At 64.0% G+C, this 113332-nt stretch carries 110 protein-coding genes (1 of these 110 cut by a window edge); 58 read left to right on the top strand and 52 right to left on the bottom strand.

Annotated elements, in window-relative coordinates:
* From B2V90_RS08030 to B2V90_RS07985, 10 genes are all read left to right on the top strand, one after another.
* A protein-coding gene (locus B2V90_RS08030) for an enoyl-CoA hydratase/isomerase family protein (RefSeq protein ID WP_228221209.1) crosses the window boundary here: on the top strand, window positions 1-292 show its final stretch. Its footprint begins 710 nt before the window's first position; only the last 292 of its 1002 coding nucleotides appear in the window; the start codon falls outside the window, past its left edge; the stop codon is at window positions 290-292.
* A complete protein-coding gene (locus B2V90_RS08025; protein WP_228221210.1) occupies window positions 289-1293 on the top strand; it encodes a CoA transferase in 1005 nt (334 codons plus the stop codon). Before B2V90_RS08030 ends, B2V90_RS08025 begins: the two co-directional genes overlap by 4 nt.
* Window positions 1290-2678 carry an amidohydrolase family protein gene (locus B2V90_RS08020; RefSeq protein ID WP_293920824.1) on the top strand — a complete coding sequence of 463 codons (1389 nt, stop codon included), beginning with the start codon at window positions 1290-1292 and terminating at the stop codon, window positions 2676-2678. The genes B2V90_RS08025 and B2V90_RS08020 overlap by 4 nt, the downstream gene beginning before the upstream one ends.
* Before the next feature lie 77 nt (window positions 2679-2755).
* Window positions 2756-3613, top strand: coding sequence for an SDR family NAD(P)-dependent oxidoreductase (locus tag B2V90_RS08015; protein WP_228221212.1), 858 nt, complete (start codon window positions 2756-2758; stop codon window positions 3611-3613).
* Window positions 3606-4421 carry a crotonase/enoyl-CoA hydratase family protein gene (locus B2V90_RS08010; RefSeq protein WP_323132792.1) on the top strand — a complete coding sequence of 272 codons (816 nt, stop codon included), beginning with the start codon at window positions 3606-3608 and terminating at the stop codon, window positions 4419-4421. Before B2V90_RS08015 ends, B2V90_RS08010 begins: the two co-directional genes overlap by 8 nt.
* Window position 4422: 1 nt before the next feature.
* Window positions 4423-5478 (top strand): DUF7065 domain-containing protein, encoded by a 1056-nt coding sequence (locus tag B2V90_RS08005; protein ID WP_228221213.1) that lies wholly within the window; start codon window positions 4423-4425, stop codon window positions 5476-5478.
* A complete protein-coding gene (locus B2V90_RS08000; RefSeq protein ID WP_228221214.1) occupies window positions 5475-6845 on the top strand; it encodes a phosphotransferase in 1371 nt (456 codons plus the stop codon). Before B2V90_RS08005 ends, B2V90_RS08000 begins: the two co-directional genes overlap by 4 nt.
* Window positions 6846-7082: 237 nt before the next feature.
* Window positions 7083-8312, top strand: coding sequence for a CaiB/BaiF CoA transferase family protein (locus B2V90_RS07995; RefSeq protein ID WP_228221215.1), 1230 nt, complete (start codon window positions 7083-7085; stop codon window positions 8310-8312).
* A gap of 24 nt (window positions 8313-8336) precedes the next feature.
* Window positions 8337-8645 (top strand): hypothetical protein, encoded by a 309-nt coding sequence (locus B2V90_RS07990; RefSeq protein WP_169860795.1) that lies wholly within the window; start codon window positions 8337-8339, stop codon window positions 8643-8645.
* An 18-nt stretch (window positions 8646-8663) separates the two neighbouring features.
* Window positions 8664-10166 (top strand): class I adenylate-forming enzyme family protein, encoded by a 1503-nt coding sequence (locus tag B2V90_RS07985; RefSeq protein WP_228221216.1) that lies wholly within the window; start codon window positions 8664-8666, stop codon window positions 10164-10166.
* A 45-nt stretch (window positions 10167-10211) separates the two neighbouring features.
* On the opposite strand, the gene B2V90_RS07980 is transcribed toward B2V90_RS07985, so the two are convergent.
* Window positions 10212-11384, bottom strand: coding sequence for a thiolase family protein (locus tag B2V90_RS07980; protein WP_293920818.1), 1173 nt, complete (start codon window positions 11382-11384; stop codon window positions 10212-10214).
* An 83-nt stretch (window positions 11385-11467) separates the two neighbouring features.
* Here B2V90_RS07980 and B2V90_RS07975 point away from each other — a divergent pair, with 83 nt between their 5' ends.
* Window positions 11468-11884 (top strand): Zn-ribbon domain-containing OB-fold protein, encoded by a 417-nt coding sequence (locus tag B2V90_RS07975; RefSeq protein ID WP_066856906.1) that lies wholly within the window; start codon window positions 11468-11470, stop codon window positions 11882-11884.
* A 228-nt stretch (window positions 11885-12112) separates the two neighbouring features.
* The gene (locus B2V90_RS07970; protein ID WP_228221218.1) at window positions 12113-13423 is read left to right on the top strand and encodes an amidohydrolase family protein; all 1311 of its coding nucleotides are present in this window, start codon (window positions 12113-12115) and stop codon (window positions 13421-13423) included.
* Window positions 13424-13823: 400 nt separating this feature from the next.
* On the opposite strand, the gene B2V90_RS07965 is transcribed toward B2V90_RS07970, so the two are convergent.
* A complete protein-coding gene (locus B2V90_RS07965) occupies window positions 13824-14627 on the bottom strand; it encodes an SDR family oxidoreductase (RefSeq protein ID WP_228221219.1) in 804 nt (267 codons plus the stop codon).
* The gene (locus B2V90_RS07960) at window positions 14612-15406 is read right to left on the bottom strand and encodes an enoyl-CoA hydratase/isomerase family protein (protein ID WP_228221220.1); all 795 of its coding nucleotides are present in this window, start codon (window positions 15404-15406) and stop codon (window positions 14612-14614) included. The genes B2V90_RS07965 and B2V90_RS07960 overlap by 16 nt, the downstream gene beginning before the upstream one ends.
* 140 nt (window positions 15407-15546) lie before the next feature.
* On the opposite strand from B2V90_RS07960, the gene B2V90_RS07955 reads away from it, so the two are divergent.
* Complete coding sequence (locus tag B2V90_RS07955; protein WP_228221221.1) at window positions 15547-16326, top strand: FadR/GntR family transcriptional regulator; 780 nt, start codon at window positions 15547-15549, stop codon at window positions 16324-16326.
* A gap of 6 nt (window positions 16327-16332) precedes the next feature.
* Window positions 16333-17217 (top strand): HpcH/HpaI aldolase/citrate lyase family protein, encoded by an 885-nt coding sequence (locus tag B2V90_RS07950; protein WP_228221222.1) that lies wholly within the window; start codon window positions 16333-16335, stop codon window positions 17215-17217.
* Window positions 17218-17230: 13 nt separating this feature from the next.
* On the opposite strand, the gene B2V90_RS07945 is transcribed toward B2V90_RS07950, so the two are convergent.
* Both B2V90_RS07945 and B2V90_RS07940 read right to left on the bottom strand, forming a co-directional pair.
* Window positions 17231-18418 carry a thiolase family protein gene (locus B2V90_RS07945; RefSeq protein WP_228221223.1) on the bottom strand — a complete coding sequence of 396 codons (1188 nt, stop codon included), beginning with the start codon at window positions 18416-18418 and terminating at the stop codon, window positions 17231-17233.
* A complete protein-coding gene (locus B2V90_RS07940; RefSeq protein ID WP_066857067.1) occupies window positions 18415-18846 on the bottom strand; it encodes a Zn-ribbon domain-containing OB-fold protein in 432 nt (143 codons plus the stop codon). Before B2V90_RS07940 ends, B2V90_RS07945 begins: the two co-directional genes overlap by 4 nt.
* Before the next feature lie 203 nt (window positions 18847-19049).
* Here B2V90_RS07940 and B2V90_RS07935 point away from each other — a divergent pair, with 203 nt between their 5' ends.
* From B2V90_RS07935 to B2V90_RS07920, 4 genes are all read left to right on the top strand, one after another.
* On the top strand, window positions 19050-19847 hold the full coding sequence (locus tag B2V90_RS07935; RefSeq protein ID WP_084438998.1) for an enoyl-CoA hydratase-related protein: 798 nt from the start codon (window positions 19050-19052) through the stop codon (window positions 19845-19847).
* A 160-nt stretch (window positions 19848-20007) separates the two neighbouring features.
* Complete coding sequence (locus B2V90_RS07930; protein WP_228221224.1) at window positions 20008-21204, top strand: acyl-CoA dehydrogenase family protein; 1197 nt, start codon at window positions 20008-20010, stop codon at window positions 21202-21204.
* Complete coding sequence (locus B2V90_RS07925) at window positions 21201-22271, top strand: acyl-CoA dehydrogenase family protein (RefSeq protein WP_228221225.1); 1071 nt, start codon at window positions 21201-21203, stop codon at window positions 22269-22271. The genes B2V90_RS07930 and B2V90_RS07925 overlap by 4 nt, the downstream gene beginning before the upstream one ends.
* A complete protein-coding gene (locus B2V90_RS07920) occupies window positions 22268-23347 on the top strand; it encodes a DUF2889 domain-containing protein (protein WP_084438991.1) in 1080 nt (359 codons plus the stop codon). Before B2V90_RS07925 ends, B2V90_RS07920 begins: the two co-directional genes overlap by 4 nt.
* 5 nt (window positions 23348-23352) lie before the next feature.
* Here the strand turns inward: B2V90_RS07920 and B2V90_RS07915 are convergent, their stop codons facing one another.
* The 5 genes from B2V90_RS07915 to B2V90_RS07895 are packed head-to-tail and all read right to left on the bottom strand — an operon-like array spanning window position 23353 to window position 27317.
* Window positions 23353-24141 (bottom strand): alpha/beta fold hydrolase, encoded by a 789-nt coding sequence (locus B2V90_RS07915; protein WP_066856884.1) that lies wholly within the window; start codon window positions 24139-24141, stop codon window positions 23353-23355.
* Complete coding sequence (locus B2V90_RS07910; RefSeq protein WP_228221226.1) at window positions 24138-25127, bottom strand: NADPH:quinone oxidoreductase family protein; 990 nt, start codon at window positions 25125-25127, stop codon at window positions 24138-24140. Before B2V90_RS07910 ends, B2V90_RS07915 begins: the two co-directional genes overlap by 4 nt.
* On the bottom strand, window positions 25127-25906 hold the full coding sequence (locus tag B2V90_RS07905; RefSeq protein ID WP_066856880.1) for an enoyl-CoA hydratase-related protein: 780 nt from the start codon (window positions 25904-25906) through the stop codon (window positions 25127-25129). Before B2V90_RS07905 ends, B2V90_RS07910 begins: the two co-directional genes overlap by 1 nt.
* A gap of 11 nt (window positions 25907-25917) precedes the next feature.
* Complete coding sequence (locus tag B2V90_RS07900; RefSeq protein ID WP_228221227.1) at window positions 25918-26349, bottom strand: nuclear transport factor 2 family protein; 432 nt, start codon at window positions 26347-26349, stop codon at window positions 25918-25920.
* Entirely contained in the window at window positions 26346-27317 is a 972-nt protein-coding gene (locus B2V90_RS07895) for an NAD(P)H-dependent flavin oxidoreductase (RefSeq protein ID WP_228221228.1), read from the bottom strand. Before B2V90_RS07895 ends, B2V90_RS07900 begins: the two co-directional genes overlap by 4 nt.
* 127 nt (window positions 27318-27444) lie before the next feature.
* Here B2V90_RS07895 and B2V90_RS07890 point away from each other — a divergent pair, with 127 nt between their 5' ends.
* From B2V90_RS07890 to B2V90_RS07870, 5 genes are all read left to right on the top strand, one after another.
* Window positions 27445-28428, top strand: a complete 984-nt coding sequence (locus tag B2V90_RS07890) for an NAD(P)H-dependent flavin oxidoreductase (protein ID WP_066856871.1) — start codon at window positions 27445-27447, stop codon at window positions 28426-28428.
* A 50-nt stretch (window positions 28429-28478) separates the two neighbouring features.
* Window positions 28479-29642, top strand: coding sequence for an acetyl-CoA C-acetyltransferase (locus tag B2V90_RS07885; protein WP_228221229.1), 1164 nt, complete (start codon window positions 28479-28481; stop codon window positions 29640-29642).
* 185 nt (window positions 29643-29827) lie between these two features.
* Complete coding sequence (locus B2V90_RS07880; RefSeq protein WP_066856865.1) at window positions 29828-30622, top strand: SDR family oxidoreductase; 795 nt, start codon at window positions 29828-29830, stop codon at window positions 30620-30622.
* 13 nt (window positions 30623-30635) lie between these two features.
* Window positions 30636-31115, top strand: a complete 480-nt coding sequence (locus B2V90_RS07875; protein WP_228221230.1) for a PaaI family thioesterase — start codon at window positions 30636-30638, stop codon at window positions 31113-31115.
* A gap of 13 nt (window positions 31116-31128) precedes the next feature.
* Window positions 31129-31941: an acyl-CoA thioesterase gene (locus tag B2V90_RS07870; protein WP_066856859.1), complete on the top strand. Its 813-nt coding sequence runs from the start codon at window positions 31129-31131 to the stop codon at window positions 31939-31941.
* Window positions 31942-31947: 6 nt separating this feature from the next.
* On the opposite strand, the gene B2V90_RS07865 is transcribed toward B2V90_RS07870, so the two are convergent.
* The 6 genes from B2V90_RS07865 to B2V90_RS07840 all read right to left on the bottom strand — a co-directional run bounded on the left by B2V90_RS07865 (window position 31948) and on the right by B2V90_RS07840 (window position 36915).
* Window positions 31948-32772 (bottom strand): enoyl-CoA hydratase-related protein, encoded by an 825-nt coding sequence (locus B2V90_RS07865; protein WP_332308757.1) that lies wholly within the window; start codon window positions 32770-32772, stop codon window positions 31948-31950.
* On the bottom strand, window positions 32748-33377 hold the full coding sequence (locus tag B2V90_RS07860) for a glutathione S-transferase family protein (RefSeq protein ID WP_228221231.1): 630 nt from the start codon (window positions 33375-33377) through the stop codon (window positions 32748-32750). Before B2V90_RS07860 ends, B2V90_RS07865 begins: the two co-directional genes overlap by 25 nt.
* Complete coding sequence (locus B2V90_RS07855) at window positions 33374-34099, bottom strand: TetR/AcrR family transcriptional regulator (RefSeq protein ID WP_066856853.1); 726 nt, start codon at window positions 34097-34099, stop codon at window positions 33374-33376. The genes B2V90_RS07860 and B2V90_RS07855 overlap by 4 nt, the downstream gene beginning before the upstream one ends.
* Before the next feature lie 65 nt (window positions 34100-34164).
* On the bottom strand, window positions 34165-35220 hold the full coding sequence (locus B2V90_RS07850; RefSeq protein WP_066857058.1) for an NAD(P)-dependent alcohol dehydrogenase: 1056 nt from the start codon (window positions 35218-35220) through the stop codon (window positions 34165-34167).
* A gap of 32 nt (window positions 35221-35252) precedes the next feature.
* Complete coding sequence (locus B2V90_RS07845) at window positions 35253-36035, bottom strand: enoyl-CoA hydratase/isomerase family protein (protein ID WP_066856849.1); 783 nt, start codon at window positions 36033-36035, stop codon at window positions 35253-35255.
* Between the two features lie 103 nt (window positions 36036-36138).
* Complete coding sequence (locus B2V90_RS07840; RefSeq protein ID WP_228221232.1) at window positions 36139-36915, bottom strand: thioesterase family protein; 777 nt, start codon at window positions 36913-36915, stop codon at window positions 36139-36141.
* A gap of 231 nt (window positions 36916-37146) precedes the next feature.
* Here B2V90_RS07840 and B2V90_RS07835 point away from each other — a divergent pair, with 231 nt between their 5' ends.
* From B2V90_RS07835 to B2V90_RS07825, 3 genes are read left to right on the top strand one after another with little or no spacing between them, the layout of a single operon-like run.
* Complete coding sequence (locus B2V90_RS07835; RefSeq protein ID WP_066856843.1) at window positions 37147-37923, top strand: SDR family NAD(P)-dependent oxidoreductase; 777 nt, start codon at window positions 37147-37149, stop codon at window positions 37921-37923.
* 25 nt (window positions 37924-37948) lie between these two features.
* Window positions 37949-38392 (top strand): acyl-CoA thioesterase, encoded by a 444-nt coding sequence (locus B2V90_RS07830; protein WP_066856840.1) that lies wholly within the window; start codon window positions 37949-37951, stop codon window positions 38390-38392.
* Window positions 38389-39534, top strand: coding sequence for a CaiB/BaiF CoA transferase family protein (locus tag B2V90_RS07825; protein ID WP_228221233.1), 1146 nt, complete (start codon window positions 38389-38391; stop codon window positions 39532-39534). Before B2V90_RS07830 ends, B2V90_RS07825 begins: the two co-directional genes overlap by 4 nt.
* A gap of 18 nt (window positions 39535-39552) precedes the next feature.
* On the opposite strand, the gene B2V90_RS07820 is transcribed toward B2V90_RS07825, so the two are convergent.
* Window positions 39553-40767, bottom strand: a complete 1215-nt coding sequence (locus B2V90_RS07820; RefSeq protein WP_228221234.1) for an amidohydrolase family protein — start codon at window positions 40765-40767, stop codon at window positions 39553-39555.
* 258 nt (window positions 40768-41025) lie between these two features.
* On the opposite strand from B2V90_RS07820, the gene B2V90_RS07815 reads away from it, so the two are divergent.
* Window positions 41026-41786 (top strand): IS5 family transposase gene (locus B2V90_RS07815; protein WP_228221300.1). Its coding sequence is split into 2 segments (ribosomal slippage): window positions 41026-41362 and window positions 41362-41786, totalling 762 coding nucleotides; the frame shifts between segments, so codons are not numbered across the junction.
* A gap of 52 nt (window positions 41787-41838) precedes the next feature.
* Here B2V90_RS07815 and B2V90_RS07810 read toward each other — a convergent pair.
* The 5 genes from B2V90_RS07810 to B2V90_RS07790 form a co-directional block, all read right to left on the bottom strand.
* Window positions 41839-42657 (bottom strand): enoyl-CoA hydratase-related protein, encoded by an 819-nt coding sequence (locus B2V90_RS07810; protein ID WP_228221235.1) that lies wholly within the window; start codon window positions 42655-42657, stop codon window positions 41839-41841.
* Window positions 42658-42673: 16 nt separating this feature from the next.
* The gene (locus tag B2V90_RS07805) at window positions 42674-44218 is read right to left on the bottom strand and encodes an acyl-CoA synthetase (RefSeq protein WP_228221236.1); all 1545 of its coding nucleotides are present in this window, start codon (window positions 44216-44218) and stop codon (window positions 42674-42676) included.
* A gap of 85 nt (window positions 44219-44303) precedes the next feature.
* Window positions 44304-45584, bottom strand: a complete 1281-nt coding sequence (locus B2V90_RS07800; RefSeq protein ID WP_228221237.1) for an MFS transporter — start codon at window positions 45582-45584, stop codon at window positions 44304-44306.
* A 168-nt stretch (window positions 45585-45752) separates the two neighbouring features.
* Window positions 45753-46928 carry an epoxide hydrolase family protein gene (locus tag B2V90_RS07795; protein WP_228221238.1) on the bottom strand — a complete coding sequence of 392 codons (1176 nt, stop codon included), beginning with the start codon at window positions 46926-46928 and terminating at the stop codon, window positions 45753-45755.
* Entirely contained in the window at window positions 46925-47560 is a 636-nt protein-coding gene (locus tag B2V90_RS07790) for a TetR/AcrR family transcriptional regulator (protein WP_066856825.1), read from the bottom strand. The genes B2V90_RS07795 and B2V90_RS07790 overlap by 4 nt, the downstream gene beginning before the upstream one ends.
* Window positions 47561-47632: 72 nt before the next feature.
* Between B2V90_RS07790 and B2V90_RS07785 the strand changes: the two genes are divergently transcribed.
* The 4 genes from B2V90_RS07785 (at window position 47633) to B2V90_RS07770 (ending at window position 51770) form a co-directional block, all read left to right on the top strand.
* A complete protein-coding gene (locus tag B2V90_RS07785) occupies window positions 47633-48424 on the top strand; it encodes an SDR family oxidoreductase (RefSeq protein WP_066856822.1) in 792 nt (263 codons plus the stop codon).
* Window positions 48425-48448: 24 nt separating this feature from the next.
* Window positions 48449-49669 carry an acyl-CoA dehydrogenase family protein gene (locus tag B2V90_RS07780; protein ID WP_228221239.1) on the top strand — a complete coding sequence of 407 codons (1221 nt, stop codon included), beginning with the start codon at window positions 48449-48451 and terminating at the stop codon, window positions 49667-49669.
* 126 nt (window positions 49670-49795) lie between these two features.
* Window positions 49796-51289: a class I adenylate-forming enzyme family protein gene (locus tag B2V90_RS07775; RefSeq protein WP_228221240.1), complete on the top strand. Its 1494-nt coding sequence runs from the start codon at window positions 49796-49798 to the stop codon at window positions 51287-51289.
* A gap of 61 nt (window positions 51290-51350) precedes the next feature.
* Window positions 51351-51770, top strand: a complete 420-nt coding sequence (locus tag B2V90_RS07770; protein ID WP_228221241.1) for a hypothetical protein — start codon at window positions 51351-51353, stop codon at window positions 51768-51770.
* Window positions 51771-51812: 42 nt separating this feature from the next.
* Here B2V90_RS07770 and B2V90_RS07765 read toward each other — a convergent pair whose 3' ends face one another.
* Entirely contained in the window at window positions 51813-53318 is a 1506-nt protein-coding gene (locus B2V90_RS07765; protein WP_293920789.1) for a CoA transferase, read from the bottom strand.
* Complete coding sequence (locus tag B2V90_RS07760) at window positions 53315-55102, bottom strand: acyclic terpene utilization AtuA family protein (protein ID WP_228221243.1); 1788 nt, start codon at window positions 55100-55102, stop codon at window positions 53315-53317. Before B2V90_RS07760 ends, B2V90_RS07765 begins: the two co-directional genes overlap by 4 nt.
* A gap of 75 nt (window positions 55103-55177) precedes the next feature.
* Between B2V90_RS07760 and B2V90_RS07755 the strand changes: the two genes are divergently transcribed.
* The gene (locus tag B2V90_RS07755; protein ID WP_066856806.1) at window positions 55178-55807 is read left to right on the top strand and encodes a TetR/AcrR family transcriptional regulator; all 630 of its coding nucleotides are present in this window, start codon (window positions 55178-55180) and stop codon (window positions 55805-55807) included.
* Window positions 55808-55812: 5 nt separating this feature from the next.
* Here B2V90_RS07755 and B2V90_RS07750 read toward each other — a convergent pair whose 3' ends face one another.
* Both B2V90_RS07750 and B2V90_RS07745 read right to left on the bottom strand, forming a co-directional pair.
* A complete protein-coding gene (locus B2V90_RS07750; RefSeq protein WP_228221244.1) occupies window positions 55813-56991 on the bottom strand; it encodes a 12-oxophytodienoate reductase in 1179 nt (392 codons plus the stop codon).
* A gap of 9 nt (window positions 56992-57000) precedes the next feature.
* Window positions 57001-58167 (bottom strand): acyl-CoA dehydrogenase family protein, encoded by a 1167-nt coding sequence (locus tag B2V90_RS07745; RefSeq protein ID WP_066856801.1) that lies wholly within the window; start codon window positions 58165-58167, stop codon window positions 57001-57003.
* Window positions 58168-58315: 148 nt separating this feature from the next.
* Here B2V90_RS07745 and B2V90_RS07740 point away from each other — a divergent pair, with 148 nt between their 5' ends.
* The 3 genes from B2V90_RS07740 to B2V90_RS07730 are packed head-to-tail and all read left to right on the top strand — an operon-like array spanning window position 58316 to window position 61478.
* Window positions 58316-59914, top strand: coding sequence for a class I adenylate-forming enzyme family protein (locus B2V90_RS07740; RefSeq protein ID WP_228221245.1), 1599 nt, complete (start codon window positions 58316-58318; stop codon window positions 59912-59914).
* Window positions 59911-60690 (top strand): enoyl-CoA hydratase, encoded by a 780-nt coding sequence (locus B2V90_RS07735; protein ID WP_198162829.1) that lies wholly within the window; start codon window positions 59911-59913, stop codon window positions 60688-60690. Before B2V90_RS07740 ends, B2V90_RS07735 begins: the two co-directional genes overlap by 4 nt.
* 17 nt (window positions 60691-60707) lie before the next feature.
* Complete coding sequence (locus tag B2V90_RS07730) at window positions 60708-61478, top strand: thioesterase family protein (RefSeq protein ID WP_066856798.1); 771 nt, start codon at window positions 60708-60710, stop codon at window positions 61476-61478.
* 2 nt (window positions 61479-61480) lie between these two features.
* Here the strand turns inward: B2V90_RS07730 and B2V90_RS07725 are convergent, their stop codons facing one another.
* Both B2V90_RS07725 and B2V90_RS07720 read right to left on the bottom strand, forming a co-directional pair.
* Window positions 61481-62725, bottom strand: a complete 1245-nt coding sequence (locus B2V90_RS07725) for an MFS transporter (protein ID WP_084438984.1) — start codon at window positions 62723-62725, stop codon at window positions 61481-61483.
* A gap of 62 nt (window positions 62726-62787) precedes the next feature.
* Window positions 62788-63765 carry an NAD(P)H-dependent flavin oxidoreductase gene (locus B2V90_RS07720; protein ID WP_293920880.1) on the bottom strand — a complete coding sequence of 326 codons (978 nt, stop codon included), beginning with the start codon at window positions 63763-63765 and terminating at the stop codon, window positions 62788-62790.
* A 218-nt stretch (window positions 63766-63983) separates the two neighbouring features.
* Between B2V90_RS07720 and B2V90_RS07715 the strand changes: the two genes are divergently transcribed.
* Window positions 63984-64385: a MarR family winged helix-turn-helix transcriptional regulator gene (locus B2V90_RS07715; RefSeq protein ID WP_228221247.1), complete on the top strand. Its 402-nt coding sequence runs from the start codon at window positions 63984-63986 to the stop codon at window positions 64383-64385.
* Between the two features lie 103 nt (window positions 64386-64488).
* Window positions 64489-65649: an acyl-CoA dehydrogenase family protein gene (locus tag B2V90_RS07710; protein WP_066856791.1), complete on the top strand. Its 1161-nt coding sequence runs from the start codon at window positions 64489-64491 to the stop codon at window positions 65647-65649.
* A gap of 88 nt (window positions 65650-65737) precedes the next feature.
* Here the strand turns inward: B2V90_RS07710 and B2V90_RS07705 are convergent, their stop codons facing one another.
* The 4 genes from B2V90_RS07705 to B2V90_RS07690 form a co-directional block, all read right to left on the bottom strand.
* Window positions 65738-66004, bottom strand: coding sequence for a hypothetical protein (locus B2V90_RS07705; protein WP_066856787.1), 267 nt, complete (start codon window positions 66002-66004; stop codon window positions 65738-65740).
* Between the two features lie 200 nt (window positions 66005-66204).
* Window positions 66205-67083, bottom strand: a complete 879-nt coding sequence (locus B2V90_RS07700; RefSeq protein ID WP_228221248.1) for an alpha/beta fold hydrolase — start codon at window positions 67081-67083, stop codon at window positions 66205-66207.
* A gap of 20 nt (window positions 67084-67103) precedes the next feature.
* On the bottom strand, window positions 67104-67805 hold the full coding sequence (locus tag B2V90_RS07695) for a nitroreductase (protein ID WP_228221249.1): 702 nt from the start codon (window positions 67803-67805) through the stop codon (window positions 67104-67106).
* A 204-nt stretch (window positions 67806-68009) separates the two neighbouring features.
* On the bottom strand, window positions 68010-69560 hold the full coding sequence (locus B2V90_RS07690; protein WP_228221250.1) for a 4-hydroxyphenylacetate 3-hydroxylase family protein: 1551 nt from the start codon (window positions 69558-69560) through the stop codon (window positions 68010-68012).
* Window positions 69561-69685: 125 nt separating this feature from the next.
* On the opposite strand from B2V90_RS07690, the gene B2V90_RS07685 reads away from it, so the two are divergent.
* On the top strand, window positions 69686-70705 hold the full coding sequence (locus tag B2V90_RS07685) for an AraC family transcriptional regulator (protein ID WP_228221251.1): 1020 nt from the start codon (window positions 69686-69688) through the stop codon (window positions 70703-70705).
* Between the two features lie 338 nt (window positions 70706-71043).
* The gene (locus B2V90_RS07680) at window positions 71044-71451 is read left to right on the top strand and encodes a hypothetical protein (protein ID WP_066863706.1); all 408 of its coding nucleotides are present in this window, start codon (window positions 71044-71046) and stop codon (window positions 71449-71451) included.
* Window positions 71452-71509: 58 nt separating this feature from the next.
* Here B2V90_RS07680 and B2V90_RS07675 read toward each other — a convergent pair whose 3' ends face one another.
* Complete coding sequence (locus tag B2V90_RS07675) at window positions 71510-72295, bottom strand: SDR family oxidoreductase (RefSeq protein WP_228221252.1); 786 nt, start codon at window positions 72293-72295, stop codon at window positions 71510-71512.
* A gap of 27 nt (window positions 72296-72322) precedes the next feature.
* Window positions 72323-73774 (bottom strand): aldehyde dehydrogenase family protein, encoded by a 1452-nt coding sequence (locus B2V90_RS07670; RefSeq protein ID WP_228221253.1) that lies wholly within the window; start codon window positions 73772-73774, stop codon window positions 72323-72325.
* A 116-nt stretch (window positions 73775-73890) separates the two neighbouring features.
* On the opposite strand from B2V90_RS07670, the gene B2V90_RS07665 reads away from it, so the two are divergent.
* The 6 genes from B2V90_RS07665 (at window position 73891) to B2V90_RS07640 (ending at window position 79296) form a co-directional block, all read left to right on the top strand.
* On the top strand, window positions 73891-74442 hold the full coding sequence (locus B2V90_RS07665; protein WP_198163007.1) for a TetR/AcrR family transcriptional regulator: 552 nt from the start codon (window positions 73891-73893) through the stop codon (window positions 74440-74442).
* A gap of 87 nt (window positions 74443-74529) precedes the next feature.
* Window positions 74530-75315, top strand: a complete 786-nt coding sequence (locus B2V90_RS07660; RefSeq protein ID WP_228221254.1) for an SDR family NAD(P)-dependent oxidoreductase — start codon at window positions 74530-74532, stop codon at window positions 75313-75315.
* Window positions 75316-75327: 12 nt separating this feature from the next.
* On the top strand, window positions 75328-75993 hold the full coding sequence (locus tag B2V90_RS07655; protein WP_228221255.1) for an SDR family oxidoreductase: 666 nt from the start codon (window positions 75328-75330) through the stop codon (window positions 75991-75993).
* A gap of 39 nt (window positions 75994-76032) precedes the next feature.
* A complete protein-coding gene (locus tag B2V90_RS07650; RefSeq protein WP_066863687.1) occupies window positions 76033-76968 on the top strand; it encodes an NAD(P)H-dependent flavin oxidoreductase in 936 nt (311 codons plus the stop codon).
* Between the two features lie 31 nt (window positions 76969-76999).
* Complete coding sequence (locus B2V90_RS07645) at window positions 77000-78238, top strand: acyl-CoA dehydrogenase family protein (protein ID WP_169860846.1); 1239 nt, start codon at window positions 77000-77002, stop codon at window positions 78236-78238.
* Window positions 78235-79296, top strand: a complete 1062-nt coding sequence (locus B2V90_RS07640; protein ID WP_228221256.1) for a phosphotransferase — start codon at window positions 78235-78237, stop codon at window positions 79294-79296. Before B2V90_RS07645 ends, B2V90_RS07640 begins: the two co-directional genes overlap by 4 nt.
* 7 nt (window positions 79297-79303) lie before the next feature.
* Here B2V90_RS07640 and B2V90_RS07635 read toward each other — a convergent pair whose 3' ends face one another.
* Together B2V90_RS07635 and B2V90_RS07630 are read right to left on the bottom strand one after the other, a co-directional pair.
* Complete coding sequence (locus tag B2V90_RS07635; protein ID WP_066863677.1) at window positions 79304-80863, bottom strand: acyl-CoA synthetase; 1560 nt, start codon at window positions 80861-80863, stop codon at window positions 79304-79306.
* 57 nt (window positions 80864-80920) lie between these two features.
* Window positions 80921-83038 (bottom strand): TonB-dependent receptor, encoded by a 2118-nt coding sequence (locus B2V90_RS07630; protein WP_228221257.1) that lies wholly within the window; start codon window positions 83036-83038, stop codon window positions 80921-80923.
* Window positions 83039-83223: 185 nt separating this feature from the next.
* Here B2V90_RS07630 and B2V90_RS07625 point away from each other — a divergent pair, with 185 nt between their 5' ends.
* From B2V90_RS07625 to B2V90_RS07610, 4 genes are all read left to right on the top strand, one after another.
* A complete protein-coding gene (locus tag B2V90_RS07625) occupies window positions 83224-83988 on the top strand; it encodes a FadR/GntR family transcriptional regulator (RefSeq protein ID WP_066863673.1) in 765 nt (254 codons plus the stop codon).
* A gap of 104 nt (window positions 83989-84092) precedes the next feature.
* Window positions 84093-85442, top strand: a complete 1350-nt coding sequence (locus B2V90_RS07620) for an MFS transporter (protein WP_228221258.1) — start codon at window positions 84093-84095, stop codon at window positions 85440-85442.
* A gap of 86 nt (window positions 85443-85528) precedes the next feature.
* Window positions 85529-86362 (top strand): SDR family NAD(P)-dependent oxidoreductase, encoded by an 834-nt coding sequence (locus B2V90_RS07615; protein ID WP_084439241.1) that lies wholly within the window; start codon window positions 85529-85531, stop codon window positions 86360-86362.
* Window positions 86363-86440: 78 nt separating this feature from the next.
* Complete coding sequence (locus tag B2V90_RS07610; RefSeq protein ID WP_066863664.1) at window positions 86441-87235, top strand: enoyl-CoA hydratase/isomerase family protein; 795 nt, start codon at window positions 86441-86443, stop codon at window positions 87233-87235.
* A gap of 59 nt (window positions 87236-87294) precedes the next feature.
* Here B2V90_RS07610 and B2V90_RS07605 read toward each other — a convergent pair whose 3' ends face one another.
* The 6 genes from B2V90_RS07605 to B2V90_RS07580 all read right to left on the bottom strand — a co-directional run bounded on the left by B2V90_RS07605 (window position 87295) and on the right by B2V90_RS07580 (window position 94041).
* A complete protein-coding gene (locus B2V90_RS07605; RefSeq protein WP_228221259.1) occupies window positions 87295-88470 on the bottom strand; it encodes a carbohydrate porin in 1176 nt (391 codons plus the stop codon).
* Between the two features lie 558 nt (window positions 88471-89028).
* Window positions 89029-89772 carry an SDR family NAD(P)-dependent oxidoreductase gene (locus B2V90_RS07600; protein ID WP_293920753.1) on the bottom strand — a complete coding sequence of 248 codons (744 nt, stop codon included), beginning with the start codon at window positions 89770-89772 and terminating at the stop codon, window positions 89029-89031.
* The gene (locus B2V90_RS07595; RefSeq protein WP_228221261.1) at window positions 89769-91082 is read right to left on the bottom strand and encodes an acyl-CoA dehydrogenase family protein; all 1314 of its coding nucleotides are present in this window, start codon (window positions 91080-91082) and stop codon (window positions 89769-89771) included. Before B2V90_RS07595 ends, B2V90_RS07600 begins: the two co-directional genes overlap by 4 nt.
* Window positions 91083-91112: 30 nt before the next feature.
* Window positions 91113-92180 carry a phosphotransferase family protein gene (locus B2V90_RS07590; RefSeq protein WP_228221262.1) on the bottom strand — a complete coding sequence of 356 codons (1068 nt, stop codon included), beginning with the start codon at window positions 92178-92180 and terminating at the stop codon, window positions 91113-91115.
* Window positions 92177-92659 carry a MarR family winged helix-turn-helix transcriptional regulator gene (locus B2V90_RS07585; RefSeq protein ID WP_066863649.1) on the bottom strand — a complete coding sequence of 161 codons (483 nt, stop codon included), beginning with the start codon at window positions 92657-92659 and terminating at the stop codon, window positions 92177-92179. Before B2V90_RS07585 ends, B2V90_RS07590 begins: the two co-directional genes overlap by 4 nt.
* Before the next feature lie 128 nt (window positions 92660-92787).
* The gene (locus B2V90_RS07580; RefSeq protein ID WP_293920748.1) at window positions 92788-94041 is read right to left on the bottom strand and encodes an acetyl-CoA C-acetyltransferase; all 1254 of its coding nucleotides are present in this window, start codon (window positions 94039-94041) and stop codon (window positions 92788-92790) included.
* A gap of 183 nt (window positions 94042-94224) precedes the next feature.
* Between B2V90_RS07580 and B2V90_RS07575 the strand changes: the two genes are divergently transcribed.
* From B2V90_RS07575 to B2V90_RS07565, 3 genes are all read left to right on the top strand, one after another.
* On the top strand, window positions 94225-95082 hold the full coding sequence (locus B2V90_RS07575) for an SDR family oxidoreductase (protein ID WP_066863645.1): 858 nt from the start codon (window positions 94225-94227) through the stop codon (window positions 95080-95082).
* A 67-nt stretch (window positions 95083-95149) separates the two neighbouring features.
* A complete protein-coding gene (locus B2V90_RS07570; RefSeq protein ID WP_066863642.1) occupies window positions 95150-96013 on the top strand; it encodes an acyl-CoA thioesterase in 864 nt (287 codons plus the stop codon).
* A 142-nt stretch (window positions 96014-96155) separates the two neighbouring features.
* Window positions 96156-96587: a PaaI family thioesterase gene (locus B2V90_RS07565; protein ID WP_066863639.1), complete on the top strand. Its 432-nt coding sequence runs from the start codon at window positions 96156-96158 to the stop codon at window positions 96585-96587.
* 13 nt (window positions 96588-96600) lie between these two features.
* Here B2V90_RS07565 and B2V90_RS07560 read toward each other — a convergent pair whose 3' ends face one another.
* Window positions 96601-97344 (bottom strand): enoyl-CoA hydratase/isomerase family protein, encoded by a 744-nt coding sequence (locus B2V90_RS07560; protein WP_066863636.1) that lies wholly within the window; start codon window positions 97342-97344, stop codon window positions 96601-96603.
* A 71-nt stretch (window positions 97345-97415) separates the two neighbouring features.
* On the opposite strand from B2V90_RS07560, the gene B2V90_RS07555 reads away from it, so the two are divergent.
* From B2V90_RS07555 to B2V90_RS07545, 3 genes are read left to right on the top strand one after another with little or no spacing between them, the layout of a single operon-like run.
* Window positions 97416-98243, top strand: a complete 828-nt coding sequence (locus B2V90_RS07555; protein ID WP_228221264.1) for an SDR family oxidoreductase — start codon at window positions 97416-97418, stop codon at window positions 98241-98243.
* A 5-nt stretch (window positions 98244-98248) separates the two neighbouring features.
* Entirely contained in the window at window positions 98249-99397 is a 1149-nt protein-coding gene (locus B2V90_RS07550) for an acyl-CoA dehydrogenase family protein (RefSeq protein ID WP_228221265.1), read from the top strand.
* Between the two features lie 27 nt (window positions 99398-99424).
* Window positions 99425-100204: an SDR family NAD(P)-dependent oxidoreductase gene (locus B2V90_RS07545; protein WP_066863630.1), complete on the top strand. Its 780-nt coding sequence runs from the start codon at window positions 99425-99427 to the stop codon at window positions 100202-100204.
* Between the two features lie 39 nt (window positions 100205-100243).
* On the opposite strand, the gene B2V90_RS07540 is transcribed toward B2V90_RS07545, so the two are convergent.
* Window positions 100244-101287 carry an aldo/keto reductase gene (locus B2V90_RS07540; protein WP_169860865.1) on the bottom strand — a complete coding sequence of 348 codons (1044 nt, stop codon included), beginning with the start codon at window positions 101285-101287 and terminating at the stop codon, window positions 100244-100246.
* Between the two features lie 101 nt (window positions 101288-101388).
* Here B2V90_RS07540 and B2V90_RS07535 point away from each other — a divergent pair, with 101 nt between their 5' ends.
* On the top strand, window positions 101389-102345 hold the full coding sequence (locus B2V90_RS07535) for an NAD(P)-dependent oxidoreductase (protein WP_228221266.1): 957 nt from the start codon (window positions 101389-101391) through the stop codon (window positions 102343-102345).
* A gap of 5 nt (window positions 102346-102350) precedes the next feature.
* Here the strand turns inward: B2V90_RS07535 and B2V90_RS07530 are convergent, their stop codons facing one another.
* Genes B2V90_RS07530 through B2V90_RS07495 form a run of 8 tightly spaced genes read right to left on the bottom strand, consistent with a single transcriptional unit; the run spans window position 102351 to window position 111645 of the window.
* Complete coding sequence (locus B2V90_RS07530) at window positions 102351-103157, bottom strand: FAS1-like dehydratase domain-containing protein (protein WP_228221267.1); 807 nt, start codon at window positions 103155-103157, stop codon at window positions 102351-102353.
* A 5-nt stretch (window positions 103158-103162) separates the two neighbouring features.
* Window positions 103163-104800: an acyl-CoA dehydrogenase family protein gene (locus tag B2V90_RS07525; RefSeq protein ID WP_293920737.1), complete on the bottom strand. Its 1638-nt coding sequence runs from the start codon at window positions 104798-104800 to the stop codon at window positions 103163-103165.
* A complete protein-coding gene (locus B2V90_RS07520; RefSeq protein WP_228221268.1) occupies window positions 104797-106011 on the bottom strand; it encodes a CoA transferase in 1215 nt (404 codons plus the stop codon). The genes B2V90_RS07525 and B2V90_RS07520 overlap by 4 nt, the downstream gene beginning before the upstream one ends.
* 9 nt (window positions 106012-106020) lie before the next feature.
* Entirely contained in the window at window positions 106021-107172 is a 1152-nt protein-coding gene (locus B2V90_RS07515) for an acyl-CoA dehydrogenase family protein (protein ID WP_228221269.1), read from the bottom strand.
* Window positions 107173-107200: 28 nt separating this feature from the next.
* Window positions 107201-108409, bottom strand: coding sequence for an acetyl-CoA acetyltransferase (locus tag B2V90_RS07510; RefSeq protein ID WP_228221270.1), 1209 nt, complete (start codon window positions 108407-108409; stop codon window positions 107201-107203).
* A 28-nt stretch (window positions 108410-108437) separates the two neighbouring features.
* Window positions 108438-109886 (bottom strand): OB-fold domain-containing protein, encoded by a 1449-nt coding sequence (locus B2V90_RS07505; RefSeq protein WP_066863606.1) that lies wholly within the window; start codon window positions 109884-109886, stop codon window positions 108438-108440.
* Complete coding sequence (locus B2V90_RS07500) at window positions 109883-110719, bottom strand: MaoC family dehydratase (RefSeq protein WP_228221271.1); 837 nt, start codon at window positions 110717-110719, stop codon at window positions 109883-109885. The genes B2V90_RS07505 and B2V90_RS07500 overlap by 4 nt, the downstream gene beginning before the upstream one ends.
* A 5-nt stretch (window positions 110720-110724) precedes the next feature.
* A complete protein-coding gene (locus B2V90_RS07495) occupies window positions 110725-111645 on the bottom strand; it encodes an SDR family NAD(P)-dependent oxidoreductase (RefSeq protein ID WP_169860874.1) in 921 nt (306 codons plus the stop codon).
* Window positions 111646-111748: 103 nt separating this feature from the next.
* Between B2V90_RS07495 and B2V90_RS07490 the strand changes: the two genes are divergently transcribed.
* Together B2V90_RS07490 and B2V90_RS07485 are read left to right on the top strand one after the other, a co-directional pair.
* Complete coding sequence (locus B2V90_RS07490) at window positions 111749-112540, top strand: IclR family transcriptional regulator (protein WP_228221272.1); 792 nt, start codon at window positions 111749-111751, stop codon at window positions 112538-112540.
* Window positions 112537-113332, top strand: a 796-nt coding sequence (locus B2V90_RS07485; RefSeq protein WP_293920718.1) for an acyl-CoA dehydrogenase family protein, incomplete at its 3' end; no start/stop codon positions are given. The genes B2V90_RS07490 and B2V90_RS07485, both read left to right, overlap by 4 nt.

Here is a 113332-nt window from a genome sequence, read left to right as displayed (position 1 = left end):
ATCCTGCGCGGGGCGTCTCCACGCATTGGGAGAACGCGCGCGCATCGACCTGCATGGCGCCTGCATCGGGTCCGGCATTGAAATCGCGGCCGCCGCACCGCACCGCACCGCCCGGCGGGGCACCTTCTTTCAGCTGCCGGAACTGGACATGGGGCTTATCCCCGGCGCGGGGGGTACGGTCTCCCTCGCCCGCGCCATAGGGCGACATCGCGCCAGCTACATGCTGTTCAGCGGTCGGCGGGTCGCCCTGGCCGAGGCGGTGCAATGGGGTTTGGTGGAGGCGGCGGCATGAATGCGGCCCGGCGTGCCGCCGTCCTGCTGGCGGAACGGATCGAGACTGCGACGGCAGCTTTTGGCAGGCGCGTGTCGCTCGACCCGCAGGCCGTGCTGGATCGTAGCGGCGACATAGTGCTGGGTGAACCGGGGGCGACATCGCCCAACGGCCATTGCCGGATACTGGCGGCAGCGGACGGGTGGGTCGCGCTCAATCTCGCGCGGCCCAGCGACCTGGAACTGATGCCGGCCTGGATCGGCGCAGAAATCGACGATGACCCATGGCAGGGGGCCCGCAATCATGCCGCAGTGACGGCCGCCGCGCATTTGATCGAAACGGGCCTCCTGCTCGGTCTGCCCGTGGCGCGTGTCGGCGAAGTTGGGAAGGGCAGTTTGTCGCCCGCTCTTGTCACCATGGGCGCTGGCGGCAGCCCGAAGGCGGCGCCGGTCATTCTCGACCTGTCGAGTCTCTGGGCCGGGCCCCTGTGCGGAGCCATCCTGGCGGAGATGGGCGCACAGGTGATGCGCGTCGAGGATCCGGCGCGGGCCGATCCTACCCGCGTCACGACGCCGCATCATTTCGCGCGGCTGAGCCGTGGGAAAGCGGAACGGCGCTTCTCCTTTGGCACAGAGGCCGGACGCGCCCGACTTTTTGCATTGGCCAGTGTCGCCGATGTCCTCATCACCAATGCCCGGCCCCGCGCCTTTGAAAGCCTTGGTCTGGCACCGGCGCGGCTGTTCGCCGCAAACCCGGCGCTTATTTGGGTGGCTATAACCGGCCATGGCTGGACCGGCAAAGAGGCGGGCAGGGTCGCCTTCGGCGACGATGCCGCTGCAGCCGGGGGACTGGTCGACTGGGTCGAGGGCGGGCCGCACTTTATGGGCGATGCGTTGGCCGATCCGCTGACCGGCATGGCCGCGGCATTGGCGACGATCAAGGCGATGCAAGCGGGCGGTGGCGTTTTGGTGGATGCAGCCATGGCGCAGGTCGCGGCCGGTGCCGTGGACATGGTGGCATGAGAATGCTGCTACGGTCGGTCGCGCTTGACGGCGATCTCGTCGATGTGCGGATCGCAGATGGCCGCATCGCGCAAATTGGACGGGGATTGAGCGCGCACGAGGTGATCGTCGACGGGGACGGCGGGGCGCTGATCCCCGGTCTGGCCGATCATCATCTTCATATTCTCGCGACCGCAGCGCGGCGATCATCGGTCGTCATCGACGATGTTGTCGGGATGGACGATATCGCGGTGCGACTCGCGAAGGTCGAGGGGAAAGGATGGATTCGCGCGGTCGATTGTCCGGCAACGCTGGCCGACACGATGACGTGCGACGATCTGGACGCGATACTTCCCGATCGGCCGTTGCGGATGCAGGACCAGACCGGCGCGCTGTGGCTGTTGAACGGCGTGGCGCTTGATCGGGTGCTGGGTGGCATCGACGCCGACGGCTGGCCTGCCAGCGTCGAGCGCGATGGCGCGGGACGACCGACCGGGCGTATCTGGCGCGGCGATGATTGGCTGCGCGGCCGCCTAGTGGCTGAACCGCCCGACCTGGCGCCGCTGGGGCGCGAACTGGCGCGCTATGGCGTCACGGCGCTGGCCGATGCGAGCGTTTCCAATGATCCGCAGTCTGCCATGCTGCTGGCCCATGCGGTGCGGACCGGCGCATTGCCTCAAAAGCTGATGCTGATGAGTGGTGGGCCGTTGGAGGCGCCGGCGGACCTCGCCTTTACGGTCGGGCCGGTCAAGATATTGATCGATGCGAGTGCGTTGCCGCCCTTCGACATCATGGTGGCAAAGATCGCCGATGCCCATGAAAATGGCCGGATGGTAGCGGTTCATTGCGTCACCGCGACCGAACTGGCCTTCACTCTGGCCGCCTTTGCCGAGGCGGGATGTCGAGATGGCGACCGGATCGAGCATGGCAGCGTCATTCCGCCTGATGCAATTGGCGCGATCCGCGATGCGGGCCTCCGGGTCGTGACCCAGGCGGGTTTCATCGCCGCGCGGGGCGACCGATATCTGCGCGACGTGGCAACGCAGGATCAGCCGGATCTCTATCGGGCTGCGTCTTTGCTACGCGCTGGCGTCAGGGTAGCGGGCAGTAGCGACGCGCCTTATGGACCGCTTGATCCATGGATTAGCATGGCGACCAGTATCGATCGCAGGGCGCCGTCGGGGGCGGTGGTCGGGGCAAAGGAGACGCTGACGCCGATAGCCGCGCTGGATCGCTATTTGTCGCCGCTCGATGATCCGGGCGGGGCGCCGCGCCATATCGCGATCGGCGAGCCGGCCGACCTGTGCCTGCTCGACCGGCCATTGGACCGGGCGCTTGCCGCGCCGTCATCGACCTGCGTCAAAATGACCATGCGAGATGGCAGAATACTCTATCATCGCGCCTAGGTTTGACACTCCGGTGCCAAGATGACATTGCGTCAGTTAATGAAAGCCGACAAGGCATCCTTAGCCGGAGAGGTGGCATGACCCTATTGATCGACCTGAGGGGCAGAACAGCTGTGGTCACAGGCGGTGGCGGCGGTATCGGACGGGCGATCGCCATACGCCTGGCGGAAGCCGGTGCGCATGTAGCGATCGGCGACATCGTCACTGAACGCTGCGAGGAAACCGCTGCACGTATTCGCGAATCAGGCCGGGAGGCGCTGGCCTTTCCCCTGGACGTGATGGACGGCGATCAGGTGCGAGCGCTGGTAGCCACCGCCGATGCGCAATTCGGCAGGGTCGACATATTGGTGAACAATGCCGGCGGTGTCTCGCGCCGAATGTTCGCCGACCAGTCTCAGCGAAGCTGGCAGCGCCATATCGATATCAATTTTACCAGCATGTTGGCCGCTACCCATGCCGTCATCCCGATCATGCGGCGCGGCGGGCAGGGCGGCGCGATCGTCGGCGTCAGCAGTATGGAAGGGTCACGCGCCGCCCCCGGTTTTGCGGTTTATGCCGCATGCAAGGCCGCGATGGAAAGCTTCACCAAGTCGATGGCGCTGGAGCTGTCGGCCGACGGCATCCGGGTAAACTGCATCGCGCCAGATCACACGGTGACGCCGGGCAATCGCGGCAATCGGTCCGGGCCGGTCGATCCGACCAGTTGGGTCCAGCCCAGCCCCCAAATGGAGGACGCGATGTGCCGCGCCATACCACTGGGTCGCGAGGGCGTGGACATGGAGTGTGGCGACGCGGTCGCCTTCCTCTGTTCGGATCGTGCGAGCTATATCACCGGCGTTACCCTGCCGGTTGATGGCGGGACGATGGCGGCGTCTGGATGGCACCGAGGCACACGGGGCAACTGGACCTTGGCGGAAGGACTGAATTTTGACTGAGAGCACGACAAGGCCGCCGATGATCGTCGAGCGGCACGGCGAAATCGCGATCCTGACCCTCGACCGTCCCGACGCGATGAACCCGCTCGGACACAAGGGCGACGGCGCGGCGATCGAGGCGATCTGCCAGGATCTCAACGCCGATTTGTCACTTCGCTGCGCGATCCTGACCGGCGCGGGGCGGGCCTTTTCCGCTGGCGGCGATGTCAAGGCGATGGCAGATCCGGAGAGCGCCTTTTCGCGTGGCGGCCTCATCACCCGCGATCATTACCGTAACAATATCCATCGCGCGGCGCGGGCGATCCATGGCCTTGACCTGCCGCTTATCGCAGCTGTCAACGGTGCCGCCATCGGCCTGGGCTGTGACGTTGCCTGCATGGCCGACATCCGCATCGCGTCTGACCGGGCGAAATTCGGCGTCACCTTCCTCAAGCTGGGCCTTGTACCGGGCGATGGCGGCGCCTGGCTGCTGCCGCGCACCATCGGAATGAGCCGCGCGGCGGAATTGTTCTTCACCGGCGACCTGATCGACGCGGATACCGCCATGGCATGGGGGCTGGTCAGCCGGGTAGTCCCGCATGAAAGGCTGATGGACGAGGCACTTTCGCTGGCCGGGCGGATTTGCGCGCAGCCGCCCCATTCTCTGCGCCTCACCAAATCGCTGCTGCGTCAGGGGCAGAGCGCCACCTATGACGCGGCGCTGGAAGATGCGGCAACGGCGCAGGTGATGAGTCATGCCACCGCCGACTATCGCGAAGGGGTAAGCGCTCTGATCGAAAAACGCGCTCCCCGGTTCAAGGCAGAATGACATGACCGCCGACCCGCATCTGGCCTTCATGCCGGAAGATGATTGCTATCACCAACTGTCGGACGATCCCTATGAGACGGAAACCAACTGGTGGTCGTTCAATATACCCGAGCGCAAGATCGGCTGCTGGATCCACACGCCCTATTATCCCAACCGCAAGACGGTGACCTGGCGCATCTTCGTCTGGGACGATCAGGGGATCGAGCCGGGACGGCTGGCCTATTACAAGAAGGTCGAGGAAGCGCCGATGCCGGACGACCCGGACCTGCGCGACATCAGTTTCCCCAAGGGCGGCTACAGCCTCAAGATGCTGGAGCCCGGGATGAAATATCATCTGGCCTATGAGGACAAGGAGCGCGGCTTCGCGCTCGATTTCATACATAGCGGCGTCCATCCGCCGCACCGCTTCCAGCCGGGCGAGCCGCCATTCATGCAGACGCCGCATTTCGACCAGCTGGGCCATGTCATGGGCACTATGACCTTGCGCGGCGAGAAGATCGCGATCGACGGCGTGGGCGTGCGGGATCGGACCTGGGGACCGCGCGGCGGCCCGTATCAGACCAGTCAGAAGAGACATGCCGACGACAGCCAGCGGGTGAAGCATCCCGGTGGGCCGCTCTGGCGCCAGATCGAGCGCGAGCGCGGGCGGGGACGGATCGACTATATTTATGGCCACAGCCTCGACTTCCAGACCGGCTTTCTCGGCTTCGTGCGGATGCAGGATGGCGACGCGAAAGGGTGGGCGCCGATGAATGTCGGCTGGTTGCTCAAGGACGGCGTGTTCGGAGAGATCGACAAGACGAAATCGCGGATGCTCAACTTCCGCGATCCCGTCGCGGGCTGGAACAGCCATATGCTGGTCGATCTCGCCGATACCACCGGTCGCACGCTTGAAGCCGAAGGCCAGTCGGTCAGCCGGATGAGCGAGGGCGGCTACGGTCTCAACCAGTTGATGCGGTGGGAGCTGGACGGCAAGATCGGCTGGGGTGAGGATCAGGACGTATGGGTGGGCGACCATTTCGCGCGAATGCTGAATGCGCTGAGGACGACGCGGTGAGCGATCCCAAGGCGCTTCTCCCCCAAGGTCTGGGCGATGCGGTGGAGCGGGCCGCCAGCGCCATCATCACGCAGGTGGGCCCGCGCGGCGGCGGCGGGGCGTCGCGCTCCGGCGCCGAGCTATCCCTGCAATGGTCCGACGGGACAGTCCGTCACGCCTATATGAATTACGATGTCGATCGGGCGGGAGCGGGCGACGATGCCGCTTTCCTGCGCGAGGCCGGCATATTGCGGGCCTTGTCTGGACCTCTCCGCCATGCTTGCGTCCGAACGGCCCCTTACATCACCAGCGTGCCCGAACTGCGCGCGCTTGTGACGGAAAAGGTGGCAGGCGAAGCCAATTTTCATACCGTTCGTGATCCCGCGCTGCGCTCTGCCATCGCGGCCGACCTGATGGGCCAACTGGCGGCGCTTCATCGCATCGATGCCACGAGCGTGGAGGGGCTGGGCGCCGTGCGGACTGTGCGTGACGAGATATTGACGCGGACGCAGGCGATCCGCGCGCATGTGCGCGCTCATGGCGACGACCCGCTGATCCATCTTGCGCTTGACTGGCTGGACAACAACGTGCCACCCGAACCCGCCCGCGTTGTCGTCGTTCATGGCGACTGGGGGGCAGGCAATTTCATGTTTGAGGGCGACCGGGTGACGGCGCTGCTCGACTGGGAGCTGGTCCATTTCGGCGATCCGATGGCGGACATGGCGATGCTGTGCCTGCGCGGGCTGTTCCAGCCGCTGGTGCCGCTGCCCGAAGCCTTTGCCGCCTATGAAGCTGCCGGCGGCGAGACGGTCGATCTCGATCGGGTGCGGTACTGGCGTCTCTTGTTCCAGACCGGTTTCGCCAGTCGCGCCCGCCATGAGGATCCGGACGCGCCGCCGCCGCCAAACCTTGGCATGAACATGGTCTATTCGATGGTCCATCGTCGCGTGCTGGCGCAAGCGCTGGCGGAAGCGAGCGGCATCGACCTGCCCGAAGTCGAGATGCCCGATGCCGCGCCCGGCGCGCTCGATCGGTCGTTCAACATCGCCCTTGACGATCTGCGCGATATCATCGTGCCGCGCATTGCCGACCAGCAGGCGTCGGTCAAGGCCAAGGGACTCGCCCGGCTCGTCAAATGGTGGCAGGCCCATGCCCGCTACGGCCCTGGCTATGACGCGGCCGAGCGCAACGAACTGGCGCGGGCGCTGGGGCGATTCTTCGCAACTCGGACCGAAGGTCGTGAGGCGCTGCGCGACGCGGTGCTGGCCGGGACGATCGACAGGGCGGTTGCGATCTCGCTGGTCCATGCCCGCGTCGTTCGGGAGAATGCCCTGATGGCCGACGCCATGGGCAGCCTGGCAACAACCCACTTCGCGCCGCTGGAATAGCATAGAGGCAGGGCTTGTCTGGACCCGCCCGGCCGCATCGCGCCGGGCGACCTTGAACCATGTCCTCGAATTTTGCGCCCCACGCGCCCGTTTGGGCAGATATCGGATGACGGTTTACATGCGTCCCATCGCACGATAAAAGACTGACACAATGTCAGCTATTGATCTCCGCATTGGATGGAGGCGTGGCGCGATAGGGAGATGGACGATGCCGGACCGGCTGATTGGAAGCGCGCAATGACCAGGGTCATGGAGGGTGTGCGTGTTCTGGAAGTAGCGCAATTCACTTATGTGCCGGCAGCCGGCGCGGTGCTGGCCGATTGGGGCGCCGACGTGATCAAGATCGAGCATCCGGTGCGCGGAGACGCCCAGCGCGGCATCCAGATGCTGGCGCGGCTCGCAGTCAACCCGCAGCGCAGCAGCCTGATGCAGCATCCCAATCGCGGCAAGCGCTCCGTCGGGATCGATGTGTCCACGCCCGAAGGACAGGAGCTGATCTACGAACTCGCCAGGAACTGCGATGTGTTCCTGACCAACTACCTGCCCCAGCAGCGGCAGAAGCTGCAGATCGACCTGGAGCATATCCGGGCGGCCAATCCGGATATCATTTATGTGCGCGGATCGGCCTTTGGCGAAAAGGGGCCGGAGCGGGAGAAGGGTGGTTTCGATTCCACGGCTTTCTGGGCGCGGGGTGGTTCGGCCAAGCTGGTCAGTCCGCCCGAACTGGGTGGTCCGCTACTCCAGCCCGGCCCGGCCTATGGCGACACGATTGGTGGCATGAACCTGGCGGGCGGGATCGCTGCCGCGCTGTTCCATCGTGAACGGACCGGCGAGGCGACGGAGGTCGATGTGTCGCTGCTTTCATCCGGCATTTGGGCCACGGCGTGCAGCATCGATGTCGCGATGGAGCTGGACACGGTTCCGTTCCGGTCGGCCTTGCCCGGCCAAGAGGACGCGGGCACCAACCCCTTTGTCGGTGTATTCGAAACCGCCGATGGCGGACATATCAATCTCACCGTTCTTAAGCCGGGTCCGTTCATCCAGGATGTCTTCGAGCATCTGAATATCGCCGAACATGCAAGCGATCCCCGCTTCGCGACCGGTGTCGAACTGATGGCCCATGCAGCCGATGCGCAGGCGCTGGTGCGCGAAGCTTTCAAGCAGCATCCGTTCAAATATTGGCTGGAGCGCCTGAAGACGATGAAGGGCCAGTGGGCTGCCTACCAGACGGTGCTCGATGTCGCGACCGACGAACAGGTGCTGGCCAACGACCTGATCTTCGAAGTGGAATCCGCCGATGGCGGCGCGCCCATCCGGCTCGTCGCCAATCCGGTCCAGTTCAACAAGGCGGGCGTCCAGACCACCCGCGCGCCCGAACCCAGCGAACATACCGAACTGGTGCTGATGGAACTGGGCCTGGACTGGGACAGGATCGAGGAACTGAAGAACAAGGGCGCGATCGCCTGATCGCCCTTTCCAGGAGGAAAAGACATGCAGTTGAAGCCGGGATCGCGCTGGAAAAGTGCGGTATGCGATACCGAAGTCGTCGTGGTGCGCCCTCCCAAGGGCGATGTGGTGCTGGAATGCGGCGGGGCACCGATGGTCGCGAAGGACGCGCCCGTGCCGGAGGGGCTGGAACTGTCCGCCGATCTGGCCGGGGGCACGTCGGTCGGCAAGCGCTATTTCAGCGATGCGATCGGTATCGAGGTGCTGGGCAGCAAGGCCGGCAAAGGGTCGCTCTCCGCCAATGGCGTGCCGCTCGCACTCAAGGAAGCCAAGGCGCTTCCTGCGTCCGACTGATCGGGATCCGATAAAGCCATGCAGACACATCTTCTGCTCGAAATGGGGGCGGACAGTTTCCCCGACCGGATCGCCATGTCAGGCGCCGGGACGACCATGGATTATGGCGAGTTGCTGGCGCGCGCACGCGCCGGCGCCGCCTGGGTGAGTGCGCAGGCGGGCGAACGGCTGGTGTTCGTCGGCCTCAACGGACCCACGCTGCCCGTCGCCCTGTTCGCCAGCGGCCTTGCAGGCAAGCCGTTCGTTCCGCTCAACTACCGTCTTTCGGATGCCGACCTGTGCAAGCTGCTGGCCCGCACCGCGCCGTCGATCGCTGTGGTCGATGCCGATATGCTGCCACGCGTCCGGGGCGTGGAGGGCGTGACTTTCATCGCCCGCGCCGCATTCGACGCCGCTTGTGTCGATCCTCTCTGGCGCAAGGCCGACCTGGACTATGCCGACGAGGACATCGCTGTGCTTCTGTTCACCAGCGGCACGACTGGCGAACCCAAGGCAGCGGTGCTGCGCCACGCCAATCTGACCTCTTATGTCATCTCGACCGTCGAGTTCATGGGTGCGGATGATGGGGAGGCCGCGCTGGTCAGTGTGCCACCCTACCATATTGCGGGCATTTCGGCGATCCTGACCAATATCTACAATGGCCGTCGGCTCGTCTATCTCGACGCCTTTACGCCGGAAGCCTGGGTCGACCGTGTCCAGGCGGAAAAGGTGACGCACGCCATGGTGGTGCCGACAATGCTCGGCCGCATCCTCGAGATACTGGATGTGCGCGGCGACCATCTGCCGAACCTGCGGGCGCTGTCCTATGGCGGCGGCCGTATGCCGCAACCGGTGATCGAACGCGCGCTCGCCCACATGCCCCATGTCGATTATGTCAACGCGTATGGCCTGACGGAGACCAGTTCGACTATCGCGGTGCTGGGGCCGCAGGATCATCGCGATGCGCTCGGGTCGGATGATCCGGCCGTGCGTCGGCGCCTGGGATCGGTCGGTCGGCCACTGCCAGCGCTGGAACTGGAGATACGCTGTCCCGAGGGACGGGGCGTGGCAGCCGGCGAGTCCGGCGAGATTCACGTCCGCGGCGAGCAGGTCGCGGGCGAATATACCCACAAGAGCGTGCTGAGCGCCGATGGCTGGTTCGCCACCAATGATGCGGGCTGGCTCGACGAGGATGGCTATCTCTTTGTCGAGGGACGGCTGGACGATGTGATCGTGCGCGGCGGCGAGAATATCTCGCCAGGCGAGATTGAGGACGTGCTGCGCCAGCATCCTGGGGTCGCTGATGTCGCGGTGCTGGGCCTACCCGACGACCAGTGGGGGGAGCGGGTCGCTGCGGTCATCGTGCCCCATGATCCGGCGCCCAGCATACAGGAACTGGCTGACTGGGTGAAGGTGCAGTTGCGTTCCACCAAGACGCCGGAAAGCTGGGATTTTCGCGCGGAGCTCCCCTATAACGACACCGGCAAGCTGCTGCGCCGCGTGCTCAAAGCCGAGCTGGCGAAGGCGGCAGCCAGGGTCTGAGCGGTTGTTGGGAGGGGGCGGGCCTTGGTGCCCGCCCGGCCGTCCTCATACCGTCAGGAGCAGGCACCCGGCGATCGGTCCGCCCCCATTGGCGACCACGGCCACCTCCATGGGCTTGGAAACCTGCCGCGCGCCGCCCTGCCGGCGCAGCTGCACGCAGGCTTCGTGCAATATCCAATAGCCATGCATACGCCCTGCCGAAAGCTGGCCGCCATAGGTGTTGAGCGGCATTTTTCCGTCCAGCGCGATCCGGCTCGCGCCCTCCACGAACGGCCCGGCCTCACCATCCTTGCAGATACCCAGCGCTTCCAGCCAGGCGAAGGTCAGGAAGGTGAAACCGTCATAGAGCTGCGCGATGTCGATGTCGGATGGGCGAAGCGCCGTCTTGCTCCACATTTCCGCGGCCGCATCGACCGATGCCATCTTGGGATAATCGGGCCGCATCGTCCAGGCGCCCTGGCCCGTGCTGCCGCCAAAGGCTTCTATGCGGATCGGCGGTTGGGGGCATTCCGCCGCATAATCGGGATGGGAAACGACCACCGCAATCGATCCATCGATCGGAATGTCGCAGTCGAGCAGGCCGAACGGCGTGGAGATCATGCGTGCATTCATGTAGTCGTCGAGCGTGAAGGGGTCGCGAAATACCGCCTGGGGATTGCGCGCTGCATTATGGCGAGAATTGACCGCCAGCCAGCCCAACTGCTCCTTGGTGGTGCCATATAATTCCATATGCCGCCGGCAATGCATACTGAGCCAGTTGGTGGCGGCATAGGCATGATAGGCGATCAGTTGCGGTGCATCGGCCATACCGTGGGGCAGTTGCACCTGCGCGGCGGAGACGGCAGGCCCGGCACCGAACAGCCCGGTCTTGTCATTATCCAGCAGGTTGCCGCCCATCATCTTGACCGTGCGATAGACCAGTACATGGCGCGCCTGGCCCGCCTCGACCGCTTCGGCAGCCGCCATGACATAGGATAGCAGGCCACCGCGGTCATAGCCCTGCCCGGCATAAGGCGGGTCGATACCGAGCGCTGCGCAGGCGGTGGCGCGCGGGATGTCCCCCAGCGTCGCGACACCGTCCAGATCGGCCGCGGTCAGTCCCGCGTCCGTGATCGCCAAGCGGCTCGACTGGAGCGTGAGGTCGAGATTGCTGATCGCCGTCTTGCGACCGATGTCGGAAATACCGATGCCGGAAATCACGGCTTTCTTGCTCGGCATCATCATCTCCTGTCTGTCGTTGAATCACTGGACAAAGCCTCTCCTAAAGCTAGGGTCGCGCCCTTGTCACGGGAGAAATGACAATGAGTCAGTTACAGGCTGCCGAGCCCGCGCCCAGGATGCTGGACATGTTACCCCAAACCTATCGCAGCTTCTGGACTGGCGGGCAGGACGGTGTGCTCCACCTGTTGCGCAATCGCCAGACCGGCCGTTTCGTCCACCCCTTCTGGCCAGTGGCAGACAATGACCCGCTGCTGGAAAGCGTGCCCGTCAGCGGTCGCGGGACGGTCTTTACCTACACCGTCAACCATCAGGCTTATAATCCTGCGGTCCAGCCGCCCTACGTGATCGCCATCGTGCAGTTGGAGGAACAGGAGGATCTGCGGATCGCCACCAACATCGTGAACTGCGATCCGCAGGATGTCACGATCGGTATGGCGGTGCAGGTGCGGTTCGAGCAGCAGGGCGGCCTGTTCGTGCCCGTGTTCGCACCGGCCTGACGCGCGAGCCGGTAGCGCGTGCATCGAATCGGTTAATTCTTCACCGTCGATACGCGCTGCCAATATTCTCGGCAGGGCGTTGAGCGCCTCGCTAAAAACCGCGCGATTGCGCGGCTCGCCACATGCAGCATGACCATGAAACCCGCAATTCGCCGCTTGCAAAATCACGTGGGCAGGCATAAAAATGACGAAACATCAGTTTTAAGAATGGCGCGAGGAGTTTTGAGGATGCAACTGGAAGACATGATCATCGTCAGCGTTGACGATCACGCCGTCGAATCCCCGGAAGCCTTCGTTCGCCACTATCCGGCGGACAAGAAGGCCCGCGCACCCAAGATTATCGATAAGGACGGCAAGGACGTATGGCTGTGGGATGGGAAGATCTACCCGACCATAGGCCTCAACGCCGTCGTCGGTCGTCCGCGCAGCGAATATGGCATGGAGCCGACGCGCTTCGAGCAACTGCGCCCCGGCTGCTTCGATCCCAAGGCGCGGGTCGACGACATGAACGTCAATGGCGTGCTGGGGTCGCTCAACTTCCCTACCATGCCGGGCTTTGCCGGCGGCACCTTCATCGCCAACCCGAACCGTGAAGAGGCTTTGCTCGCCATTCGGGCGTGGAACGACTGGCATGTGCTGGAATGGTGCGAAATCGGCAAGCATCGTCTGATCCCGATGCTTATCCTGCCGCTTTGGGACATGGACCTTACCATCGCCGAAATGCGCCGGATGTCAAAATATGGCGTCCACAATATCGCCTTCCCGGACAATCCCGCGCGCGGCGGACTGCCCAGCATTCATAACGACTATTGGACGCCGTTCTGGAAGGAATGCTGCGACCTCAAGATGCTGCTCAACTGCCATATCGGCACTGGCAGCCGCGCGGAACATGCCTCGGACGAGACGCCGATCGACGCCTGGATCACGACCATGCCGATGGCGATCGCCAATTCCGCGGCGGATTGGTTGTTCGGCCGCTTCTGGAAGGATTTTCCGGACTTGCGCATGGCCCTGTCGGAAGGGGGCATCGGCTGGATTCCCTATTTCCTGGAACGGGCCGACTTCACCAATGAACATCATCATGAGTGGACCTTTACCGACTTCGCCAATGGCGAACGCCCGTCGGACGTGTTCAAACGCCATATCGTCACCTGCTTCATCGACGACCAGTTCGGACTGAAGAGCATGGAATATATGAACCCGGATATGGTTTGCTATGAAGCAGACTATCCACATTCCGACACTTTGTGGCCCAACTGCCCGGAACATCTATGGCTGTCGGTTCAAGGTCTTAGCGACGAGGTGATTAACAAGGTCACGCACGAAAATGCCATGCGGGTGATGAATTTCAACCCGATTGAGGCGCTGGGCGGCCGCCAGAACTGCACCGTCGGGCATCTGCGCGAATTGGGTAAGGACGTCGATGTCAGCCCGCGCCAGGGGCTGGGTGGGTTGAAGACGGACAGTATGCACATAGTCGGCGATGCCCGCCGTCCGGTCACGTCGGGCGAGATCATGGCGATGTTCGCTGCGGCCTGAGGAGCGGCCGAAAAGATGAAGTCGCGGGGACAAGGCGAGCTGTCGCCATGACCCCGCCCCATTTTTTTTGGGGGGGAGGCGTGGACAACTGGACCATGGCGCGGATCGTCGCAGCGCGAGCATCGCGGGGTTGCCTTGGGCCGGGATCCGTCCGGTTGCCGCTTGCTCACGGGTTAAGCCTGCAAGTTTGGCAACATAGGGCGGGTCTTTCGTCTGACCGCGACGCCTTTCGCCCGACCGGTAATAGCGTCGGTAGGGCCGCTCCAGCAGCGCCTGATCCGTCCCCCGGCCCGCTTGACCAAGAGACGAGTCTGTCCGCGATGACGACCGCGCCGTCGGGACAGGCGCCCCCTCCGGTAACTCGTTCGATTGGTCCCAGCGCGCTGTCCGGCCGGAGACCTCACATCGCCGAAATGCCGCCATCCAGCTTGAGTTCGGCGCCCGTCATCATCCGGCTTTCGTCGGACGCGAGATAGAGGACGCCATAGGCGACATCATCGGGTTCCCCGACACGACCGATCGGGATCTGCCGCGCGAGTTTGGCGAGCCGCTCTTCCTGCGTCCCACGCCCGATCCCGTCCAGCAACGGCGTGTTGACAAAGGTAGGGTGCACCGAGTTGCACCGTATATCGAGGCCTTCGCGTGCACAGTAGAGGGCAATGGATTTGCTGAGCATCCACACGGCCGCCTTGGACGTATTGTAGCCCACGAAGTTGGCGCTCGCGATCATCCCCGCGATCGACGAGATATTGACGATCGATCCGGGCATATGGTCACGCATCACGCGCAGTGCGGCGCGACTGCCGAAGAAGACGCTGTCGACATTGATCGCCATGGTCCGGTCCCAGAGGTCGGTCGGCATATCCTCGATCGTGCCCATGGGCGCGATGCCGGCGTTGTTGACCAGTACTGACAGGCCGCCCATCGCCGCCGCCGCTGCGTCGATGACCGGTCGCCACCCTTCCTCGTCCGTGACGTCCAGGAAGAAGGCGCAGGCTGTGCCGGCGCCCAGTTGCGCATTGATCGCGTCCGCCAGGGCGGCGGCGCCGGACAGGTTCAGGTCAGCGATTGCGACCTTGGCGCCATGGCGCGCGAGCATCCAGGCGCTCGCCGCGCCCAGGCCTTGCGCGCCGCCGGTGACCAGTGCCTTTTTGCTGGCGACACGCCCTGATCTGTCGGTCGACGCGCTCAGCGAATTTCCCACTTCTTGGCATTGTTCATGATTGCCCAGCGATCGACCTGCGCGGTCCCGATGGGGTTGCCGAGAAAACAATATTTGAGACCCGTCTGGAGCGCGCCGGTACGGGTCTGGTCCAGCGACTCCCAGATCGCACGCACTGTGCCCTGCGTGGCAGCGGGCGGCTTGGCCGCGATCTGCCGCCCCAGTTCGTCAGCCCGCTCCCAAAGCCGCTCCAGCGTGACGACTTCGCTCACCAATCCGATCCGCTTGGCGGTCTCCGCGCCGATTCGCTCGTCATTGCCGAGGAGGGCCATGCGCAGTACGTCGCCCAATGGCATCCGATAGGTCGCACCGATGGGTTCCAGCGCCGACGTCATGCCATAGGTGACATGGGGGTCAAAGAAGGTCGCTTCGTCCGAGCAGATGATGATGTCGCTCTCGTTGATCCAGTAGAACGCGCCGCCCGCAGCCATGCCGTGCACGGCGCAGACCACTGGCTTCCAGCAGCGATTGGCCTTGGGGCCCAGGAAGTCGCCAGGATCCTGAGCGGTCCAGATATTGTCGTGCATGATCTTGCCTTCGGGCGTCTGGCTGTCCTTGACGTCCACGCCCGTCGAGAAAGCCCGCCCCTTCGCTGCCCGCAGCACGACGCAATGAACATCATCGTCGGCCGATATATCCTTCCACAGATAGTCGAACTCTTCCAGCATCCGTTTGGTAAAGGAGTTCAGCGCTTCGGGTCGGTTGATCGTGATGGTGGCCACATGATCGGCCTTTGTAACGATGATAGTTTCATATTCCATCGGGACATTCCCCTATAACTAGGTTAGATAGGCCTTATTCCGCCGTAACGATATGTGCAAGCTTGCCAAGCTCCCGCCGCCGGTTTTAAAACAAGGTTTACCTTTTTGGGGAGATGAATTTGTCCCGCGTGCGTAACGAGATGACAACTGAACAGGCGCCGCCGACAGCCGGGCCTATTCGCGTGCCCAAGACATCCGAAGTTGTTGCTGATCATATTCGCAAGCGCATTGTGCGCGGCGAGCTGAAGGAGGGCGATTTTCTACCGCCCGAAGGCCAATTGATGGTGACGCTGGGGATATCCCGCCCCACGTTGCGAGAGGCGTTTCGCATCCTTGAAGCCGAAATGCTCATCAGCGTCGGTCGCGGGTCGCGTACCGGTGCCCGGGTTCATGCGCCGCGCGTCGAAAGCGTGTCGCGTTACGCAGGATTCGTTTTGCAGTCCCAGGGTACGACCGTCGGCGACATCTACGAGGCGCGGCTCGCGATTGAGCCTTATATTGCACGGCGCCTGGCGGAAAAGCCGCCCAAGGATGTCGTCAGCCGACTGACGAGTGAAATCGATCGGTTGCAGGCGATGGTCGAGGAAGCCCGCTATGTCGATTTCATGATCGGTCTGGCTGAGTTCCATCGTATTCTGGTCGAGTTGGGGGGCAATCAGACGCTGCTGTTCCTCACGACCATCCTGCATGGCGTGGTGGCCCGATATCAGGTCGAGCATCTCGAGAGGCGCGCCGTTTCGGACGAGATCCAGCGCAAGCGATCGCTGGGCGGTATTCGGTCCTTCCGCAAGCTGGTGGCGCTGATCGAAGCGGGCGATGGCGACAAAGCGGAAGCGCATTGGCGTCTGCATGTTATCAATGCAAACAAGTCCTGGCTGGAGCCTGACCAAGCCGACAGCCTGATCGACGTGTTGGATTAGCCGATCATGGCTGCGTCCCTTTTGCCGATGCGGTCCTGGCTATTCGTGCCGGGCGATGATGATCGCAAAATGGCCAAGGCGGTGGACAGTGCGGCCGACATCGTCCTGTTCGATCTGGAAGATGCTGTCGCGACCGAAAAAAAGGCTATCGCTCGTCAAACTGTTTGCGCCGTTCTGAAGACGCGGGCGGACGGGCACGAAAGATTGTGGGTCCGGGTCAATCCGCTGGATGGATCTTATACGCTTGATGATCTGGTTGCGATCATGCCCGAACGGCCCGGCGGGATCATGCTGCCTAAGGTTCACGGACGGCAGGATGTGGAAAGGCTGGACCATTATCTGTCTGCGTTTGAGGCGGCGAATGGCATCGCGCCGGGATCGACCCCGGTGATCGCGCTGGTGACCGAAACTGCCCAAGCGATGTTCCATACCGGCGACTATAAGGGGGCGCCGCGTGTCGTGGCGCTGACATGGGGCAGTGAGGATCTGGCTGATTCGCTCGGCGCGACCACGAATCGAAATTCCGACGGCAGCTATGGTTTTACCTATGAACTGGCGCGGTCCTTATGTCTTTTGGGCGCGGCTGCAGCCGGGGTGATGGCGATAGATACGATACAGAGCGATTTTCGCGATCTTGACGGCCTGAAGATGCGGGCGGAAAGGGTGCGACGCGAAGGGTATCGAGGCATGTTGGCGATCCATCCTGCACAGGTGGATGTGATCAACGCAGCGTTCAGCCCAACAGATGCGGAAATCGCGGAAGCGCAAGCGATCGTTGATCTTTTCTCTGCCAGTCCGGGCACCGGCGCCATAGGTTACAGGGGCGGGATGCTCGACCGGCCCTTTCTGTCGCGCGCCCAGAAATTGCTTGAACAGGCCGGCCTTCGCTGATCGCAGGTGCGGCTCAATTGGCACGCACCAACAGGAAACATGCCGCCAGAGGCCCGCCAGCGGTCGATAGGGCTGCGACGCGTGGCGTGCCATTGACCTGCCGGTCGCCGCCCAGCCCTCGCAACTGCACGCACGCTTCATGCACCTGACCATAGGCGTGCATCCGTCCGGCGGACAGCGCGCCGCCGTTGGTGTTGATCGGGAGATCGCCCTCGAGCGCGATGCGGCTGCCGTCGCCGATGAGGTCACCCGCTTCATACCGGCCGCAAAAGCCGAAATTTTCCAACCAGTTGATAGTATGGAAGCTGAATCCGTCGTAAAGTTCAGCGACGTCGACGTCGGCGGGCTTGAGGTCGGTGCGGTTCCACATCATTTGCGCCACTTTGGGCTGGGCCTGGGTGGCGAGTGCGTCGAGTTGGGTCCAGCTGTTGCGATACTGCATGGAACTGCCGATCGCTTCTATATGGGTAACGGGATGTGGCCCGTCGCGCGCCGCGTCGATGTGACTCAGGATTATGGCCGTCGAACCGTCGATCGGGACGTCGCAATCGAACAAGCGCAACGGCGTGGAGATGATCGGAGAGGCGAAATAATCATCCATGTCGATCGGCGTACGATAGATGGCCGCAGGATTGCGGCTCGCATTGCGCCGGCCGTTGATCGCGATCTGTGCGACCTGCGCGGGCTTGATACCCGATTCATGGACGTAACGCTGAAACATGAGCGCCTGCTGGGTCGCGGCGGCATAGGTGTGATAGGGCGCATACCAGGCGAAGGGGCCGCGCACTCGATCGCCAGGCCTATTCAGCGCGTTGGCAAAACCCGCCTTGCGCGCGGTCGCTTCATACATGGTGCGGAATATGAGTATGTGGCGGCATAGTCCGGATGCGATCGCGCCGATCGCGTTGAACAGCGCGCCGAACTGCCCCGACGTTTCGGCAGCGTTGGAATACCAGCCGAGCTTGAGCCGCAGCGCATCCTGCAAGGCTGGAATGCCGACATCGGAAAAGCCCGATCCATCCGCCCGGTCCCCTGGCCAGGTCGCCATGCCGTCTATGTGGGCGCGGGTCAGGCCTGCGTCCGCGATCGCCCCCAAAGCCGCGTCGATCGTCAGGCCAAGCGCAGACTTGTCCGCCCCGCGCGATATTTTCGACTGCCCGATTCCTGTAATCGCAGTCTGTTTTTCGGCATAGGCGGTCATGCGTCATGCTCCACCGCTGCGGATATGGGCGCAAATAGCGGCACCCAAAGATCATCCACCTGCTCGAAGCGCACCGTGACCGGCATGTTGATCTCCACCTCGTGCGGCGCGCAACCGACGATATTGGTGGCGAGTCGCACCTCGGGACTTTCCTCCAGCGCGACGAGCGCCAGCACATAGGGCACGGTGAGGCCGGGCATCCATTGCTTGTGATTGACCGTGAAGCTCTCGATCGTGGCGCGCCCGGACACCGCATGGGGCGCCGTATCGCGCCCTTCGCATTGGGGGCAGAAGCCGGTCGGCGGATGAATGAGATAATGGCAATCATTACATCGTTCGATCAGCAGCCTGCCATCCTTCCCGCCGGTCCAGAAGGGCAGGGTGTCGCGATCGGTCGCGGGCAGCGGACGGAGGATCTTATCGGTCATCGCGCGCCCGCCCCATTTGCGCCAAAAGCAGTTCGTCGCAAATCCCGTCGCCAAGCAGGACCATCGTGCACGATGGTTTGTGCGTCATCGCCGTCAAATTCCCCTCCCGCGAACCAAGTATCTTGCGCTTTATGCTGTATCACCTAGTGAACCATGATAGGCATGGGCCGTCAAATCATATGGAGACCGGACGCGTGGCAGAGATGGACGAAGCACAGGCCCCCGAGGTGCTGGTGGATAATGAGGGCGGCGTTCGCATCATCACGTTGAACCGGCCCGACAAACTCAATGCGCTGGCCGACGGCATCATGACCTTGCTGGCCGACGCGACCGCCGATGCGGCGCGCGATCCCACGGTGGGCTGTGTGGTCGTAACGGGCGCGGGGCGCGGCTTCTGCGCAGGAGGCGATCTCAAGGGGGGCGGGCACAAGCCGCTTCCCGCGAACAATGATGTGGGCGGCCGCGTGGAGCAGGGGTTCGCCCGCCTGCGCGGTTACATGGAAACCTCCCGCCTGCTGCATGAAATGCCCAAACCGACGATCGCGATGGTGAACGGCCCGGTGGCAGGCGCGGGGATCGGCATCGCCGGGGCTTGCGATTTGCGGTTCGCCGGCCGATCGGCCACCTTCCTGTCTGCATTCGACCGGATCGGCGCCGGTGGCGATTTCGGCTCCAGCTATTTCTGGACCAAGATAGTGGGTTCGGGCGTCGCGCGTGAAATCTTTTTCCTGGGCGAGAAATATGACGCCGAATCCGCGCTGGCCAAGGGCATCTACACCCGTCTCTTCGACGATGCCGTGCTGCGTGCGGAAACGCTCAAGGCGGCGCACCGTCTCGCCAACGGTCCGCGCATGGGGTATCGGTACATGAAGTCGAACCTCAATATCGCCGAGGACAGTGCGTTCGAAACCGCGCTTGATCATGAGGCGCTGAACATGGGGCTGTCTACCACCGCCACGGCGCAGATCTACAAGGCGATGCAGGAGGCAAAGGGCGCCTGACCGCCGGAGACCGCAATCAGGTCAGCCATGCGTGGCGTGGTAGCCCTGCATCGCCGACTTTCCTGCCGGCTCGTGCAGAGTTGTTTGACTAAGTTGTATAAGAAGTGTCATGGCAGACGTGGCAACGCGATTGAACGACAGCCCTGGGAGAATGGGTCAGATGGATTTGAGCTATGGGGAAGGCGCCGAGACCTTTCGCCGGGAGGTGCGCAGCTTCCTGAAAGGCGCATGGCAGCCAGGCGAACGGCGCAAGGATGAGTTGAAGGCCTTCATCCGCGATTTCCGGACCAAGGCGACGGATGCGGGCTATCTCTATCGCGCGATTCCAAAACAATATGGCGGGTCGGAGCAGCCGGCCGACGTGGTCAAGGCGCAGGTCATCCGCGAAGAGTTCGCCCGCGCCCGTGCTCCGATGGAGATTGGCGGCAACGGCATGTCGATGCTGGTCCCAACTTTGCTGGAAAAGGGCACGCCCGAGCAGAAGGACATGTTCATCCGTCAGACGATGGCCGGCGACATGATGTGGGGGCAGGGCTATTCCGAGCCCGGCACCGGGTCCGACCTGGCGTCGGTCCGCACGCGGGCCGAACTGGTCGGTGACGAGTGGGTCATCAACGGGCAGAAGATCTGGACGAGCCAGGGCGACCGCGCGACTCACATGTTCGGCCTGTTTCGCACGGAGCCCAACGCGTCCAAGCATGGCGGCATTTCCTATCTGATGCTGGACTTGAATCAGCCCGGCGTCACCCGCCGGCCGATCCGCCAGATGACGGGCGAGGCGGGCTTCTACGAATTTTTCTTCGACAATGCCCGGACCCCGGCGAGTTGGATCGTTGGCGAGCGGGGCGATGGTTGGAATGTCTCGCGCACCACGCTCAAACATGAGCGCGCGTCCATCGGCTCGGCTGATGCGCTGGGTGGCACCTTCCGCAAGCTGGTCGAGCTGGCGCAGGAGATGGAGATTGACGGCCAGCCTGCGATCAAGGACGCGAAGGTGCGTGATGCGCTGACGAAGATCGAAGGCTGGGTGATGGCGCACCGCTATTCCAGCTTTCGTCTGTTCAGTCTTGCCGCCGCGCAGGAACAACCCGGCCTCGTCGGCCTCATGATGAAGTTGCTGCTGACTGAAACCGGGCATGAGATGGCGCTGCTGGCGCAGGAACTGATCGGTGATCATGCGCTGATCGAACCCGCTTCTGCGGGCACCCGTGGCCGTGGCCCGGAAAAATGGCTGGACCAGATCATGGGCACGCTTGGCAATTCCATTGCCGGCGGCACAACCAATATTCAACGCAACATCATCGCGGAGCGTGGCCTTGGCCTGCCGCGCGACCTGGCCATGGAGGCGGACAAGTGAGGTTCCATCCGACCGAAGAGCAACTGGCGATCCAGGACGCGCTCAAGGGCACGCTGGAGGATGCGATGCCGCGCGAACGACTTGAAAAGATCGTCAATGACGGCGGCGATTTCGATCGCGAGAGCTGGAACGCATTGATGGCGCTGGGCCTTGGAGGCCTCGCTTTGCCCGAAAGCGTGGGCGGCGCGGGGCTGGGCCTGGTCGATCTCGCCATGGGCATCGAAGTTTTGGGCCAGGACGGTGTGGTAGGCCCCGTTCTTCAGCATTGCCTCGCGGGGCTGGCGCTCAATCTGGCCGATGACGCGGACGCCAGGGAGGCCTGGCTCGGTAAGATCGCCAGTGGCGAAACCGTAGCGACCGTGGCGTTCGGCGGCAATTGGCTGCCCGACAGCTGGGCCGTGACAGTGGCGGGCGGCAAGGCGAGCGGCGTTATCGGTTTCGTGCCCGGCGCGGAAGCGGCGGATCTGATCCTGGTTGGCACGCAGGGCGGCGGGCTGGCGCTGATCGAAAAGGGTGCCGGAGTCGTCGTGGAGGCCGTGCAGTCCGCTGATCGCACGCGCCGCCTGTCCGCCGTGACGTTCGACGGCGCGCCTGCTTCCGTCCTGTTCGAACCCGGAGATGCGCGCGTTGCGCGCATTTTCGATGCGGCCCTGGTGCTGGCCTCGGCCGACGCGCTCGGCGGCGCGCAATATTGCCTCGACCTGTCCGTTGCCTATGCAAAGGAACGTGAACAGTTCGGTGTCGCGATCGGCCGCTTTCAGGCGCTCAAGCACCAGTTGGCGCAGATGGCGCTGGAGGTCGAGCCTGCCCGCGCCCTGATGTGGTATGCCGCTTATGCCTGGGATAGCCAGCAGGACGATGCCGCACGCGCGGCGGCGATGGCCAAGGCGCATATCGCCGATCGCTACGTGTCCGTGGCCCGCGCCGCGGTGGCGGCGCATGGCGGCATCGGCTATACGTGGGAATATAGCCTCAACACTTGGTTCCGCCGCTCGCTCTTCGATCGCGCTTATCTGGGCAGTCCCACCGTGCATCGCGCGCGAGCGGCCGATCTGGCGGGCTGGTGAGCGACATTGCCATTGAACCGGGGGCCCACGGCGTGGCGCTCTCGGGCGCGCCGTTGCCGCTGTTCGACGTTCCAGTCAGCCAGCCCTGGGGGCCGTCTCCCCTGCGCCGGCCGGGGTCGGTGCGCCGCACGATGACGCTCGACGCGACCTGGCCGGATGGCCAGGATGGCGACGTGATTTTTGCCGGTGATGCGCGCGATATCGTTACGGAATGGCAGGGAGGCGGGCCTGTCCCAAAGCCGGCCATCGTCGCGACGGCCCACATCGACGTGGTCGCCGAACACCGGGTGATGCTTTCGGTGACCAGCACGCCGCCGCGTCCCGAACTTGCCCAATTGTCCGGCGCACGAGCGGGTGGCTATCTGCGCGCGGAAATCGACAAGGCGCTACCTGGCGAAAAGCGGGGCGGCACACCGCTCTACCTGCTGCTCGACGATCTGGCGGGCGCGTCGCTGGTGGGCGGCTGGGCCTGGTCGCGCTGGACCCAGGACTGGATGTCGCGCCTTTCGGTGCAGGAACGAGCAGACCATGCGGCGCGCATGGAAGGCATCTGCATCGGCTTCCGGCCGGGTTCGGACGCCCTGTCCATCGGCGGCAGGCCCGTGCCGGACCAGAATGCCTCGCGCGTTCCATCGCTGGTCAACCCTGAAGATCCCGATGGCTGGCATCCGCTGATCGATCGGGGTGGGGTGAACTTTCGCCGTGCCCGGCGCATCGACGTCTGGCGTGAAGGCGATGTCATTCACGTCGAATCCGGCTTTCAGGACAGCGCCAGCGCGCCCGATGGCGGGGACCGGATCGCGATTCACGAATATCGACTCACTGCGACGGCCGACGCCGCAACCCAGTGCTTGCGCAGCGTCGTCGCGCGACCGGGCACCCTGCCGTACAAGGAGTGTCGCGCCGCGCCGGTCAATGTCGACGCACTTGTAGGCGTGCCGCTCGTTGATCTGCGCAATGAAGTGTTGCTTACGCTGCGCAAGACCGCGGGCTGCACACATCTCAACGACATGCTGCGCGCGTTGGCCGAAGTGCCGACGCTGGCGAGCCATCTGCCCGATCCCGTGGAAGGCTGAAATGATCAGCCCGTGGCCAGGAACCTGTTGATATCGGCCGCAACGCGATTGGAGGCCTCCAGCATCAGCATATGGCCGCAGCCGGGATAGTCGAGCCGCTGGACTTGGTCCGACAGCACAGGCAGCAGGTCGGCGATCTCGCGCAGGTCGGTCACGTCCTGCTCGCCTGTGAGCAACAGACAGGGCATGGCAAGTATGTCTATCCGTTCAAGGTCGGAACCCGTTGGCCGCTGCCCATCTGCCTCGACCCATTGCTGGCCGGGGAACAGGGCGATTTCTTCGCGCATGATTGCAGCGTGTCCAGGATTGCGCATTGCCGCGGTGAACATCGGGTGCGCGAGCCATCGACGGCGCGCGCTCTCCATATCGCCGGCCCGCGCGTGAGTCGTGACCGCCCGCCATTCGGATCGCCACGCCTCCGACCAGTCCCAGCCGAACAGCGCAGGCGCGATCAGCACCAGTCGGCGCACCCGTTCGGGATGATCGAGAGCAAATTGCAGAGATACCGCACCCCCCAGCGAAAATCCGATCAGGTCGCATCGCGCAACACCGGCATCGTCCATCAGCGCCAGCAGATCGTCGGCGTGGCTATAGTCCACAGCAGCGCTCGCTATCGACTCGCCGAAGCCGCGCTGGTCGAGCCTCAGTCCCCGCCGACCGGCAGTGATGGTCCGCCATATCGGCTCCCAGCTTGCCCGGCTGCCGCCAAAGCCATGAACGCACAGAAGCGGATCGCCGCTACCCACATCTTCATAGACCAGCCTCGCGCCCTCGACCGCGATCGTGCGGATCATTGTGGCGCGGCCATGGTGATGACGATGCGCCCGGCGGTGACGCCGCGCTGGGCTTCCTCCATTGCAGCGACGAAATCGTCGATCGGATAGGTGCGGGCGATGGGTGGGTACAGCTTGCCCTGTGCGAAAAGGGCGAGCAGCGCCTGCACATTGGCCTCCGCCAGCGCGTGCTCATAATCCCCGAACTGGCGCACATCGACGCCGATCAGCGAAGCGCCCTTCAGCAGCGCGAGATTGACCGGCAGCCTTGGGATCGAGCCGCCGGCAAAGCCAATGACCAGATGCCGCCCGTTCCAGGCCAGGGAGCGGAAGGCCGGTTCGGTCGCTTCACCCCCCACCGGATCGACGATCACGTCCACCGGCTTGCCCGCATTGGCTGCCTTCAGGTCGTCGCGCCAGCTGGGCGACGCCGCATCGATCACCGCGTCAGCCCCGCCCCGCGTCGCCAACGCGCGTTTGTCTGCGGTCGAAGCCGATCCGATCACCCTGGCGCCCAGCGCCTTGGCGACTTCGATCGCGGCATAGCCGACCGCGCCGCCTGCACCTAGCACGCAGACCGTTTCTTCTGGTTGCAGCCGCGCGCGTTGCACCAGCGCATGATAGGCGGTGGCGTAGCTGACCCGAAACACCGACGCAGTCACGAAATCCATCGCGTCGGGGAGCGGCAGGGCGAGCTTGGCTGGAATGACGCAAGCTTCACCGATGGCCGCGCCGAAGGCGCTGCCCAGCACCCGCTCGCCGATACGTGCGGGATCGACGCCCTCGCCGACGGCCTCGATCACCCCGGAAAACTCGCTGCCAGGGACGAAGGGAAGGGTGGGCTTCAACTGGTACAGCCCCGCCGCGACCAGGACGTCGACATAACTGATGCCCGCCGCGCGGATGGCGATGCGGACCCTTCCGGGTCCCGGTACGCCGGGATCATGCTCCTCCAGCGAAAAGCCCGAGGGCGGCCCGAACGCCCGGATGACGACCGCCCGGCTCATCAGCATCCCTTCCAGTGTGGTGCGCGCTTCTGTGCGAAGGCGAGCGGCCCTTCCTTCGTGTCCTCCGCCTCGCGCCAGGCGACATAGGCAGGATAATCGGCCTGGTTGGCCAGCGCGGCGGCCAGGCTCGCTTCATCCAGCCCGCGATGGACGACCTGCTTGGACGCGCGCACCGCCATGGGGGAGGCACGCAAAATCTCCGCGACCCAGCGATGTGTCGTTGCCATCAACGCCTCTGGCGGCGCGACCTCGTTCACGAAGCCCATCCTTAGTCCGTCCTGCGCGCTCACCCGCCGCGATGTCAGGATCATGCCCAGCGCCTGCTTCGTGCCGATCTCGCGTGCCAGTCGGTGCAGCCCGCCGCCAAAGGCGATCGCGCCGACGAGCGGTTCGGGCAGGCCGAAGCTCGCATGGTCCGCCGCGATGATGATGTCGCAGGCCAGCGCCACCTCGAACCCGCCGCCCAGCGCCAGCCCGTTGACCGCCGCGATGATCGGCTTGTCGCAGTCGAACCGTTCGATCAGCCCGGCATAGCCGCTGGCCGGATAGACCGGATGCTCGCCGCGCTCGGCCACGGCCTTCAGGTCCGATCCAGCGCAAAAGGCGCGCTCGCCCGCGCCTGTTACGATGCAAACGAACTGTTCGCAGTCGCTGGCGAAATCATCGAACGCAGCCTGCAATTCATGATGCATCCGACCGTTGATGGCATTCATTACCTCTGGGCGGTTCAGGGTCACTGTGGTCACGCGATCGGCCTTGTCGACGGTGATGAACTCCATGGTTCGTCTCCTTAGCGTTTCGGGAAGGGCGGGTAGAGCGAGTCGGGCGATTGCCAGTCGATCCGCACTTGGCGATGTGCGATCCTCCAACCCGCGCCCGTCCGCTCGAAACGATCGGCATAATGGCCGTGATGATCGAGGCCGATGTCGGTCATGACCTGGAAATAGGTTCGGCCTGTCGCGGTTTCGCCCGCCAGTTCCACAAGCGAGCTGGTCAGATTGTGCCGGGTGAAGCTGTGCTGCGGGTCACGCGGTCGGTCCGGCGTCCCCAACCGTTGCGCAATCGCGCTCCGTCCGCGGCTCTGTTCGCCCGAAAACTCCAATATGCCATCATCGGCGAAGGCATCGACCAGCCCGTCGATGCGGCCCCGATCGCCGTTGATCGTATAGGTCGCCATCAGCAGGCGGATCGCCTCGCGGTCCAGCATCTCCTCGATGGTCATGTCAGGCTCCGCGCCAGCGCCGCGCGCCAGTCGCCAGGGTGGCGCGCCGCCGCAAATTCCTGCCCCAGCCGCCCGACCAGGTCCGCAACGCTCGGCACGTCGTCGATCAGTCCTGTGGAATGTCCGCCTGACCAGATATGCTTCCATGCGCGCAGTCCTTCGGGCAGGTCGGGCTTGTGCATCCCCTTGGGCGGCGGCAGCTTGTCCGGGTCCAGCCCGTTGGCGATCATCGACGGGCGCAGAAAGCTCGCCGGCATCCCGGCGATGGCGTCGGTGAACAGCACGTCCTCAGCGCGCGACTCGACCAGCATAGTCTTGTGCGCGTCGAACGTCCCTGATTCCTTCGTTGCGATGAATCGCGTGCCCATCACCACCAGGTCCGCGCCCAGCGCCAGCGCTGCCGCGATCCCGTTGCCGTCAGCGATGCCGCCCGCCAGCATGATCGTGCCGTCGAACATGCGCCGCACCTGCGGCAGGAAGGAAAAGGGGTTGAGCGTGCCGGCATGGCCGCCCGCACCGCCGCTGACCAGCATCAACCCATCGACGCCCGATGCGATTGCCTTTTCCGCGAACTTCATGGTGGTCACATCGTGGAAAACGATGCCGCCCCATTCGTGCGCGGCTTCGACTTCGGCGCGGGGGTCGCCCAGATTGGTCAGGATCAGTGGCACCCTGGCCTTGCGGCAGGTCGCGAGCCGGTCGGCGCGGGTCTGCTGTTCGATCGCGCGGCTGGCGAGCAGATTGACGCAGAAGGGGGCGAAGCGCTCGCCCTTGTCCAGCGATTCGGCCTCCGCTTCGCGAATCGCCGACAGCCAGCTGTCGAGACTATGATCGCCGCGCGGGTTGCCGCTCGGAAAGGCTCCGATAATTCCTGCGCGACACGACGCAATCACCAGTTCCAGGCTGGAACAGATCAGCATCGGTGCCTGCATCACCGGCAATGCCAGTTGTGACCAGTCGATGGACATGCCGTCATCCTTCCCCATTGTCGTGGCGCACCAAAGTGGCTAGCGCTTTTTCCACATCATAGGTAACTAGGTGCGATAAGCCCGTCGAGGGGCTTTGCAGCAAAAGTGGAGCGGGACGGGCAAACATATGGCTTTCAAGACACGTATCACCGAGATGCTCGGAATCGAACATCCTATCGTTCAGGGCGGTATGCAGGGCGTGGGCCGCGCAGAACTGGCGTCCGCGGTGTCCAATGCGGGCGGCTTCGGGATCCTGACCGGCCTGACCCAACCCACGCCCGATGACCTCAAGAAGGAGATCGAGCGTTGCCGGTCGATGACCGACAAGCCCTTCGGCGTGAACATGACCGTCTTCCCGACGATCAACGCCCCTGATTACAAGGCCTATGCGAAGGCGATCATCGACATGGGGATCAAGGCGGTCGAAACTGCCGGAACGCCTGCGGTCGCGGAAATCTGGGAAATGTTCAAGGCGGCGGATGTTCGTATCATCCACAAATGCACGGCCGTGCGTCATGCCGTGTCCGCCCAGAAGAAGGGTGTGGACGCGATCTCGATCGACGGTTTCGAATGTGCAGGGCATCCGGGCGAGGATGACATTCCCGGCCTGATCCTGATCCCCGCCGCAGCCGACAAGGTTACGATCCCCATGCTCGCATCGGGCGGTTTTGGCGACGGGCGTGGCCTGGTCGCAGCGCTGGCGCTGGGTGCGGAGGGCATCAACATGGGTACGCGCTTCTGCGCCACTGTCGAGGCGCCAATCCATCCCAATGTGAAGCAGGCCTATATCGACAATGACGAGCGCGGCACGAATCTGATTTTCCGCAAGCTCCACAACACCGCCCGCGTCGGCAAGAGCGCGGTGTCGGACAAGGTTGTCGAAATCCTGGCGCAGCCGGACGCGACCTTCAAGGACGTGCAGGCTTATGTGGCCGGGGCCAAGGGCCGGGTGGTCCTGGAAGAGGGTGACATGGATGCCGGCATCTTCTGGGCCGGCATGATCCAGGGCCTGATCCACGACATCCCGACCTGTCGGGAACTGATCGACCGTATCGTGGCTGACGCCACGGCGATCGTGAACACGCGCCTGTCGGGCATGTTGGCGGGCTGACCGCCGACGTCCCATCCTATTCCATCCCATCCCTTTCAGGAGCAAGTGAAGTGGCAGAAGCATATATCGTAGCCGCCGTCCGTACCGCCGGTGGACGTCGCCGTGGCCGCCTTGCCGGCTGGCACCCGGTCGATCTCGGCGCAAAGGTCCTCGACGCGGTCGTCGCGCGGGCCGGCGTGCCGGGCGAAGCTGTGGACGACGTCATCGTTGGTTGTGTTACCCAGGCGGGCGAGCAGGCTCTGCATGTCGGCCGACACTGCGTGCTGGCGTCCGGCCTGCCGCTCAGCGTGCCGGCGGTCACCATCGATCGCCAGTGCGGTTCCTCGCAGCAGGCGATCCAGTTTGCGGCGCAGGCGGTCATGTCGGGCACGCAGGACATCGTCATCGCGGCAGGCACCGAAAGCATGACGCGCGTGCCCATGGGGTCGGCCGCCCTCTCGCCCGAAGGATCCGACCCGCTCCCGGCCTCGATCAAGGACCGGTTCGGCATCCAGAACTTCAGCCAGTTCGGCGGTGCGGAGATGATCGCGAAGAAATGGGGCTTCACCCGTGACATGCTGGACGCCTATGGTCTGGAAAGCCATTTGCGCGCCCAGCGCGCGACCAAGACGGGGGCGTTCGATGCGGAAATTCTGCCGCTGGAGATAGTCGGCGCCGATGGCGTCAGCGAAATGCACACGATCGACGAAGGCATCCGCTGGGACGCCTCGCCAGAAGGTATGGCGGCGGTCAAGCTGTTGGTCGAAGGCGGCGTCATTACCGCCGCAACGTCGAGCCAGATCACCGACGGCGCATCGGCGGTGATGATCGCATCGGAAAAGGCGGTCAAGGAATATGGGCTGACCCCGCTGGCGCGCATTGTGAACATGACCGTGACCGCCGGCGACCCGGTGGTCATGCTCGAAGAGCCGCTGTTCGCGACCGACAAGGCTTTTGCCCGCTCGGGTCTCAAGATCGGCGACATCGACCTGTATGAAGTCAACGAAGCCTTCGCCCCGGTGCCGATGGCCTGGCTCAAGCACCAGGATGCCGACCCCGCCAAGCTCAACGTCAATGGTGGCGCGATCGCGCTGGGCCACCCGCTGGGCGCGTCGGGTACGAAATTGATGACGACGCTCGTTTACGCGCTCAAGGCGCAGGGCAAGAAATACGGGCTCCAGACGATGTGCGAAGGCGGCGGTGTCGCCAACGTCACCATCGTCGAGGCGCTCTGAACGGGAAGGAGAACGGCCTGGCCATATCTCCTCTCCCAAAGCTGAGCCGGTGCTCCGGTGCAAGGGAGCGTCGGCTTTTTTACAAGGTGCGATGACTTTGAGGGGTAGGTCAGAGCAGGCTTTACCAGTAGCAAACCTAGTTATATAGGTTGTTGATAGATTCTTACGAAAAGGGGCGTTTCGCCATGCAGATCACGAATGAATTGGCCGCAATTGTTACCGGCGGCGCATCGGGCCTGGGCAAGGCATCGGCCAAGGCGCTCGCCGATGCGGGTATGAAGGTTGCGATCTTCGATCTGAACGAGGAAGCGGGTGAGGCCGTCGCGCGCGACATCGGCGGCCTTTTCTGCAAGGTGAACATTCTGGACGAGGATTCGGTGCTGGCCGGCTTTGAAAAGGCGCGCGCCGCCCATGGGCAGGAGCGGGCGCTGATTCATTGCGCGCAGGTGTCGAAGGGCGGCAAGACGGTTGCCCGCGACCGCGACACCGGCGGCTTCAAGCGGCTGTCGACGGAAGATTATGCGTTTGGCGCGCAGGGCATCCTGATCGCCAGCTACCGCATGGCGTCGATTTCGGCGTTGGGCATGGCCTCCGCCGAGCCGCTGAACGAAGATGGCGAGCGCGGCGCGATCGTGCTGACCAGCTCGGCAGCGGCGCAGGACGGTCAGGTTGGTCAGGTGGCCTATGGGTCGCTCAAGGCTGGCGTCAATGGCCTGGTCCTGCCGATGGCGCGTGACCTGATGGAACTGGGCATCCGCGTCAATTCGGTCATGCCGGGCATCTTTGCCACTCCGCCCATGTTGGGGGTCAAGGACACGGCGCCGCAGATCTTCGAGAATCTGGAAAAGTCGGTGCCCTTCCCCAAGCGTCTCGGCAAGCCGGAAGAGTTTGGCTCGCTGATCGTCGAACTGGTCAGGAACAGCTATTTCAACGGCCAGAATCTGCGCATTGATGGCGCCATCCGAATGCCGCCGCGCTAAGCGCCCCGTCCCTATGGCGCAAAGCATCCAGGAAAGGGCGGCGGCGCAAGATCCGCCGCCCGGTTTCGTCCCTATATCCTTTTCCGATGGCTTTCTGGGCCATAACGGTCCGGTCTATGCACGCCGTGCCGACGGCGAAGTCACGTTCGGGTGCCGCATCCTGCCGCATCTGTGCAATCCCATGGGTATCGCGCATGGCGGATGGGTGGCGACGATGTTCGACATCGTGCTGCCACTGACGGCGCGCTATGTGGCGGGGTTCGAGGAACGCTTCCTGCTGACCGTTCAGATGGGCATCGACTATCTGACCGGTCCGAAGCTGGGAGATTGGGTCGAAGGACGGGCGCAGGTCTTGCGCACGACCAAGCGCATGGTCTTCATTCAGGGGACGCTGGAGGTGAATGGCGAACTGACCGCGCGCGGCAGCGGCATATTCCGCATCGGCCCCCCTGCACCGCCCATCGACCTCGAGCAGACCGGCCCGCTGCCATGATGCCGAGCGCTGCATGAGCCGTTCGCTTGTTGAAATATTGACGCTCGAACCCTGTGGGCACGACAGCTTCCGCGGGTGGCCGCCTGAGCCTGACGCGTCACGCATCTTCGGCGGCAGTGTGGTGGCCCAGGCCCTCATGGCTGCCGCCGCAACGGTCGCAGGGCGAGCGTGCCATTCGCTGCACGCCTATTTCATCCATCCCGGCGACGTCACGAAGCCGATCCTGTTCGAGGTTGATCGTGCGCGCGACGGTGGCATGTTCGCGACGCGGCGGGTTGTCGCGCTTCAGGACGGACGGCAGATATTGAACCTGGCGGCGTCCTTTCAGGCGCCGGCCGATGGCGCATTCGACCATCAATTCACGCGCGCCGCTGACCTGCCCGATGCGGACGCCCTGTATGACGACGACCTGCGGGGCGAGGCCGTCGGCCTGCAACTGCGCAACATCCGGGTGCCGCGCCCCGGCATGGAAGACGGAATTCGCCCGCCCCGCCACGCCATGTGGTTCCGCAGTGCCTTGCCGCTGGGGAATGACATCGCGATGCACCAGGCGGCGCTCGCCTATGCGTCGGACTTCCCCCAACTGCCCACCATCGTCCAGCCGCATCCTGTGACCTGGCGCACGCCCGGCTTTCAATTCACCAGCCTCGACCATAGCCTCTGGTTCCATCGCCCGTTCGACTTCACGCGCTGGCATCTGTGTGAGCTGGATACGCCCATCAGCGCGGGCGAGCGTGGCCTCAGCCGGGGCACGATTTACGACGGCGACGGCCTGCTGGTCGCATCGGTCGCACAGGAAGCCATGATCCGGATGCGCGGCGCCTGACGACTGTCAGGTGCCGCGGAACACCGGCTTGCGTTTTTCCAGGAACGCAGCGACGCCTTCGGCATGATCGGCGGTCCGCCCCGCCTCGCGCTGGTGAATGCGTTCCATCCGCAGCGTATCCGTCAGTGACTGGTTCATAGCCATTGCGATCCCCCTGCGCATCAGGCCATAGGCGACGGTGGGGCCGGTCGCCAGCCTCGCGGCAATCAATCGGGCCGTTTCCATCAGCGCCGCATCCTCGACCACCTGATAGATCAACCCCCATTCCAGTGCGAGGTCGGCTGGAATACGCTCGCCCAGCATCATCATCGCGGTCGCCCTTGCCTTGCCGGCCAGGCGTGGCAGCAACCATGTCGCCCCGACGTCGGGCACCAGCCCGATATTGGCGAAGGGCTGCAGGAAATAGGCCGATCGCCCGGCGATGACGATGTCGCCAGCCAGCGCATAGCCGCATCCTCCGCCCGCCGCCGCGCCGTTCACTGCGGTCACCAGCGGACAGGGCAGGCGCACGAGCCGCTCGAGCACGGGATTGAACCCGCTTTCCAGTCCGGCGCCCATGTCGCGCGCGGCATCCGCGCCGCCGCGCCCGCCGGCAGACAGATCCGCGCCCGAACAGAAAGCCCGGCCGTTCCCGCTCATCAGCAGAACGCGCGCGCCTTCATCCGCGACGCGATCTAGCGCGTGCATCATCTCGTCGAGCGATTGTTGCGACAGCGCATTGAGCTTTTCCGGCCGGTTGATTGCCAGCGTGGCGATGCCGTCGGTGATGGCGAAGTCGATATGTTCGTAAGCCATGCGGGTCCCGATCAACGCGAAATAGGCAGCAGCCATGGACCGCCCTTTTCGACGGCGGCAATATAGGCCGGGCGGGCAGTCACTCGCGCCAGCCAGGCGCGCAGCCGTGGCCGGTCGCCCACCGCGCCGAACTGGTCAGCTACCGCCACGACATAGCCGAATTGAATGTCGGCGGCGCTGAAGCCGGACGCCAGCAGATAATCTCGCCCGTCGAGCTTGGCCTCGATCTCCGCCATCGCCCCGTCGACGACTTCCAGCCCATAGGCGCTCGCGTGTGACGTCTTGTCGGAGCCGCGCACCAGCATCAGCATGACAACGCCCATCATGGCGGTGCCTTCGCCCGCGTGCAGCCATTCCAGATATTCCGCCCAGTCAGCGTCGGCGGGCGACCTGCCCAACCGTCCGTCGCCCAGTTTTGCGGCAAGATATTCCAGGATAGCCCCCGATTCCGCGATCACTGCGCCGTCATGCTCGATGACGGGTGACTTACCCAGCGGGTGTGCCTGTTTGAGTTCGGCTGGCGCTCGAAACGTGCTGGGATCGCGGTGGTAGGTCGTCAGTTCATAAGGTTCGCCCAATTCCTCCAGCAACCAGAGGATGCGGGTCGAGCGCGAATAGTCGAGGTGGTGGACCTTAATCATGCACCCTTCTCCATCAAAATGTCGATTTTGCGTTCAATGGCATCGAGCCGCTCATGCATGGCGGCAACCGGGGGTTCGCAGGCAGCGGTCAGCACAGGCATCACGAAGTAGCGCAACCGGCTCCGTAATCTCTCTTCGTCCCACATCTCGCCGCTGGCGAGGACGATCATCTGGTCGGTGATCCACCCGGTCAGATCGTCCAGCGTCACCCCCGCAGCCGTCGCCCGTTCGTCGATCAACGACGCCAGCACCGAAGCGATGCTGCCGGTCGATCCGTCCGCCTGCGCGGCCCGGAACAATCGGGCACTTGCGGGCGACATGCCCGAATGCAGGCTGCGATCGAGCCACCCGACATGCTGCATTTCCAGGATGGCGTGCGCCAGTACCGTTTCCAGTCGGTCCGCTACGGACCCGGGACCGATCAGAATTTTGTGCGACCATTCGCGAAACGGCTTTGCGCCCTCCATCAGCAACGCTGTGAACAGGGACTCGCGATTGCCGAACCGGCGGTACAGGGTCGTGCGGGACACGCCGGCCTCCGCAGCCACTTCCTCCAATGACACATTGTCGATGCCTTTGCGCCGAATGCAACTCGCCGCGGCATTCAGGACCGGGTCCGCGATCGGCTGGGCGCCCATGGCCGGTCGGCCGAATGCGCCCGTTTCGATGCTGCGACTATTGTCCGACGGCGGCGACATGACGTCTATCTGTTTCTTCCCCATGATCCTCGCATAGCAGGATATCCCCTGGTTCGTATCGGCAATCGCTACAAATTTATGATATTGTATCAGCTTCCCCGACCCAATGATGCCATGTCGATGACAAAGCGATATTTGACGTCGGCCTTCTCCATACGTTCGAAGGCGTGGTTTATGTCCTGGATGGCGATGGTTTCGGTGTCGGGCAGGATGGTCTTGGCAGCGCAGAAGTCCAGTAATTCCTGCGTTTCGGGCAGGCCACCAATCGCCGACCCCGCCACCGATTTCTGCCCGCCGACCAGCAGGCCGCTATGGAGCGAGGGCAACATGTCGATTGCGCCAACGATCACATGAACGCCCCGGGGCGCCAGCAGCATCAGATAGGGGCTGATGTCGTGCGCCACTGGGATCGTGTCGAGCACCAGGTCGAAACTGCCCCTGGCTGCCTTCATCGCCTCTTTGTCCGATGCGATCAGAACCTTGTGCGCGCCCAGCGCCAGAGCATCGGCCGACTTGGCGGGGGATGTCGTCACGACGGTCACTTCGGCGCCCAGCCCGACGGCCAGTTTGACGCCCATATGGCCCAGGCCACCTAGTCCTGCGACCGCCACCCGGCTTCCCGGACCGACTTTCCAGTGCCGCAGCGGCGACCAGGTCGTGATTCCCGCGCAGAGCAGCGGCGCGGCGCGCTCGGGATCCAGACCTTCGGGCAGTTTCAGCACGAACTGTTCGCGCGCGACGATATGGTCGGAATAGCCGCCATAGGTCGGCGATCCGTCCATCCGGTCCTTGCCATTATAGGTCGGCGTGGAACGCTTGACGCAATATTGCTCCTGCCCGCGCACGCATTCTGGACATGCCATGCAACTGTCGACCATGCAGCCGATCGCTGCCAAGTCGCCAATCTGGAACCGCGTGACGTCCGGGCCGACCTCGGTGACCGTCCCGATGATCTCATGCCCTGGCACGCACGGATAGACGCTGTTATGCCAATCGTCACGCGCCTGGTGCAAGTCGGAATGGCATACGCCACAATAGCGGATGTCCAGCCGCACGTCGTCGGCGCGCAGCGCGCGCCGCTCGAAGGTGAATGGCGCCATTGGGCTTTCGGCCGACAGAGCGGCATAGCCCGTCGCATGGGTCATGGTCATTCTCCCGATTTGGTGGACAGGTACAGCTACGCGCCGCGGAACGCCGGCTTGCGCCGCTCCAGGAAGGCGGCGACGCCCTCCTGAGCATCCGCGCCGGCCATTGCAATGGCGATCGCCGCAGCTTCGGCATCCAGATGATCGTGCAGGGTCGCGTCATAGCTTCGCGCCAATAGTTGCTTCACGCCGCCAAAGGCGCCGGTCGGCCCTGCTGCGATCCGGGTGGCCACGACAGTGGCCTCGTCCGCCAGCGCTTCGTCGGCGACCATCCGGGTTGCCAGGCCCAGATCCACTGCCTCCTGCGCGGTCAGCCGCCGCCCCAGATAGGCCAGTTCCTGCGTTGCGCGCAGTCCGATCAGCCGCGGCAACAGCCAGGTCGCGCCGCCATCGGCGGTCAGGCCGATCCCGGTATAGGCCATGGCAAAGGAAGCGGATTGTCCCACCAGCACGATATCCCCGCTGGCAACAAGGCTCAGGCCCGCACCCGCGGCCGCCCCCTGGGCTGCGATGACCAGCGGGGCTGGATGTGCTGCAAGCAGGGCGAGGCCGACGTGCAGACGCCGCGCCAGACGCCCGATGAAGTCGGCAGGGTCGCTTTCGCTGGCAAAGCTGCGAATGTCGCCGCCGACGCAGAAATTTTTGCCTTCCCCCCGGATCAGGAACGCGCGCACGGCCGGCGTCGCCGTCAGCCGCTCGACTACGGCGCTGAACGTATCGACCAACTCCCAGCTCATCGCGTTGCCCGCTTCGGGCCGGTCGAGTGTGATGGTGGCAAGCCCGCCTTCAAGCGTTCCGGTGACGAGATCGGTCATGGCATGGCACTCCTGTCGATGGCTGCGCTGCTCTTGCCCGACATAGTTAGATAGGTCCAGCGGTAACATATATCTTCGTGCCGCGGTGGTGCAAAAAGCGTCCTCATCCGCGCGCCGCGATGAAAAGGGTCTGGTGCGCCCGCGCGAACGGCCCGTCACGATCGGCCAGAACCATGTCGGACCGGCCCACCCCCTGTCCTGCGCTCGCGGTACGCGCGTCGATCAACAGCCATTCGCCCACCGGCTCGCGTACCAGATGGACCGCAATGTCGAGATTGGCGTAGGTCCAGACCTCGCTGTCGATCTCGCTGCCCAGGCCCCCGCCGAAATCCCCCAATATGGCCGTGCGCAGCAGAGGCGAAAGCGCCACGCCTTTTACATGTTCATGGGCGAATCGGACCCATAGCGTGCCTGGTCCGCGCGTTCGCAACCCGCCCCGCACCAGCCGCGTCTCCATCGATCCGCCGAAAGCTCTGTTGCCCATGAAATCGCTGGGCGCGACATCTTCCGGCGGCGGATAGGGATTGGGAGTGGCGATCATGGGCGTATCGGCCTTGCGCACGCGCAGCGCCGTCGCGCGCGCCACGACGCGATCTCCCGTCAACAGTTCGGCCTCCACCATCTGGATTCGTCGACCTTCGCGGACGGTCCTGGCGCGACCGATCGTTGGCGCGAAATCGGCGGCGGACAATATATCGATGGTCAGCCGCGCCGTCGTCATCGCGACTGTGGCGGGCACCTGCTCGACCAGATGGGTCAGCAGCCCGCCCAATGCCACGCCATTCTGCTTGCCTCGTTCCCACGGACTGGCCGCCAGCCCCGTGGGAGTAAAGGCGTCGCCGTCGGCGGCGTAGAAGAAGGGCGCTGGCCGTTCAGTCATGCGCTGGATGCGCGCATCTGGCAACGCGGTTACGGCGCGATGTCCCATTGATAAAGGTCGTCAGCCGCTTGATCCCCTCCATTTTCACCCGCGTTCCTGCAAGCCGATCCCTCGATAAGGTCTACTACGTTATCTATGTTTCGCTGATGCGCAAGTTTTACCTTGTGGTCGGATGGTGGGCCGGTTTACCGCGGTGTCACAAGACGACAGGTTTCCCCGGAAAGGACGATAATGACCGCAGCGCCCATATTTGATCTGACCGGCCGGGTCGCGCTGGTAACCGGCGCGTCGTCGGGATTAGGCGAGCGTTTCGCGCACATCCTTTCCGACGCGGGGGCTGCGGTCGTGCTGGCGGCACGGCGTACCGAACGGCTGGAGGCGACCAGGACGGCGATCGAGGCCAAAGGCGGCCGCGCCATCGCGGTCGCCATGGATGTCGCTGACGAGGCATCGACCATCGCCGCCTATGATGCTGCCGAGGGTGCGTTCGGAACGGTCGATACGATCATCGCCAATGCCGGCATGAACAGTGAAGGGATGACGACCGAATTACCGGTGGCGGAATTTGACCGGGTCATGGCGGTCAACCTGCGGGGGCCTTTCCTGACCGCGCGCGAAGGCGCGCGTCGGCTCATCGCGGCGGGCAGTCCCGAAAAACAGCATGGTCGCATCGTCATCACCTCCTCGATCACCGCGCACAAGGTGGACGCCGGCCTTGCCGTCTATTCCGGGTCGAAGGCCGGCGTGCTCCAGATGGGCCGGGTCATGGCGCGCGACTGGATTCGCAAGGGCATCAACGTCAATATGATCTGCCCCGGCTATATCAAGACGGAAATCAACGGCGAATGGTTCGATACCGATGCAGGGGAGCGCCAGATCCAGAAATTTCATCGCCGCCGCCTGATGGAGGAGGGCGATCTGGATTCGATCTTGCTGTTTCTCGCGTCCGATGCCTCCCGCGCGGTTACCGGTACGCATTTCACGATCGACGACGGCCAGTCGCTCTGACTTACGGCTGAAGGAGCTTTCATCCATGGGTCGTCCCGATCCCGCCCTTCTCGATCTAACGCGCTATCCGTTCCGCCACGTCATCACGACGCGCTTTGCGGATATCGACCCCAATCGCCACATCAACAACGTGGCGATGGCCGCTGCGTTCGAAGATGCCCGCGCCCGTTTCGACGTGGCGCAGGGTCATTTGGAAACGATGGGCCATATGCGCACGATGATAGCCGCAAACCATATCGATTATGTCGGTGAGGCCCATTATCCCGCCCCGCTCGACATGTATGTGGGCGTTCTGGACCTGGGCCGGTCGAGTTGGACGCTCGCCTGTCTCGCCACGCAAGATGGACGGGCCTGTGCCTTCGCGCGGGCCGTGCTTGTCGGGACGGTGGATGGCAAGGCCGCGCCCTTGCCCGACAGCTTCCGTGCCGGGCTGGACCGGATGCGCGTGCGCCGCGATGCCGCGGCATGAGCGGCCCGCTCACCGGCGTCCGCATCATCGAATTTGCCGGTCTTGGCCCCGGCCCTTTCTGCGGCATGATGCTGGCGGATCATGGGGCGCAGGTGATCCGGATCGCTCGACCCCGAGCGCCGGAGCTGTTCGATGGGTTTGACCGCTATGATGTACTCGCCCGCTCGCGCAGCCTGCTCACCATAGATATGAAGGCCGACGCCGGTATGGCGGTGGTGCGCGATCTCTGCCGTTCGGCCGATGCTATTATCGAAGGCTACCGACCCGGCGTCATGGAAAGGCTCGGCCTTGGCCCGGACGTGCTGATCGCGGACAATCCCGCGCTGGTCTATGGTCGCATCACCGGCTGGGGGCAGGATGGCCCGCTGGCCCATGCGGCAGGCCACGACATCAACTATATCGCCATCAACGGCGTCCTTCATACGATCGGGCGCCAGGGAGGCAAGCCGACCCCGCCGGTCAATTATGTCGGCGATTTCGGTGGCGGCGGCATGTTGCTCGCCTTCGGCATGGTCGCCGCACTGCTTGCGGTGAAAAATGGCGCGGCAGGACAGGTGGTTGATGCCGCCATGGTCGATGGGTCCGCCTTGCTTGCCTCTATGGTATGGCAGCTCAAGGGCGCGGGCATCTGGGATGAGCGCACCGGCGCCAACTGGCTCGATTCCGGCGCGCATTTCTATGACACCTATGCCTGCGCCGATGGCAGGTTCGTCGCGTTCGGATCGATCGAGCCGCAATTCTATGCCCTGCTGCGCCAGATGCTGGGCGTCGCTGACGATCGGGATTTCGACGCGCAGATGGACCGTGCCGCCTGGCCTGCGCTCAAGAGCCGGGTCGCTGCGATCATCGCCACCCGAACCCGTGCGCAATGGTGCGAGGTCATGGAAGGCACCGATATCTGCTTTGCCCCTGTCTTGTCGCCCGATGAGGCGCTCGATCATCCGCATATCCAGGCGCGCGGCACTTTCATCGATGTGGGCGGCCAGTCCCAGCCCGCGCCCGCGCCCCGCTTCTCCGGCGCTCCGGCCGACCCGCCGCGTCCGCCCCGGCCTGCCGGTGCGGACGCAAGGACCATATTGGCGTCAATCGGCTATGACGAAGCCCGGGTCGATGCGTTGCTGGAATCGGGCATCATTGTCTGACAACTGGACCGTGCGGTTTCAAGCGGCCTCTGTCTGCCGGGCGCGCGCTTCGACCTTGTGTTTCAGGTTGGCGCGCACGAACAGGCTGGCGGCATTGCCGCCCAGCACCGCGACGAAATCTTCCTGAGAACAGGCTGGATTTTCCGCGATCATCCGTGCGACCACATTGCGCGAATAGGGGAAAGTGCCCTCGGAATGAGGATAGTCGGTGGCGAACAATAGCGCACCGATACCTACCCCATCGCGTGTCCTCAGCGCGCCTACGTCGTTCTGAAGCGCGCAGTGGACCTGATCCCGCACGATCTGGCTGGGCAGCCGTGACAGCTTGGGCGTAATTGCCGGCGCATGGCCGTGATAGACCTCGTCCATCCGCTCTGCCAGGCCCATCAGCCAACCGGCGCTATGTTCGGCAAACAGAATATGGGCTCCCGGATTGCGATCCAGGACGCCGCCGCCGACGAGCTGGGTGATGATGTCGACTGCATCGTTCATCTGGCGGGTGTAGTTGAACATTGCGGCCCCCGGTCCCCGGAGCGCGCGAATATTGATGTCGCCCACGCCGGTATGAAATACGATCGGGATATGGCGCTCGGCGGCAAGCGCAAAGATCGGATCCCAGCGCGCGTCGTAATAATTGTTCAACCCTTCCCACAGGCAGAAGGCGGCATAGCCAAGTTCTGCGGTCCGCAAGCATTCCGTCAGAGCGTCGTCGAAGTCGAAACAGGGGATCATGGCGGCGGGAATCAATCGGTCGCGGACCGGGGCGGTATAGTCCCATGCCCAGTCATTATAGATGCGGCAGGCGACTTGCTGGCCTTCGCGGTCGTCGATGCGCGGCAGCATCAGGCCCAGGGACGGGAAGACAAGTTCGGCATCCACACCGTCGCGGTCCATGTCGGCCAGTCGCAAAGCGAGGTCGCGTGCGCCGCGCCGCCGCGTGTCGACGGCGCAGTCGCTCACGAAATGCTCACGCGCATCGACGCACGCTCGGTCGGGCGAAGGCGTATCGCCGCTGCTCTGCTGCTGGAACGCCTTGTCGTCGGCACCGGTCTTATGGGCATGGAAATTGGTGTTGATCTTGAGGATGACCTTTTCGCCGATGCGGGTGATGCGGACATCGCCATCGGCCTGGGAAGAAATAGCGAACTGCCGCAGATGATCGGGCATCCGGCTGGTGAACAGGTCGGCGGGCTCGGCGATATGCGCGTCGCAACTGAAGACGAAGGGCTGCATCGATTTTCCTCTCTCTGGACATCAGCCTCGCGCAGAGTTCCACGGTGGGCCAGAAAAAGCTGTATGATAGAGGTGCCTGTTTTGCTTTGATCGGGGTCAAATTCCGGGCTGGGTCCGGCTAGAGCGATTTCCAATCAGATGGAATCATCTGATGACTCAGAAATCGCCTGAAACCAATAATCTAGGTCGTAAACTCATTAAATGACTTGAGGATCGGCGTTTTGGGTGATTCAGAAGGCTCCAGACTTGGAGGGCTGGATGACACGGCGGCGATACGAACTGACAGAACGGGAATGGGCTATTATCGAGCCGTTGTTGCCCAACAAGCCGCGCGGCGTGGCGCGGGTGGATGATCGCCGTGTGCTCAACGGGATCCTGTGGCGCTTCCGGTCCGGCGCGACGTGGGCGGAAATCCCGGAGCGCTATGGGCCACCAACGACCTGCTACAATCGGTTCGTCCGCTGGCGCAAAGCCGGGGTCTGGGACCGGCTGCTGGCGGCGGTTTCTGCCGGATATAATGGCGAACTGGTGATGATTGATTCCACCTGCATGCGCGTCCACCAGAACGGTGCGACGGGTAAAAAGGGGGAGGCTGCGATCGTGGCATGGGACGTTCCCGGGGCGGCCTCACAAGCAAACTCCATGCCCTTGTCGATGCTGACGGACGCCCTGTCAGCCTGAGACTGACAGGCGGGCAGGTCCACGACGCCTGTGAGGCTGAAGCGCTGATCGAAGCCATTCCCGAAGGCGCAACCTTGCTGGGCGACAAAGGATATGACAGCAACGCTATCCGCGACGCCGCTGCGGCAAGGAACGTCTGGGCCAACATTCCCAATCGATCCAACCGCAAGCAGCGCTTCGCCTTCTCGCCATGGCTCTACAAACAGCGAAACCTCGTCGAGCGCTTCTTCAATCGTATCAAGCAGTTCCGCGGCATCGCCACACGCTACGACAAGGATCCTGCCAATTTCCTTGCGGCCATCAAACTTATCTGTGTCCGCCTCTGGTGCGCTGCATAATGAGTCTACGCGCTAGAGCGGTTCATCCGATGCAATCGGAACGCGAACCACTCTAGGCCCCAATGAAACGGGGCGGGCGCTGCTCACGGAAACTGGCGATGCCCTCGGCAAAATCCTGCGTGCCGAAACTTTCCTTGAGCAGGTCCCATCCGCGCTGCGAGGCCGAAACATAATCGCTGGTCGCGCTGTCCCATAATTGCTGCTTTATCAGGCGCGTCGATCGCGGCGACGCAGTCGCCGCCATCTCGCGCGCATAGGCCAGCACGCTATCCAGGAAATCCGCTTCGATCACGCGCGAGACAAGTCCGATCCGCGCCGCTTCCTCGGCTTCTACCCGCCGCCCCGACAGCAGGATGTCCGCCGCGATGCCCCGGCCGACGATCCGCGGCAGCAGCCAGTCCAGTCCGAATTCAGCCACGACAGCCCGCTGCGGGAAGGCTGCGGAGAACATCGCGGTGGGGCTGGCGAAGCGAATGTCGCAGGCCGCCGCGATCAGCACGCCCACCCCCACGCACGGTCCGTTGATCGCCGCGATGACCGGCTTGGGGCTGGCCAGCGGGAAGGTATAGCTCGTCATAAGCGCCGCTGGCGCATCGATTCCGTCAAAGGCGGCTGTGAGCGCGCCGGGCCGGGGAATGTCGAAATCGCCGCCTGCGGCCAGTCGGTCCAGCCGCTCCATATCGGCGCCGGCGGTAAAGGCGCGGCCCGCACCCGTCACCACGATCACCCGCGCATCGCTATGATAGGCATCGACCCAGGCCGCATCGAGCGCACGATGCATGGCGTCATCGAGCGCATTCAGCCGTTCGGGCCGGTTGAGGGTCAGCAGGCCGACGCCGTCCGTCACCGCGAATGTCACGAGAGCCTGCATGGTTTCTTTCATCCAATCAAACTTCGGCCGCCAACGCCTGCGCGCGTTCCCGCAGCACATTCTTCTGGACCTTGCCGGCGGCCGACAGGGGCAGGGCATCGATAAAATCGAAACTGCGGGGTAACTTGAACCCGGCGATCAGGCCGCGGCAATGGGCGGTGAGTGATTCGGGCGTGGGGCTGGTGCCCGGGCGCGGTACGATTACCGCATGGACACGCTCGCCCCATGTCTCATCAGGGGCAGCGATCACCGCGACGTTGGCAACATCGGGGTGGCTCGAAAGCGCGTTCTCGACCTCCGCCGAATAGACATTCTCGCCGCCGGTGATGATCATGTCCTTCAGCCGGTCGATCACGGTCACATAGCCATCGGCGTCCATCCGGCCCAGGTCACCGGTATGCATCCACCCCCCGCGCGTCGCCTCCGCCGTGGCTTCGGGCATGTTCCAATAGCCCAGCATGACGATCGGCCCACGCGCCACGATCTCGCCGACCTCACCGCGCGACACTTCCCGATCCTCGCCATCGACGATCCGCACCTCGCAGGTCGCGCTAGCCCGGCCGGCCGACCGCAACCGGCCTTTCGCGCGGGCTTCTGCGCCATGATCCTCATGCCCCAGCACCGTTGCGACCGGCGATAATTCGGTCATCCCATAGGCCTGACAGAATTGCGCGTTGGGGAAAGCCGCCATCGCCCGGTCCAGCAGCGCTTCGTCGATCGAGGACGCACCATAGCGGATGCGCTGCACGCCGCCGACGTCGAACTCCGCAAAGCGGGGATGCTGAACCATCATGCGCAGCATGGTGGGAACCAGGAAGAACTCGGTCACATCCCAGCGCGCGATCGCCTCGAGCATCGCCAGCGGATCGAACGCTGGCAGGAACAGGTTTGTGCTGCCCGAATGCAGCGCGATCAGCAGGCCGGACAGAGCGCCGATATGGAAAAGCGGGGCGCTGTGCAGATAACGCGCGCTGGCATGCCCCTCGCCACTGGCCATCGATCCCAGCGCCGACGCCACCAGATTATCGTGGCTCAGCATCACACCCTTGGGAAAGCCCGTGGTGCCGCCCGTGTAGAGGATCGCCGCCAGATCCTGGCCTCCGCGTAGCGCGTCGTCGACCGGATCGGCCGCCGCCAGCCAGGTCTCCAGGCTCATCCCTTCATCATCGCCCGGCCCGGTCGTCACCACGGTTGCGACACAGCCGGAATGGGCGCGAATGGCCGGCACCAACGGTTCGAATAGCGGGTCGACGATCAGGAATCGCGTCTGGCAATTGTCGAGCGAGTAGCCGATCTCCTGCGGCGTCCAGCGCAGGTTGACCGGATTGATGACGCCGCCGGCCCACCATGTGCCCAACAGATAGACCAGGAAGTCGGTGCCGTTGGGCGCCATCATCGCCACCCGGTCGCCCGGCTGCAATCCGCTCGCCCGCAGCGCCCCGGCAAAACGCGCGACGCGATCGCGCAGCGCCGTCCAGCTCAAAAGACCATTCCGGTCGCCCGCCGCAGGGGCGTCAGGCGCGCGTTGCACCATCCGGTGCAGGCTTTGGGTCAGGTACATCCGCGTCTCCGTCCCGCGCCTCTGTCCGGGCGCGATGATTGCCTCATCTTAGGCACGACCGCTCCGGAAGAGAAGCCCGTCGGCATCATCCTTCGCGCGCCAGGCGGCCCAACACGATATGGCAATAGCCTGCCAGTCCCGCCATGACGCCGGCGCACAGCAGATAGGGAAGCGGCTGGCCGATCTGGTACAGGCCGATACCGATCGACGGTCCCAGTACGAAGCACAGGCCATTCACCGCCGTCACATGGCCCGCGACCAGGCCCTGCTCCTGTTCTCTGACCGCCAGCGATGCGCCGGCGGTGAAGCCTGGCCGCAGGAAGCCGAAGCCCAGCGAGGCGATGGCGAAGGCGATGGCCAGCGCGTGCAGGTCATGCGCCACTGCGCAGCCCGCAGCACCGGCGGCCGCCATGACCGATCCCCATATCGCCATCGGCGGCGGCTGCATCCGCAGTCGGGGTATGATACCCCATTGTGCCAGCAGCGCCGCGCCCGCGCCTGCCATCAGAACCATGCCGATCAGCGGTTGCGCCTCGCGTGGCGAATCGGCCAGACGGTCGATCACCAGGAAGGCCATCGTCTGCCCGGCGATGGCCTGGGCATGTCCCGACACCAGCCCTGCGATGATCCACGGCCGGATGCGCGGGTCGAACATGGCGACGCGCGCCGTGCCGGTTGGATCGCCGGTCGCGATCACCGGCGCATCGCTGGGTTCGTAGCCGATCACGGGATCGCTCGCCGCAGCGCCCGGTCCGGTTCCCATGCCCTGCGGTAGCCGCAGTTGCACCACGACCAGCATCGCGATGCCGAGCAGCGCGAAGGCATAGAGCGGTCCGGCCAGACCGACGAAAGGCAGCACGAAAAAGGGCGCCAGCGCCGGGCCGATGATCGTGCCAAGGCCGAAAGCCGAAGCCAGCAGGCTCAGCGCAGCCGTCCGGTTCGCGCGCGATGTCCGGGCGACGACCATCGCCTGCGCGGCCGGAGGCGCGGCCGCGCCAAACCCGCCATAAAAGCCTCGTCCTATCACGAACAGGATGAAGGCCACGCCGGCGGTGATCCAGCCCCTGACACCTGCTGTCAGCGCCAGGGCGCAGATCGTCATCGACAGGGTGAAACCCGCCATGCCGACCAGGATCATTGGCTTGGCGCGACGGTCGTCAAGCCGCCTGGCCCAGAAGGGCGCGACGACGGCCCAGAGCAGGGCCGACAGCGAAAAGGCGATCGCGATCAGTGCGTCCGGCAGCCCGATCGTCCGACCGATCGCGGGGAGTACGGATTGCAGCCCGGTATTGCCGATCGCCACGCACAACATGACGCAGAACAGCAATATCTGGTCATGTTGCGCGTCTTTCCGGATGAATGCCACGCTGGGGTTCCTCTCTCCGACGCGCGAATCTGTGTCTCGCCCGTGCCGCCGCCTTACCGTCACACGGGAAGAGGTTGCAAGCGAACGAGGGTTTGAATGGACTGAAATGGTCCATCGGGTCCATTCCGCAGGCCAGCGCTGAGCGATACGGTTGCTTGCAAACGGGTCTCATCGAACCGTTCGAAAGCTGGCGCGAATTTCGTCGACGAAGATTTCGGGTTGCTCGAACGCTGCGAAATGGCCGCCGCGCGCCGACTCCCCCCAATGGACGAGATTGGGATATTTTCGTGCCGCCCAGCGGCGCGATGCGCGGAAAATCTCCTTGGGAAATATGGTGCAGGCCACAGGGATCGCCACCGGATTGGCGGCGAATTTGCGAAAGCTCTCCCCGTAAAGCCGCCCCGCCGACGCGGCAGTTCCCGGCAGCCAGTAGAGCATGATATTGTCGAGCATCTCGTCCAGCGTCAGCACCCGCGTCGGATCGCCGCCGCTGTCGGTCCAGGCCATGAACTTCTCGTAAATCCACGCCGCTTGCCCCGCGGGTGAATCGACCAGGCCATAGCCTAGCGTCTGCGGCCTCGTGCCCTGTTGTCTGGCATAGCCATTGCCGTCCCTGGCGTAGCGCTTCAGATCGGCCAGCGCCGTCTTTTCCGCGTCGGTCAGGTCGGCCATGTCTTCAGCCTCCGGCTGGGCGATGACCATGTTGAGATGGATCGCCGTCACCTCCGGCGCGCCGGAGGTTGCGATCGCATTGGTCACGGCAGACCCCCAGTCTCCGCCTTGAGCCACGAAGCGGTCATAGCCCAGGCGGCGCATCAGCGTGATCCAGGCGGCTGCGATCCGCTCGACCGGCCAGCCCGAGCCAGAGGGCCGATCGGAAAAGCCATAGCCGGGCAGGGAGGGGGCCACGACATGAAAGGCGTCAGCCGGATCGCCGCCATGACGCGCGGGGTCGGTGAGCGGCCCGATAACCTTGTTGAACTCGATCACCGATCCCGGCCACCCATGGGTCAGGATCAGCGGAAGCGCTCGGGGTTCGGGCGAGCGCCGGTGGAGGAAATGAATGCCCAGGCCGTCGATCGCGGTGCGATACTGGCCAAAACCGTTCAGCATCGCCTCGCAGCGCCGCCAGTCATAGTGATCGCGCCAATGGGCGCACATGTCCTGCATAGTGAGCAGCGGAACCCCCTGGCTGGCATCGGTCACGGTCTCCTGCTCGGGCCAGCGGGTGCGGTTCAGCCGCTCATGCAGATCGTCCAGATGCGGCTGCGGAACGGACAGGTCGAGCGGGACGATTTCTTCGCCGCCGGGCATTGGCAGGGTGAAGGGCGCGATCGCGGTCATTCTTTGCTTCCCTTGGCTGGTCTGGCTTCCCCGGCCGGTGGCTGGGCGCCTCGGGTAACGAGGCGCATGATCTCATGCCGGATCAGCTCGAAAGGCATGTCGGGATCCAGCTTGCCCGCCATCTGCAACACGACCAACCCGTGGATGCCCGCCCAGTAGACATGGCCCAGGACGGACGGATCGCCCTGCAAAAGGCCCGCAGCGATCATATCCTCGATATAGGCAGTCAGCGTCCGGCGTGAACGGCACTCGGCGGCGCGCAATTCTTCGGTTTTCTCGGCCTCGGGCTGGGAAAAGGCAAACATCAGCTGATAGGCATGGGGTTCGTCGAACGCGAAATCGACATAGGCCTGCCCGACCGCACGGGACCGGTCCCAAAGATCCGTCGTGCTGGCATAGGCAGCCTCGACCCGGTCCGAAAAGCGGTCATGCGCGGCCGCCCGCGTCAGCGCCAGCAGTTCGCTCTTGTTGCGGAAATAGCGGTAGAGCGACGCGGCGGTCCAGCCCAGTTCCGCCGCGATCGATCGCAGCGACGTCGCCGCCAGCCCGCGCGTCGCGAACTGTTCCTCCGCCACCGCCCGGATGCGGGCGCGGCATTCCATGACCTGATCGTCGGTAAGAAGTAGTGCCATCCCGCTTGTCATACTGAACAGCGTTCGTTATGCAACGATAAACAGTGTTTAGTATCCAGGAGAGGAAAAGGCATGAGCGCATTCAAGGATGGCCTGTTCGCGGGCAGGAGCGTGTTCGTCGCGGGAGGCACCAGCGGTATCAATCTGGGTATCGCGCAGCGATTCGCCGCACTGGGTGCCAAAGTCGGCGTCGTCGGCCGCAATCCCGAAAAGGCCGCAAATGCCGCCGCCAGCATCGGTAACGGCGCGATCGGCCTGTCGGCCGACGTGCGGGACTATGCGGCGATCCGCGCCGCGATGGAGCAGGTCGCAGCAGCCCATGGCGCGTTCGACGTGGTTGTGTCCGGCGCTGCCGGCAATTTTCTGGCGCCCGCGCTCGGCATGTCGGCCAATGCGTTCAGGACGGTCGTCGATATCGACCTCAACGGCACGTTCAACGTGTTTCGTGGCTCTCACGACCTGCTCAACAAGCCGGGGGCGTCGCTGATCGCGATCACGGCGGGCCAAGCTGTCAATGCCGCGCCGCTTCAGGCCCACGCCTGCGCGGCCAAGGCGGGCATCAACCAGCTCGTCCGCGTGCTGGCGATGGAGTGGGGGCCGGACGTGCGCGTCAACGGCATTTCGCCCGGCCCGATCGAAAATACCGAAGGCATGGCCCGCCTCGCGCCGGACGCCGCCAGCCGGGCCGCCTATTATGAGCGCATTCCGATGCGCCGTTGGGGTGAGATCGACGAAATCGCCGAGGCGGCCATATTCCTCAGCAGCCCGTCTGCCGGCTACATCACAGGCACCATCCTGGACTGCGACGGTGGATCGCAACTGGGCGACGCCAGCCGTCAGAGCCTCGAGCGCGGCATGGCGTGACGCCGGCGCAGGAAGGAGCGTAAAATGCAGATCACGCGACGCGCGGATAGCCTTTATTCCGACATCTGGATGCCGGACGAGACGGTGCGAATCCGCAAGGAAGCACGCGCCTTTGCTGACGACGTGCTCCGGCCCATGGCCTATGCGCTCAATACGACGGCGGAGCGGCGCGACGGCTTTCCTCGCGCCGCGTTCGAGGCAATTGGCGCGGCAGGCCTCTACACCATTCCCTTTTCCGCCGATGTCGGCGGGCGCGGGCTGGAGTTTCCGACTCTCGCGACGATGACCGTGGCGGAGGAACTGGGCTATTATGCGCCTGGCACCGCTTCTGCCCTGTATGACGGGCAGGCGATCTTGTGCGGCAAGACGCTGGAGCGAGCGCCCGAGTCGTTGCGCAGCCGCTATCTGCCGCGCCTCGCCCGCGGCGAACTGGTCGGCGCCTTCGCCACTTCCGAACCCGACGCATCGACCGATCTGTCTCCAGCGATGATGCGGACCATCGCGACCAAGGTGGAAGGGGGCTGGCGCATCGACGGACGCAAGCGCTGGATCACCAATTCGGTCGCGGCCGACTTCATCCTCGTGCTGTGCCGGTCGGACGACAATGCCCAGACTTTTTTGCTGGTCGACATGCACCAGCCCGGCATCACCGTGGGCGACCCGGATCTCAAGATGGGCAACCATGCGCAACTGACGGCCGATGTCGTTTTCGACGACGCCTTCACGCCGGACGAAAATGTCATCGGCGCGCCCGGCGCAGGGCTGAAGGGCGCGCTGTCCGCGCTGACACTCGGCCGCATGGGCATTGGCGCGATCGGGGTCGGCATGGCGCAGGCGGCCTTCGATCAGGCCTGCGCCTATATGGAAAAGCGCAAGGTGTTCGGACAGGAATTGGCGCGCTTCCAGCATTGGCAGTTCGCCTTCGCCAACCATGCCATCGGCATCGAAAATGCGCGTTCGCTCTACCAAAAGGCGGCATACCGCTTCGATCGGGAGGGCATGGCCGATATCGAGGCCGCGATGGCGAAGATCGCAGGTTCGGGCCTGGCCGTCGATGTCGCCCGCGATGCTATCCAGGCCTGCGGCGCCTATGGCTTTGCCCGCCACGTTCAGGGCGAAGGGCATGGCTTGCCGCTGGAGGCGATCTATCGCGATGCCAAGATCGGCGAAATCTACGAAGGCGCCAACGAAATCCAGCGCTGGATCATCGCCCGTCGCATCTTCGGGCGCGGGATCACGGGATAGCGAAGGCAACGTCTGGACATATATTACCTAGTGCACTAGATAGCTTCGGGTCACGCTGCGGTTCCGGTGGCGGGCAGCGTGCGACAGGCGGCGTCCTGCTGGAGGGCGGCCATACCGGGGGCTTTCATGACCGACGTGCGACGTATCACCGATGTTCTGCGTATCCGCGCAGCCACGATGGCGGATTCTGTCGCCCATGACGATACGCGGCGTGTGCTGACGTTCGCGCAATGGGACCGCGAAGCCGACGAAATCGGCGGTGGTCTGGCGGCGGCAGGGCTGGCGCCGGGCGATCGTGTCTTCCTGCCGATCAGCAACGCCCATGCGGTGGAGATGGCGATCGCCGTGCTCGCGGTCCTGCGGGCCGGGGGCATTGCCGTGCCGGTGAACACCCGCCTCTCGCCGCTTGAAGTGAGCGACTATGCGGCGTTGATCGAACCGCGCTTTGCCATCACCAACCAGCCGGACCTGCTCGCGGGCCTTGCGCTCGACGCGGTCTGGACCGCGGACGCAATGCCGCGCGACATTGCGGCTCTGCCCGATCAGGCGGCGCTCGATCCGCAGGCCGATGCAGAGATTCTGGGTACATCGGGTACGACCGGGCGGATCAAGGGTGTCGTCGTGACCCACCCCGACCTTCTCGGCCGGTCGCGCACCGGCAAGGAGAAGGACCGTTCGACCTCCACCCTCCACGCGCTGCCCTTCACCGGATCGGGCGGCAATCTCGGCGTGCTCATGCTGCCTCTTTACGGCGGCGCGACCACCTTCACCCAGCCGCGCTTCGACCCAGGCGCGTTCCTGAAACTCGTCGAAACCAAACGGCCGATGACCGTCTATCTCGTGCCCACGATGCTGCGCCTGATCCTCGATCATCCCGATGCCGCGAGCACCGATTTTTCGAGTGTGCGCTATCTGATGACCGGGACCGCGCCATTGCCGAACGATTCGGTAGTCCGCGCCATGGCGCTCTGGCCGGGAGCCAGCATCCGCAACAGCTACGGCATGTCGGAAGGCGGTGTGGGGGTGTCGACGCGTGGCAAGGAAGTACTCAAGCCGGGTTGCGTCGGCAAGCTGCCGGCAAACATGCAGGTACGCGACGAGGCGGGCAATGTCGCGGCGCCCATGGTCGTCGGCGAAATCTACGGCCTCCAGTCCAATCCCCGGCGCTATTGGCGTGACGAGGAAGCGACTGCGAACGGTTTTGCGGGCGGCTGGACCCGCACGGGCGATCTGGGTTTTGTCGACGAGGATGGCGACCTCATCATCAGTGGGCGGTCGAAGGAACTCATCATTCGCGGTGGCTATAACATCACGCCGATCGAGATCGAAAATGTCCTGCACGCGCATCCGGCAGTCAAGGATGCGGCCGTGCTCGGCGTCCCGCACGATGTCCTGGGCGAGGATATTGCCGCGGCCGTGGCCTTGCGCCCCGGTGCACATGTGAGCGTCGAACAGCTTGTCGGCTGGTGTGGCGATCGGCTGGCGAACAACAAGCTGCCGCGCACGATCCTCATCCTGGACGAATTGCCGCTGAACGCGACGGGCAAGATCGTCAAGCGTGACCTCCTGCCGAAGCTGGCGGCGGCCGCGCAGGCGCGGCGCGATGCGTCCGCACGATAAGGCGCAGCTGGTATATCCCGCTCATCCTGGCTAAGGATCATTCGAGATAGAGGAACCTCAATTGACCCCGACCCTGACCCCGCAAAGCGAACTCGATACCATTCGGGCGATGGCCCGCGCCGATCATGCGCAGCGCCTGACGAGCGCCTATAATCCCTATCCGCAGGGGACCGACAAGGCGGCGGCCTGGGACGCGGGATGGCGCGAGGAGAATGACGCTTCCCACCGACTGGACGAAGAGATCGTCAAGCTGCCCCGTTTCCGTGTCCGGGTCGAGATTGTCGCGGGCGAAGGGCAGGCCGCCCGGCCGCTCGACCTGCTTGATCGCGAGGATTTCTCGGCTTTCACCGTCTCGCAATTGCGGCGCGACGGCGACAAGGCGGTGATCTGGGAAAGCCCGGAGGCCCGCGCCCGCTTCCCCGAAGAACAGGCCGTCGGCATCCGCGTCACCCATGAAGGCGACGAGGGCATGTTCGACTGACGCGCGCTTGATGGGCGGAGGATCATCCTCCGCCCATCACTCTTAGTCCCTTGGCATCCATTCCGGCCGGCTCGATCCCCGCGCGACCAGCACTGTCTGGAATGCGCGTGGCGTAGCTGACATGCGGACCTGCTCGTCCATGCCCTGATAGCGGCCGAGCGGTGTATCGACCGTGAATAGGGTAGGGTTGACGGTGGCATGGGGACCATCCGTTCCGGCGATGGCCTTGGCATAGGCCTTGTCGAACGAACCAAGCGATAGCAGCCACATAGCAACCCGCGTCAGCGAGACATGGACGCGATAACTGCCCCCCTCGCTCGCCCGCCGCCGCAGCGCCGCCATCGCCCCGGTCGCGGCCAGCCATCCGGTCAGGAAATCGTTGACGATGATTGTCGGGGGCAGGCTTACGCGGTCGGGCGATCCCTCCAGGCACAACATGCCGGTGACGGCACCCGCAATCTGGTCGAACCCCGGCCGCTGCGCCCACGGTCCCCCCTCGCCATGGGTGCTCATCGTCACATGGACGATGCCGGGCCGCACCTGTGCCAGCGTCGCGGCGTCCAGCCCGAACTCGGACAGCAGTCCCGGCCGCCGATTGGCGAAGAAAATATCTCCTTCGCCGACCAGTTCGCGCAGCCTTGCCCGTCCGGCGTCGGATCGCGGATCGACCTTCGCCGATCGCATCCCGACATTGGCGGTCAGATACAGCGTTTCCTGCTCGAATTCGGCGGGTCGCCAGATGTTGAGGACATCGGCGCCCAGTGACGCGAGCGACCGGCCCGCGCCTGCGCCGGCTATCACATGCCCCATCCCCAGCGCACGGATGCCCGATAGCGGCATCGCCCCGGCCGGCGGCAGCGGTTCGGGCGGGCCGTCGGCGATCTTTTCGATCTCTATCAAGGGCCGTGCCGCCAGATAGTCGAACACCGGTTCGGCGATGAACTCCTCGACCGTGCGGGCCTTGGCCATAACCAGCCCTGCCGCCTCGAACATCATCTCCAGTTCATCGGCGCTATGGCGTGCAATCGCCTGCGCTACCGCCTCGGGCTTGTCCCAGCATTGCAGCAGCGCCATCATCCCTGACTTGAGCTTGGGATAGAGATTGGCGGCCAGCACCTCGCGATCGTCGGCGGTGCGGTAGAAGCGCAGCATGGTCATGATATTTGGGTCTTCCAGTACGGCCATATGGCCGTTCAGCAATTCCCATCGCCGCTCGAATCCGGGTGCCAGCTTGCGCAGCGCTTGCGAAAGCTGGATGGCAATATCCTGCCCCGGCCTGCCCCGGTCGCGATGCAGCGCGGCTGCCACGACCGACTGCTGCACCAGTCCCAGCGCTGCGCCGCCACCCAGACGGATCGTGCTGGGCACCAACGGGTCCAGGCCATGGAAATCGATCGCGCCGCCGCCGTCCGCCGGCGTCATGCCCAGTTCGGCCAGCATCGCGGCCAACTCTCCCTGGATATCGAACCTGTCGTCGCTGGCGGGCTGGGACGCCGCAGCCCGCATACGGGCGGCCAGCGCCTGCGCATCATGCTGGACCATCGTCATGCCACCGCCTCCATCGTTGCTGCATCGTCCAGCAGGACCACAGGCGCTTCCACGAAGCGGGCGCGCAGGAACTCGCCCGCCGCCTTGCCGATCTGGTCGAGTGCGATATTGCCGGTGCCGCTCGTCCCGAAATAGCCTTTCAGCACGAACAACAGGCCGTTGATATTGGGCAGGTCATGCCGTTCCACCTGTACCGATGGATTGAGGCCCATCAACTGCGCCAGTCGGTCGGCATCCAGCGTGTCGCGCAGCCATGGCCATATCTCCGGTCGCTTCGCCCAGACGCCGATATTGGCGTTGGCGCCCTTGTCGCCTGATCGCGCATGAACCAGCGATCCCAGCATGACTGTGCGAGTCTCGCCCGCCGCGGCAGCAGGCGCCGGGCCAGCCGGGGCAGGGGCGGCGAAGGGTGCTACGGGGGGCATCGTCACCGCCATGCTCGGCCCGTTGATAAAGGTCACGCGATGCTCGAGGTCCGCCTGCCGCACCAGCCCCGGCCAATAATGGACGCGTGGCTGTGGTGGACCTGCACCATCGCCCTGGAATCCGGGGATGCCGCCCAATCCGAAGGAGGCATAGCCGGCCAGCAGCTTGGACAGGCTCGACCGGCTCTGCGCCGCAGCGGCGATGCGGATCGCCACCGTCCCCTCGGCCTCGCTCGCCGGGTCGGCGATGGGCTGGCCCAGCGGCTCGAAATGAAATTCGTCGAGCGCCAGGTCCGCGGATAGCGCCTCCAACTGCCCACGCAGCCAATCCGCCTTCTCGCGCCAGTCAGGCCCCGTTGCGAATCCCCAGATCATCGCCCGCCACCCGTGCTGATAGAAGCAACCGACCTTGGTCGTCTCGGGAGCCGGGCTGCCGCGTACACCGCTCAGCAGCACCCGATCGGGGCCTTGCTGGCTGAGCGCGATCGAATCGACATGCAATATGACGTCGGGATTGAGGTAACGCGCGCCCTGGATCTCGTACATCAGTTGCGCCGTGACGGTATCGACCGTAACCGCGCCCGCGTCGCCTGTGCGCTTGGTGATGACAGAACTGCCATCCGCCGCGATTTCTGCGATTGGAAAGCCCAGCCGGGCCGGGTTGCCCAGTTGTGCGAACCCCGAAAAATTGCCGCCTACCGCCTGTGGCCCGCATTCGATGACATGGCCTGCTGCGACGCTGCCGGCCAGGGCATCCCAATCATCCTTCGCCCAGCCATGCCACCAGGCGGCCGGTCCCAGCACCAGCGATGCGTCCGATACCCGACCACAGATCACGATATCCGCGCCCTGTTCCAGCGCGGCGACGATGCCCCATCCGCCCAGATAGGCATTGGCCGCCAGCAGTCTGTCCGCGATTGACCCGATCGCCTTCCCATCGTCCAGATTGGCGAGCTGCCCTTCCGCCGCCAGCGCAGGCACGCGGGCCAGCAGATCGTCGCCCTCGACATAGGCGACGCGCAGGGCCAGCCCCTGCGCCGCGGCCTCCTGCGCAATTCGGCCTGCCAGTCCGGCGGGATTGAACGCACCCGCATTGGTTACGACCTTCACCGCGCGCGCAGCGATCCGTCCCAGTTCGGGCGTTATCTGGCGCAGGAAGACATCGGCATGATAGCCCGCCAGCGCTTCGGGCTTGCCGGCGGCGCAAAACCCTTCCGCGACACGTCCCATCGTCATTTCGGCAAGATAGTCGCCGATCGCGACATCGATCGTCTCGTCGGCGATCGCATCGGCGAAGGCGCCGACATAATCGCCGAGCGCGCCAGAAAAATTGGCGACACGGATTGGGGCTTTGGTCATATCGACTCTCCGGAACGGCTTTTGTATGCAATTGCATACTTACGCTAAGCTGCGCGGGGTGGAAAGGAATTTTGCATGGTGGATGTCAAAGCGGTGAAGACGCCGACCCGGCGACGGGACCGCGAAGCGAGCCGACGCGCGCTCCTCGACGCTGGCATCGCGCTCTTTTCGCAGCAGGGCTATGACGCCGCGACCACGCGCGCCATTGCCGCCCATGCGGGGCTCAACGAACAGCTCATCACCCGCTATTTCGGGGGCAAGGCGGGGCTGCTCTCCGCAGTCTACGCCCATTTTCTGGAACGGCGCGACAATGATGCCGCCTATGCCGCGCTGCCCCCGTCTGGTTCCGCGCAAGAGGAGATCGGTCGTTTCCTCCACTGGAAGCATGATCATCTGCACGACATCGCCCGTCTGTTGCAGATCGTGCTGCCCCAACTGGTGCGCGATCCCACGCTTGCCCCCGGATTCGACAACAGCATCACCCAGCGCGGCGCCATCATCCTGGCCGAACGACTGGATGGACTGAAACGCGCGGGCAAAGTCAGGGCCGATGCCGATACCGCCCGCGTCGCCCAGCTTGTCGTGTGGCAGTCGCTCTCGCTCTCTTTCCTCATGCGCCGCTTCGCAGGCGACCGCGACCGCGAAATCCTGCGCCTGATTGACGTTTTCGCGCAGGAAATGGGGGCAGGCCTGGCGACCGGCTGAACCCATCAGCCGTCCACTTGCTCCAGCGTTTTGACATGGCCTCGGGCATCATAGGTTCGCAGCGCGTCAAATCGGGCCTCACGGACCAGATCGGCCCAGGCGGGATTGGCGATCAGCGCCCGGCCGACGCCTGCCAGGTCGAAGTCGCCCCGGTCGATCATCCGCGCCAGCAGGCCCAGATTGTCGGCTGTAACTGCGCTGGTCGCGCTGCTCCCGCCACCCAGGAAGGGTGATTCCAGGCCGATCGATCCCACCGTCATCGCCGCCTTGCCGGTCAGCTTCTTTGCCCATCCGGCCAGATTCAGCGGACTGCCGTCAAATTCGGGCAGCCAGAAACGACGTGTCGAGGCATCGAATATATCGACCCCGGCATCGGCCAGCGGTTCCAGGATGCGTGCCAGGTCGGTCGGCGTGTCGGCGAGTTTTCCAGCATAATCCTGCGCCTTCCACTGGGAAAAGCGGAACAGGATGGGAAAGTCGGGGCCCACCGCGACGCGCACCCCTGCGACCAGTTCGACCGCGAAGCGGATGCGGTTTTCCAGGCTGCCGCCATAGGCGTCCTCGCGGCGGTTGGAGCGTTCCCAGAAGAACTGGTCGAGCAGATAGCCATGGGCGCCATGGATCGCTACGCCGTCGCACCCGACCTCCTTGGCCGCTGCCGCGCCGCGGGCAAATGCACCGATCACGCTGTCGATATCATGCTTCGTCATGACCTCCGCAGGGCGCCGCGGCTTGGTGGGCGCAGGCGCCGTGCCTGCCGCCGCCTCGGCGCTCAGATCCTCGTCGGTCAGGGCGGACGCCGATATATTGGGTGCATCGGGGTTGGCCGTGTGGCTGCGCCGCCGCGACAGGCCCGTATGCCACAGTTGCGGGACGATCGCGCCATCCTGTGCGTGGACCGACGCGACCACGGATCGCCATCGCGCCAGCGCCGCCTCGCCATAGAAATGCGGAATCTTGCTCGAATAATGGGCCACCGGATGCCCGACCGCAGTGCCCTCGGTGATGATGAGTCCGGTGCCGCCCGCGGCGCGGCGCGCATAATAATCGTCCACCGCTGGCTCGAGCACGCCGTCGGGCGCGAACTGGCGCGTCATGGGCGACATGACGATACGGTTGCGCAGCCGCATCGTCTTGCAGGCGAAGGGCGCGAACAGAGGGGAAAGGTCCGGTGTGTCGGTCATGCGCAGTCCTCAAAAGCTCTTGGGCAATCCCAGGACATGTGTGGCGACATGGCTCAGGATCAGGTTCGTGCTGATCGGCGCAACCTGGTACAGCCGCGTTTCGCGGAACTTGCGCTCGACGTCATATTCCTCCGCGAAACCGAAGCCGCCATGCGTCTGGATGCATTGATCGGCCGCATACCAGCTCGCTTCCGATGCCAGCAGCTTGGCCATGTTCGCCTCGGTACCGCACGCTTGGCCTGCATCAAACATCGCCGCGGCCTTGTCGACCATCAGGGCCGCCGCCGACAGTTGCACATGGGCGCGGGCGATCGGGAACTGGACACCCTGATTCTCGCCGATCGCCCGACCGAAGACAGTGCGGTCTTTGGCATAGGCGGAAGCGCGATCGATGAAGAAGCGGCCGTCGCCGATACATTCGGCCGCAATCAGGACGCGTTCGGCATTCATGCCGTCCAGCACATATTTGAATCCCTGCCCCTCGATCCCGATCAGGTTGTCCACCGGCACCTTGAGGTCATCGAAGAATAAAGCTGTCGTCGCATGGTTCAGCATGGTGCGGATCGGCTGGATGGTAAGTCCGTTGCCCTTCGCCTCGCGCATGTCGACCAGCAACAGGCTCATGCCCGCAGACGGCTTGGCGCCTTCATCGCGCGGAGCCGTGCGGCACAGCAACAGCAGCAGGTCCGAATGCTCGGCCCGGCTGATCCATATCTTCTGGCCGTTCACGACATAATGATCGCCGTCGCGCCGCGCGAAGGTACTGATGCGGGTCGTGTCGGTACCTGCGCCCGGCTCGGTCACGCCAAAGGCCTGGAGCCGCAGCGCGCCCGCGGCGATCGCCGGCAGATAGCGGGCCTTCTGCGCCTCGCTGCCATGTTTCAGGATGGCGCCCATGGTGTACATCTGGGCGTGCGCCGCGCCGCCGTTTGCGCCGGACCGATGGACTTCCTCCAGCACGGCACAGGCCGCCGACAGGCCCAGGCCCGACCCGCCAAATTCTTCCGGGATCAACATGCCCAGATAGCCCGCTTTGGTGAGAGCCTCGACGAAGGCGGTGGGATAGCGGCGCTCGCGATCGAGCGCGCGCCAATATTCGCCGGGGAATGCAGCAACCAGCTGGCGGACGCCGTCCCGAATTTCGGGATAAGTCTCCGCGGGCGATTCGTGCGTCATCGGTGCGGCGTCCCTCTTCCTGGCTTCCGTTACCGCGACGCTGTTAGCAAGGGCGGGTGACAATGGGAAGCAACATCGCTAGCTAAGTAGACTTTGTTGTTATATGAGACCGGCGAGTTGTTGGATCTGCAATGGCCACGGCCCGCATGTGGAAGAGGAGCGCAAGACGCTGATGGAAGCCGGAAGCTTTGCCGATCGCAGCCTGAGCGAGGCGTTCGCCCAGGGTGCGCAGATCCACGGGGCCAGCTGGGTCGCTGTCTCCTCGCAGGTTCGGCCGGGCAGGCAGACTCTGACGCAGGTCCACGAACAGGGGTTGCGCTTTGGCGAACATTTGCGCGCCCGCGGCATCGCGCCGGGGGATGTCGTTGCGGTGCAACTGCCCGCCTGGACCGAATGGATGATCGCGGCGGTCGGAATCGCCCATGCGGGCGCGGTACTGTTACCGGTCGTCTCCATCTATGGCGCGAAGGAACTGCGCTTCATCCTGGCCCAGTCGCGCGCCCGGCTCATCGTCACCCCCGACCGTTGGCGCAAGGCGGACTATGCCGCGACGCTGGCTGAGGCCGGGGAACTCCCCGCGCTTACCACGCACGTCATGATCGGCGATGCCGCGCCCGGCACGGTGCCCTGGGACGCCATGCTCGCCCCGATCGCGATCGGCCCTGCAGCTGCGCGCAGTCCGGACGATCTGGCGATTCTCGTCTACACCTCCGGCACCACGGCCGATCCCAAGGGCGTGAAGCATTCCGCGCGCACGCTTCTGTCCGAAGTCGACGCGATCGCCTGGTCGCGCCGGGATCTGGAGGATGAAATCGCCTTCTGTCCCTGGCCGCCGGGCCATGTCGCAGGCGCGTTCCAGTTGATGCGCTTTCTCGTTACCGGCGCGCCGGTGGTGCTGATGGACCAATGGGAACCGGGCGAAGCGGCGATGCTGGTGGAAAAATACCGTATCGTCTCCTCTTCCTTCACGCCCTTTCATCTCTCGGGCCTGCTGGAAGCTGCCGAGCGAGACGGTCGCGACCTCTCCAGCCTGCGCAGCTGCATGGTGGGGGCGGCACCGGTGCCGCCCAGCCTCATCACCCGTTGTTCCGCGCACGGGTTGAAGACCTTCCGCTGCTATGGGTCGAGCGAACATCCCACCGTTACCACCGGGCATCCCGGCGATTCGATGGAAAAGCGCCTGACGACCGAAGGACAGGTGATGCGCGGATCGGAAGTCGGCTTCGTCGATGATGACGGCCACAGGGTGCCGGACGGGGAAGAAGGCGAGCTGATCGTGCGTGGCCCCGAACTGTTCCTTGGCTATCTCGACGATTCGCTCGACGCTGCCGCCTTCCTGCCTGGTGGCTGGTTTCGCACCGGCGACATCGGCCGACTGGATGCCGATGGTTTCCTCATCATCACCGACCGAAAGAAGGACGTCATCATTCGCGGGGGCGAGAATATCTCGTCACGGGAGGTGGAGGATCTGCTCTTCACCCATCCCGACATTGCCGAAGCCTCTGTCGTCGCCGCGCCCGACCCGCGGATGGGCGAAGTCGTGCGCGCCTACGTGGTGCCCCGACCCGGCGCGTGCGTGGACCTTGAATCGGTCCGCGACTTTTTCGCCAAGGCCGGTATCGCGCGGCAAAAGACGCCCGAACAACTGGTCCTGGTCGATGATTTTCCGCGCAACAGCACGGGGAAGATATTGAAGCATGAATTGCGCGCACGAGCGCGTGCGGAAGCAGGAAAGGAAGCCGCGTGAGCGATCTGGTTACCGTCGAGAAGGACAATGGCGTCGCGGTCGTGACGCTCAACCGCCCCGAAGCAATGAATGCGCTGTCGAAGGCGTTGCGTTCGCGCCTCTATGAAGTGATGACGCAGATCGATAGCGACGACGACGTGCGCGCGGTGATCCTGACCGGCGCGGGCGAGCGGGCCTTCACCGCCGGTCTCGACCTCAAGGAACTGGGTTCGCAGCCGGGCGCGCTCGGCGCCGCCAATGCTGAAGGCGCGGACGAAAATCCGGTCAAGGCGATCGAGGTCTGCACCAAGCCCGTCATCGGCGCCATCAATGGCGTCGCCATTACCGGCGGGTTCGAAGTCGCCTTGGCCTGCGACGTGTTGATCGCATCGACCAATGCGCGCTTTGCCGACACCCATGCCCGCGTCGGCATCCTGCCCGGCTGGGGCCTGTCGCAGAAGCTCTCCCGCATCATCGGCATCAGCCGCGCCAAACAATTGTCGTTCACCGGCAATTTTCTGGACGCAGCGACGGCCGAACGCTGGGGACTGGTCAATCAGGTCGTCGCGCCGGAGGAGTTGATGCCGCGCGCGCGCGCGCTGGCGGCCGACATGGCCAGCATCGAACCGCGCATGATGCTCGCCTACAAGCAGTTGATCGACCAAGGCTATGCCGCCAGCTTCGGCGATGCGCTGGCGATCGAGCACCGCATTTCCTCGGCGGCCAATGGCAAGGTAGCGCCCGAAGATGTCGAGGCGCGCCGACAGGCTGTGCAGGCGCGCGGCCGCGGGCAATAGACGGGGCCGGTCAACGGGTGGACGCGCTTTCATTCTTCGTTCGGAACGGCACATCCTTCGTTCCGCAGGAGGCTGCGCGGGGCTGGTGGCGCCATGATTCGCTGCATGGGCGTGCCTTGGTCGGGCTGATGGGCGCTGAAATCGCGCTTAGACACGGTGCGGCCGACTGGGTGCCCGCGCGTTTCACGATCGACATGGTCCGCATCGCGCCTTTCGCCCCGGCCCGGATCGAGACCCATGTCGTGCGCGCGGGGCCGCGCATGGCGCTGGTCGAAGCGACCATGATGGTGAACGACGCGACCGTGGCGCGTGCGACGATGCAATTCCTGCGGTTCACGCAAGCGCCTCCCGGTCGCGTCTGGGCGCCGCCGCCCTGGGATGCGCCTGATCCCGCCGCCCTGCCGCCGATGCCGGATGGAAAGCAGCCCCGCCATTTCGAAATTCGCGCGATTGCAGGCCATCTGGGCGCCGTCGCGCCCAAACGGCTGTGGCTGCGCGAAACGCTGGCGCTGGTCGCCGGCGAACCGCTCGGGCCCTATGCCCGCGTCGCGCTCGCCGCCGACTTCGTCAGCGCCTTCGTTCACGCGGGCGACGCAGGGATTCGCTACATCAACAGCGACGTCAGCCTGCACCTCCATCGCCCGCCGCAAGGGGAATGGATCGGCTTCGAGGCGACCGGGCATGAAGCGTCGGACGGCATAGCGGTCGGACATTGCCGGATCCACGACCGCAACGGCGCGATCGGCTTCATCGCCTGCACCGCGCTTGCGAACGAACGGCGCAAATAGGCCTATTCCGCCGGCATCGGGCGATCCGATCGGCGGCGTCCCGTCATTGCCAGCAGCAATATGATGGCGACGATCAATGCGGCCAGCGCGAAATATTGCCCGCGCAGGCCGAATATCGCCCGGGCCGGCGCCAGCACGAACGGGCTGGCCGCCCCGCCCAGATACATGCAGGTCATCATCAGGCCCACGGCATGGGGCAGCACATCCTTGGGCGCGCGCTGCATGGTCCAGGTCCACAGCGTCGTCAGCCCGACGCCCACACCGATGCCGCTGATCCCAAGCCCCAGCGCGAATTGCCATTGCGCACGGGCGGCCCCGACGATCAGCATCGAACCCGCTACCAGCAGGAACACGATCCGCATGGCATTGGCCGGGGTCAGGCGGTTCGCGACATAGCCGAATCCCACCGACGCCAGCGTCACGGCGGCGGCGTTGACCATGAATACCAGCGCGATCTTCGCATGGCTTGTGATGCCGACGTCGCTCATCAGGAAGGTCGTCTGGACATTGAACAGCAGCATCAGGATGAAGAGAGCGAGCGCGATCAGGTAGATGGGGGTTACGGGCGCCAAGCGACGCAGGCGCGCGATATGGCCCGGCTGTGTGCCCAGCGGGGGCGTCGCCACGGCGGGCAGGGGGCGCAGCAGCAGGATCGGAAGCAGGAAGAGGATGCCGACCAGCCCGTGCAGAAGGAAGGGCGCGCGCCACCAGGCCGAAGCGACCTGCCCGGCAATGAACAGGAAGCTGATCCCCGCGATCGCCCCGGCGCTCACCAGCCACCCGTTCATGCGCGCGCGATCCTTGCCGGTAAACCACGCCGCGATCAGCGTCGTGCCGCAGGTAATCATCGTGCCGATCGCACAACCCATGACGAACCGGCTGCCCAGCAGCAGCAACGGCTGGTCGATGAAGGCACCGGCCGTGCCGAACAGGGCGAACAGGACCAACGCGCCCAGATGCACGGGTCGGATGCCGATCATGGCGATCAGCAGGCCTGAAAACAGCCCCGACAGCATCACGCCCAGCATCGGCAACGTGCTCGCCAATTGCGCCAGGAACTGGCCGCGCGTGCCGCCGCCCAGCAGCCTTGCCAGATCCGCTAGGATCGGCGGCAACGCATCGTACAGCAGGGCGGCGGCGGCATTGCCGCTCAGAATCGCCGCGATCAGCAGTATCCGACGCGCGGCCGACAGCTGGCGCGCGGGGGAGGGGCCGGTCTCGGCGCTCATGTGGTCGACACTGTGCATCCTGCTCTCCTTGACTGGCGCCCGTTCTGTCTTCCCCTTCGCTGCGACCGGTCGGGTCGGGATCAGCGGGACAGGAAGCCGGCGAGGCGTCCGTTGATGATGGTCACCGCGTCGGCCATGATTCTGTCGATCAGGTCCTGGCAGCTGGGTATGTCGTGAATCAGCCCCTGGACGAGGCCGGCAGTCCAGATGCCATGATCGGGATCGCCATTATCCAGGCCTTCCTTGCCGCGGGCGCCTTTCACCAGATGGGCAACCTCCTCAAAGGGCAAACCCTTCGCCTCGGCGGCGAGCACCTGCTCGGTGATCGCATTTTTCGCCACGCGCGCACTGTTGCGATAGGTTCGGAAAATCAGGGCGGTAGAACGTTCGTCTGCGGACACCATCGCCCGCTTTATATTCTCGTGGATCGGCGCCTCCTTCGTGGCGCAGAAACGAGTGCCCATATTGATCCCTTCGGCACCCAGGGCAAGCGCGGCGACCAGGCCGCGCCCGTCGCCGAAGCCGCCGCTGGCGATCATCGGGATCTTCACCTTGTCAGCGGCGGCGGGGATCAGGATCAGGCCGGGAATATCGTCCTCGCCCGGATGGCCGGCACATTCGAACCCGTCGATGGATATGGCGTCCACGCCCATCTTCTCGGCCGACAGAGCGTGGCGCACGGCGGTGCATTTATGCACGACCTTGATGCCGTGCGCCTTGAAGGCATCGACATGCTCCTGCGGCTTGTAGCCTGCGGTTTCGACGATCGATATGCCTTCATCGATGATCGCCTGCCGATATTGGGCATAGGGCGGCGGGTTGATGGACGGCAATATGGTCAGGTTCACGCCGAACGGCTTGTCGGTCATCGTGCGACATCGTGCGATCTCGCGGCGCAGTGCGTCAGGAGTCGGTTGCGTCAGCGCGGTCAACATGCCCAGGCCCCCAGCATTGGAGACAGCTGCCGCCATCTCGGCGGTTCCCACCCATTGCATCCCGCCCTGGACGATGGGATGCTCGATCCCCGCCAGTTCGGTAAACCGGGTCTTGATGCGTATGCCGGGGCGTTCGATGACGGCTTGTGATTCAACTGGCGACATGCTTTCCCTCCCGCTATTCATCTCCTGACCGTCCTTGCCGTGCAATGCGGCGCAGGGCAAGATGTTTAACCAGGTTATATGGGAGGTGGGCGATCACCGAGCGCCTGACAGATTGCGAGCGCACGATCGGTCTGCGCATCAGCCTCGCCGCCCGTTTGCAACGCAAGCGGTTCGACATGCGCGCCCGCACCATGGGCATGACGCTGGCCCAATGGCGGGCCATCCATGCCGTCAGCCGTGCCGAAGGGGCGACGCAGCGCTCCATCGCGGAAGCAATGGATGTCGGCGATGTGACCGCCAGTCGGCTGGTCGATCGGCTGGTGGAAAAGGGCTGGATCGAACGGCGCGTTGATCAATATGATCGCCGCGCCCACCGTCTGTACCTCACCCCCGCCGCCACACCGCTGCTGGCGCAACTCACGATGCTTGGCGAGGATGAGCAGCGCAACCAGCTGGCAGGGGTGACGCGTGAGGAGCTGGCCATGGTCAGCGATATACTCGACCGGATGATTGCCAATCTCGAGCAGGCTGATCTCTCAGCGGGGCTGCCGGCCTGCGAGTCGATGGATATTGATTGACATATATCACTAAGTAATATTGCTCTTTGCGCCATTCTTTGCGATGGAAATGGTTTGATTCCCCGCGGGCGAAACATTCGCCCCTTGCTGCAAAGGCTCCGCGATGACGCTCGAATTCCCCCAGCCCGCCTACATGGCCGATGAGGAACTCACCATGTTCCATGATGCGGTCGGCAAGTTCCTGGACCAACATGCTCCCGCCGAGCGGATGGATAAATGGCGCGAGGACGGTCAGGTGGAGCGCGCCTTCTGGCGCGAGGCGGGCGCAGCCGGCCTGCTGGGTGTGTCCGTGCCGGAGGCCTATGGCGGCCATGGTGGAGATTTCCGCCATGATCTGGTCGTCGTGGACCAGATTTCGCGCAAGGGCACGGAAGGCTTCGCCGCGTCGCTGCACAATGTCATCGTCGCCCCTTATATCCAGCTGCACGGGACCGAGGAACAGAAGCAGCGCTGGTTGCCGCGGATGGTGACGGGCGATCTCGTTGCCGCCATCGCGATGAGTGAACCGGGCGCCGGGTCCGATCTCCAAGCGATCCGCACGACCGCGCTCAAGGACGGGAACGGCTATCGCATCAACGGGTCCAAGACCTTCATCTCCAACGGCCAGATCGCCGACCTGATCGTCGTCGTGGCCAAGACGGACCCGTCGAAGGGCGCGCGTGGCGTCTCCCTGCTGGTGGTGGAAACCGACGAGGTGGAGGGCTTCCGTCGTGGCCAGAATCTCGACAAGATCGGGAACGAGGCGCAGGACACGTCCGAACTGTTTTTCGACGATGTCTGGGTTCCGGCGCAGAATCTTCTGGGTGAGGAGGAGGGCAAGGGCTTCTTCCAACTGATGGCGGAACTGCCACGCGAACGGCTGCTGATCGCCATCACCAGCGTTATCGTTATGGAAAAGGCCTTGGCCCTCACGATCGACTATACCAAACAGCGCAAGGCCTTTGGCCAGCCGGTGTTCGACTTCCAGAACACCCAGTTCAAGCTTGCCGAAATGTACAGCAAGGCACGGATCGCCCGCACCTTCGTCAACGATTGTATCGAAAAGGCAATCGACGGCACGCTGGACGGCACCACGTCCGCCATCGCCAAATTATGGGCGACCGATACCGAATGGGAAATTGTCGATCAGTGTCTGCAACTGCATGGCGGTTACGGCTATATCAATGAATATCCGATCGCCCGCATGTTCCGCAATTCCCGGATCAGCCGCATCTATGGCGGATCGAACGAAATCATGAAGATGCTGATCGCCCGGACGCTCTGAAGACGGCGTCATTCAAAAAAGGGCCAGCCGGTCGCTGCCGGCTGGCCCTTTTTTCCGTCCGCGATCCGCCTTGCGGCGCGCCCTGCGATCAGTTCAGTTTCGACACTTCCTGGCGGCTGAGCGAGGTCATCACGCCATCTTCGGCCACGATCACCTTGTCGGCGGGGATCGTCACGAATTTGGAACGGTAGATCAACTGGACCGAGCCATCGGGATAGACGCGGTCGATCTTGCCCAATCGTGCCTTGGCCGCGTCACGGATGATCGCGCCTTCCTTCGGCGGATTGGCGGCGGTCTGCGCCATCGCGGGCGAGGCAACGGTGATCGCGGCGGCAAGAGCAAGAATGAAGCGCATGGATTTTCCCCTCTGTTCCAAAGCCGCGGGACTCGGCGGTCACGGCGCGGCACTCAAATAGTGAGCAAGCATAGCATTAGCTCACTCAATATTGTCAAGCCCAATTGGTGCGGAGCAGCATGACGGGCGCGCGAACCTAAGGATCGCTCCTGCGTGCAGCCTGTGGTCCGCAAGGAGCGAAGCGATCGCCCGCGACGAGGCTAGAGAAAGGCGCGCAGGGTCGCGATGAATTGATCGAACTGGTCGTGATGCAGCCAGTGACCGGCATTGTCGAAGGTCTGGACCGACGCATCGCGGAAATGCGCCGACAGTCCATTTTCGAGCGGGTTTTCGGCCCAGCTGTCATTACCATAGCATAGCAGCGTCGGGCAGCTGATGTTGCCCCACAGCGCGTGCAGTTCCGCAGGGCTGATGTCGAACGGTGGCCCGCTCCGCACATAATTGTCGAATTTCCAGCTGAAGCTGCCATCCTCGTTCCGGGCGACGCCATGCACGGTCAGGTGCCGCGCCTGCGCCTCCGTCAGATGACTGTTCTCCGCCAGCATCCGCGCCAGCGCCTGCTCGATCGAGGCGTAACGGCGCGGCTGGCGCGCGGCCAGACTGCGCCGCTCCTCGATCCAGTCCCGCCACAGCGTGTTGAAGGGCCTCTCCACGCCCATGCCGGTCGCGGCGGAAGGCAGGCCCAGCCCCTCGATCGCCACCAGCTTGCGCACATGTTCGGGATAGAGGCCGGTATAGCGCAGCGAGATCGCGCCGCCCAGCGAATGGGCGACGATCGTGACCGGCGCCTCACCCTGCTGGTGGATCAGCTGGGCCAGGTCGCAGATGAAATAGGGCATGGTATAGGCCCCGTCCGGCGACCATGCACTGTCGCCATGGCCGCGCAAGTCGGGGCAGATGATGTGCCAGTCGTCGCGCAGCGCGTGCGCCACTTGGTCCCAGCTACGCGCATGGTCTCGCCCGCCATGGATCAGAATCAGGGTCGGAGCCTGCGCATTGCCCCAGTCCAGATAGTTGAGCCGCAGCCGCTGCGACACGAAGCTGTGCGATGTGGGACCAAGGGGTTGTAGCGTGGACATGGCGATATTCCCCAATGGCGTCAGTCGTGCAGGATGACGGTTTCCGACAGGGGCGCCCGGTCGGTGATTGCCGCAGCAGACGGATGATCCTCGTCCGGATAGCCGAAGCTGAGGCCGAACAGGCATATCAGTTCGTCGGACGCGCCCAATTCGCGCTTGATCGCGCTGGCATAATGGCTGAGCGCCCCCTGCGCGCACGATCCCAGACCATGGGCCGTCAGCGCCAGCATCAGCGTCTGCGCGTACATGCCGACATCGGCCGCCTCGCGCAGCCCGAAATAGCGCGGCATGAAGAAGAATGCCGCGTGGGGTGCGTCGAACAGCTCGAAATTGCGCAGGAAGGATGCTTCCCGCGCCTCCGGATCGTTGCGACCCACGCCGGTCGCCTCGAACAATGTCACGGCGGAACCGATCCGCCGCGCCTTATATTGATCGACATAGGTCGACGTCAGCGGCACGTCGGGATCGATCTGTCCGGCCCTCGCCTGTTCCAGCAACACATTGCGGATGCGCGCCAGCGATGCACCCGATACGATATGCGTGGTCCATGGCTGCGCATTGCAGTTGGACGGTGCGCGCCCGGCTACGGTGAACAGCCGCGTGATCAGGTCGGCGGGCAGGGGCGTCGGCAGAAATGCGCGAACCGATCGTCGCTCGGCGACGATGCGGTCATAGATGTCGGCACGGCTATCAACCCTGCTCCTGTCGATGATCTCGGTCATAATGCCTCCCATTGCCGCTCTTACGGCGTGTCTGATATAAGGGTGCGCGCTGGCGCACGAGGGGGTCTGCCGCGACTGAACCACCGTTCTGCCCGGCTTGTCCCCCAACGGCAACCGGCGAAATGCGGCCGGACCCTTTTCCAGCAGGCGATGACCGCGGCCGATGCCGGATCACGCCGGGCGCCACAGTCGATCTATCGCCGGTCAGGCCGCGTCGCTCTCTGCGTTACGGATGCCGGCCAGATCGCACGCATAGCCTTTTTTCCGTTCCACCTCCATGCCGCGCAGGATCTGGATACGTTGTGCCTGCGGGCTGCCCGCGCCGTGCAGCGATTCCGTCAGATACCCCACCGCATTGCGGCCCAGCGTCATATTCTCGACCAGCCGCAACATGCGCTGGCGGAATTCGATCGGCACGTTCGCGCGGCCCTGGAAATATTTCTTCAGCATCGGGCCCGCGACGTCATGGTCGAAATCCTGCTCGCTGGGCAGCGTCACCATCAGACCGCCCGCCAGATCCTGCGCCAGCCGACTGATCTCATAAGGAAAGCGGGTGACATTATGCTTGCACACATTGGCCAGCATCGCGTCGTTCATGAAGATACCCGACGGCAACGGCTTGGCCTCATGGCTGGACGCGATGGCGGACGAAAAGATCGTTTCGTTGAGATGCGTCATCTCGACCAGCTTGTCCTTCACATGGCTGGCGGCGTCGGCGCCATTATAGTCGGCGATCGCGGCGGCCGCGCCCACCATCACGTCGCCCAGCCCCGTTTTGCAGACATAGGAGGCACGATGATAGGCGGTGAAACGCGCGACCATCTCCTGCGCGAATTCATATTCGCCATCCATCAGCACATGCTCGTGGGGAATGAAGACGTCGTCGAACACGACCAGCACTTCCTGCCCGCCATATTGCGCGTTGCCCTTGTCGATGTCGCCTGCTTCCATCGCCCGCGTGTCGCAGGACTGGCGACCATAAATATAGGTGATGCCCTCCGCATCGCCCGGCACCAGCCCGACGACGGCATAGTCGCGATCCTGCTCGCCCATGTTCATCGTCGGCATCACCGCGATCCAGTGGCTGTTGAGGCCGCCGGTCATGTGCGCCTTGGCGCCCTGGACATAGATGCCCTTCTCGGTGCGGCGGCTCACGTGCAGGAACAGGTCGGGATCGGCCTGCTCGCTCGGCCGCTTGGACCGGTCGCCTTTGGGGTCGGTCATGCCCGCGCCCAGGATGATGTTGTTGCGCTGGGCCTCCTTCATGAAGTCCAGATAGCGTCGATGGTAGGATGTGCCGTGTTTCTGGTCGATATCATAGGTGATCGAATGCAGAACGCTGATCGTGTCCAGCCCCGCGCAGCGCTGGAAACAGGTGCCGGTCAACTGGCCCAGCCGCCGCTGCATCCGGTTCTTCATCACCAGATCCTGCGGACTGCCTACGATATGCAGGAAACGATTGACCGGCGCATCGATCAGCAACGAATGGGCGGTCGCCAGTTCCGGGTCTTCCACCGCCAGGTCATAGGTGCGTTTCAGCGCATTGATGGACGGGCGGATGATCGGATGGTCGACCGGTTCGGCTATGCGCTCTCCGAACAGATAGACGGTCACGCCACGATTGCGCAACGACTCCACATAGTCTTCGCCCGTGGCGATTGGCGCAAAGCGCGCCCAGCGCTCTGCGGCGCTCTCCTCGCGGCGCTGCACGCCGGTGTCGATGCGGTCGGGAATGCGGTCGATGGTGGTGGCCATGATGATCTCCTCGGATCGTTTCTCGCCCTACCCGGCGAAACGAATAGGGCTTAGTCTAGGCTTCCCTGTCGGACGCCAACAGGTCAGTATGAGCGACTTAAACTCACCAAATCGGGCAGAACGATATGGCCACGATCGACCGCTATTATTTCCATGTGTGCACCGATGGCGCGCGCCGCCGGGGCGTGGACGTCGACCATCTTCTCCGCGCAGCGGGCATCGCGCCCGCCCAGCTCCATGACCCCGCCTGGCGCGGCGATGTCGATGCGATGGCGCGCCTCGTGCGCAGCATATGGCGTGCTCTTGGTGACGAATATATGGGCTACACCGCCCATGCCATGCCGCTCGGCGCCTTCGCCTTCGCCTGCGAAGTCGCGCTCGCCGGCCCCAGCGTCGCCGACGGCTTGCGCCGCGCGATCCGCTTCTACAATCTCGCCAGCCAGGACATCCACACGGTCGCGCACGACAGTCACGATCGTCTGGCCATCGCCGTCCGCTTCGCCGAACCGCAGCGCGACCCGACCCATTATTTCAGCGAATTCTGGCTCATCATCTGGCATCGACTGGCTTGCTGGCTGGCGGGAGAGACGGTGCCGATGCTGGAAGCGCGCTTCGATTATCCGCGCCCGGACGGCTATTTCGAGGAGTTCAAATATCTCTTCCCCTGTCCCCGGGTTTTCGACGCAACCGATCGCGCCATCGCCATGGATGCCCATGCGCTCAGGGCTCCCGTGCGCCGCAGCAGAGATGAACTGGCGGAGATGCTGCGCGACGCGCCGCTCGCCATGATGTCGATCCCCGCGAGCGACCGCACCCTGTCCCGCAAGGTACGCCTCATGCTGGCGCAGGACCCGGCGCTGGGTGCGGATGGGGTGGCGCAGGCGCTCACGCTCCACCCTGACACGCTGCGCCGCCGCCTGCGTTCGGAAGGAAGCAGCCTCACCACCATTCGCGAAAATGTCCGTCGCGACGCGGCCACTCGCGCGCTCGCTGGCACTGGGCGCAGCGTGGAAGCGATCGCGGCTGCCCTGGGCTATGCCGAACCGCGCAGTTTCACGCGCGCCTTCCATGCGTGGACGGGCATGAGTCCCTCCCGCTACCGCGCCCGCCATGGCGTCGGGCAGGGCGTCGAATTGTCTGCGTGACCCCGAATTCGATCCAGCGTTCCGCTTCGTCGCCGCCGCCGCGCGAATGCTGTCATCCCCTATACCGTCACCCCAGCGAACGCTTGGCTCTCAGGCGATGGCGCGCTACGCTTGGGGCAAGCGCCAAGTTGAACTGCTGCGCCCCTCCGCACGAAACCCCAGCGTTGGCCTTCGGCCGCCCTTCGGGTCGCTGGGGTGACGGGATTTTCATGTCCCTTTCCCGGGAAACATCGTGCGAAACCGCCATTCCGTGTCCCACCTATCCCCGCCGCGGCATCCAAATCGCCGCGCCAACAAAACGCTTCCAATGTAGGATTTCATTTGCTTCAAACTGTCGGATGACAGTCCCCGACTCGCCCCAGATCATCATTCCATTCACACCCGTGCCGCTCGCCCGGCAGCGGCATGATGGCTGGACGCGGCGCACGCAGCAGCGTTTCATCGACGCGCTTGGCGCGCTCGGTTCAGTGGGACAGGCGGCGCGCGCCGTCGGCATGACGCGGGCCAGCGCCTATCGGCTGCGCGCGCGCCCAGGCGCGGACAGTTTTGCCGCAGCCTGGGATCAGGCGCTCGACATTGGCCGCGCCCGGATGTTCGACGTCGCCATGACTCGCGCGCTCGACGGGCATACGACCATCCGCATCACGCGCGGCGGAGCCTTCACGCTGGAGCCGGGCGTCGCGCGCCATCTGGTGGCGGCGGCGATCCGGGACGCGCCACCGCTGCCTGCATCAAAAGCGCCATAAGGTGACAGCGGCCTGGGCGTCTTGCGGTGCCTTTGTCACCTTAAACCGCTTCTCCGCTTCAGTTGCGCAGCACCCATCCGCCATCGATATTGATCGTCTGCCCGGTGATCCACGCCCCTGCGGGCGAACAGAGCAGCAGCAGCGCGCCGACCAGTTCGTCGGGCTGGCCCTTCATCCGCAGCGGGATACGCATCTTCATCATGTCTACCAGCGGCCCTTCGTCCGGGGTCAGCATCTTGCCCGCGTCGCTCTGGGTCATGCCCGGCGCAATGGCGTTGACCGCGATGCCCTTGGGGCCAAGCTCGGTCGCCAGCGTCGTGGTCAGTCCCAGCATCGCGACCTTGCTGACGCCATAGGCGGTCTGCGCCGGAAAGGCGCCGGCCGACAACTGGTTGACGATGCGCCCGTTCCCGCTTTTTTCAAGAAGGGGCAGGGCGGCGCGGCAGCAATTGACCGCGCCCTGCAAGTTGACCTCCATCAGCCGTCGCCACGCGTCCACCGGCATGTCGAGCAGCGGGGTGCCGACCGATTCCACCATCAGCGCAGCATTATTCACCAATATGTCGACGCCCCCGAATTCCGCCTGTGCCGCCGCGACCATGGCATCGACGGCTGCAAGATCGGTGATGTCCACCTGAACGGCGATCGCCTTGCCGCCCGCCGCGACGATCTCGTCGGCGACCAGATGGGCGCCCTCGCCATTGATGTCGGCGACAACCACGGCCGCCCCGGCCGCCGCCAGCCCCGTCGCATAGGCGCGGCCGATGTTATTGCCTCGGCCCCCGGCGCCGGTGACGATCGCCACCTTGCCGTCCAGCCGATAGTGTTCGATCGAAAATGTCATGTCGGGTCTTCCTGCTCAGGCTGGATTTCAGGCGATGGTGACGGTCTTGTAGTGCAGGAATTCGTCGATCCCGGCCTTCCCGCCTTCCTTGCCGAATCCGGAAATGCCGATGCCGCCAAAGGGCGTGTGGGCGTTGATCTGGGTCGCGCCGTTGACATAGACGCCGCCCGCATGAAGCCGTTCGGCCAGCCGATGCACGCGTTTCAGGTCATTAGACTGGATATAGGCCGCCAGCCCATATTCGCTGTTGTTGGCGATGGCGACCGCCTCGTCCTCGTCATGGAACTTCATGACGACCAGCGCCGGTCCGAAAATCTCGACCTGCGCAATCTCGCTGTCCGGGTCGGCATCGGCGATGATCGTCGGTTCGACATAATTGCCCTTGGCGAGATCCCCGCCGCAACGAGCGCCGCCCATGAGGAAACGGCCCGATCCTTTCGACCGCACCCGGTCGAACATGCCCAGCACCCGCTCGACCGCCGCGGCGTTGATCAGCGGGCCGACCTGCGTTCCTTCCTCGAACGGATTGCCGACCTTGTAGCGGCTGGCGATCGCCGTCAGCTTTTCGAGCACGGCGTCATAGATATCGGCATGGACCAGCAAGCGCGTCGGCAGCGCGCAGCCCTGGCCGGCCAATATGCCGATCGTCCAGAAGATAGCCCGTTCGCAGGCCGCGTCCACGTCCGCGTCCGGGAACAGAAGGCTGGCCGACTTCCCGCCCAGTTCCATGATCGACGGCTTGATCCGGTCGGCGCAGGCCGACATGATCTTGCGCGCAGTGGTCGGCCCCCCGGTGAAGGTGATGAGACCGACCTTGGAATGCCGCACCAGCGCTTCACCCGCCTCCCCCGTGCCCGGCAGGATCGACAGCACGCCGTCGGGCACGCCTGCTTCCTGTGCCAGCCGCGCGAACAGTTCGGGCGCGAAGGGCGTCAGTTCGGCCGGCTTGACGATCACGCAATTGCCCGCCGCCAGCGCCGGGCCGACCTTCATCCCCAGCGAGATCAGCGGCCCGTTCCAGGTGATGATGATGCCTACGATGCCGATCGGTTCGGGAACGGTGTAGGAAAATTCGCCGCGCGTATCGAGCGTGGAGATCATTTCGCCCGACAGCTTGTCGCACCAGCCCGCATAATAGCGGGTCCAGGCGACCGCTGTGCCGACGCTGCCGGTGCCCATCATCAGCGGCGTGCCGCCATCCAGCGCCGCCATCTTGCCGAATTCCTGCGCATTCGCCTCGATCAGGTCGGCCAGCCGGTTGAGGATGGCGCGCCGCTCTTCCGGCCGGGTGCGGCGCCATTGTTCGCGGACCGATTCGGCCTTGGCGACGGCGCGTTCGATTTCCGCCGGGCCGGCCAGCGGGATGCTCTTCTGCACGGCGCCGGTGACAGGGCTGATATGGTCATGGGTTCCGCCCGAACCGGACGAAAGGCTTTCGTGGCCGATGTGCAGGCTGACGTCGGGGGCTTCCAGATTCATGGCAATTCTCTCCTGGCGCATGACGATGGTCCACGTTCGATTCGGGACTCTCGCATAAGTAAACAGTGGTATACATGGCTTGTCAATTGCGCCTTGCACTGACATCATCGCCCGCGATGGCAGACAAAAAACGAGATGCGGAAGCGACCCGCGAACGTATCCTGCTCGCGGCGCGGCAGATTTTTTCCCGCCATGGCTTCGGCGAAACCGGCGTGCGCGACATCGCCCGCCGTGCCGATGTCAGTCCGGGTCTCGTCAGCCGCTATTTCGGGTCTAAGGAGGGGCTGTTCGAAGCCGCACTGGAATCGGTGTTCGACCATCGTGTGCTGACGGGCGTACCGCGCGAGAATTTCGGCCATGCCTTGCTGGAACGGCTGATCGAGCGCGACGAGAGCGGCGGCCATCCGCTCAACATGATGATGCTCTCGACCTCGGATCAGGGCGCGCGTGCGATCACCGAAAGGCTGGTACGCACAAAGCTCGCCGCCCCGCTTGCCCAATGGTTCGGCACCAGCGATGCGGAGGACCGGGCTGCCCGGCTGCTGTTGGTGACGGCCGGCCTCTTCCTTTACCGGTCGGTATTCCCGCTTGACCCGTTGACCGGCGAACTTAGTCCCGGCATCCGCGGCTGGCTGGAATCCGAATTGCAGGCAATTGTCGCGCCTTGACGCTTCGGCCTGTTCAAACATAGTTGACCTATATATCTATGTTGGTCCAAGGCGTGCAGACTCAGGAGCAGGGCGAAAGGCTGAAATATGGACATTGCAAGGCTTTTCGACATCAGCGGCAAAACCGCCCTCGTCACGGGCGGATCGGGCGGCATCGGCTATATGATCGCCACTGCGCTGGCGCAGGCAGGTTGCAAGGTCTTCATCTGCTCCCGCAAGGAGAAGGATATAGAGGCCGCCGCCGACCGCTTGCGCGCCTTTGGCGACGTGACTGCCATCGCCTCTGACGTTGGCAGCGAAGCGGGCGTGACCAAGGTGGCGGATGTCGTGAATGCGGCCGGCCCGCTGCACATTCTCGTCAATAATGCGGGCACGACCTGGGGTGCGCCGCTTGACCAGTTTCCTCGCGCCGGCTTCGAAAAGGTGCTCCAACTCAACCTGCTCGCCCCTTTCGAGATCACCAAGGCGCTGTTGCCCGCCCTGCGGGCCGCCGGTACGGCGGAGGATCCCGCGCGCGTCATCAACATCGCGTCGATCGACGGGATGCAGGTGCCGCTCTGGGAAAGCTATCCTTATTCGGCGACCAAGGCGGGCCTCATCCACATGGGCCGCCATATGGGCAAGTTTCTCGCGGGAGAGCATGTCAGCGTGAACACGATCGCACCGGGCTTCTTCCCTTCGAAGATGACCGCGTCGGTCGCCGATTTCGACAATGAAGCGGATATGGCTGCTGCCGCTTCGCCCCTCGGAGCGCGGATAGGCACGGCAGAGGATATTGGCGGCGCCGTGATCTACCTGTCGTCGCGAGCAGGCGCTTGGTTGTCGGGCGTCACCATCCCGGTCGGCGGCGGCCGCGGGACCATCGACAATTGAAGGAATGGGATCATGAGCAAGCCGATCGTCGTCACGGGGGCAGCGGGCATATTGGGAGCGGCCGTGGCCGCGCATCTGGCCAATCAGGGCCTCTCCGTCGTCGGGCTCGACCTGGCCGATAGCGCCGCCGATTTTCCTGGCATCTTCATCGGCGGCGTCGACTTGACCGATACGCAAACGACCCACGCTGCGTTCGCCCATCCCGCGCTGTCATCCGGCATAGCCGGCCTTGCCAGCATCGCCGGCGGTTTCCGTTGGGAAACGGTGATGGAAGGCAGCCCGGACAGTTGGGATTTCCTCTACCGTATTAATGTCCGTACCGCGCTGAATGCTGCCCGCGCCGCCGTGCCGCTGATGCCGGCGGGAGGCGCCATCGTCCATGTGGGGGCGGCCGCCACGGCAAGGGCCGCCATGGGCATGGGCGCATATACCGCGAGCAAGTCCGGCGTCGCCCGCCTCACCGAAGCGCTCGCCGAGGAGCATAAGGGGCAGGGCATTCGGGTCAACGCAGTGCTGCCTTCGATCATGGACACGCCCGCCAACCGCGCCGACATGGGGGATGCTGACGCTGGCAAATGGGTGACGCCGCTCGAACTCGCGCAGGTCGTCGCCTTCCTACTGTCCGATGCCGCTTCCGCGATCACTGGCGCCAGCCTGCCCGTCACCGGCCGCGTCTGATCGCGCGACGTCCACCATCCAACTGAAAGACCCGCCACCATGTCGATGCCCGCCCTGTTCAAGGATCGCCTGTCCATCCCGGTAATCGCGTCGCCGCTATTCATCATTTCGCAGCCGGACCTGGTGATCGCGCAATGTCGCGCGGGCGTGGTCGGCTCCTTCCCTTCGCTCAACGCGCGCCCTTCCGGCACATTCGAACAATGGTTGCAGAAGCTCAGCAGCGAGTTGACGGATAAGGACGCCCCTTTTGCCGTCAATCTGATCGTCCACAGCACCAATCCCCGGCTGGAGGAGGATCTGGCGCTCTGCGTTAAATATAAGGTGCCGATGGTCATCACGTCGCTCGGCGCGCGCACCGACGTGTTCGAGGCGATCCACAGCTATGGCGGTATCGTGTTCCACGATGTCATCGATAATGGCTTTGCGAAGAAGGCGGTGGAAAAGGGTGCCGACGCGCTGGTCGCCGTTGCGTCCGGGGCGGGCGGCCATGCCGGCACGCTCTCGCCCTTCGCCTTGATCCAGGAAATCCGCAGTTGGTGGGACGGTCCGCTCGCCCTGTCCGGATCAATCGCGACTGGCGATGCGATATTGGCGGCCCAGGCGATGGGCGCCGATCTTGCCTATATGGGCTCGGCCTTCATCGCGACGGAGGAGGCCAATGCGGACCCCGCCTACAAACAGATGATTGTCGACAGTTCCGGCGAGGATATCGTCTATTCCAATCTCTTCACCGGTATCCACGGCAATTATCTCAAGCCGTCCATCCTGCTGGCCGGGCTTGACCCCGACAACCTGCCCGAGTCCGACCCGTCGAAGATGAACTTCGCCGATCTGTCCGACGGCAAGAAAGCCTGGCGCGACATTTGGGGCTGCGGCCAGGGTATCGGCGCGGTCGACGCGGTCGTGCCCGCGGCCAAGCTGGTGGAAAAGCTCGCCGCACAATATGCGGCGGCAAAGGCCCGTATAGCGGGCTGACGCCCGGAAAATCGTTTCGAGGGAGAATGATATGGCGACCGTGGAAGCCAAGGAACAATATTCGCAGCGTGCGATGGAGATCGCCGCGCGAGTCGAAAAATTCGTCAGGAATGTCGTTGTTCCTTATGAAAGCGACACGCGCCGCAACAGCCATGGTCCGTCGGACGAACTGGTGGATGAACTGAAGGGCCTGGCGCGCGAGGCGGGCGTGCTCACGCCCCACATCCTGCCCGATGGCAGCCATCTGACCCAGCGGGAGACCGCGCTGGTCCTGCGCAAGTCGGGCCTGTCGATTCTTGGCCCGCTCGCTTGCAACACCACTGCGCCCGACGAGGGCAATATGTACCTGCTGGGCAAGGTCGGCAGTCCCGAACTTAAGGCGCGCTTCCTCAAGCCCCTGGTCGAAGGCAGGATGCGTTCGGCCTTTTTCATGACGGAACCGGCGAGCGAGGACGGCGCAGGATCGGACCCCTCGATGATGAAGACGACCTGCCGCCTAGACGGGAACCACTGGGTCGTGAACGGGCGCAAGAAGTTCATCACCGGCGCTGATGGCGCAGGTGTTGGTATCATCATGGCCAGGGCGCAGGGCGGAACCGCCGATGGTGGCGCCTGCATGTTCATGGTCGATCTGCCCGACCCGGCGATCAGGACGGTGCGCGTGCTCGACACGATCGACGATGCCATGCCCGGCGGCCATGCGGAAATCGAGATCGACAATCTGCGCATCCCCGCCGACCAGATGCTGGGGGAGCCGGGCGAAGGCTTCAAATATGCGCAGGTTCGCCTCAGCCCCGCGCGCCTTTCGCATTGTATGCGCTGGCATGGCGTCGCGGTACGCGCGCACGAGATCGCGGTAGATTATGCCAACCGGCGCAAGGCGTTTTCCAAGCAGTTGATCGACCATGAAGGTGTCGGCTTCATGCTGGCGGAGAATATGATCGACCTCAAGCAGTCGGAACTGATGATCGACTGGTGCGCCGATGTGCTGGACACCGGAAGCCTGGGCACCGTGGAAAGCTCGATGACCAAGGTCGCCGTGTCTGAAGCGCTCAGTCGCGTCGCTGACCGCTGCGTGCAGGTGCTGGGCGGCACCGGCGTCACCCGAGACACGATGGTGGAAGCCTTCTACCGAGAGGTTCGCGCCTTCCGGATCTATGATGGCCCTACCGAAGTGCATAAATGGAGCCTGGCCAAGAAGATCAAGCGCGATTGGAAACATGCCCAGGGCGGCGATCTGGAAACGGCACCTGCAATGGAGGTACGATGAGCTTCGAGGACCAGAAGGGCACGAGCGCCGTCCGCGAACAGCATCGCTTCGACGAAGCGGCGCTCGCGGCGTGGATGCAGGACCATGTGGCAGGCTATCAGGGGCCGCTCATCGTAGAGCAGTTCAAGGGCGGCCAGTCCAACCCGACCTACAAGCTGATCACGCCCGGGCGCAGTTATGTCATGCGCCGCAAGCCGCCCGGCCAACTGGTCAAGGGCGCCCATGCGGTCGATCGCGAGGCGCGCGTCCTCGCGGCGCTCGAAAAGGCCGATTTTCCCGTCGCCCATGTCTATGGTCTGTGCACTGACGACAGCGTCATCGGCACTTGGTTCTTCATCATGGAGATGGTGGAGGGACGCATCATGTGGGATGCGACCTTCCCCGATGTCGATCGTGAGGAGCGCCCCGCCTATTTTGCGGCGATGAACGCCACCATCGCCGCCCTTCACAAGGTCGATTACAAGGCCGTTGGGCTGGAGGATTATGGTCGTCCCGGCAGCTACTTCGAACGGCAGATCGCCCGGTGGTCGAAGCAATATCTGGCGGACGAGGAAGCGGGCCGGAATCCGCATATGGACCGGCTGATCGAATGGCTCCCCACCGCCATCCCGGTCGGGGAGGAGGTTTCGGTCGTCCATGGGGATTTCCGCTCCGACAATATGATCTTTCACCCCAGCGAGCCGCGCATCACCGCCGTGCTGGACTGGGAGCTTTCGACGCTCGGTCATCCGCTTGCCGATTTTGCCTATCATGCGATGATGTACCGGATGCCGCCGCTGATCGTGCCGGGCTTGGCAGGCGCGGACCTCAAGGCGCTCAACATCCCCAGCGAAGAGGAATATCTCGCCGCCTATTGCCGCAACAGCGGCCGGGACTCCTTGCCAGGCTATGATTTCGCCATGGCATTCAACTTCTTCCGCTTCGCTGCGATCATCCATGGCATAAAGGGACGCTATCTGCGCGGTACCGCGGCCAATGCGGAGGCGAAGAGCCGCGCCGACGCTTTTCCGGCACTGGCGGAACTGGCTTGGGACCAGGCGGTGCGCGCGGGCGCCTGAACGTACATCAGGCGATACGCTTGTCGTTCGTTTGCCAGTAGCGGTCGCGAATCTCGCGCTTGTAGAGCTTGCCGGTCTCGTGCCGCGGCAGTTCGCGCTCGAAATCCACTGATCGCGGGCATTTGATCGCACTCAATCTGGCGCGGCAATAAGCGATAAGCTCTTCGGCCAAAGCATCGCCGGCTTCCGTCCAGTCGCGCGGCTGGACCACCGCTTTCACCGCCTCGCCCATGTCCACGTCGGGTACGCCGATTACCGCGACGTCGGCAACCTTGGGATGGAAGCTCAATATATTCTCCGCTTCCTGCGGATAGATGTTCACCCCGCCCGAAATGATCATGAAGCTCTTGCGATCAGTCAGGAACAGATAGCCGTCGGCGTCGAGATAGCCGACATCGCCCAGCGTGGACCAGTCGGCGTGGAGCGGATTGCGCGCATCGGCCGTCTTCTGTTCGTCGTTGAGATATTTGAAGTCCCAGCCGCCCTCGAAATAGACGATCCCCTGCTCGCCGGTGGGCAGTTCATGGCCTGCCTCGTCGCAGATATGGATGGTCCCCCAATCCGCCCGGCCGACCGACCCTTTCTTGCGCAGCCATTCCTGCGACGTGATGAAGGTCGATCCATTGCCCTCCGACCCGCCATAATATTCGTAAATAATTGGTCCCAGCCAGTCGATCATCGCCTGCTTGACGTCGACCGGGCAGGGGGCGGCGGCATGGACGACATGGGTGAGGGAAGACAAATCATAACCCAGCCGTTGCCCATCTGGCACGCGCAACAGGCGCAGGAACATCGTCGGCACCATCTGGGTGGAGGTGACGCGATAGGTCTGGATCGCTTCGAGCGCGGCTTCGGGGGTGAACTTGCCCAGCATCACGACCGTCCCGCCCAGCCGCTGGACGGAGGTGGAAAAGGCAAGGGGAGCCGTGTGATAGATTGGCGCGGGGCTGAGGAAGACGGTGTTCGGCCCTACGCCATAGCGGCTTTTCTGTCGGTCGGCGAGCATATGCGGCTCGGTCGCCGGGCCGCCGGTCAGCGGCAGGCGGATTCCCTTGGGCCGTCCGGTCGTGCCGGATGAATAGACCATATGGAAGCCCGCGCTCTCGTCAGCGATCGGAGTGCCCGGGAAAGGCGCGATGGCATCGTGCCAATGGCTCAACCCCGACTTGTCGCTGTCGGCGGTCAGGATGGTCGCGAGTTTCGGACACAGGCCAGGTTGCTGTGCCAGCAGATCGTCGAGCGCAGCCATGCCCGCATCCGCAACCAACAACCGCGCCTCACAATCATTGAGGATATAGGCCGCTTCATCCGCCGTCAGCTTGGTGGAGATCGGTGTGATATAGAGGCCGGCACGCTGCGCTGCCCAGTAAATCTCGAAATAGCGCAGTGTATTGGGCAGCCAAATGGCGATCGTGTCGCCCGCGCCGATGCCAAGAGAGCGGAAATAATGGGCGCCCTGGTTGCCGACCGTTTCCAGCGCGCCATAGGTCAGCGTTTCGCCGGTTTCGGCCAATATGGCAGCAGGTCGGGCCGGTTCGGTGGCGGCGTGAAGGCGCGGATGCATCATGGCTCCTCAAAATAGCGCCCGCGCGCGCCTGGTGAGGCGAGCGCGCGGGCCATGGTGTCAGAATTTATAGCTGCCTGCGATGCCGTAGGAGATCGGCTGCGCCCAGGCGATGGCGTCGCGGGCCGAACTTTCCGAACGCGAATTTGCGTATGTGGCGTCGGTCAGGTTGCGTCCCCACAGCGTCAGGCGGACCTGTTCGTTCAGCGACCAGCTGATGTCGGCATCCAGCGTGAAATAGGATGGCTGGCGGATGCGCTCCTGGAAACTGTAGTTGATCTTGCTCGACCAATAAGGGCGCACGCCGAACGCCACCTCCCCGCCATTGTCGAGCGGGAAGCGGTAATTGGCCGCCGCGCTCAGTGTCAGTTCGGGCGCGCGCAGCATCTGGTTTCCGCTGGCGTCGACCAGGCTCTGCACATTGCCGCAGTTGTGATCAGGGCAAGGCGCACCGTTGAGAAGCGTGGCGGACGGCGTGAACGCCGGTGCGCCAGGGAAGCGGGTGAATTCGGCATGGGTATAGGCGATCGCCGCGCGCGCATCGAAATTGGCGGACGGGCGCCAGGCCGCATCCAGTTCGAACCCGTAGACCTCGGCTTTCGCCGCGTTGAACAGGCGTGATACCCCGGACGTATAGTCATAGGCCGTGACCTGAATGTCGTTATATTTGTACAGATACGCCGCAGCGTTGAAATCGAGCAGCCGGCTCGCGCTTTTGAAACCGACTTCATAGGCGTCGATCTTCTCCGGCAACACTGGAATGGTCGATGGGGACGAGATGTTGTAGAGGCCGCTCTTGAAGCCCTTGGAAAAGGTCGCATAGATGTTCGACCGATCACCCACGTCATAGCGCAGGCCGAAACGTGGCGTCCACGAATTGAAGGTCGCGGACGTATCGACCGTATAGGCTGCGCCGGGCAGCCCGCGCTTGAACCTGCGCTTTTCGCTGCTGTAACGCACCCCCGCGATGACCGAAACTCTGCCCAGGTCATAGGTGCCGTCAGCAAAGCCGGAAATGGAATCGCTGGTGATGCGCGCCTTGTAGAAAGGACGGCCGTTGAGGTTCCAGCTCTTCGATCCCGCCGCGTTCCAATAATAGAAGGCGCCTATGACCCACGAAAAATCGGCGCCGGGCGGCGACGTGAAATTGATTTCTTGGCTGAAGCTGTCGTTGAACTGGTCGTAGGTCGCATAGGATGTGGGCGCATAACTCGAATCCAGGTCTGTCTCGATATAGTCCTCTTCGGTTCGATAGCCTGAGATCAGGTTCAGCGTTGCGAAGTCGAATTTGATCGATCCGTTGAGCGCCACAGACTCGGTATTGGTGTCGATCCTGGTCGGCAGTTCCTGGCTGACATGGCGGCGATCGGTGGCGACGGGCAGGGAATTGGGGAAGTTGCGGCCTACTGTATTGCCGTTGAGCGAGGTATAGTTGAGGCCAGCCGGATCATTGGTTTCATTGTGCGATCCTGACAGGACGAACTTCACGTCGTCGCTGGGTTCGAACAGCAATTTGGACCGCAGGTCCAGGCTCGACTGCTCACCGCGCAGCGCATTGGTGCGAAGGTCGCGCACGAACCCGTCCGAACTGCGATAATAAGTGGAGAGATCCGCCGCCAGCGTATCGGTCAGCCCGGTGGTCACATAAGCGCTCAACTTATATTCGTTGAACCGCCCGTAGCTGGCGTTGATCTGGCCGGACAGATCATGACTGGGGTCGCGCGTCGTGATGAGGATCGCGCCGCCGGTGGCGTTGCGCCCGAACAGGGTGCCCTGCGGCCCCTTCAAAATCTGCACGGATTCCAGATTGGCCAGGTCGAACATCGCGCCGGTCTGGCTGGCGACATAGACCCCATCGACATATATGGCGACATTCGATTCCGCGCCTCCACCCTGCACGCTGGCGCCGATGCCGCGCACGGTGGGTTGCAGATATGCGCCGGTCTTGTTGATGATGACGCCCGGTGCCTGGCGCGTGAGGTCGTCCATGCCGTTGACGCCGGCGCGGGTCAGCTGCTCGCCGCTGATCGCTACGATGGATGCGGGCACGTCTACCAAACGCTCCTCGCGCCGCTGTGCGGTGACGATGATGTCGGTATAGCCATCGGATCGCACGTCTGCCTGTGACGTGGCGGATGTTTGGGCTTGGGCCGACATCGCGGCCGTCATGGCGATCATGGATGCTGCGCCGAACGCAGCACGACATACGCACTTCATCATCTCTCTCCCATCCTGTCTTCTTCGTCTTTTATGCCGTCGAGAAACTACAGCGCGGCACAATTGTCAATCGGATAGACTCAAATCGATAGCGATATAAATGTGCGGGCTGGCAAAGCCGGGCGGCCCTTCCTAGAAGTAGGGTCATGACCGCCGACTATTCCTTGCTTCCCTCGCGCAACGTCGCGGACCAGATCGCCTCCACGCTGCGCAGCGAAATTGCCGCCGGCACCTGGGGCGTGGGGCAGATGCTGCCGGCCGAACATCAATTGATGGAGCGGTTCGGCGTGTCGCGCCCGTCCTGCCGCGAAGCCTTGCGCATCCTCCAATCGGAAGGATTGCTGGAAATCCAGCGCGGCAATCGGGGCGGCGCGCGGGTCGTTCCGCCCGATCCCAGCCGAATCGCCCTGTTCGCGGGCGTGTTCCTGCAAATGCGCAATGCGACGATCACCGAAGTTTTCGAGACGCGCATGACGATCGAACCTGCCGCGGTCCGCTCCTTCACCCGCCATGGCACCCGCGAGATACTGTCCCAACTCGCACAAAATGCCGCGTCGCAGCGTTTCATCGTCCATGACCGGCCGAGCTTCTACCAGCGCGGCCGCGATTTTCGCGAGTTGCTCGTGCGCAATTGCGGCAGCGAATCGCTGCGGCTCCTGTGTCTGGTGATCGGCGAGATTGCCGACATGCAGCTATCCGTCCTGTCTCGCGCGCTGCCGCACGATCCCGACCAGGAAAGCCGTTTCCTGACCGCAATCCGCATTAAGGAGGAAATGATCGCCCATATCGAGGCGGGCGACGGAGAGGCGGCAGCGCAAAGCTGGCACGGCTATCTGCGTTACTATCTCGACCGGCTCCATGAAATCACTCCGCCCGAAACCCGCACGATGAAGCCGTTTCCGCTCGACTGAAACCACGCCTTTACGCCATTGCGCACAAATCGCTTTCGGATTGCTGTCAAATCGCTACCGTATAGGGGTCAGGCCGCAAAAGGCCGGCGAGGAGAGGGCAGGTCATGAGCGGTACGGTGACGGCAGAAAATCGCGTGGGAAATGCTGCCACGCCCATGGACGATCACGGCTATCCCCGGCCGATCGTCGCCTGGACCAGCACCATCATCCTCATGTTGCTCTTTGCGACGGCCTATCTTGACCGGCAGATCATATCGCTGATGGTCAAGCCCATCCGCGCGGAATTCGGCGTCGGCGATTTCGAGGTCAGCCTGCTACAGGGGTTCGCCTTCGCCGTGCTTTACGCTCTGTGCGGCCTCCCGCTCGGCATGGCTGTCGATCGCTATCCGCGCCGCTGGATCGTCATGGGCGGCGTCCTCATCTGGTCCTGCGCCGCCATGGCGTCGGGTCTCGCCACCAGCTACAGTCATATATTGATCGCCCGCATTTTCGTGGGCGCGGGGGAGGCGGCTCTGGCGCCCGCCGCCTATTCCATCTTGTCGGACCTGTTCCCCAAGCGGCGTCTGACCTTCGCGCTGGGAGTCTTCATGATCGGCGCATTGCTGGGCGCGGAAGGCTCTCTGGCGATCGGTGGCTATATCCTGCACATGGCCGCCAACGGCATTGCCGTCCCCTTGCTTGGCCGGCTGGAGGCATGGCGGTTCGCCTTTGTTGTCACCGCGCTGCCAGGCTTCGTCCTCGCGGCGCTGGCCATCTTCATCCATGAACCTGAGCGTACGCGACCGGCCGGCGTGGGCGCGGGATGGGGCGATGTGTTCCGCTTCATGGCCAGTCGCAAGGCCTTCTATTTCTGCCAGATTCTCGGTTTCTCGCTGGTCATGGGGCTGGTCTATGCGCGGCTTGCCTGGAATCCGACCTTCCTCATCCGTTCCTTCGGCTGGAGCGTGCAGCAGGCGGGCTATGCGTTGGGCGCCTTCGGTCTGGTTACGGGCGTCGCGGCCCTGCTGATCGGCGGACGCATCGTCGACTGGATGTTCGCGCGCGGCCAGCGGGACGCGCATTTCCGCTATTATGTCGTGGGCGGCGTCGTAATGGGCCTGTTCGGTGTTGCAACCTATCTTGCGCCGAACCCGACCTTGTTCTTCGTCGGATCGCTGATCATCATCTTCCCGCTGAACATGGGCGCGATCGGCGCGTCGGCCGTGCAGGTCGCGACGCCGCCGCACCTTCGCGGGCGGATATCTGCGCTCTATCTGATGAGCGTGGCTCTGTTCGGAATGACCCTGGGGCCAGCGGTCGTCGGTTTCCTGACGCAGCATATATTCGCCACCGACGCGAGCATCGGTCTCGCGCTGGCTTGGACCTACGGCGTCCTTGGCCCGATCACCGCGCTGCTCTTTTTCATCGGCCTCGCGCCGATGCGCGAGGCCGTCGCGCGGGAAGGCGAATGGTAACGAATGCGCTTCGTCGATTTCTCCTTTTTCTCCCGATCATTCTTCCATATCAGAAACAGGAACCTGTTTAAGAAAGGGCGGTGAGGATGAGGATCGACGGCACTATGGCGGTGACTGGCGCAGGCGGCGGCATCGGCCTTGGCATCGCTGCAGAATCCGCGCGGCGGGGCTACAGGACATTGGCGCTCATCTATGAAGAGGCGCAGCGCGCCGATGTGGAGCAGGCGGTGCATGGTTTGCCCGGCGCGGTCGACGTTCAGGTGCTCGACATAACCCGGCCGGGCGATTTCGCCTTTCCAGATGATCTCGACGTGCTGGTCAACAATGCCGGCATCCGCCTCAAGAATCTTCCGATCGAACATATCCCGCTCGACGAATGGCGGCTCTATTTCGAAGTCAATTTTCTCGGCCATGTCGCCATGACACAGCGTGCCATCCCGATCATGCGCGCACGACACAAAGGATTGATCTGCAACATCAATTCCGGGTCGATCTATAATCCCATGCCCTTCCTCGCACCCTATCGCGCGACCAAGGGCGCGATGATGGCCTTTACCGAAACCTTGCGGGCTGAGGTGGAACAGTTCGGCATCTCCGTTCTGGAAATCCTGCCCGGCGCGGTCAAGACCGGTATCAACAAGGAGTCTGTTACGGTCCGTGTCGCACACGCGGTCGAATATCCTGCCTATGAAGCCATGGCGAAGCGTCAGCGCGAACTGTTCGCGGGCGATTTCACCATCTGGTCGATCGAGGATGCCGCCCGCTTCATCGTCGATGCGATGGAGGACAATAAGGGGCGGATGCGTCATGGGAGCGACCCCGGCAGCGACGCGATGGCCGTGTCCGGCTGGCGCCCCAATGGCGGTGAGGAGCAGATCGCCAATTTCATCGCGATGATCGACCCGACCAAGCAGCGATAAGGCGTCAGCGAGGCGAGGTGGGCTGGCCAACCTGTATAACTATGTTATGGCCAAAATCCATAAATCAGAGGAGCCCGTATGAGCCAATATGAGGATATCGCCCTTTCCGTCGCCGACCGTATCGGGACCCTGACCCTTAACCGGCCCGAAAAGGGCAATACGCTGCGCCCGCAGACTATGGAGGAAATCTGTCGGGGCATGGACGCGCTGACTGCCGACCCTGCCGTGTCTGTGATCGTACTGGCAGCGGCGGGCAAACATTTCTGCGCGGGCGCCGATTTTGCCTTTCTCGATGAACTCACCCGCACCCCGGCGCCGCAGATCAAGGCGCAGATCTACTCCCATTTCCAGGGCGCAGCCAAGCGCATCTACCATTGTCCAAAACCCACGGTTGCGTTGGTGCAGGGGGCCGCTGTCACCGTCGGCTGCGAATTGTCGCTCGCCTGCGACTTCCGCATTGTGGCGGACAATGCCTTCTTTCAGGAAAGCTGGATCAAACTGGGCATCATGCCGCCGCTGGGTGGCGTCTTTCTGTTGCCGCGGCTCGTCGGCCTTGGCCGTGCCACACAGATCGTGCTGCGCGGCCTGCCAGTCAAGGCGCTGGAGGCTGAGCGGATCGGTCTGGCGTCCGAACTGGTCGGGATCGACGCGCTGGCCGATCGCGGCCGGGAACTGGCGCTGGAACTCGCCGCCATCGCTCCCCTCGCCTATGCACAGGTGAAGGAAGCGCTGCATCGCGGGTTGGAGACATCCATGGAGGCGGAATGGTCCACCAACGTCCTCAACCAGGCGATCCTGCTGGGCACGGAGGATTTCAAGGAAGGGCTGGATGCGGTAAAGAGCAAGCGTGCGCCGGTATTCATCGGTAAATAATGTAGCGTGACGGAAGTCGGCTCCAGTCAGTCAATCCTGACTGGAGCGACTCCTATGCTTCAGAACGCCAGATAGAGTGAGGCCGACCCCAGCAGCACATTCTTGTATCCCGGTAGGAACGTCGGGTTGAACACATATTGCAGTGCGGGTGCAATACGGACGCCGGGGCCCAGATGGACTGCATAGGCACCCGATATGCCGACTTGGTGCCGGGCGGTGTCGATTCCGCGCAGCGCATAGGATGCGTGCAGGTCTTCGCTGAACCGATTGTAACTGACGGTCAGGTTTAAAGAATCGGTCGGCCTGGCGTTGAATGGGCCAACATAATAGGCCCGTATCTCGCCCGCATGGCTGAAAGCGCTGACTGATTTGCGCGCCGCGCTGTAGCTGGCGCCCAGATAAAGGCCTCGGAAGAACAATTGGTTGTCGGGCCGGGTCGCCTGATAATCAATCAGCGCGTAATAGGAATAATTATGGTCGCTGCCGCCCAGGAAGCGGTCATAATCCGACATGTTGTAGAGATAGCCCGCCCGCGCCCAGAAGCTGCGCTGCGTGGGAGATGCTTTGCGCCGGATACCGACTTCGCCGATATAAAGAGCTTTGGCATTATGCTGATGCCAATCAAGGCCGATTCCGTTCGTTCGGATTTCTTCTGCAATTCCGCGGGGGTTGAGCGATCGCTGCACCCCGCCCAGCAGGTAAAGGCCCTTCTTGCCGTTGATCTGGACGTTGACGCCAGGCGTGGTGGCCGGTTCTGCGCTCAGGCCAGCCTGAACGGGCAGCAGCGAGACAAGCCCCGTCGTCAATGTCGGATTCCCGCCGGTGATAAGACCCGCGAAATGCAGATAATTCTGCAAGAAGCCCGCTTTCACCTCCACCGTATGATTGGCGAAGCCATGATAGATGGACAGCGTCTTGAAGGTGATCGAATTGCGGCCATTGGGGGCGAAGCTTGTTACCGAATAGCCGCCGCCGACCGTCAGCATCGTGTCGCCCAGGCCGATGTCGTCCAGCGTCTTGGTGACGTAGATGTTGAGCGCGTTGTTGCGCAGCGTAAATTTCTGGCCATTGTAGACCTGTGGATCGCTCGGCATACCGGTGGCGGTCAGAGATGTTTGAACTGACGAAGCCGACTGCATCTCGACCCCGATGCCGTGATCGGCCAGCGCGTCGCGAACGCCGCCGCGATTGCCCACGATAGTGTCGATGATGCCCGGGAACTGCGTTGTCAGCATGGGTTCGCGTAACTTGTCGAAGCGCGCATAGTCTTCGGGATTGCGTTTTGCCGGCCTGCCCGTTGGCGCAAGCGATGAGGATCCCGGTGATAAGGGCGATAATGGAGAGCCGGTCCTGTCCGATTGTTCAGGCTGTGTCGCACCCTTGTTCGGCATTGGATCGGCAGGACCATGCTGCGCGCTCTGGGCGCTGGCCGCGCCAGTCCAGCACAGGCTGCATGTGACAGCCAGAGCGCCCAACGACAGAGTTGAACGCGAAAGGCGGCTCATTCTAAGTAACGGCAATGCATACTCTCCCGACCCGAAAACAGGAACCTATTTATATAAGTTTATCCCGTAGCGAGGGCGCAGGTTGAGCGCTAGTCCGATCATGGGCTGCAGATTGGGTGCGCAGCGATTTTTTGGGAAAATTGAGGCGGGTCACCGAATTTTGCGACGAATGGACTTTTCCGAAGGCAGATTATTCGCGGCCAAGTGGCTGACAAAATAGGCAGAAAACGAATCGCGACCGGCGGTGCGGTCGTGCGTGGACCTTCGGGATTGTCCTCACCCAATGCCCTACCAAGTGCCGCCGTCCACGCGGAGCAGCGTGCCGGTGGTGTAACTTGATGCCGGACTGGCGAGGTAGAGCGCTGACGTTACCACCTCCTCGGGTCGACCGGGCCGGTTCAGGGCATTGCGTGCCGTCTCGCGCGCCTCGGGCATCCAGGCATCGGCGATGTCGGTCAGGAATGGCCCGGCCGACAGCGTATTCACACGCACCTTGGGTGCATATTCATGCGCCATCGACAGCGTCATCGCGTTCAGAGCGGCCTTGGATGAACCGTAGGGGATGATTCCCGGCAGCGGCATCACGCCCCCTGTCGATGATATGTTGATGATCGTCCCGCCATCGCCATCATACATCCGCTTGCCGATCTGGCTGGCAAGCCGGAACGGCCCCTTGAAATTCAGGTTTAGCACGCTGTCGAAAAGCTTTTCCGTCACTTCATGGCTGGCGCAATAGGGACTCATGCCCGCATTGTTGACCAAAATGTCGACCTTGCCGAACTGCGCATAACTGCCCTCGATCAGAGCGTCGATATCGTCCCATCGCCCGCAATGCGCCGACCAGGCCAGCGCTTTGCGGCCTTTCGCCCGCACCTGCGCGGCCACTTCCTCGCACGCCTCCAGCTTGCGGCTGGCGATGATGAGGTCCGCGCCATGCTCGGCAAAGGCTAGCACCATCTCCCGTCCCAGTCCGCGGCTGCCGCCCGTGACCAGCGCGACCTTCCCGGTCAGGTCGAACAGCGGATCGCTCATGCCGCCACCTCCAGCGTCGAGTCGGCCAGGATGTCGGCATATCTGGCGCGCACCGCTGCCAGCCGGTCGGGAATGTGCTCGGTCGGGAACAGACCTTGGGACGGCCTGGCGTTGCGGGTATAGGCATTGGCGACTTGCACCTTGTGCACCTCGGTTGGCCCGTCGGCCAGCGCCAGGCTGGGCAGGCTCATCCACATGGCCGACAGCACGGTTTCGTTCGTGACGCCATAGCTGCCGTGGATCTGGATCGCGCGCTGCACCACGTCATGGTAGATTTTGGCCATCTGTACCTTGCACATCGCGATCAGCGTGCGCGCAGCCCCATGCGGCTCGTTGTCGATCACCCAGGCCGTCTTCAGCACCAGCATCCGAAACTGCTCGATCTCGATCGCCGTGTCGGCGATCATGCCCTGCACGAACTGGTGATCGGCCAGAAGCTTGCCTTGCGTGCGGCGCGACACGACGCGCTCCTGCATCATCTCGAACGCACGCTGGCAGCGTCCGACCGTCCGCATCGCGTGATGGACGCGGCCGCCGCCTAGCCGCGCCTGCGCGACCTTGAAGCCGTCGCCCGGCGCACCAAGCATCGCGTCGAGCGGCACGCGCACCTGATTATAATGAATATAGCCGTGGATGCCGTGGCTGTCGTCCAGCGGGTCGTCGCCGATCGTGCCGACATTGCGGATGATTTCGATGCCAGGCGTTTCCGCCGGCACGACCAGCATCGACATGCGGCTGTGCGCTGGTGCGTCCGGGTCTGTCACCGCCATCACGATCAGGAACGATGCGTAGCGTGCGTTGGATGAGAACCATTTATAGCCCTCGATCACCCATTCGTCGCCATCGCGTGCCGCGCGGCACTCGAATTCCTTGGGGTCGGCCCCCGCCTGTGGCTCGGTCATCGAAAAGCAGGACACGATGTCGCCGTCGAGCAGTGGCTGTAGGTAACGCGCCTTTTGCTCCGGCGTGCCGAACATCGCCAAGATCTCGGCATTGCCGGTATCAGGCGCGGCGGTGCCGAAGATGGTCGGCGCCCAATAGGAGCGGCCGATAATCTCGTTCATATAGGCGAGCTTCATCTGACCATAGCCCTTGCCGCCCAGATGGGGGTCGAGATGGCAGGCCCACAGGCCCTGCGCCTTCACCTGGTCCTGCAACGGCGCAATGATGGCGCGCGCCTTGGCATTGCTTGTATCATAGGGGTCGCCATGATGCGGGAAGAGCAGGTCGATCGGTTCGCATTCGGTCTTCACGAAGTCGAGCATCCAGTCGAGCTTGGCTTGGAACGCGGGGTCTACGGTAAAATCCATGACTCTATCCTCTCAGATCCTATGGGGATGTCAGCCGATCCGGCGGATCAGGTCCGCGGCGTTGGCGAAGCTTTCGAGCACTAGGCGGGAAAAGAAGACGCCCGTCTCGTGGGACAATATGCCTGCCTGCGACTGCGCGACCTTATATTCCAGGATGCACCCGCCCTTGAACATGGCCAGGATCGCATAATAGTCGAAATCGGCCATGTCCCGACCCGTGCCAGCCGCATAATAGCGAGCCATTTCCTGCCGCGTCGGCCAGTTCTCGCTATTATAGAGCCGCTTGGAGGGCAGCACGTCCGGAACTGCCTCGTCCCGCATCGCGTTGGTGAAGGAGGCAAGGTCCAGCAGCGGATCGCCGATGGTCGACAGCTCCCAATCGATCAGCGCATTGAGACGGCAGGGCGGTCCGTCGGCGAACAGTGCGTTGGGCGTGCCGACGTCGCCATGGATGATCCCGGCCTTGAAGGAGGAGGGGATGTTGGCGCGCAACCAGTCGCGCGTCAGTTCATATCCCGGCAACTCACGGCCAGGATAATCATAGAGTTCCTTGTAGCTCAGCAGTTGGCCTTCCCAGCGATCGACCTGCCGTTCCAGATAATTGTCCGGCTTGCCAAAGCCTTCGAGCCCGACCGCCTTGTAATCGACATTGGCAAGCGCCACGAGTCCGTCGACCATCGCATAAGCCACGCCATATTCGTAGGGTGCCCGGTCAAACGGCGCCTGGTGATAGATATGCTCGTCTATGATCGACGCGGCCCAGCCATCAACCTTGTCCATTATATAGAAGGGCGCGCCGATCACGTCGGCGTCGGCGCAGCTGCCCCGGCAGATCGGGTGCGGCACGGGTGTACCGTTGAGCGCGGTCAGCACGCGCGCCTCGCGCAGCACGCTCTTCTCGCTGCCGGGGGGCGCGATAACCGGCGGGCGGCGCAACACCATCGTCTCGCCGCCGCGCTCCAGGGACAGTATTACGTTGCTGGTGCCGCCATGGATCTTCCTTGCGGTCAGCGGGCCGTCGCCCAATTGCGGAATATGTTCGTCGAGCCAAGCCGTCAGTTTGGGGATGTCGACCAGGCCAGTCAGATCATCGCTCATGCATCATCTCCCGCTTCGTCGCGTTCAGCCATCACGCGCAGATTTTCGTTCAGTCCCATGCGGATGGTGCGCAGGTCCGCGACCGCGCGCGCGATCAGCGCCGGGTCGATCCCCTCTGTCAGCAGCGTGGCGAGGCGCAACCCTTCCGCATCATCGCCTTCGCGCAGCGCCGTACCCTGCGGCGTGGGAATCAGCAGGCGCGCGCGCTTGTGATCGGGATTGTCCTGCCATTCGATCAGGCCCCGCGCCGCCAGTGCATCGGCGGCGCGCTGGATGACCTGGCGCGGATGCCCGAGCGACCTTCCTATCTGGGGCACCGTGGAGGGGCGCGGCGCATGGGTGACGGCGGTGAGCACCACATTCTCGACCTCCGTCAGGTCATGCGCTTCCCGAATGGAACGAAAGGCCAGATCGGTGCGCCCGCGCGCGCGGGCGATCTCGTCGACAAGCTGGATGAAAATTTCGCCGCGCTGTAACATGACATATAAATTCCATAATGGAACATAAGTGTCAAATGGAAATTATCGCCTCGCTGGTACTGCCAAAAGAAAGACCCCCGAAGCGCAATCGCGCTTCGGGGGTCTGCTCGTCCGTGTGAAAGGCTGTGTTAGATGCGTTCGATGATGATTGCAGGGGCCATGCCGCCTGCGGCGCACATCGTGACCAGGCCGTAGCGGCCGCCAGTGCGCTCCAGTTCATCGAGAACGGTACCGATCAGGATGGCCCCCGTCGCGCCGATGGGATGGCCAAGCGCGATCGAACCGCCATTGACGTTCACCTTCGCGCGATCGAGGTCGAGGTCACGGATGAACTTCTCGGCGACTACCGCAAATGCCTCGTTGATCTCCCACAGGTCGATATCGTCCTTGGTGAGGCCCGCCTTGGCCAACACCTTTTTGGCGGCCGGTACCGGTGCATTAAGCATCAGGGTCGCGTCGTCGCCGACATTGGCGGTCGCGACGATCCGGGCGCGGGGTTTCAGGCCATGCGCTTCGGCATAATCCTTGGACGCCAGCAGCACGGCCGCAGCGCCATCCACCACGCCCGACGAATTGCCGGCGTGATGAAAATGCTCGATCGTGAGGTCGGGGAATTTCTGATTGATCAGGCTGCGCGGCGTATTGCCCTCCGCATCGATCGCCATGTCGGCGATGGCGGTGAAGGAAGGCTTGAGCGCAGCCAGGCCTTCGGCCGTGGTCTGCGGACGGGGAAATTCGTCCTTCGCCAGCACGACATGGCCTGCATCATCGATCACCGGCACCACCGACTTGTCGAAACGCCCTTCGGCCATGGCGCGTTCGGCCCGCTTCTGGCTTTCCAGACCCAGCGCGTCGAGTGCCTCGCGGCTGATGCCCTCCATACTGGCGATGGCATCGCCGCACACGCCCTGGTGCGACTGGGGATGGACCGCCTGAAGCCGCGCATTGCCCGAGCCCATGCCCAGTGGCATGATGCCTGCGGCCATTTCTTCCTGCGCCATGGTCGCCGTGAGCGACATCATTTCGGTGCCCCCGGCGACGACCAGATCCTCCATCCCGGCCATGATCTGGGCTGCGGCTATGCTCACGGCGGTGATGCCGCCGCCGCAGAAGCGATCCAGCGTCATGCCGCTAGCTTTGGGGTCGTAGCCTGCATCCAGCGGCGCCATGCGGCCCATGTCGCCGCCCTGCTTGCCCTTCTGGGTCGACGTGGACCAGATCACGTCATCGACGTCGGCCGTGTTAAGCTGGTTGCGCTCCGCGATCGCCTTGAGAACGGTCGCGGCCAGATGCTGGGGGTGCATGTGGGCGAGCGCGCCCTTTCCGACCTTGCCTATTCCGCGCGGGGTACGGACGGCGTCGATGATATAGGCTTCGGACACATTCTTCTCCTGGGTTGCACAATGGCTCGCTGCCTGCCAAGGCAGTAACTCGATTCACCTCGCCTACTTAGTTGATGATGTGATGCAAAGCAAAAATTTCCGATGCCGTCGTGGAGTCGACTGTCTGCGGCGATCGAGCCGGCCGATCACATCTGCCGCGCAAGACGAATATGGGAGGATTCTGTGTCCGACAATCGCCCCGTCATTCTGATCACCGGCGCCTGTGGCGGCATGGGCCAGGCCTGCGCCCGGCTGTTGGGCCATCGCTACCGTCTGGCTTTGACCGACATGGACCAGGCGAGGCTGGATATCCTTGCCGACACGCTGGCGGACGAAGGGCATGAGGTCTTGGTGCGGATCGCGGGCGATATGGGTGACATAACCGTTCCCGCGACAATCGTGCGTGCCGCGCGCGCGGAGGGGCGGCTGGCGGGCGTCGTTCATGCCGCCGGGCTTTCCCCGGCGCTCGCGCCCTGGGACAAGATCCTCATGGCCAATCTGGTCGCAACCGAACGGCTGTTGCAGGCGATTGAAACCGAAGACGGTCCGCTGGTCGCGGTCCTCATCGCATCGATCGCCGGGCATGGCGCGCTGGCCGATCCGCGACCCGACATCGATCGACTTTTCGATGAAGCGCCCTTGTCCACAGACCTGCTGCAACGAGCCGCACCGCTGTTGCAGCAGATGGTGCGGGTAGGGGACCGCTATGGCGCCGGGTCGCCCGCCTATAATTATAGCAAGGCGGCGGTCATCCGCATGTGCGAGCGTCGCGCCGCCGCCTGGGCAAGGGTCGGAAGGCGGATCGTCTCAATCTCGCCGGGGACGATGCGGACCCCCATGGGAGTCAAGGAGGCAGCGGACAATCCCGCCGCCCGTGCGGCGATCGTCGCCACGCCGTTCGGTATGGGGTCGGTGCTGCATATCGCCAATGCCGTGGATTTCCTGCTGTCGGAGCGCGCCGGCTTCATCACTGGCACAGACCTGCGTATCGACGGCGGGCTGGTGCCTGCCATTCGCCAGACGAGAGCCGCCGAGGGGTAAGGATCGACAGCCCGTTCTTGATCCCAACCTTCGTCCATCTTCATCCATCATCGCCGTGAGGAATCCCGTGTCCAAAGCCTTGTTCGAACTGCGCGCCACTCATAATTCCCATCGCTTCCATCTGCCGGTGACGATGGACCTGTGCGTTGGCCTGCCAGAACGTCGTTTCCTCTTCGGCGGAGTGGGGCTGGCGGCTGCGATCGACGCGATGCAGCGAACGAGTGGCCGCCCGGTCATTTGGGCGACCGCCCATTATCTTTCCTTTGCGCGACCGGGATCGACGGTTGACCTGGACGTCTGGATCCCTGTCGCGGGCAACCAGACCAGCCAGGCCCAGGTGCTCGAACATATAGAAGACGGCAAGATCATAAGTGTCATCGCGGCGCTGGGCGCGCGGGATAGCGCAATTTCCGATCAATGGGTGCCGATGCCCCGGGTCGCCCCGCCTGGGGACTGCCCGGCGGTCGAAAGCTGGCGCGCGGGTGAAGATGGCCTGCAAAGCCGGTTCGAGGTGCGGCTCGCCCATGGGCGGTACCCGGATGGGCAGCGGCCCGAAGGCCGTAGCGATGATGGTCGGGTCGCCTTCTGGATCCGCTCTAACGAGGGGTTGCTGGCCGACCCGTTGCTGCTGGCGGTTGTCGCGGACTATATCTCCGTCGCGATCGGCAATGCGATCGGCGCCTTTGCCGGCGGCAACAGCCTGGACAACACCATCCGCTATGCGCGGATAGAACCGGCTGAATGGATATTGTGCGACATCCGTATCGAATCGATCCACCATGGTGTGGTTCACGGCACCATGCACCTGTTCGACGAGACCGGGCTCTTGATGGCGACTGCCAGTCAGTCGCTGATCCTGCGGATGCACGAGACGCCGGAGCAACTTGCCGCGCGCCGGGCAGGCACTGCACCGTCCACGCCTCCCGCATAACCATTCGGGCATGAAGTCCCGCCTATCGTCTTTGGAATAGAGTTGCCTCTTTTTATCGGTCGATATATTGCAGTGCAGCATAAGCAGGATGAAATGACGAATGTTGGATCAAGAGAACCACTTGCCGTCAGACGGCGTCGGGATGGACGATGCAACGCCGATCGCCGTCGATGGCTGGCGGCCGCTGGACCGTGTTGCTGTCACGGGGTTTGAAACTGCGCTACCCCCGCTCGACGTGCGGGCCGTGCCCGGCGGCGCCGAGATGCGCGTCCAGCCCCATACCGGTTGCGCCAACGTGATGGGCTCGCTGCACGGCGGCTTTCTCTCGGCGATCGCGGAACAATCGCTGTTCCTGCCTCTTTACCTGCATGGCCGGTGCAGCCGTGGCGGCATCGTCGTCATCGACTTCACGCTCAGTTTCCTTGCCAGCGGCGACATCGCCACGCCGATCGTCGCCCGGCTCGAACTGCTGCGTGAAACAGGGCGCATGGCGTTTGTGCGGGGCACATTATGGCAGGGCGACGTCGCCATCACCGCCTACAGCGGCACGGTGCGCAAGCTCGACAAGCGGTAGCCGGCGAGGGGCGCTATCGCTTTCCGAAAGTGGCGCCGACCCGGTTCGCAAAATCCGGCCCTACGCCTGGGCTGGCGACTATCTCATGGGCCAGTCCCGCCTCCAGCGTCATGCCATCGGATGCGTTGAGCAGTGCCTTGTTGCCGCGATGGCTGTGCCAGGACAATGCCATGATATCGCGGGTCAGCCGTTCCAGTTCGGCCTCGAACATGTCATCCGCCACGCATAGGTTGACCAAGCCCATCGCTTCGGCCTGACGCCCGTCATATTCGCGTGCAGTAAACATCATCTCGCGGGCCTTGTGCTGGCCTACCCGGCGCGGCAGGCGCTGGGTCATGCCCCATCCGGGCACCAGTGCCCATTTGCCGTGAGTGTCAGCAAAACGCGAGGATTGCGTCGCCAGGATGATGTCCGCCGCCAGCACCAGTTCCAGCCCGCCAGTGAAGCAGGGGCCGTGCACCGCCGCGATGACGGGTTGGGGCAGGTTCGCCAGCCGCGTGATCGTTGCTGCCTGAAAGAAGCGGCGCGGTGGCTTCTGCTGCTTGCCAAGGTCCGCACCCGCGCTGAAGACTGGCCCCGCCGCGCGCAGCACCACCGCGCCGATCCGGTCGGTTTCTCCCTCCAGATCGCCCAGGTGAGCGTCGAGCGCCGCGAACATGGCGACGTTGAGCGCGTTGCGCTTGTCCGGGCGATTGAGCGTCAACGTAGCGACGCCATCGGCATCGCTCCGCAGGACGAGCATTGAGTCATCGGTCATGCCCTCTCTATCTCGCCATCCGTTGCGCTTGTCCATCACAGATATATAACCTAGTTGACAATGATGGGCGAATGGGGCCACGCCGCTGCGACAAGGCGGATGAGGAGGTGCGGTTGGGCAAGCTGGACGGACGAGTGGCCATCGTGACCGGTGGAGGGCGGGGCATCGGTCGTGCCGCGGCGGAACTGTTCGCAAGCGAGGGCGCGCAGGTCGTCGTAGCGACGCGGTCGGCCGGACCAGGACAGGACGTCGTTGACGCTATTACCGAAACCGGCGGCACCGCCGTCCTTGACACGCTCGACATGGGCGATCGCCAGGCGGTGCGGGCGATGGTGATGCGCGCCGGGAATCGCTTCGGCCGGATCGACATCATTCTGCACAATGCCGCCTATCTCATGCCAGCGAGCCTCGCCGACATGCCCGACGATGTGCTCGACAGCATGTTCGACGTCGGTATCAAGGCCGCCTTCTGGCTGACGAAGGATGCGCTCCCCTGGCTGGCCAAAAGTCCGGCGGGCCGCATCCTCGTCACCTCCTCGGTCGCTGGTAATCGCAAGTCGCTGCCTGGCCGCGTCCATTATGGATCGGCCAAAATGGCCGTGACGGGGTTCGTCCGGGGCGCGGCGCTGGAATTGGCGCGTAGGGGCATCACCGTGAACGCGATCGAGCCGGGCCTCACGCGCACTCACGCGCTTGAGTGCAACGCTACCGAAGAACAGATCGCCGCCATGGGCGCGCAGGTTCCTGTTGGCCGCCCCGGTACACCACAGGAGATTGCGGCCGGATTCCTGTTTCTGGCGTCGGACGAGGCTGCCTACACCACCGGGCAGACATTGACGATGGATGGCGGCGCATCGCTCGGTGATCCGCACGGCCTTCTGAGTGAACGGGAGGACTGATTTCCATGGTCATGAAACGCAATCATTATACGCCCGAACAGGAGCAGTTTCGCGACGCCTTCCGCCGCTTTCTGGAGCGGGAAGTCGTGCCGCATTCGCCCCGCTTCCGCGAACAGGGCATGATCGACCGGGATGTCTATCGCAAAGCGGGGGAGGGCGGTTTCCTCTGCTACTGGGTGGAGGAGGCCTATGGCGGCCTCGGCCTCGCCGATTTCCGCTACGACCAGCTTATGTATGAGGAAGTGACCAGGAGCCATGAGACCGGGCTCTGGATGGGGGCGCTCAACCGTAACTCGCCCCCCTATATCGCCAAATATGGCACCGAGGCCCAGAAGCATCACTTCCTTCCCAAACTCGTGTCGGGCGAGATGATCTGCGCCATCGCCATGACGGAGCCGGACGCGGGCAGCGACATCGCCGGCTTCAAGACCCATGCCCGGCCACGCGGCGATGGCAGCTGGGTTCTGAACGGACAGAAGACCTATATTTCCTACGGCCTGACCGCCGACTTGTTCGTGGTGGCGGCGAAGACCGATCCTTCCAATCCGCGCCAGCTTGGCCTGTTCCTGGTCGAAAAGGGGATGCCCGGCTTCCGTCCTGGCCGCAAGCTGGAGAAACTTGGCTTCCTGAGCCAGGACACGTCCGAACTCTTTTTCGAGGATGTCGAACTGTCGCCGCAGCATGTGATCGGCGATCCGGCGCGCGGGTTCGACTATATGCGCGGTGGACTCGCGGAGGAGCGGATCACCACCGCCGCCCAATCCCTTCCCAACGCGCAGGAAGCCATCCGTCTCGCGGTCGACTTCACCACCGGGCGCAAGGCGTTCGGCCAGCGCATTGCCGACTTTCAGAACACGAAGTTCAAGCTGGCGGAACTACGCGCCGATGTCGATTGCGCCCAGGCCTTTCTCGACCATTGCGTCGACCTGTTCAACGCGGGCGAACTGGACCCGGCGACGGCCGCCGCCTGCAAGCTCAAATGCACCGAAGTACAGGCAAGGGCCGTCGATGAATCGCTGCAACTTCATGGATCTGCCGGTTACATGCAGGAATATCCGATCTGCCGGCTCTATGCCGACGCGCGCATCTCGCGGATTTTCGCGGGCACGTCCGAAGTCATGAAGATCGTCATCGCGAAAGACATGCTGGGCTGACCGGCGCATCATCAGGGAGAATATCATATGGACGTGAATGGACTTTCGGCCGTCGTCACCGGTGGCGCTTCGGGCCTCGGCGCCGCCACGGCGCGCGCGCTGGCGGCCAAGGGGGCCAGGGTCGCGATCTTTGACCTCAATGTGGAAGCGGGCGAAGCGATCGCGCGCGAAATCAGCGGCGTCTACTGTGAAGTCAACGTCACGTCCGACGACTCGGTCGATGCCGGTTTCGCCAAGGCGCGCGCCGCGATCGGACAGGAGCGTATCCTCATCAACTGCGCGGGCATCGGCCCCGCTGCAAAGACCGTCAGCCGTTCGCGCGAGGACGGGTCGATCAAACATTATCCGATGGCGCAGTTCACCACGATCATCCAGGTCAACCTGATCGGCACGTTCCGTTGTATCGCCAAGTCGGCGGCGGGCATGGTGGCGCTCGACCCGCTAGGATCGGGCGAGCGAGGCGCGATCGTCAACACAGCGTCGGTCGCGGCGGAGGATGGCCAGGTCGGCCAGGCTGCCTATTCCGCGTCGAAGGGCGGCATAGTTGGCATGACCCTGCCGATCGCCCGCGACCTGATGGGCGAGGCGATCCGGGTCAACACTATCCTGCCGGGTATTTTCGAAACCCCGCTGATGCTGGGTATGCCGCAAAATGTCATCGACAGCCTGGGTGCGTCGGTGCCGTTCCCCAAGCGCCTGGGCAAGCCTTCTGAATATGCAATGCTCGCGCTTCAGCTCATCGAAAATCCCTATTTCAATGGTGAGGATATCCGCCTCGACGGCGCGATCCGCATGGCGCCGCGCTGAATGGCGGGCGGGGCGGTGCATCGGCCGCCCCGCCGTCCATCATTCCCCTGTCTTGTAGCGCACGAAGAGTTGCGGATTGCGCTCGTGCGTGAAGATGCGGTGATGCGAATTGGGATATTGCATCGGCGTCTGGCTCGCCCGGTCGAGTGCTTCCATTTCTTCGTCTAGAAGCGACCATTGTGCCGCCGCCAGATTGTCCGCCAGTTGCGCGTCGGTGCGCGCGCCCACCAGCACGGCGGACACGCCCGGACGACGCAGCAGCCAGTTCAGTGCGACCTGGCTGTGGCTCACACCGCCCCGCGCCGCGACGATCGCGTCGATGGCGTCCAGCACGGCGGCGCCTGTCGGCGTCTCATAGGCCTTGAGCCGGCCGCTCTGTTGCAGTCGCGTTGGCGCGCCGGTATCGCCCCGGAACTTGCCGGACAGGAAGCCCTGCGCCAGCGGACTCCATATCAGCGCCCCCACGCCCTGATCCACGCCGCAGGGCAGCAGTTCCTGCTCGGCATCGCGCACCATCAGCGAATATTGGATCTGCTGGCCGACATAGCGCGCATAGCCCCTCTCCCGCGACACCGCCTGGGCTTTCATCAACTGCCAGCCGGCATAGTTGGAACAGCCGATATAGCGTATCTTTCCTGCCGTCACGAGGTCGTCCAGGGCGCGCAATGTTTCCTCCAGCGGCACCAGCGCGTCGAAACTATGTACTTGATACAGGTCGATCCAGTCCGTGCCCAGTCGCTTGAGGCTCGCGTCGCACGCATCAATCAGATGGCGGCGGGACAGGCCAGTGTCGTGATCGTTGCGGCCCATGCGCCCGAACGCCTTGGTCGCGACGACGACATGTTTGCGCCGGGGCCCCAGCGCTTCGCCCAATATCTCCTCCGACCGTCCTGCCGCATAGACGTCTGCCGTGTCGAACAGGGTGACCCCAGCGTCCAGGCACATGTCGATCTGCCGCATGGCGTCCGCGCCGCGCGTGGCGCCCACACCGCCAAATTGCCCGTCGCCGTCGGAAAAGGTCATGGCACCAAAGCCCAGTACCGAAACCGCCAGGCCGCTGTTGCCCAGATATCGCCGCTCCATAAGCCCGCTCCTTCAGCAATGGTATTCTAGGTTATATATGTTGCTATCTGTGACGGACGGCTTATCGTCAAGGCATCGGATCAAATGAGGGACTGGAAAATATGGCGGCAAGCCATCCGACGATCGGCCCGCGCGTCCTGGTCATGAGCCGCGCCATCTTGAAGATGCTGCGGCCGCCACCCGGCGAGTTCGACTATGTCTGCCTTGACGACCATGCTGATCGCGATCGCTATCTGGCCGAACATGGCGCGGGCATCGCAGCCATCATCGCCGCGGGTATGGAACGACTCGATGCTGCCCGCCTCGCTATGCTGCCCGACCTCCAACTGATCGCTGTCGTCGCGGCGGGGATGGCTGGCATCGATCTCGATGCGGCGCGGGCACGCGGCATAGCGGTGTGCAACGCGGGAGACATTAATGCGGGCGACGTCGCCGAATATGCCGTTACGATGATGCTGGCGCATCGCCGCGATCTCATGGCGAACGACGCCTATGTCCGGTCTGGCCGCTGGGCGGAAGCGCGTCTGCCTCCCGGCCATGCGGTATCGGCGCAGCGCGTAGGCATCGTCGGCCTCGGCCATATCGGACGCAACATCGCGCAGCGGCTCCACCCCTTCGGTTGCGAGATACGCTGGTGGGGCCCCAATCCCAAGCCTGTGTCGTGGCAGCGGATAGAGTTGCTTGAGGCGCTTGCCGATTGGGCGACGACCTTGCTGGTCGCGGTTGCGGGCACCGACGAGACGCGCGGCCTTATCAGCGCGGACGTCCTCGACCGGCTCGGCGCAGACGGCCTGATCGTCAATGTATCGCGCGGCTTTGTTATCGACGAACCCGCAATGATTGCTGCGCTCAGGGATGGCAGGCTCGGCGGCGCGGCGCTCGATGTGTTCGATGGCGAACCGATCGACGGCACCGGTTGGGTCGGCGTCCCCAATGTGCTGATGGCCCCCCATGTCGCGGGCGCGACCATCGAATCGCTGGCGGCGGTGATGCGGGGCGCGCTCGACAATGTACGCCGCCATTTTGCCGGCGAACCGCTGGAGCGGCGTGTCGTCTGACCGCGTTAGCCGCCCAGGCGCCCGATTGCGGTCATATGGTCATGCCCCTCCGCCGATCGCACATGCAGCGCGACGGTATCGCCCGCTATCATGCCGAGCAGCCGCAAGGGCGCATCGGCAAAGGCGGGTGCTACCGCGCGAAAGCTGAACTCCCGCAAAGCGTCCGGTCCGGCCATGCGATCGGCCAGGTCCAGCAGCAACGCGGCCATCAGCGGCCCGTGCACGACCAGGCCAGCATATCCCTCCGCTTCGCGGGCATAGGGCAGGTCGTAATGGATGCGGTGGCTGTTGAATGTCAGCGCGGAATAACGGAACAGCAGAGGCGCACTAGGCGTCACCACCCGTTCCCAGTCCCAGTCCTTTTCCGTCTGGGGTTCGACTATGGCAACGGGCGCGGCGCCGGGCATGGCGGCCTCGCGATAGACGATCGTTTGCCTCTCGCTGACTGCTGCCTGGCCGTCGGCGGTGACATCGTGGGCGACTATGACGAACAGCAACCGGCCGCTGCTTCCCGATTTCTCCGTACTGCTCTCGATCCGGCTGGTCCGCTCCACCCGCGCGCCCACGCGAATGGGCGCATGGAATGTCAGCGCGCTGGATGCCCACATTCGGCGCGGGAAGGCAGCATGGTGGGGCATTGCGCCACCGCCACCTGCTGGATGCCCATCCGCGCCCAGCGCGGCCGTCTCCGCTTCGGGCGTGTTGAGGCACCAGTGGATACCCTGCGGCGCGCCGTCCCGCACCGCCCTGTCGAACGTCGCGGCATAGCGGGCGGCGAGTGCGGGCGTAAGGGTGTCGCTGTGCCGTTCCATCGCCGTCAGTTCCTGTTCGTCAGCAGCCCGCGCGCGATCACCTGCGCCTGAATCTCGGCCGCACCCTCGAATATGTTGAGGATGCGCGCGTCGCACAACAGCCGGCTGATCTCATATTCCAGCGCATAACCGTTGCCGCCATGGATTTGCAGCGCATTGTCGGCGTTGGTCCACGCTACCCGTGCAGCCAGCAGCTTGGCCATGCCCGCTTCCACGTCGCAGCGCCGCCCCTTGTCCTTCTCGCGCGCTGCGAAATAAGCGAGTTCGCGCGCCGCGATCGTCTCCACCAGCATCATCGCCAGCTTGTCCGACACGCGCGGGAAGTCGGCGATCGGCCTGGCGAACTGCCGTCTTTCGATCGCATAGCCATAGCCCAGCTCGAACGCGCGCCACGCGACGCCCACTGCGCGCGCGGCGGTCTGGATGCGCGCGCCCTCGAATGTCTGCATCAGCTGGCGGAAACCCTGTCCTTCCTCGCCGCCCAGCAAGGCCTCGCCCGGCGCAGCAAAGCCGTCGAACATCAGTTCATATTCGCGCATCCCGCGATAACCCAGCACGGCGATCTCGCTCCCGCTCATCCCTTCCGCCGGGAAGGGCGTGTCGTCGCTCCCGCGCGGCTTGGGCGCCAGGAACATGGAAAGCCCGGCATTGCCCGATCCCCCGGTCCGCGCCAGCAGTGTCATCAGGTCGGACCGGGCTGCATGGGTGATCCATGTCTTCGCGCCCGATATGCGCCAGCCGCCTTCCTTATGCTGGATTGCGCGGGTGCTCAGTTGCGCAAGATCGGACCCGTTGGATGGCTCGGTAAATACCGCCGTCGGCAATATTGTCCCGCTAGCAATTCCCGGCAGCCATTGCGTCTTCTGGGCGTCCGTGCCCGCCAGCCCGATCAGCTCGCCCGCAATTTCCGACCGGGTGCCCAGCGACCCCGCGCCGATCCAGCCGCGCGACAGCTCTTCGGTGACGACGCACATCTCCAGCTTGCCCAGCCCCAGCCCGCCATATTCCGGCGCTATGCAGACGCCGAACGTCCCCAGCGCCGCCAGCTCGGCGATCGTCTCATCGGGTATCAGCGCGTCCGCCAGATGCCATTGATGGGCGTAGGGCGTGATTTTATCGACGGTGAAGCGTCGATATTGCGCCCTGATCGCATCGATCGTCTCGTCGCCCATATCCTCCGCTATGGTGCCGCCCGCCCGCACATGCGCGATCAGAGCGGCGCGCGCGCGGGGATCGTCCGCCTCCGCCACGAACGCTGCGACCGCCGGATCGGTGCCAAGTTCGCGCGCCGCCTCGGCCAGCCCCAGTTGCGCAGGCCGCACATATTCATTGGCACTGATCGGCAGGCCGCCCAGCATCTGCGCGGCATATTCCCCAAAGGCGAGCGCGAGCACCAGCGCTTCGGCGTCGCCATAGCGGTGCCGCGCCGTCAGCCCCTCCGCCCAGTCGGCCAGCGCACTCAGCGCCGCGACCGTCGTCGCGATCCAGGCCAGGCCATGGGCTGCACGCTGGTCGGCATCGAGCCGCCTGGGGTCGATCTTTCCGCCGGGCGCCACCCGGGCTGCCACATGGACCTGTGCCGCCGCGCCATAGCGCCGCAGCGCCTCCAGCGCCGTGCGCGCCCGTGCTATCGTCTCTGTCATGCGCGCGCCGCTATCCCCCTGTCGATCAATGCGCCAATCTGCCCCGACCCAAGGCCCAGCAGGTCGGCCAGTATCTCCTCGCTGTCCTCGCCCAGTCGCCGGGCGCGCCGCGGGGTTTCGCGCATCTGGGCCGGCAGGGTCGCCATCGCGCCGGGCACCGGATAGCGCAGCCCGCTCGTTTGCTGGATGGCCGAAAAAAGCGGATTGTCCGCCACCAGCACCGGATCGCGCACCGCCTGCGCCATGTCCTGGTAAGGGCCCCAGCAACAGCCCTGCGCATCCATCGCTGCCCTCAGCTCCGTCGCGTTGCGGCGTGCGACCGCGCTCTCGACCAGCGGAAACAGCGCGTCGCGATGGGCAAAGCGCTCGCCCTCGTCGTGGGCGAAGCTGACGCTGCGGGACGCCTCGATTCCCGCGACCGCCTCTTCCAGCCCAAGCACGGAGACCAGCCCGCGCCATTGCCGCGGGGTGATCGCCATTATCATCAGCCGTTGCCCATCGGCGGTCAGGAAGTCACGCCCGAACGCGCCATAGACCGCATTGCCATGACGAGCCCGATTGCCGGTCTGCAATGTCTCGGCCAGCTGTCCCAGATTGGCGATGGTGGCGATGCCGACATCGGCAAGTGGAATCCGGACTTCCTGTCCCATGCCAGTCTCGCGCCGGTGCAGCAGGGCGGCGAGCATGGAAAAGGCCGCATAGGCGCCGGTCAGCAGGTCCCACGCCGGCAGCACATGGTTGACCGGCGCGTCGCCCAGACTGTCGGGCCCGGTGATCTGCGGAATGCCCAGTGCGCAATTGACGGTATAGTCGAGCGCCGGGCCGCCATCGGCTTGCCCCATGACCCGCACGGTGACAAGGTCGGCGCGTCTTTTTGCCAGCCTTTCATGACTCAAAAAGCCATCGACGGGAAAGTTGGTCAGGAACAGCCCCGCATCCGCGCCCGGCGCCGTCGCGAGGGCCGCGAGGAGTTCCCGTCCTTCCGGCGCGCCCAGATCGAGCGCGACCGATTTCTTGCCCTTGTTCAACCCTTCCCAATAAAGGCTCGCGCCAGTCTCCGCCTTGGGCCAGCGTCGATAATCCGGCCCCCCGCCGATCTGGTCGACGCGGATGACGCTCGCCCCCATCTGCGCCAGATAGAGGCCGGCGGTCGGCGCCGCCACGAAGGATGACGCCTCGATGACGCGTGTGGAGCCGAGAAGCTGGTACATGGGTGGGCCTTAACTGCGCGCCGCGAAGTCGCGGATCATCTGTTTGGCGATCACCAGCTGCTGAATCTGGGTCGTGCCCTCGTAGATGCGATAGATGCGCGCATCGCGGAACAGCCGTTCGGCTTCATATTCGGCCAGATAGCCCGCGCCTCCATGGATCTGCACCACCCGGTCGACCACGCGCCCGCACATTTCGGTCGCGAACATCTTGAAGGCGGAGGCTTCGAGCGAAGCGCGACCCCGTTCGGACCGCGCGCAGGCGTCCAGCATCATGCACTCGCTGGCATAGATTTCCGCTTTGGAGTCCGCCAGCATCGCCTGGATCAGCTGGAACTGGGCGATCGGCTCTCCGAACGCCTTGCGTTCCATCGCATAACGCAGCCCGGTTTCCAGCGCCCTTTCCGCCAGCCCCAGCGCGGCCGCGCCCACCGAAAGCCGTCCTGAATCCAGCGCCTGCATCGCGGCGAAGAAGCCCCTGCCTTCCTCGCCGCCCAGGAGGGCGCGGGCGGGTACGCGCACATCCTCCAGGATGATGTCGGCTATTTGCGCGCCGCGCTGTCCCATTTTCTTGTCGGGGCTGCCCAGCGATACCCCCGGCGCATCCATGTCGATCAGGAAGGCGCTGACATGCGCGTTGCGCGGCAGCGGCTCGGCGCTGGTGCGCGCCATGATCAGGCCGATCTTCGCGAAGGGGGCGTTGGTGATATAGCGCTTCGTACCGTTCAGGATATAGTCGTCGCCGTCGCGGACCGCGCGGGTCTTGAGTGCCGCCGCATCGGACCCGCTATCCGGTTCGGTTAGGCCGAAACAGGCGATCTCGCCCGCCGCCGACCGGCTGAGCCATTCGCGCTGCTGCTCGGGCGTTCCCCCTTTTTTCAGCGCGGTCGAAAACATGCCGGTGTTGATTGACATGGTCGCGCGGAAGGCGGGGGCCGGCCAGCCCATTTCGCGGATGACGCGGATATACTGGCTGATGTTCAGGTCCGCGCCGCCAAATGCCTCCGGTGTGGTCAAGGCGAAAAGGCCCATGTCGCGCATCTCCGCCAATATCGCATCAGGCACACGATCGCTGTCGATCACGTCCGCCTCGGCGGGGATCAGGCGCTCGCGAATATAGCGACGCAACTGATCCAGAAACGCCTCGAACGTCTCTTCATCCATGCCCGACGCTCCTTCCGATGATGTGACCTCAAGCATCGGCCAGCCCCACGATGGCAACGGCCGACACATTCTGGCTCGGCATCCCGCCCAGATTGTGGCTCAGCGCCAGGCTGGGCGGCGTTTGCCGCTGCCGCGCCCCGGCGCGGCCCAGCAATTGCAGATAGTTTTCGTAGATCATGCGCAAACCCGACGCGCCGATCGGATGGCCGAAACATTTGAGGCCGCCGTCGATCTGGCACGGCACCTTGCCATCGGCGTCGAACATGCCGTCCAGCACATCCTTCCAGCCCTCCCCTTCCTTGGAGAGGTAGAGATCCTCCATCGTCACCAGTTCGGTGATCGAGAAACAGTCATGCACTTCGGTCAGGCTGATCTGCTCGCGCGGATTGGTGATGCCGGCTTCTTGATAGGCCTTCTCCGCAGCGATGCGGGTGGTGTGGAAATAGCTTCCATTCCAGCCGCCGCCATGCTGCAATTCCCAACCATTGGAGCTGGCGATCTGCAAAGCCTTGATCGTGACGATATCGGTCTTGCCCAGCGCGCGGGCGATATCGGGCGTGGTGACGATGGCGCAGGCCGCGCCGTCCGACACGCCGCAGCAATCGAACAGGCCCAGCGGCTCGGCGATCATCGGGGCATTCAATACGGTGTCCATGTCGACGGCCTTCTGCAAATGGGCCTTCGGATTCTTCGCCCCATTGGCATGACTTTTGACCGATACATGGGCAATGGCGCGTTTCAGATCCTCCTTCGAAACACCGTGCGTGTTGCGATAGGCCGATGCGAGCTGCGCAAAATTGCCCGGCGCCGACCCGGTAATTCCGGTCATGTCATGCATGGTCCCGCGCGTGCGGACAGGCAGCCCGCCATAGCCGGTGTCCTTCAGCTTCTCGACACCCAGCGCCAGCGCAATGTCCGCCGCGCCCGACGCCACGGCATAGACCGCGCCGCGAAAGCTCTCCGTGCCGCTCGCACAGTAATTCTCGACCTTGGTGACGCCGATATTCTTCAGCCGCAGCGCGGTTGCGAGCGGAATGCCCGACGGGCCGATATTCACCGCATCAAAGGCTACGCCCAACCACGCAGCATCTATCTGCGACGTCTCGATTCCCGCATCAGCGATCGCCTCCTCATAGGCCTCGACCATCAGCTGGTCGGCGTCCTTGTCCCATCGCTCGCCAAATTTGGCGCAGCCCATGCCCAATATGGCGACCTTGTCCTTGATACCGCGTGCCATAGACTTTCTCCTTGGCTGGAAGCGCCGATCAGGCTGCCGGAACGGCCTTCCAGAAATATTTGGTGAAGTCGCGAATCTCGTCGATCGCCTTGATGCGGAACATCATCGCCATGTCGCGTCCGACCTCGACATCGTCGGCCTCGACATCGGTGAACTCGGCCATCATCCGGCCGCCGCCCTCGAAGTCGATCATGCCATAATAGCTGGGCGGGGCAGGGGAGTAGGTCAGCGCGTCCGCCGTGTAGGTCACGATCCGCGCCTTTCGGTCGGCCAGCGGATAATCCTCCTGCGTCCCGAAGCCATGATCGTTCGGATTGACCGATATGTCGCTCCTGGGGAACTGCACGACCCCAGTCTTCGCACACCGCCCGCCGACGAGTCCCAGCACCGCCTTGCGGTTGCGCCACAATGTGGTGCCTGGCTGCTTCTGGTCGGCCTCGGCGCGCATTCCCCGATCGAGGCCGAGATTGCCGCGATGGAACAGCCAGCGCAGGTAATTGCCGTCCTTGACGCCGCGAGCCAGCGATCCTGCGACACCGCGCGCGGGCGAAGCGCCGCTGCCGGTCGCCTCGAACAACAGCAGGTCCACACCCTGGCCGAAGGCCACCAGCACTATCTTCTCGCCCGCGCGCGCCGTCTCCAGCGCAGCAGCAAGCAGCAGGAACGGATGTGCGACGCCGCTGTCGCCCACGCTGTCACCCAACCGGTCGGCCACCGCTTCGGCCCTGATCGCGGCCTTTTTCGCCAGTCCTTCGGCGACGCCCCGCGCGGTGATCGGCACAATGAATCGGTCGATGTCGGCCCCTGTCACGCCCAACGCCGCGAAACCATCGGTCAACGCTGCGCCGATCATCCCGCTATAGCCTTCGTCGCGGATCCAGCGGCTCTCCCAACTATAGTCGAAGTCCTGGCCGGACGAGCGAAAATGGTCGACGAAGTCGATCGTGACGCTGTGGCTGCCCAGATATTTCGCGACAACATCACCCTGGCCGATAAGCAGCGCGGCGGCCGCATCGCCCTGCACCATCTCGGATTCCGAGGCGGGTCTGGACAGCCGCATTTCCGACGCCAGCGCCAGATGCGGTTTTGCTCCCCCCTTCGCCGCCGCCAGCGCCTGGATCAGAGCCGACGTCGCCACGCGCTGCCCCCCGGTCACGTCGAATGCGCCAGTCGCATCGTTCAGCGTCAGCGCCTCCTTGACGACGCCGCTGTTCAGCCGGTCGGCGAAGGGCAGGGTGGTCGATGCCAGGCTGACCGATCCCACCGCGCCACGCTGGTCCTCCGGCACCGCGTCGCGCGCTGCCTCCACCGCCATGGTGATCGGATCCTCGTCCCAGTTGGCGATCGCCCGCTCGCCCTTGGCCAGCCCTTTGAGGCCACCGGCGAACCAGCCATTGGCGGCGAAGATCGCCGATCGCTGGAGCCGGTTGCGCGGAATATAGGCGCCAAAGCGCAGGATGCCGGTTTCGCTCGTCATTGGAACTCCACATAGCCGTTGTTGAGGACGAGGCGGTCGCGTTCCACTACGCGCGCGGTGAAGGCGGCCTTGCCCTCGCCCTCGCGCCAGATTGCCGTTTCGATCGTCTCGCCGGGAAAGACTGGCGCCGAAAAGCGCGCATCCATACGCTTGATCCGGTCCGGCCGATTGTCGGCCAGCCCGCGCAGCAGTGCGCGACCAACGATACCGTAGGTGGCCAGGCCATGCAGGATCGGACGCTCGAACCCGGCTGACAGCGCTACCTTGGGGTCGGCGTGCAACGGGTTCATGTCGCCCGACAAGCGATAGAGCAGCGCCAGATTGTCGGCAGTGGGCAGCGCGATCATCAGGTCGGGCGCGCGATCGGGGATCGCATGAGGCAGGGGCTGGCCCTCGGACGATCCACCGAATCCGCCGTCGCCGCGCAGGAAATTGGTGTTACGCACCGTCGCGATATGGCGGCCGTCGTCGGCGTAGATTTCACGCGTCTGGTAGACGATCGCGCCTTTCTCCGGCCCTTTGTCCAGGATCGGCCCGAAGGTCGTATAACCGATCAGTTCGCCCTCGACCGGAAGCGGCAAATGAAGCTGCGCGCTGGTCTCGGCGTGCAATATCTTCTGCCAGGTCACGTGATAGGCCGGGTCGCGCCAGATGAAGCCCGGATAGGCCATCGTTACCGCCATGGTGGGCAGCGCCTCCAGCCCCTCTTCATAGACGAACGGCAATTCTTCCGCACCCACGCCCAGCGCATAGAGCATGACCTTGAACGGATTGATCTTTTGCCGCGTCTCGATCGGCGGCAGGTTCAGCAGGACCTGTGGGTCAAAGGCCATGATCGTCAGACCGGATCATAGGGCCAGATTTCGGCCGACCGCGCGAGCGGCATCATGTCGTGCGCCATGGCAGGCAGCAGGTCGCTGACGATAGTGTCGGGCGTCCACCCGCCGGAACGCTGCATCGTCTTGATCGGGCGCGGCTTGTTGAACAGGAAAATCTCGTTCTTGCGCACGCCGAACGTCTGGCCGCTGACGTCCCTCGCTCCGTCGGAAAGCAGCGCGGCGACCATCGGCGCGATCTTGTCCGTGGTCATCGTCTTCATCCGCTCGATCCGCTTTTCCTCATCCGGGTTGGTGGCGGGGATCGTCGCGATCAAACGGCTCCAGGCGAAGGGCGCTATGCAGTTTGACCGCACGCCAAAGCGCTGCATGTCGAGCGCGATCGAGTTGGACAGGGCGAAGATGCCCATTTTCGCTGCCGAATAGTTGGCCTGGCCGAAATTGCCGATCAGCCCTGATGTCGATGTGAAATGGACATAACTGCCCGACCCCTGGTCCTTGAAATAGGGCGCCGCGGCCTTCGACACATAGAATGATCCATTGAGGTGCACGTCGATCACCTGCTTCCAGTCGACGATACTCATCTTGTGGAAGATGCGGTCACGAAGGATGCCGGCATTGTTGACCACGCCATCGATCCGCCCGAACTGCTTTACGGCATCCTCGATGATCGATGCCGCGCCCTCCGGCTCGGCGACGCTGGCGCCATTGACGATGGCCTTGCCGCCCTCTGCCCGGATCAGCGCAGCGACCTCCTCGGCCGGCCCTGCATCGGCGCCTTCGCCCTCTGCCGATGCGCCCAGGTCGTTGACGACGACGTTCGCGCCCTGTCGCGCACATAGCAAGGCGATATCGCGGCCGATGCCGCGCCCTGCACCCGTCACCGCCACCACCTTGCCATCCAGCCGTGCCGAATCGCCCATGTCTATCCTCTCCGCATTTCGATTTCCCATGATCTAGCTTACCTATATAACTTATTCAACTATGCGAATGGACATTCATGATCGTGAATGGTAGGGTATGGCCATGGACATGCCTCGCCCCGATCCTCAACTCCGGCCGCCGGTCAATTCGGTGGTGCAGGCGATTGCGATATTGCGCCATCTGGGCGCGCTTTCCGAACCACAGGGCGTTACCGCCATTGCGCGTGCCCTTGGACTCAATCCCAGTTCCTGCTTCAACGTGCTCAAGACGCTGCTGCGCGAGGATCTTGTGAGCTTCGACGCGGTGTCGAAACGCTATGCGCTCGGGCTTGGCACGATCGATCTCGCGCGGCTTGCGCTGGGCCGCGATGCGGTCGTCCGCGCGGCGCATCTACCTATGGCGACGCTCGCCGGGCAGTTCGATGCTGCCGTAGGCCTCTGGCGTCTTACCGAAGGCGAACGCCTGGTCCTGGTCGCGCTCGCTGAAAGCGCGGAGGCTATGCGCATCCACATGGTGGTTGGCCAGCGCCAGCCCGCCGCCGCGGGTGCGACAGGTCGCGCGGTGCTTGCGCGTCGCGCCCTGGATGATGCGGCCATTGCGGCTGTCCATGCCGGCATCCGCTGGAAAAGCGCGCCCGATCCGCAGGAGTTCATCGCCCAGGTGCGCGCGGCGGCGGTGAAGGGCTGGGCGATTGACAATGGTCAGATCAATCACGGCATCTCGACGGTGGCGGCCGCGATCGTGGATACAGGCGGCGCGCCGCGCTTCGTCCTCTCCGCGTCTATGTTCAGCGGCCGGGAGAATGCCGAGGGTATGGATGCCATCGGCGCGGCAATGCGCCAGGCGGCGGACGCCATCGCCCAATCGGCCTATGCTATGGAGATGGCCACATGAGCGATGCAGCGATGGTCCTTGGCACGGCCGATCGGCTGATGGCGGACCAGTGCGACGACGCGACGGTGCGCCGCGCACGGCGGGGAGCTTGGCCGGCCTCCCTGTGGAACGCGATCGCACAGATGGGCCTGCCGCTGGCGCTCGTGCCCGAAGGATCGGGCGGCTTCGGACTGGATCCGGTCGATGCCTTCGCGCTGGCGCGTCTGGCTGGCCGCCATGCGCTACCGCTGCCGCTTGGTGAAACCATGGCGGCGAACCAGGCACTCGCGCTCGCGGGGCTGCCGCTGGCGGAAGGTCCGGCTGCATTTGTCCCTGTCGAGTCGGGCCTCGTTCTCCGCGACGGGCGCATTACGGGCACCGCCGATCGCGTGCCTTGGGGGGCCACCGTCGGCACGCTGGTCGTGGAATATCTGCTTGGCGGCGCGCGCCATGTCGCCCGGCTGGACAGTGGATGGCGCGTGGCGGAGTCGGGGACGAACATCGCTCATATGCCGCGCGACTGGCTGTCGATTGATGCCGCCATAACCGCCACAGCACCTGCGCAAGGCCATCCTCTTTACCTCATGGGCGCGGGCCTTCGCGTCCTGCAGATCGCCGGTGCGCTGGATCAGGTACTGGATCTCAGCATCGCCCATGTTTCCGATCGCAAGCAATTCGGGCGCGCCCTCGCCACATTCCAGGCGATCCAACATGAACTGGCCCGGATTGCAGGCGAAGCGGCCGCCGCGGGCGCTGCCGCCGGTTTGGCGGCGGAGGCGCTGGCCGAGGCCGCCGGCGACCCGATGCTCAGCG

This window comes from Sphingobium sp. UBA5915, from assembly GCF_002431195.1.
Taxonomy (GTDB): Bacteria; Pseudomonadota; Alphaproteobacteria; order Sphingomonadales; family Sphingomonadaceae; genus Sphingobium; species Sphingobium soli.
Note: the sequence above shows the minus strand (reverse complement) of the source record. Positions and strands in the feature narration are given on the sequence as shown.

Coding starts and splice junctions, on each gene's coding strand:
- B2V90_RS07615 (WP_084439241.1), top strand. CDS start 85,529: ATGAGGATCGACGGCACTATGGCGGTGACTGGCGCAGGCGGCGGCATC.
- B2V90_RS07890 (WP_066856871.1), top strand. CDS start 27,445: ATGGCTTTCAAGACACGTATCACCGAGATGCTCGGAATCGAACATCCT.
- B2V90_RS07760 (WP_228221243.1), bottom strand. CDS start 55,102: ATGACCAAAGCCCCAATCCGTGTCGCCAATTTTTCTGGCGCGCTCGGC.
- B2V90_RS07565 (WP_066863639.1), top strand. CDS start 96,156: ATGGACGATGCAACGCCGATCGCCGTCGATGGCTGGCGGCCGCTGGAC.
- B2V90_RS07905 (WP_066856880.1), bottom strand. CDS start 25,906: ATGGAGTTCATCACCGTCGACAAGGCCGATCGCGTGACCACAGTGACC.
- B2V90_RS07655 (WP_228221255.1), top strand. CDS start 75,328: ATGAGCAAGCCGATCGTCGTCACGGGGGCAGCGGGCATATTGGGAGCG.
- B2V90_RS07610 (WP_066863664.1), top strand. CDS start 86,441: ATGAGCCAATATGAGGATATCGCCCTTTCCGTCGCCGACCGTATCGGG.
- B2V90_RS07595 (WP_228221261.1), bottom strand. CDS start 91,082: ATGGATTTTACCGTAGACCCCGCGTTCCAAGCCAAGCTCGACTGGATG.
- B2V90_RS08015 (WP_228221212.1), top strand. CDS start 2,756: ATGACCCTATTGATCGACCTGAGGGGCAGAACAGCTGTGGTCACAGGC.
- B2V90_RS07950 (WP_228221222.1), top strand. CDS start 16,333: ATGGCTGCGTCCCTTTTGCCGATGCGGTCCTGGCTATTCGTGCCGGGC.
- B2V90_RS07490 (WP_228221272.1), top strand. CDS start 111,749: ATGGACATGCCTCGCCCCGATCCTCAACTCCGGCCGCCGGTCAATTCG.
- B2V90_RS07870 (WP_066856859.1), top strand. CDS start 31,129: ATGAGCCGTTCGCTTGTTGAAATATTGACGCTCGAACCCTGTGGGCAC.
- B2V90_RS07970 (WP_228221218.1), top strand. CDS start 12,113: ATGCAACTGGAAGACATGATCATCGTCAGCGTTGACGATCACGCCGTC.
- B2V90_RS07955 (WP_228221221.1), top strand. CDS start 15,547: ATGACAACTGAACAGGCGCCGCCGACAGCCGGGCCTATTCGCGTGCCC.
- B2V90_RS07705 (WP_066856787.1), bottom strand. CDS start 66,004: ATGCGCTTCATTCTTGCTCTTGCCGCCGCGATCACCGTTGCCTCGCCC.
- B2V90_RS07635 (WP_066863677.1), bottom strand. CDS start 80,863: ATGATGCATCCGCGCCTTCACGCCGCCACCGAACCGGCCCGACCTGCT.
- B2V90_RS07860 (WP_228221231.1), bottom strand. CDS start 33,377: ATGATTAAGGTCCACCACCTCGACTATTCGCGCTCGACCCGCATCCTC.
- B2V90_RS07645 (WP_169860846.1), top strand. CDS start 77,000: ATGGCGACCGTGGAAGCCAAGGAACAATATTCGCAGCGTGCGATGGAG.
- B2V90_RS07895 (WP_228221228.1), bottom strand. CDS start 27,317: ATGTCCATCGACTGGTCACAACTGGCATTGCCGGTGATGCAGGCACCG.
- B2V90_RS07745 (WP_066856801.1), bottom strand. CDS start 58,167: ATGACGCACGAATCGCCCGCGGAGACTTATCCCGAAATTCGGGACGGC.
- B2V90_RS07625 (WP_066863673.1), top strand. CDS start 83,224: ATGACCGCCGACTATTCCTTGCTTCCCTCGCGCAACGTCGCGGACCAG.
- B2V90_RS07975 (WP_066856906.1), top strand. CDS start 11,468: ATGAGTCAGTTACAGGCTGCCGAGCCCGCGCCCAGGATGCTGGACATG.
- B2V90_RS07855 (WP_066856853.1), bottom strand. CDS start 34,099: ATGGGGAAGAAACAGATAGACGTCATGTCGCCGCCGTCGGACAATAGT.
- B2V90_RS07785 (WP_066856822.1), top strand. CDS start 47,633: ATGAGCGCATTCAAGGATGGCCTGTTCGCGGGCAGGAGCGTGTTCGTC.
- B2V90_RS07725 (WP_084438984.1), bottom strand. CDS start 62,725: ATGCACAGTGTCGACCACATGAGCGCCGAGACCGGCCCCTCCCCCGCG.
- B2V90_RS07940 (WP_066857067.1), bottom strand. CDS start 18,846: ATGACCGATAAGATCCTCCGTCCGCTGCCCGCGACCGATCGCGACACC.
- B2V90_RS07790 (WP_066856825.1), bottom strand. CDS start 47,560: ATGGCACTACTTCTTACCGACGATCAGGTCATGGAATGCCGCGCCCGC.
- B2V90_RS07525 (WP_293920737.1), bottom strand. CDS start 104,800: ATGACAGAGACGATAGCACGGGCGCGCACGGCGCTGGAGGCGCTGCGG.
- B2V90_RS07880 (WP_066856865.1), top strand. CDS start 29,828: ATGCAGATCACGAATGAATTGGCCGCAATTGTTACCGGCGGCGCATCG.
- B2V90_RS07500 (WP_228221271.1), bottom strand. CDS start 110,719: ATGGCCTTTGACCCACAGGTCCTGCTGAACCTGCCGCCGATCGAGACG.
- B2V90_RS07915 (WP_066856884.1), bottom strand. CDS start 24,141: ATGATCCGCACGATCGCGGTCGAGGGCGCGAGGCTGGTCTATGAAGAT.
- B2V90_RS07825 (WP_228221233.1), top strand. CDS start 38,389: ATGAGCGGCCCGCTCACCGGCGTCCGCATCATCGAATTTGCCGGTCTT.
- B2V90_RS07755 (WP_066856806.1), top strand. CDS start 55,178: ATGGTGGATGTCAAAGCGGTGAAGACGCCGACCCGGCGACGGGACCGC.
- B2V90_RS07980 (WP_293920818.1), bottom strand. CDS start 11,384: ATGCCGAGCAAGAAAGCCGTGATTTCCGGCATCGGTATTTCCGACATC.
- B2V90_RS07675 (WP_228221252.1), bottom strand. CDS start 72,295: ATGACATTTTCGATCGAACACTATCGGCTGGACGGCAAGGTGGCGATC.
- B2V90_RS07550 (WP_228221265.1), top strand. CDS start 98,249: ATGGTCATGAAACGCAATCATTATACGCCCGAACAGGAGCAGTTTCGC.
- B2V90_RS07910 (WP_228221226.1), bottom strand. CDS start 25,127: ATGAGCCGGGCGGTCGTCATCCGGGCGTTCGGGCCGCCCTCGGGCTTT.
- B2V90_RS07835 (WP_066856843.1), top strand. CDS start 37,147: ATGACCGCAGCGCCCATATTTGATCTGACCGGCCGGGTCGCGCTGGTA.
- B2V90_RS07865 (WP_332308757.1), bottom strand. CDS start 32,772: ATGGCTGCTGCCTATTTCGCGTTGATCGGGACCCGCATGGCTTACGAA.
- B2V90_RS07710 (WP_066856791.1), top strand. CDS start 64,489: ATGACGCTCGAATTCCCCCAGCCCGCCTACATGGCCGATGAGGAACTC.
- B2V90_RS07665 (WP_198163007.1), top strand. CDS start 73,891: ATGGCAGACAAAAAACGAGATGCGGAAGCGACCCGCGAACGTATCCTG.
- B2V90_RS07545 (WP_066863630.1), top strand. CDS start 99,425: ATGGACGTGAATGGACTTTCGGCCGTCGTCACCGGTGGCGCTTCGGGC.
- B2V90_RS08020 (WP_293920824.1), top strand. CDS start 1,290: ATGAGAATGCTGCTACGGTCGGTCGCGCTTGACGGCGATCTCGTCGAT.
- B2V90_RS07520 (WP_228221268.1), bottom strand. CDS start 106,011: ATGTACCAGCTTCTCGGCTCCACACGCGTCATCGAGGCGTCATCCTTC.
- B2V90_RS07850 (WP_066857058.1), bottom strand. CDS start 35,220: ATGACCCATGCGACGGGCTATGCCGCTCTGTCGGCCGAAAGCCCAATG.
- B2V90_RS07505 (WP_066863606.1), bottom strand. CDS start 109,886: ATGACGAGCGAAACCGGCATCCTGCGCTTTGGCGCCTATATTCCGCGC.
- B2V90_RS07990 (WP_169860795.1), top strand. CDS start 8,337: ATGCAGTTGAAGCCGGGATCGCGCTGGAAAAGTGCGGTATGCGATACC.
- B2V90_RS07555 (WP_228221264.1), top strand. CDS start 97,416: ATGGGGCCACGCCGCTGCGACAAGGCGGATGAGGAGGTGCGGTTGGGC.
- B2V90_RS07535 (WP_228221266.1), top strand. CDS start 101,389: ATGGCGGCAAGCCATCCGACGATCGGCCCGCGCGTCCTGGTCATGAGC.
- B2V90_RS07845 (WP_066856849.1), bottom strand. CDS start 36,035: ATGACCGATCTCGTCACCGGAACGCTTGAAGGCGGGCTTGCCACCATC.
- B2V90_RS07780 (WP_228221239.1), top strand. CDS start 48,449: ATGCAGATCACGCGACGCGCGGATAGCCTTTATTCCGACATCTGGATG.
- B2V90_RS07995 (WP_228221215.1), top strand. CDS start 7,083: ATGACCAGGGTCATGGAGGGTGTGCGTGTTCTGGAAGTAGCGCAATTC.
- B2V90_RS07875 (WP_228221230.1), top strand. CDS start 30,636: ATGGCGCAAAGCATCCAGGAAAGGGCGGCGGCGCAAGATCCGCCGCCC.
- B2V90_RS07775 (WP_228221240.1), top strand. CDS start 49,796: ATGACCGACGTGCGACGTATCACCGATGTTCTGCGTATCCGCGCAGCC.
- B2V90_RS07530 (WP_228221267.1), bottom strand. CDS start 103,157: ATGGAACGGCACAGCGACACCCTTACGCCCGCACTCGCCGCCCGCTAT.
- B2V90_RS07495 (WP_169860874.1), bottom strand. CDS start 111,645: ATGGGCGATTCGGCACGGCTGGATGGCAAGGTGGTGGCGGTGACGGGT.
- B2V90_RS07690 (WP_228221250.1), bottom strand. CDS start 69,560: ATGGCCACCACCATCGACCGCATTCCCGACCGCATCGACACCGGCGTG.
- B2V90_RS07750 (WP_228221244.1), bottom strand. CDS start 56,991: ATGACCGACACACCGGACCTTTCCCCTCTGTTCGCGCCCTTCGCCTGC.
- B2V90_RS07540 (WP_169860865.1), bottom strand. CDS start 101,287: ATGGAGCGGCGATATCTGGGCAACAGCGGCCTGGCGGTTTCGGTACTG.
- B2V90_RS07930 (WP_228221224.1), top strand. CDS start 20,008: ATGGATTTGAGCTATGGGGAAGGCGCCGAGACCTTTCGCCGGGAGGTG.
- B2V90_RS08005 (WP_228221213.1), top strand. CDS start 4,423: ATGACCGCCGACCCGCATCTGGCCTTCATGCCGGAAGATGATTGCTAT.
- B2V90_RS07600 (WP_293920753.1), bottom strand. CDS start 89,772: ATGAGCGATCCGCTGTTCGACCTGACCGGGAAGGTCGCGCTGGTCACG.
- B2V90_RS07685 (WP_228221251.1), top strand. CDS start 69,686: ATGGCCACGATCGACCGCTATTATTTCCATGTGTGCACCGATGGCGCG.
- B2V90_RS07945 (WP_228221223.1), bottom strand. CDS start 18,418: ATGACCGCCTATGCCGAAAAACAGACTGCGATTACAGGAATCGGGCAG.
- B2V90_RS07660 (WP_228221254.1), top strand. CDS start 74,530: ATGGACATTGCAAGGCTTTTCGACATCAGCGGCAAAACCGCCCTCGTC.
- B2V90_RS07515 (WP_228221269.1), bottom strand. CDS start 107,172: ATGGATGAAGAGACGTTCGAGGCGTTTCTGGATCAGTTGCGTCGCTAT.
- B2V90_RS07900 (WP_228221227.1), bottom strand. CDS start 26,349: ATGACCATCGAGGAGATGCTGGACCGCGAGGCGATCCGCCTGCTGATG.
- B2V90_RS07650 (WP_066863687.1), top strand. CDS start 76,033: ATGTCGATGCCCGCCCTGTTCAAGGATCGCCTGTCCATCCCGGTAATC.
- B2V90_RS07820 (WP_228221234.1), bottom strand. CDS start 40,767: ATGCAGCCCTTCGTCTTCAGTTGCGACGCGCATATCGCCGAGCCCGCC.
- B2V90_RS07560 (WP_066863636.1), bottom strand. CDS start 97,344: ATGACCGATGACTCAATGCTCGTCCTGCGGAGCGATGCCGATGGCGTC.
- B2V90_RS07670 (WP_228221253.1), bottom strand. CDS start 73,774: ATGAATCTGGAAGCCCCCGACGTCAGCCTGCACATCGGCCACGAAAGC.
- B2V90_RS07590 (WP_228221262.1), bottom strand. CDS start 92,180: ATGAGCGATGATCTGACTGGCCTGGTCGACATCCCCAAACTGACGGCT.
- B2V90_RS07830 (WP_066856840.1), top strand. CDS start 37,949: ATGGGTCGTCCCGATCCCGCCCTTCTCGATCTAACGCGCTATCCGTTC.
- B2V90_RS07810 (WP_228221235.1), bottom strand. CDS start 42,657: ATGCAGGCTCTCGTGACATTCGCGGTGACGGACGGCGTCGGCCTGCTG.
- B2V90_RS07695 (WP_228221249.1), bottom strand. CDS start 67,805: ATGACCGAGATCATCGACAGGAGCAGGGTTGATAGCCGTGCCGACATC.
- B2V90_RS07620 (WP_228221258.1), top strand. CDS start 84,093: ATGAGCGGTACGGTGACGGCAGAAAATCGCGTGGGAAATGCTGCCACG.
- B2V90_RS07640 (WP_228221256.1), top strand. CDS start 78,235: ATGAGCTTCGAGGACCAGAAGGGCACGAGCGCCGTCCGCGAACAGCAT.
- B2V90_RS07630 (WP_228221257.1), bottom strand. CDS start 83,038: ATGATCGCCATGACGGCCGCGATGTCGGCCCAAGCCCAAACATCCGCC.
- B2V90_RS07680 (WP_066863706.1), top strand. CDS start 71,044: ATGACAGTCCCCGACTCGCCCCAGATCATCATTCCATTCACACCCGTG.
- B2V90_RS07510 (WP_228221270.1), bottom strand. CDS start 108,409: ATGGCACGCGGTATCAAGGACAAGGTCGCCATATTGGGCATGGGCTGC.
- B2V90_RS07960 (WP_228221220.1), bottom strand. CDS start 15,406: ATGGAATATGAAACTATCATCGTTACAAAGGCCGATCATGTGGCCACC.
- B2V90_RS07935 (WP_084438998.1), top strand. CDS start 19,050: ATGGACGAAGCACAGGCCCCCGAGGTGCTGGTGGATAATGAGGGCGGC.
- B2V90_RS07765 (WP_293920789.1), bottom strand. CDS start 53,318: ATGACGATGGTCCAGCATGATGCGCAGGCGCTGGCCGCCCGTATGCGG.
- B2V90_RS07605 (WP_228221259.1), bottom strand. CDS start 88,470: ATGCTGACAACGCAGTTCCCGGGCATCATCGACACTATCGTGGGCAAT.
- B2V90_RS07715 (WP_228221247.1), top strand. CDS start 63,984: ATGCGCGCCCGCACCATGGGCATGACGCTGGCCCAATGGCGGGCCATC.
- B2V90_RS07985 (WP_228221216.1), top strand. CDS start 8,664: ATGCAGACACATCTTCTGCTCGAAATGGGGGCGGACAGTTTCCCCGAC.
- B2V90_RS07585 (WP_066863649.1), bottom strand. CDS start 92,659: ATGTTACAGCGCGGCGAAATTTTCATCCAGCTTGTCGACGAGATCGCC.
- B2V90_RS07840 (WP_228221232.1), bottom strand. CDS start 36,915: ATGACTGAACGGCCAGCGCCCTTCTTCTACGCCGCCGACGGCGACGCC.
- B2V90_RS07700 (WP_228221248.1), bottom strand. CDS start 67,083: ATGTCCACGCTACAACCCCTTGGTCCCACATCGCACAGCTTCGTGTCG.
- B2V90_RS07795 (WP_228221238.1), bottom strand. CDS start 46,928: ATGACCGCGATCGCGCCCTTCACCCTGCCAATGCCCGGCGGCGAAGAA.
- B2V90_RS08025 (WP_228221210.1), top strand. CDS start 289: ATGAATGCGGCCCGGCGTGCCGCCGTCCTGCTGGCGGAACGGATCGAG.
- B2V90_RS07805 (WP_228221236.1), bottom strand. CDS start 44,218: ATGTACCTGACCCAAAGCCTGCACCGGATGGTGCAACGCGCGCCTGAC.